Origin of the sequence: Gimesia sp. (assembly GCF_048262075.1) — a bacterium.
GTDB lineage: Bacteria > Planctomycetota > Planctomycetia > Planctomycetales > Planctomycetaceae > Gimesia.
This window is the reverse complement of record NZ_JBLXFK010000002.1, coordinates 461,371-576,713: the sequence shown is the minus strand read 5'-3', so window position 1 is coordinate 576,713 and position 115,343 is coordinate 461,371. Positions and strand designations below refer to the sequence as shown.

Here is a 115,343-nt window from a genome sequence, read left to right as displayed (position 1 = left end):
CAGAGTCCGTTTCCGAAGACTCCAGCTGGGATTCGGCTGATTTATTCTCTTTCGGTGAGGGGATCGAAGCGATAGAAATCGGCAGCGATTCTAAAATGGAACAGACCGCGGAAGCGGCAAGCGAAAAACAACACCAGCATGAAATCCCGGTTCCGCTGGAAGATCGGCCTGCAGAACCTGAGCAGGTTAAGATCAATGTTTCCACGCGGGAAATCAGGGAGACAGTCACCTCACCGGAGCTGAATTCTGGTTTTACTGAGATTATTGATCGCTATGCCGCCATTGATGCGGGCATCGATCCTGCTACCCTGCCCGCTGAATCCCATGGGAACATCAAGCAGTCACTGCAACTGCGACCGCCCCAGTTTCAGTCTGTGTCAAAACCGCAACAGGTCGCCCAGGAAGAAATCGAATCCACAACGGATTCCACTGCTGCTGCATTAACCGAATTTGCAGAAATATTTGATATGGATGCAGTGGAAATCCCTGATGTGCCCACGATCGATTTTGATAAAACGGAATTGAAACATCTGAGTTCAGATGTCCTGGAAGAACTCTCCCGAGAGATCTCCGGAGGAAATGGTTCGTTTGAAGAACTGCTGGCAGCTCAAGTGTATGAAGTCTGTGCGGAGACCCGAAAAGGATTATTTGACGCCCTGAAAGAAATTCGTAACTATTCTGAAACGACATCCGTTGAAGTTTCTGAAGAGGAACTTGAGGTTTATGATGCCGTTCAGCCGGAGTATGAAGAACCCGTATTCTCCGAGCCTGAGAGCCCGGTTTTCTCCAGTGAACAGTTCGATCTGCCATCAGGGAACTCTGTCCGCATCGATTCACAGATTGATACACGCACCCGGCAGTCTGGTACAACCCATCTGAAAGGGCCGGCGCTGGGGCGCTATAAGAATCTGTTTACCCGGCTGCGACGTAAACAGGAGTTGAGCTGAGTGACGCCGTTTCGGGTTTCCACCTGCTGCAGGATCTGACTCCCGGAATGTGATAACAGTTGCCGGTTCGCCAGGTGATATAACTGCTACAAGCCTATCAACTGGTGAGTCTGTTTCGACCGTTCGCCATATTTTCTGCATGATCGACTCAAGTGTGATCATGTTGACGTGATCTCCCTGCGCTGAGCCGATCTTGAGAAAATCAGGTTTTCTTTTAAAGAATTTCGCCCGATACGCTAATTACACAGCGTAACATTCGAGGCGAGGTTCAAATGCATCAAGATAAAAAAGTTGGTTTAGCACTGGCATTGCTGGTGATCGGTTTTGTAGCAGCATTCTGTCTCAGGCAGGATCGCAATACGACGGTTCAAATCCCGGAATTGAATGATCCACATTACCTCAATGAGCAGATTGCCGATAAGGATCGCACTCCCTACCTGGATACGCAGTTAAATGATAAAACGGAAACACAACTGGGAACTGAGCAGGCATTTACAGGACTGACTGACAAAGTAGCGCCAGGAGAAAGTTCACAGGTTGCCGTTCCCACCATCTCGCATACGACTCCTGTCGGGCAGAACGGCAACGCTTCCAAAGCAGAACGCTGGGGACCGATCCCCGATTTTCTAAAGGAAGTCGATCTGCCTGAAAAGCAGTTTTCCAGCCCGGAACCTGAGGATTCTGTTTTTGAACCGAATCCACCCTACCCCGAAGCAAAGCCTGTTTCTCAAAACAGCACGCCGAAGCCCATTACCGGAATTGAGAACATCAAACCCGAACATAATAACGCGTGGGAAGTGAATCCATCACAGCAGAGACAGGAACCAGCCAGGCCTGCGCAACCAGCGGCTCCCTCAATCCGGATTCATACAGTCAAAGCGGGAGAAACGCTCTCAGAGATTTCGATTCGTTATCTGGGGACCAGTCGCAAGTACCGTGAGATCTTTAATCTGAACCGTGACCAGCTCCGTAGCCCCAATGACATTCGTGAAGGAATGAAATTGAGGATTCCGGTCTACCGGGCTCCGGAAACAACGCCTCAGTCTGCCAATCGACAGACCAATGTGGAATCTCCGGTGATGACCGGAAAACGGACTGTGGGGCAAATGGTGTCCCAGCCGACATTGAAGTCTGATCCTTCCTCGACTGTTCAGTTTGAAGGATTGATTGAGTCACTCTCCAATACTTCATCGCAAAAAGCAATGGGGCAGCTGGATCAGAAACAGGTGATGCAGGAGCTGGAACAATCGATTCAAACCGAGAAACTTCCAGCAGGAATTAAAGGAGTTCCGGAAAACTATCGAAAATTTATTCCTGTACCCCGCTCCCCTTTTATCCATGGTAACGGACCACAAAGCAATGGGGCTCCCTCCGGTACAGGGCATTCCCTGTCGCAGATTCAACCGGAGAATGTGGATCAGATCGTTGATGACCTCTTTGGTGAGCAGGCTAAGCCAACCGGCCAGACTGCAGAGCCGAAAACCTATACGATTCAGCCCGGTGACACTCTGGAATCTATTGCTGTGCGAATCTATGGTAAACGCTCTGCAGCATTCAAAATTTATCAGCAGAATCGTGATCTCCTGAAAAACGCCAACTACATCCGCCCGGGTATGAAACTGAATCTCCCCTGATCTGACTTCCGAGCCATGCTGTTGGGGAACTAGAGCGCATCACATTTACCATAGCGTCTCTCGATCTATTCTACTCGGTTCAAATGGACCTGGAGACGCTACAGTAAAACTGGACACAGTCTAATGGTCGGCAGCCAGTCCGTTGAGCGGTAAAGACAGGCCATCATATGCCAGCTCGACATGCTCGGGTAAATTGGTGTTTGTCTCTTCGTGTTCCAGCGAGTGCGAGATGTGGGTGAAATAAGTCCGTTTGGGGCGAACCCGTTCGACCACTTCCAGGCTCTGTTCCAGGCAAAAATGCGTGGGGTGTGGCTTGATCCGCAGGGCATCAAGAATCAGGTAATCCAGGCCTTCCAGGTATTGCCAGCTCTCTTCGGGAATTTCGCTGACATCCGTGCAAAAGGCAATATCGTTGATCCGGTATCCAAGGATCGGCAGAGTTCCATGCATCAGTCGAATCGGTTGGATTCTGAGTCCCAGCAGATCGAACGGTTCCAGTGAGATCGTTTTGAAATCAAGATGGGGGCGCGACATGTGGTGACGATTATGTGTCGGTTCCTCGAAGGCGTAATTGAAAGACCCCCGGATCTGCTCTTCCACGGCTTCTTCACAGTATAATTCGATGGATTTTTCCAGCCGGTATCCGCTGATCCGCACATCATCCAGGCCGAAAATATGATCGGCGTGGCTGTGGGTATAGAGAACGGCGTGCACCCAGGGAATGTGTTCGCGCAGTAACTGCAGCCTGAGTTCCGGTGGCGTGTCGATCAGAAAGCCCCCCTCCGGGGCACCGATATAAACGGATGTACGGCCGCGCCGATTTTGAGGATGGGGGGACTGGCAGACTTCACAATCGCAACCCACAATCGGGATTCCCACACTGGTCCCCGTACCCAGAGTGATGAACTCACCCTGTCTCTGAGAAAATAAATTTGATTCCTGTTGCATATTACTTTAATCGCTCTTGCGCGGGTTTCACTGTGATCAGGTCAAGCTGGGGCCAGTTTAATTTATTGGTGTCTGTAATGGTACCGTTGCATAGCATGCGAAGATGTATTGCGGCGTAATCGGGTTCAGCTCACACCACAATATTCACTGACACCATCCGCGGTGACAACCAGTAAATGATCGGTGAGCGGATGATCCATATTCAGGTAGTCATTGGCGATGTTATGCTGGATTTTTTCGATGACCTGCGATTCACTCAGGCTGAGCGCCAGTAAAAAATCACGGTTGGGAAGACCCGCCAGAAATTCACTTCCCAGAAACTTCCGGGCCTGCTGATAAAATGACGGACTGAGGACCTGGCTCGCATTATACGCGTCTGCCTTGCTGTGAATAATCATATTGGGACCATCTTCCCGCGACATGCAGATTAACTCGATGTCGTTCTGTATAAAATAGTGGTCCAGATTGGCCAGTGCAATTTCGTGTAAAATCTCCTGGCTGATTTTCCACTTTCTGAGCAGCTTCTCATGGATATACCAGTAAGCCCGTGATTCATCAACCACGTAAAGAATGGCCAGGTTCGCGATCCAGTTCTCGCCGACAAAGTTCGGGAAATGAGTTTTCCATGATTCCTGTGAGATCAGGATCGGCATGATGCGGTCCTGGATTTCGAGCAGTTCCGGTTCGGTCTGGTCATCACCCCATTCATTAATTTGCAGCACGGTCGCCAGAGCCGAAACGATTTCCTGTTCGTAGTCTTCCGGGGAGCTCAGATAGGACCGGTAGAAATTATTCAGATTCAGTTCCGATTCACCAAATTTGATGCGAAAACCGGGAATGATCTGCGAAGAAATCAAAGGGAATTTATTTCGGGCCAACTGCAGCACTTCATCAGCAAACAGTTCAGGCGGATGCGCCGGATTCAAATTCAGTTCAACCGAATGCAGGATCCTCAGCACGGTATCCAGCAGTTCTTCACGATCCTGGGGTTCGTAGAAAAACGTGACCACCATTTGAATGGAGCGTTCTCGGATCAACCAGAGATTCCAGTGATGCCAGTTTTTTTGAAACAGAGTGGATTGCGCCAGCAACGATTTCCACCAGGATACATTTTTTTTAATGATGGCTTCACCGGAATAGGCCACCGATTCATGCTCTATCACCAGCGGCGATCGTTTTAGAATATTCCGATGTCTGACAAAGAGCTGATCGAAATTAACATCGAGCCCCGTCCCTGACTGCGTATGAGGCAGCACCGATTTCCAGTGGCAACTGATGGTTAACGTGGCGTTCCCACCCGGAGGACTGAGCTGAAGGACCCCGTCCTGGTCATCCTTGATCCAGTCAGAAGGAAATGCGAGAGAATACCAGTTGGCGGGACCGGTGTATTGCGCCCATTGATCGAGATGAAAGTCCGACAAAAAAATCACCATCAGCACAAGAAGTGTTTCTGATTCCAGAATAACCGGCAACAAAGAATATGAAGCCTGTGGTTATTTCAACGGTGTCTCACTGTGTCTTTAATAGTAGACGATTTTCGAAATGATGACTATCGGAAAATGGGGCTGATTCTTTGTGCCATGCTGCTGTTAATCTAAGCAGCAAAATGCCCTCCATAAGGGCATTTTTGAAGCAAATGAAACGACGTCAATCTACTCAGATTTTTATTTAATATTGTAAGTGCTTCTGTGTAAGTGGCTTACGATAATGTGTCTGAGGTGAGCTGTTAGCTGGTACGACGTTTGCTTAAGAGATAATTACAGACAGGGAAAAGAGCAACTTCTACTGTCTGACTTGAACTTCACCAAAGGATACGCTGCTGGGGAGTATAGCCGAACTTTCCCTTGTCGGGACTGTTTGGGCGAGCGCCTATACACTCAGCGGCGTCCTTTTTTCAGTCGTGTCAAGAAACGACTGAAACACCTATTATATAGAGGTTCATCTTCATTTACCAGCCTTTTCTGGTGAGAAATTTCCCTCCTGTGTTCCTGTTATTCCGCTATCTTTTTAGCTGGTTTTTGTGCAGCCGACACAGGTTTCATAATCAGTAGACCCAATGGTGGCAGATTCAGTGTAATGCTGTGATTCATGCCATGGCTGCTGATCTTCTCACTATAAACTCCACCGGCATTCCCCATATTCGAACCACCATAAATCTTGGCATCACTGTTAATGATTTCGTGGTAAAAGCCTGGTTTCGGAACACCAATCCGGTATCCATCGCGGGGAACTGGCGTGAAATTGGCAACCACTATCACATGCTCTTCTGTGTCGGTCGCAGTGCGCTGAAAGGCAAAGACACTGTTTTTAGAATCATCACATTGAATCCAGGCAAAGCCTTCTTGCGTAAAATCGGTTTCGTACAGCGATTTTTCAGTACGGTATAAGTGGTTCAAGTCTCCGATCAGGCGACGGATGCCATCATGTTTTTCATGACCAATCAGTTTCCAGTCCAGTTCCTGATCGTGATTCCATTCTTCCCACTGTGCCAGTTCTCCTCCCATAAACAGCAGTTTTTTGCCCGGCATCGTATATTGATAACCATATAACAACCGCAGATTGGCAAACTGCTGCCACAGGTCTCCGGGCATTTGTGATATTAACGCACGTTTGCCGTGCACCACTTCATCATGCGAGAGTGGCAGCACAAAGTTTTCCGTGAATGCATAAATCATGCGGAAGGAGAGTTCGCCTTGATGGTGTGAGCGGTAGATCGGATCGAAATGCATATACCGGAGCGTATCATTCATCCAGCCCATATCCCATTTCATATTGAAACCCAGCCCGCCATTATAGACCGGGTGAGATACACCGCCCCAGGATGTGGACTCCTCGGCGATCGTCAGGATGCCCGGATATTCCCCGTGCAGACTGACATTCGCATCTTTCAGGAACTGAATGGCTTCCAGGTTTTCGCGTCCGCCTTGCGGGTTGGGTACCCATTCCCCTTCTTTGCGCGAATAATCCAGGTAGAGCATTGAAGCCACCGCATCCACACGGAGACCATCAAAATGATACTTATCAATCCAGAAATGTGCGCTTGAGAGCAGGAAGTCCCTGATTTCATTCCGTCCGTAGTTAAAGATGTAGGTTCCCCAGTCCGGGTGAAACCCTTTTCGTGGATCGGCATGTTCGTACAGGCAGGTGCCGTCAAATCGACCCAGGGAGTGTCCGTCCGTGGGAAAATGGCCGGGAACCCAGTCAAATAAGACACCAATGCCTGCCTGGTGGCAGTAATCGACGAAATACATCAAATCATGGGGACTGCCGAAACGGCTGGTCGGGGAAAAATAGCCGGTCGTCTGATAACCCCAGGAGCCATCAAAAGGGTGTTCCGTGATGGGCATTAATTGAATGTGCGTATATCCCATTTCCTGGACATACTCGACCAGTTGCTTGGCCAGTTCCCGGTAAGTAAAAAACTGGCGGCCATCTTTGGGGCGTTTCCACGAACCCAGGTGAACTTCATAAATCGTAATCGGCTGATCATGCCAGTTGGTTTCGGCCCGTTTCTGGATCCATTGGTCATCCTGCCAGGGATAATTCTCCAGATCGTAGACAATCGAGGCGGTTTTGGGGCGCAGTTCGGAGTAGAACGCATACGGATCACACTTTTCGAAAAACTCTCCGTTCTGGCCTCGCAGGCTGAATTTATAAGCGTCTCCGCTTGAAATGCCTGGCATAAAACCGGACCAGACCCCTGCATCGCTGGAGTTCAGATAGAATTCACCATGCTTCCAGTGGTTCTGATCGCAAACAATACAGACTTCCTGTGCATTGGGTGCCCAGACAGCGAAACGTGTTCCAGTGATTCCGTTAACTTCGTCCGGGTGTGCCCCCATAGATTGATACATGGTACAGTGCATTCCTGTCTTTAGTGCATGAAGTTCAGCAGATGTAAATAAAGGCCGTCTGGTCTGAGCAAGTGCCTGTTGGCTCTGAGACCGCCTTGGCGTCGAGGAGCGGTTGGAACTCGAATCAAAATGAGAAGGTTGACTCATTAGAGTGGAAATTTCATCAGCAGAGTTGTGAAAGACGCGAGCCTCGAAACCATCATAATCAGTAGACCTATTATAACAAGATTTCGACCATATTGTTACTCTGCCTTAATGTGCTTTTGGCGTTAAATGGCGTTCAACTCTCCTCTTTTGCGACAAGATGTCCGACAGGGATGCGTCAGTCTGTCAATAACTTACCGATTATGATGTCTGGGTAATTTACGGCGATCAAGTCGAATAATGCACACGTGGGATCGTCAACCTGCGACTATTTCCAGATTCCCGCAGGCTTTGCTCAAGTGATACGACCTGCAGCAATCTATAATTAAACATGACTCGATTAATCGTGAATTGTTTTCAAGAACCGGCACTGGTGAATTTCACCAGACCTGTCTGATTGTGGGTATGGCTTGTCTCTGCATCGAAATGCATTACTGATCGCAGGACCATTTGTCCTGATGACAGGCTTTTATTTTCTGATCTTCTCTGGAGCTCAGGAAGGAAGAGCCTCTGCGAATGCGGTACGCCTCAGCCCTCCCGAGCCCTTCAAAGCACCCCCTGAAATCAAATCGCGCGAGCAGAAACCGAAGCTGCAGACCGCCTGCGAAACCAAGGCGGCCTGGCTGAGAACCCGTATTTCCCTTCCCGTCAATGTACTGATTCAAACACCTTATATCATCGTCGGCGATTATGAAGTCTCAACCCTGGAAGCCCTCTATCAGAAAGCGATCTCTCCGACTGAGTACGCGTTGAATGTTTCCTATTTCGATACACCCCCTGATCGTCCAATTACAATTGTCGCACTCTCTTCAGAGGAACGTTATCAACAGGTCGCGTTGGACCTCGACCAGAGAAAAACCGGCTCCTATTACGGTTATTTTCAGTCGAACGACATGCGGATTGTCCTGAATCTCTCCACCGGCAGTGGAACTCTCGGTCATGAACTGACCCACGCGCTGGCGGAAATCGACTTTCCTGCCATGCCGGAATGGTTTGACGAAGGCCTGGCGTCGCTGCATGAGCAATGCGAATTCTCAGACGAACAGACACAATTGCTGGGGATTTCGAACTGGCGCGGACAGTTGCTGCTATCGGCCCTGGATCGCAACCAGTTGCCCCCCCTGTCGAAACTGGTAGAGCAGGTCAGAATCGATACCAGACGCGAAGCGTTAACCTATTCTTACGCCCGCTACTTCTGTATCTACCTGCAGCAGAAACGACTGCTTTCTCCCTTTTATCGCAAATTGAGAACCAGTCAGGAATTTGATTCCACCGGCGCGCAGACCTTAATGCAACTGCTGAATATCAATGATCTGACAGACATTGATGAAGACTTTCGTCTCTGGCTGAACGGGTTCCGTTCCACGAGCACACCCTGATAGCAGGGCTTGTTGCTCAGAAAACCGGGTTCTGGCGAAGAAACCGACATGCGGCTATTTTCTGTGCTTCACACGGCGTCTATAATTGAGTCGTTGTCTCTGAAGATCCTCTAATTCCCAATGAAGCATCCGCCATGAATTCCTCTGCCTTAAATGTCTGCAGTTTCGAAAGTCGCAAAAGCGACGCCATGACCTCCCTGATCGAACGCAATCAGGGCAATCCCACGCTCGTCCATTCCATGGATGAAATTCCGCTGGAAGACAACGCGCAGGTGAAGTCGTTCTGCGAGAAACTGTTTCGAGGCGAAATTGATGTAATTGTCTTCATGACCGGCGTGGGAGCGACTGCCTTACTCAACGCGGCAGAGCTTTATTTCCCACGCGATCAGGTTCTGGATGCCTTCCGTAGGATTATTGTTGTGGTGCGTGGTCCAAAGCCAACGGTCGTCCTGCGTAACTGGGAAGTCCCCATTCATTATTCTGCTCCGGAGCCTAACACCTGGCATGAGATTATTTCTGTCCTGGATGAAAAAAAGTTTTCTGTGACGGGCAAACATGTTGCTGTTCAGGAGTATGGGAAGCCGGTCGAAGGATTCTACGAAGCCTTGCGTAACCGTGGAGCTCAGGTCCTGCCGATTGCGGTCTACCGCTGGGCATTACCCGATGATACCAGCGGGCTCCGTAATGCCATACATGCGACGATTCGCGGAGAATATAACGTATTGATGTTTACCAGCGCGCAGCAAATCACACACGTTCTGCAGATCGCCGAAGAAGAACAGGTCAAAGAAGACTGGCTGCTGGCCGCATCCAAAACGATGATTGCCTCCGTCGGTCCTGCCTGTACGGAAGCGCTGCAGGAAGCCGGTCTGCCCGTCGATTTTGAATCGAGTCCTCCGAAAATGGGGCCGCTGGTGAAAGATGCCCTGCAGGCGGCTCCCGAAATTCTCTCCCAAAAAGGCTGAACGATACGTCTGGCTTTCCTCTGTTTCCGGGAAACTCCGCAGCGCTGAATTTCAGTTCGCGGGAATTCCTGTTAGAATCACTTCACATCGCTGAATACCAAATAATTGTAACCGAAAGAAGAAACATGGATGCCCCCCTGGCTGAGACCGCCCGCTATCAGAACAGTCGTTTTATGAAAGCGGTCCGCCGCGAACCCGTCGATACGACACCCATCTGGATTATGCGTCAGGCGGGGCGCTATCTGCCTGAGTACATGGAAGTCCGCAATAAAGTGACTTTTATCGAACTCTGTAAGACTCCCGAACTGGCTGCCGAAGTCACGCTTACCGCACAACGTGTGCTCGGCGTCGATGCAGCTATCCTCTTCGCCGACCTGCTCCCGATTCTGGAACCGATGGGACTCGATCTGGAATACCTCAAAGGAGAAGGCCCGGTCATTCACAATCCGATTCAGGATTCATCCCAGGTCGACCGTCTGACTGATATCGCAGACATGGACTGCCTCGACTTCGTCTTCCAGGCGGTCAAACTGATTCGCGGCGAACTGCCTGCTGACATTCCCCTGCTCGGCTTTGCTGGTTGTCCTTTTACTCTTGCCAGTTATGCGATTGAAGGGGGCAGTTCCAAAAACTACCGCCGCACCAAACAGATGATGTATAACGACCCGTCTGCCTGGGACGCATTGATGAGCCGTTTCGTTGATAACCTGATCGTCTATCTGCAGCGTCAGATTGCCGCCGGATGCCAGGCGGTACAGATTTTTGACAGTTGGGCGGGCTGTCTTTCTCCCGAAGATTATCAGCAGTACGTACAACCCTACACCGCGAAACTCGTCGCAGGAGTTGAGGACCATGCACCTGTTATCAACTTCCTGACCGGAAACCCTGCTTTGCTCGGTTTGCAGCGCCAGGCCGGCGGTCAGGTCTTCGGCGTGGACTGGCGAATCAATCTGGCGGATGCTTGGGAAATCTTTGGGCCTGATGTCGCGATCCAGGGAAATATGGACCCGATTGCCCTCTACGCCGACTTACCGGTTCTCAAGCAGAAAGCAAAAGCAGTTCTGGATGCTGCCGGGGGCCGCAATGGCCATATCTTCAATCTGGGACATGGGGTCATGCCTGATATGAATCCCGATCATGTTAAGGCCCTCGTGGAAATGGTACACGAACTGGGAACCCGCTAACTTACCCGCCTGCGATCTCCCCTCTATCTTAGATCGAACCCGTTATGAATCAGTCTTCAGCACCCGCAAAACGAATCGCAGTGGTTGGCGGTGGAATTACCGGCCTGTCCGCCGCATTTCGTCTGCAGGAACTGGCGCAGGAAAATAACCGTCCTGTTGAAATCACGCTGTTCGAATCACAGCCCGAAGCGGGAGGCTGGATTGGGACTATCAATCAGGATGGATACCTGATCGATACCGGCGCGGATATGTTTATCACGAATAAACCCGCGGCGATCGAACTCTGCCAGCGACTGGGGCTCGAAGATCAATTGATTTCCACCAATCAGCAGTATCGCGGAGCCCTGATCCTTAAAGACGGGATTCCGGTCCCCGTTCCGCTCGGTTTTGAACTGATGACCCCTTCCCGGATTCTTCCCATGCTGAGGACCCCCCTGCTCAGCCCGTTCGGAAAGCTGCGGATGGGGCTCGAATACTTTCTGCCCCGCCGTATCAGTGAAACAGGTTTAGACAATGATGACGAAAGTCTTGCGCAGTTTGTGACCCGCCGTTTTGGTAAGGAAGCATTAATGCGACTGATCCAGCCTCTGGTCGCCGGTATCTACACTTCCGATCCGGAAAAACTAAGTTTGCGGGCGACGTTACCTCGTTTTCTGGATATGGAACGCGATCATCGCAGTCTGATCAAGGCGATTCGCAAACAGAAGAAACAGACTAAATCCGCCGACGCCACGGGCGCACGATACGGCCTGTTCGCAGCGTTCAAAGAGGGGATGCAGACGTTGATCCGCACACTGGCCGAGCGGGTCTCTTCAGCAGGTACGATTCTCTACGATCATCGTGTGAAACAGGTCGTAGCCGCTGATGCAGGCTATGAGCTCACCTTTGAATCTGCAGGTGTCACGCAGACTCAGCATTTCGACGCCGTTCTCCTTACGACGGCGGCACCGCGGGCGGGCCAGATGCTTGCCTCTTATGCTCCCGTGCTCTCCGGTCTGCTCAAGCAGATTGAATATGCGTCGACGGCAATTCAAGTCAGCGTGCATCGTCTGGAAAATATTAAGCATCCGCTGAAAGCCTTTGGTTTGGTGATCCCCTCTGTTGAGCAGCGGAAGATTTTCGCGGTTGCCTTTTCCAGTCGCAAGTTTCCCGGACGCGCACCGGAAGGCTGTGTACAACTGCGAACCTTTGCAGGCGGAGCGATGCAGCCCGAACTGCTGGAGCACTCGGATGAAGAATTGAACGCGATTGTCGATCGCGAGTTAGCCGACATCCTCGGTGTTACCGGCGAACCCATTTATTCAAAACTGCTCCGCCACAATCAGTCGATGCCACAATATCATCTGGGCCATCTGCAACTGGTGGAGCGGATCGAACAGGCTGCCGTTGGCTTACCGGGACTGGAACTGGCGGGCAACGCATATCGCGGCGTCGGTATTCCCGACTGCATTCACAGCGCCGAACAGGCTGCCGCGAGACTAATGGCTGAGCTTACTTCACACGTTTAAGCTCAAATCCCTTCACGTCAAGCAGCTCGGAACCTGTTTTTTTGATTCCTGTCAGCGTGAGATCGCAGTGACCTTTTTTCAAAGTTACCGTGCCCAGTTTGAGCTTCGCCCAGTCTTTACTCATGTAATTATCCGACGGTTCGACGCGATCCTGATTTCCAATTTTCGGTGGATCATGTGGCTTGGAAATCGTTGAGTTCAATGTCTGGCCATTCACTTGTGCCTGAACTTCACAGCCGACATCGTCAGCGCGGCACGTATATTTCAGTGTGACTTCATAAGTACCGGGTTGCAGGACATCCAGATGCCAGACAGCGGATGCATTCGCATCGGTCCAGTCTTCTATCCAACTGTTGGCATAGCCGTTGTGTCCTTTGCCACTGTAGTTGATTCCCTGGCCTGCTTCAGGAAACAGGAAAGATTCATTCGCGGGCAGCGATGTGATTTTTTCTTTGGGGTGGCCTACAGGAATTGGGATCGGCTCGAAACCTGCCTGCGAGACATCTTTGAACCAGTCCTTATAAGCGACCTTCAATTCCTTCATCACGGCAGGATGCGCTTGGGCCACATTCTGTTTTTGAGACGGGTCGGCCTGCATATCATACAGACTCCATTTGCCACGCTCATAAGCGGCCCGCCAGCGATCGGTACGCACGGAACCATGGGGCAGTTCAGCGCCGGGAATCGAATTGCGAAACAGTCGATCCGAGAACAGCATTCGCTGTGGCCAGCCAGCATCCGCGTTCCTGCTCAGCAGTGGCACCAGACTTTTACCATCCAGCGGTTGATCGGAGGTGTTTTCTACGCTGCAGAATTCGAGGAGAGTCGGCAGAATATCAATGTGTGCAGCGATGGGTTTCACAACGGTTCCCGCTTTGATTTTACCCGGATAGCGGACAAACAGGGGGACCCGAATTCCACCTTCGTGAATCGATCCTTTGCGACCTCGCATCTTGCCGTTATAGCGGTCACTGTTCGGGCCGTTGTCGGTCAGAAACAGCACGATGGTGTTGTTGCTCAGTTTCAGATTATCGAGTGTCTGCATTAAACGTCCCAGATTGTCGTCCACACATTCGACCATTGCATACGCACAGCGGGCTTTATCATCCAGTCCTTTGCCCGCATATTTGTCCCAGTATTTTTTCGGGACAATCCAGGGAGAATGCGGTGCGTTATAAGGGACATAGCAGAAGAAAGGCTGGTCCTTATTTTGTTTGATGAAATCGATTGCATGGTCCGTCAGCACATCGGTGATGTAACCTTTCGTCTCCACCGGCTGTTTGTTGTGTTCCAGATTCGTGTCGAAATAGCGATTCCAGTGGCCTCCACAGAATCCGAAGAATTCGTCAAATCCCTGTCCGTTAGGATGCATGGGATAATGTCGGCCGTTATGCCATTTGCCGAAGGCCCCGGTTTTGTAGCCATCGGCCTGGAACATTTCGGCAATCGTGGTCTCTTTGGCTCGCATGTTTTCAAAACCACGCGTCACGCCATGTACGCCGGTTCGCAAACTGTAGCGACCTGTCAGCAATGATGATCGCGTCGGTGCACAGACGGGCGAAACATAGAACCGTTCAAAGCGTGCGCCTTGCGACGCCAGCAGATCCTGCTGTGGAGTTTCAATCAGCGGATTGTCATGCGAACGGACATCTCCCCAGCCCTGATCGTCGGTCATGATCAACAGCACGTTGGGTCGTTCCGCCGCGTTTAGAAGCGAACTGCTGCTTAAGCTGAGTGTGACTACAGATAACAGGACGAAATTAAAAAAGAGCGCACGTCTCATGATAAAATTCTATATCCTCAATGATCAGATTAGAGCGTCGTGTAGCACTGTCGGCTCGTCCGACTGTAAAAAAAGAGCCAGGATTTGAATCCTGAATTCATTCCAGTAGACCGGATCGGCAATGCACAGTCAATCCCACCACCAGCGTGCGGGTTGCTGCAGGTCCCGTTTACTGACGGCAGACTGTTTGTCTTCCAGCGATGTATCACGGCTCACCGGGAACTCTGCCTGATTCAAAACCGCCCGGGCATTGATGGTGACTCCCCCGCCAACCAGGCAAATCATCAACCGTCCTGCCTTTTTGTAATTCATCGCGGTGGGGACCTGTTTTGGAATATTCCCCTCGGGTACCAGGTAGTCAGATGCGGTTGAAAAGAGAGAATGCCGCCAGTCAATCTGCTCGTCCAGTCGTTCACGATTGATCAATGCTGCCAGGACGGTCAGATCAGTAATCGACTGTAATTCGGCGAACGTGGGATGCCGGTCGGCCAGTTTTGCGAAGTGTTTCGTAAACTGCTGGGCATATTTAGTCGTCGAAACCCTGGTCTGGGCGGCATCGGTGCGTTGACCGGCGGAATTGACGAATTCTTCTTGCGACATCATCTGCAGGCGCTGTCCGGAGAACTGAAACGCGTCACGGTCGGCCGTTGTTGTGAAGGCATCATACAGAGGCGTAAACCACCAGCGCTGCGTGCTGTTGCCACCGCCGCGGAGTGTGGCCAGATGGCTTTTGATTTCGCGAATTCCCGAGGGTTCGAGTCCGATGGAAATCCGTTTGAGCATGTAGTCGGCTTCGACGAGGATGCGGGCATAATGCGAACCCGCGGGCACCCCGGTCACAGAGACATCCTGCATACCCAGGATCTGCGCCATGGTTTTGAAGCGAACCGTGGCAGTCGCTGCAGAGGAAGCGTTATTGGTACGCCGGATATATTCATTCATCTTCGCCAGGTTGTCGGGCTTTGCATCGAACGAACAGCCGGTGATCAGCCCGCGGTCCTGTGACTGAAATGCGACCACCAGGTCATCCAGTCGAATGGGGGGGCGCCCTGTTTCGACGCCGACTACCCGGTTCTGCGCATTGGCGGCGAAGCCTTCCGCAGGGCCCCCGATGATCAGATCGTTGTGCTCTCGATCGACAAACAGATAATCAATCCGCGTTAAACCGGCCAGATACAATACTTCGGGAGGCAGCGGTTCATTTTTCGTTTGATATTCCTGGCAGACCTTTTCCAGTTCGACCAGCGAGATCTTACGAAACTCCGATTTGCGATTCACGTCGGCGGGCAGTGCTTCAGTGGCGAGTGCCTGCAGACGCCGTTGATTTAACTGGCTGCTGTTCTGTGTGACCCGAAACGGCGCCGCGATCACACCATCCGCATCAATGGTAATGCCGCCCGCGTTCTGGTTGTTGTTGCCATTCTGATTATTACCACCGTTATTGTTGCCGCCATTATTATTCCCTTGCGCAAAACCAGCCGAGCAGAGTGACAGCAGCAGACTGAGGCTCAATATTGCACGAACGACGTTTGTTTGAACAGGAATGAGAGAGAGGCCTTTCATCAATCAACGCTTTCCGCCTCGAGAGGCTATCAGAATAATGCGGCCCGCAGTTAAAGATGACACCTGTCATTCTATCAGGCTGTGAAGGCCCGAGGCAGAGTTTTCTTGTATTCCGATTCAGATTATACCATATTATTAATGTGACCTGTTTACCTTGCCCCTGGAAAGTCATCTGAACAAGGTGAGGCTGTTGATGTACTGAGATTATGACACAAACTCTTATTTGTGATTACAGTTGATTACTGTCTTCCCATATCAACTTAGAAAACGAGCAATACAATGACACGTTTAACTCTGATGCATGCTGGTGTTCGTCTGTTTGTGTTGTGTGCCGTGCTGGCGTTTTCCTGTCCCGGTTGGGCTGATGAAAAGCCGCAGGTGGACCAACGGCTGCAGAAACTGTTGGAACGTTTTCCCGACGCCGACAAAAATAAAGATGGTAAACTGACGCGGGAAGAGGTGCAGGAATTTCGCCAGAAGCGTCAGAGACCCAGGGGCGCAAGTGCAGAGCCGACACATGCAAATGTGAAGTATGGTAAACACGAACGGAACGTGCTCGACTTTTATCAGGCGGAATCAGATACGCCGACCCCGCTGGTGATTTACATTCACGGCGGCGGCTTTGTGGGCGGGAGCAAAAAAATGAATCCGCGGCTGATCCAGAATTTTCACAATGCGGAGATGAGTGTGGCTGCGATCCACTATCGCTTTATCAATGGAGAAGACATCCTGCTGCCTGAGCCACAGCATGACGGTGCGCGGGCCGTGCAGTTCCTGCGGAGTAAAGCGAGAGAGTGGAATATCGACAAGAATCGGGTTGCCTGTTACGGCGGTTCTGCCGGCGCGGGGATTTCGATGTGGATTGGCTTTCACGATGATCTGGCTGATTCGAATAGTCAGGACCCGGTCGAACGTGAATCCACCCGCATCCAGGCGATCGGCACCATGGGAGGTCAGAGTACTTATGATCCGATCAAAATCAAAGCGCTGGTCGGTGGTCGGGCGTGGGAGCATCCTTCCATCTTCAAAGCGTACGGCGTGACGACTGCCGAAGAAGCATTGAACCCGACGGCGGAACAGCAGAAACGCTATGATGAGTCGTCTGCCATCACGCATCTGACCAAAGATGATCCGGCACTCTACATGATCTACAGCGAAGCCGACGGTCCCCTGCCCGCCAATGCACGGCCTGGCCAGGGCATCCATCATCCCAACTTCGGCCGCGACCTGGTCAAGAAAATGAACGAGCTGGGCATCGAAAACGTCTTCGTCTACACCGGCGACAACAAAAGCGGTGCCTCCCCCCAGGCAATGCTGGAGTTCTTTCAGAAACAGTTCGCGAAGGTGAAATAGGTACTTTTCAAATGCGCCTCGATAGTGCTTCTGTGTGTGGATTTGTCTTTATAATAGAATCAATCAGGATGGGCAGTCTAAAATGGACTGGACGAAAACCGGGGCTAATGAAAGATCGCTTTGTGGTCGATTGCGTGGTGGAACAGAGAATCGCGTGTGGTCAATGACCGCAAAAAAATCAGCCGCACGGCGTTAGCTGGGTTTAGGCTCAAACGAAGAGTCCAGAACATGTGCGGCACGGTGCCAGATCGTGTTTCTTAATTCAAACTGATTTTTGTAATACAAAAGTATCTCCATGAAACAACGCAAGTCGGCTCGGGCGATTTTGTTGAATGAGCAGGAGCAGGTGCTGCTGGTGCGGCATGAAGATGCGCTGCCAGCAGATCGGTCGCGGCCGGAGGTACTCGGTTACTGGGCGACTCCCGGTGGGGGGATTGAAGATGGGGAATCAGCTGTCGAAGCACTGCGGCGGGAGTTGCGCGAGGAACTGGGGTTGGCGGACGTGGCGATCGGACGGCGAGTTGGTGTGCGTGAAGTGCAGTTGGACTTGCCAGGTGTTGGTTCTGTGCTCAGTCATGAAACGTACTATGTGTGTCGGGTGAGTGAGACGCCTGTTCTGAATTGGGATGGTTTATCGGTATGGGAGCGGCGGGTATGCAGAGCGATTCGCTGGTGGTCGCAGTCAGAATTTGCAGATACAAATGAGATTCTGCGGCCCGTGGCATTGCCGGAGTTGGTGGAGCGGGCCTTTCAAGTTGATCCAGAACCTGTGTTTTTACAGGACTGATGCCGGACTGTACCCCCACGATCAACCAGTCAGGTAGCGCCAGAAATTAAAGATGCTTTGGGCTACCTGGTTCAGGTTGAATTGCGATTTGCTGCTCGTCGGGTGATCGGACCAGGTCCAGTGGCCGGCGACTTTGTCGGATTGATCGACGACGATGGTGGCGTGCCTGTCGCCGCGATTCCAGGTGCGCAGGGTGTAGAGCTGTGGGCCACCGTGTTGAGCTGACAACTCATTCTCAGGGCTCACCATCGTCATTGAGTTTAAGAGTGTGCCCCGTGTTTGAGAAACGGAGTCAGGAGGCGCGCCCAGCAGGGCGTCTGCTTCTGCCGCGGTAATACCCAAAGGGATTTTGGCGGTGATGGACTCCAGTTCGGTCACCGGATTGTGGGGGGCGTATTTGATAAAAATGCCGAGCGTCACCAACAGCAGGCAGCCGAGCGACGAGAGGAAAATTACCAGATATCGTTTGACCTTGGGATGCACTAACTTGGGAGCTCCGTGACAGGATTCGTCTGCTTCGTTGATTGCATTCACGCTGTTTATATTAAACCAGCCGTGTTGTTTTGTCACGTAGAATCTGAGATTTGCTGTGGGATCTGGAGACGAATGGTGTTTTGCAGAAATCATTAAGGAATTCCTTCAGGCTCTATGGGCATTCTGAGGAAACCGCGCCAGCTTTGCTGATCCGATGTTATTTGAGGTTCCCTGTTTTCTCTGGTCTTCATTTCTTATTTTAGTATGGAAAATATGTCCACAGAGTGTGTACGATAGGATAGTTCGGATGTGTCTCAAGCAGAATCGTTTTGAGGCAGCAGGTCATCAGAGGAGCACCGTTTTATTCACGTGGATTGATATTCAATATGGCGAGCGACTGGTACTACAGGCAGGATGATCAGGAACTGGGGCCTCATACGTTTCGTGACCTGGTGGAAATGGTACGTGAGGAGCAGATATCTCCCGAGACCCTGGTTCGTCCGCATTACCTGGATGAATGGCAACGCGCTGATTCCGTGGTGGGTTTGTTTTATATGGCACGTCGTGATCCGGCGACACTTCCTCCCATTCAGACTGCAGATACCGAGGCTGATTCCGAGTTCGCCGATGTAGACGAACTGGACCAGTTTCTGACCGATTCGGAAGCGACTGAGCAAGAAGCCAATGCTCGCCTGGCAGAACAGGATGCGAAAAAACCGGGTTGGCTCAGACGTCTGCTTTCCTTAAGGGACAGCAAGATTCCCCCGGTTCCCGTTAATCCTCAACACGCGGTCAATGTTAATCTTAATGAAGTTAATCTTAATGAACCAGTGGCAGATGATTCTGCTGCCGCTGCTGAATCGCTCTCGAATTCAGCGCTGGAAGAGATTCCCGGCGGGAACTTACCTGTTTCAGAAACAACAGATGACGCGGACGAAGAAGTTTCAACGGGCGCATATTCCGATGAGACCTGGGCGTCGACGGTGAATGCCGCCGTGGAACGGGTCGATGCGCGGGCTCCTAAGCAGGAAGAACTCCCCCCTCCCCGACAGATCGTGCCGGCTGTGAGCCTGTCGTTTCTGGAATCGCCTCTCTTTCGTAAGCTGATGTTTACCGTTGCTCTGTTAGCGTGCGCCAGTGCCGGCATCTACGCGTTTCAGCACTGGATGGGACAAGGCAAACTCTTCTTTCCTCTGGTCGGTGAAACTTCGCCTCTGTTGTTTCTCGTCTATTCCGCCTGCACATTTCTGGTGACCATCATTCTGGGGATGTTGATCACGTACATCGCTTCGCCTTATTTGCGTCATGGGTTCAAACTGGGATCCGCCGTGGTGACTGCCAGTATCACGGTTTTTTATCTGCTGAACTGGTCCAGGCAGCAGAATCTGATTTTTCCTTCACGAAAACTAACCGAGGCAAAACTGTATTTCCCCATCATGGGTGAGTGTACTCAATTTGCTTACTGGATGTATTTCGTAGATGTTGTGATTGTTGTTGCCGTGCTGACTTATTTTGCCGCCTGGTGGCTGGAGGCCCATGCTGATGATGTGTAAACGCAGTTTATCCAATAGGGTGTCGATGTGTTCTGATTCTGACTGTTGTCGCCAAAGAAGCGGATATACCATTATCGAACTTCTGATGGTGGTGGGAGTGATCAGTATTTTAATTGCACTGGCGCTGCCTGCGGTTCAATCAGCGCGTAATTCCGCGCGTCAGGTTCAATGCTTAAACAACATGCGCAACGTGGGGCTGGGGCTGATACAGGCAACCGACGCAGCCGACCGGTTTCCCGCCTGCGGATATTATGGTGATGGGACACCAGGGACCGTCGGTTCTTTTCGCAGTTGGGTTGTGGAAATCCTGCCCTACATCGATCAGTCGACTCTCTATAATCAATGGGACTTCGATAGACATTACCTGGACCCATTGAATGCCCCGCTGGGGGAAACACATATTCCGGTCTTAACCTGTGCCGACGATATCAGCGTTGTGCCCGGACAGGGGAACCTGTCTTACGTGGTCAACAGTGGTGTCGGTTTTTCTGCATTGATTGCCGGCATTCATGATTGCCCGATTGGTCCCGCGAGTGGAAAACTGGACCTGAACGGAAACGGGATTACCTGTAATTCCTCGACGGAAGGGGATGGGACCCCTTCGGATCGCGAAATGTTTTTTCAGATGGGTCTGTTTTTTAACGAAACGTGGAAAGGGGAAGTTCGGGCGCGGCGTCATCATACCATGGCAGGGCTCACGGATGGTGCCTCCAATACCATGATGATCTCTGAAAATATCCGCACGGGTTATGATCCGACCAGGTCGCAGTCGAACTGGGCCTCCCCCAATCCTTATCTGACCAGTTTTTATATTGGATATCCCTGCCTGAAGGGGACGTGTTCTGAAGGGAACGTCGATTATAATCTTGCCAATTCAGGCTCCAATGCGATCAATGCCGGCATTGACCAGCCTGAGGGGAGTTCCCCTTTTCCCAAATCATTGCACTATGGTGGTGTCAATGTGGGTTACTGTGACGGTCACTTTCAGTTTCTCTCCGAGAAGATTGACGGAAAGGTTTATGCTGCTCTCGCGAGTCCCCAGGGAGGAGCATTAGAGGGGACGCTGTTAGCTCAATAGGATTTTTTCGGAGGAGCGGGAATGTCTGGACAATCACAGGCTGCCTGCTTGCTCTAAAATCATATCAGACAACATGAAGCTGTGTCCGGTTTTACTGTAGCGTCGCCAGGGCTGTTTGGCCCGAGTATATTCGATTGAGAGACGCTATCGTTAAATGTGATACGCTCTAGTAGACAGAAATAAAGATAATACCAATGCCTTTTCCTCGATCAATCTGCTCCGCTGGTTTTAGTCAAATGACTGTTTTCCTGATTGTCATGGAGTTGTTTTTCACTGACCCTCTCTCAGCGCAAACTGATCCGGGTAATGGTCAACCTGGTAAAACAACTGTCTTAAAAACATTCGATCCTCAGACACGCAAGAAGTTTGATCAGGCAGATAAGAACGAGGATGGCGTGCTGGACCAGGCAGAGTATCTGGCCACGCTCAAGCCTGAGCATCAGCAGGTGGGGCGCCGGGATTTCCTGATCACTGACCAGAATCAGAATCAGCAGATGGAGTTCAACGAATACCATGCTACTCCCTCTGTGCCTCTGTCGCAGCGTCTGTTTCCTGATCCCGTCAGCGATCGGGTACAGGAGCAACTGACTGTTCTGCAGCGGCGCTTCAAGGTGTCAGATCGGAACGCCGATGACCAGTTCAGTCAGCAGGAATTTCGGGAGGCCCGGATCACGACAGCCATCCCCGGACTGGCACAGACTTCCTTTGCCGACTGGGACCGGGACAAGAATGGTCAGATCTCTCAGGATGAAATCCAGCTTCTACTGGAAATTACCTACGGTGTGCGGAATGTCGATGGTCAACTGTTGCGGGAACCTTCAGGCCGCGTGGTGAACTTGATGTTGTTCAACCATCTGGATTCGGATCACAATGGTCAACTGAGTGCCGGGGAACTTAAGCCCCAGTTGAAAGGGGAACAGCAGGTTCAGGAGCTATTGAAGCAGGCCGACCAGAATCAGGATCAGCAATTAAGCCTGGAAGAATGGAAGACGACAACTCCCTGCTGGATCGACCCGGTATACTACTTCAGGCGGATCGATAAAAATTTCGACGCCCGACTCGACCCCGGAGAACTGGCCAATGACACCGGTTTTCATCGTGACCTGGCTCCCTACCTGATCCCGGCTTTTGATGTGAACGCGGATGGGGTGCTCACCCTGTACGAGTATCTGAATACCCCGATCACCAACCCGGTTGTGAAGTGGCATGTCGAACGGAAAGATAAGGACAATGATGGGATGCTTTCAGAAGCCGAGTTTGACTGGGATACGGGGCTGACGGCGCGCTCCCTGATTTGCGATTACTTCGCGCTGCTTGATCGGGATTCCAACCAACGGCTCGACCAGGGTGAGTTCTTCTTGAATACGAAAGCCAAAACTCCCCGCAAGCTGTTTGATCAGGCTGATAAAAATAAAGATGGCGTACTGGACCAGTTAGAGTACATAGCCACTCTCAAACCTGAGCATCAGCGGGTGGGCCGGCGGGATTTCCTGCTCAGCGACCATAATCAGAACCAGTTAATGGAGTTCGAGGAGTACTTCAGTACTCCCTCTATCCCCGTGGCCCAGCGGCGGTGCCCTGACCCGGTCAGTGATCGGGTACAACAGCAACTGGCCGCCTTGCAAGAGCTTATCCGGGAGAGGGACAGCAATGGTGACGGTGATTTGAGCGTGCAGGAGTTCAAGGAGTCGCCGTTCAGATTCAATATTCCCGGGATGGAATTCACTTCCTTTACCCACTGGGATCTTAATCGGAATGGGCAAATCTCCCCGCAGGAGTTGCAGCTTCTGCTGGAAATCGCTTACGGGGTGCGTACCTCGGATGGCCAGTTACTGCGCGAACCTGGGGTCCGCGTTGTGAACTGGATGTTGTTCCAACACCTGGATCTGGACCGTAACAGGCTGCTTAGTAAGGGAGAGCTTAAGTCCCGGTTCAAAGAGACACAAGAGTTGCAGGAACTATTGAAACAAGCCGACCAGAATCAGGATGGGCATTTAAGCCTTGCGGAATGGAAGACGACGCGCCACTGCTGGATTGACCCGGTTTACTACTTCAAGCGGATCGACAAAAATTTCGATGCCCGGCTAGATCCGGAGGAACTGGCCAGCGATAACGGCTTTCACCGCGACCTGGCACCTTACCTGATTCCGGCATTCGATCGGGACGGAAACGGATTGCTCTCCCTGTATGAGTATCTGAATACCCCGATTACCAACCCGGTGGTGAAGTGGCATGTCGAGCGAAAAGACAGAAATCATGACGGCACCCTTTCGGTAAACGAATTCGAATGGGGGAATGGGATGTCGGCCCGTGCCCTTGTTCATGACTACTTTGCTTTGCTAGATCGAGACCAAAATCAGCGACTCGATAAGCAGGAGTTTTTTCTGCAGATTGATCTGGTAAAAGCACCTCGCGAAGTCGTATTTGCAGAACTGGATCTAAATAAAGACGAGGCACTTTCCTTTGACGAGATCTTTGCTGCTACCAAAAAGGTGATCAATCCCAATGATGGCATTCCGTATGATCAAGTTCTGTCGAATGCAGAAACCGAATTCAATCAGTTAGATCTGGACCATGACAACCAACTCAGTCTCCTTGAATTTCAAGATGAACTGGCGGTGGTGGTACTCCCCCCTTTTACTTACAACCCCAGGTTAGTAAACGATCTTAGAAAGAGTGTGCCCATTCCAGAAACTGATTACACCATCTGGGTTGTGATGAGCGTGAACATCCTGCTTGCCTTAGCAGTGCTTTATTATTTCATAAGAGTACGAGCCAAAAGATAAACTGACAGAACCAGTTTGTTTGGCTAGAGCGCATCAGATTGAAGTATAGCGTCTCTCAATCTAATATACTCGGTCCAAACAGCCCCGGAGACGCTACAGTAAAACTGGACACAGTCTAGTCTGCGGCAGCGGGATTGCTGTTCAGCTGCGAGATGTTCATCTGCGTGCGAGAGGATGAAATCGGGTAGAACCTGTCTGTAGAGAATGTTTGTAAAGACATTCTTAATTTGCAGCCTCGTCAGGGTTCCCCTCACAATTGACGGAAGACTGAATTACCAGGTGCTTGTTTTGTATTGGGTATGCCAATCCATTAATTGTCAATTAGTCTGCTGTTTGCTGGTCTCATTCTGAATTGTATTGGGATCGGACCTTTAACACTGGGTCGGGAAAACTCATGCGCATTGCCGGGCGAGTCGACAGAAGGCATCTGGAATGTCTGGTTTTGAAAGGGATGTTAGCTGATGCCCGATTTCTATTTTCAATTTTATTGTGGCCTATTTTGTGGAATGGCCTGGGGGCGTCAAGCGGAGATGGACAAAAAGAGTGCGCGATACGGGTTGATATGTTTTGATAGCAGGGCGAACCGGGTGCGATACCCGCGCGATAGTTGCGTGATGTGTGTCGACAGGACGCGTACGTGTGAGCAGGTGTTTTGTCAGATCGTGTTGAGGCAAGCGGGTTTGATAGTGCCGTTGTTATCTCCTGTTCGTGATCATCACCTGAACCAGTAGTGGATCGCGCGCGACTTGCTTATAAGCGCTCATCATGCCGCGCGGCGAGTGAGTGTCAAGACGAATTAATGCAGTAGAAAGTGAACAGGATGCAGTCACTTGAATCAATTTTGAATGTGGTCCCAGGCCTGCTGCAGAAAGGTACCGCGTTTGATGTTGGTTGCCGGGGACTTTTGGTTTTCAGCCTGTTGGACTTGCGCGGCCAGTTGGCGCGGGTTGAGGGTTCCCTGCTCCAGTTGCTGCAGTCCCTGTTCCCAGGCGGTCTGGACAGATTGAGTCAGCGGTTCGTTGAGCCGGGCGTTGTAGTCGTTGAAGAAGCCTTTTGTCGCATAATAGAGGGCAGCCGGTATTGCCGGGTCCGAATCGGTGATTTTGATGTCGTTAAAGAAGCTGACCAGTTGACGATGACGCACGAGAGTTTGCAGCAGCAGTTCGGGATCGAGGTTGGCAGGAGTCGTCGACTGCTGTTTCGCGAGCGCGGCGGCATAGCCGGCAGCTTCTCCGGTCTGCAGGAAGACGGGTTCCAGACGGATGGCGCCCCAGGCAATATGGGTCGCAGAGAGACAAACGGGGACCAGCAGGTTATCGACGTCCTGTGGCAGCAGTGCGCGATAGGGGATCTGCGACGGACGGGATTCTTCGGTAAGAATCAGTTTGCCGTCGTATTTGAAACCTGGCCGACTGTCGGTGGTGCAGGAATGCGAGTCCATATACCAGTCGGTGACGGCAATGCTGTCTGGGTGGATGGGGGTTCGGCGGTAGTCTGCAGTCAGCATGCCATCATTTTCATTGAAGACATGACGTCCCACAATGCGGCGGGCTTCGCGGACATACATTTCGTAGGGAACGTGATCGTGGTCGGCGTATTCATCTTGGGGGAGCCCCCATTCGAGGTACTTCTTACGTTGTACCGCGGGGATCGATTCATCATGCTGCAGAAACCACATCAGACCCAGGCCGAAGTTGAGATGCTGCTGAATGATCTGTTCGCGGGTGGACCAGTCAGCTTCAGGGTATTTGTGATTCTGTCCCGGCATGATTGGACTGTTGACGTGCGACTTGTGATTGGGACCACGACTGGCAGGGATATACCGGCGGTGAAAGTTGAGATAATCCTCCCGATTGTAGCTGGTAGGTTTGGGGATGGGCAGTCGATTGGCGGGATCGGAGGTGACGCAGAAACGATAATTGTAAGCCTGGATAGCACCATCTGCAGTGAACGGGCTGGTCGGGTCCATACTCCCCTGCCTTGCTCCGTAGACGCGAATGTTGAGTCCTTCTTTGACGATGCTCTCGGGACGGTGGCCATCTATATTGACGAATACTTTACCGGCGTGCGGTTCGTTGAATTCCTCGCGGGCTTCCCGACCGACACGATACGGGACATCAGCCAGTGCGAACAGATCACCTTCATAGGTCGCATCGGCAAAGGTGGTGCCATTAACCTGAATCGTTTCGGGAGTACCGAAGCGGCAGAGGGTGACGCTTTTAATGAGGGCGTCCTGGCGATCGACTTCCGTCGGGTAATGATTCAACAGGAGTGTGATCTTGTTTTCCTGGGCGACGAGCCGATTGTATTCGCGTTCCGCGACATGCGGTTCCGCCCAGCCGATGGGATATTTTTCGTGGGTGTAGCGAATCGTCTGGTGATCGCGGGAGTCGCGACCGAAAGTATCGATGTAATAATTCTCGATGTTTTCGAGCAGTTCACTGAAGAGAGGCGAACGGGGGCCGCCGTAGAGAGCGTCCCACTGCATGAGGCCGTTGGTCATCATGCCGCCGAGATGACCGTTATGCTGCACGAGCAGCACGGAACAATCTTCCCGGGCCGCACGCACGGCACAGGCGACACCGCCGCCCGTTCCGCCGATGACGACAACATCGTATGTTTTGCCATTTACTTTCGCTGCAGGAGTCTCTTTCGCCAGGGTGACGGATTCGCCCGAATGTCGGGTACGTTCACCGGGGGTGCGGGGTTTGGTTTTATCAGCGAGGGGGGAGACAGCAACGTGGGCGGCCTGTGGATTGGGAAGCGGTTTCGCGACCGGTTTTTCCGCCATGCTGATTTCCGGAAATCCGGAGGCTTTTGTGCCGGCACGCTCGGCAGCAGCGATTTCTACAGGCAGCAGTTGCAGGCCATCGACGACGACGTAGCCATCAGCGCCGGTATTGGAAATGGTAATGTGCGCTGGCTGCCCGGCTTCGAAATGGAATTCACCCAGCGAGACTGGAATGCGATTGATGAGAGCGGGTTCCCGCTGGTTGACGATGACGGTTTTTTCTCCGTCTGTACTGTGAATGGTGACCGGCACTTTCGTGGAACGGTTCTCATGCCAGGTATAGAGCAGACGGATTTCGTAGTCGCCTGTGTGTTTGATTTCAGGCGAGAAGCGAGCGGATTTCTTTCCGCGGTCTTTGTTATTATCGTGTGTGTAGGTGGGGCCGATGGGAGACGGCTGGCGATTACTTTCACTCCAGCCTCCCGTGTATTCGGCTGCGGAATCATCGAGGACGATTCCTGGCAGCTTTTTCGCCGGCGTGATGACGCGCGTCTGTGGTTGTCCACGTTTGACGGGCGAAGGCCAGTCGAGCAGTTGGCCGTCGGCGAGGAGTTGGGTACGGAGTCGCTGGTAGTTGATTTCCTGGATCGGGCAGTCCGCATCGATGGCCTGGCTGGCAGCGGTGGCAGCGGACTGGCTGAGGATCATGAGCACGGGTTCCATGCGAGTGGAGCCAAAGGCGACGTGACTGGTGGAAATCGCGAAGGTGACCAGCAGGTTATTGCATTCGGATGCTTTGGGAACGATGGCGTCAAAGCCGATGGGATAAGGACCGCGGGTGCTGGTATGGCCGAGCAGTTTGCCTTCGCGGATCATGATACCGTTATGAGCAATACGACGGATTTCGTGGATGTCGACTCCATAAGAAGCCAGTCCCACGGATTTAGAAGCGACTTCCGTGTGACGACAATGATGTTCTGTCATGACCAGGTCAGAAATCATCCGCCGTGACTCGCGAATATAAAGCTGATGCGGCCAGCCTCCGTTATCAAGAAATTCATCTTTGCAGAGACCGTATTGACTGATCTGCTGACGGACTTTTTCAGGGACGCGGGAGTCCGTCTTCAAAAAATGATAGAGGCCGCGAGCGTAGTTTTCGTGTTCTTTGATAATTTTCTGACGCTCTGCATGGCTGGCTTCGGTGTAGCCTTTGTTTCCGCCGACGTAATTCAAACCGAAGTAGGCTGTGTTGAAATCGAATTTGCCGTTGGGGAGCGCATCGTGTTTGGTGAACCAGCGGAGGTCCATGTCATCGCCGGCCTTCTGACAGGCTTGGATGTAGCGGGCGACGATTTCATAGCGGGCAGGATCGTAGTCGGCGGGAGGTTCAATGGGGATGCGGTTCTCGGTTTGATCGGTGACGCAGAGTCGGAAACAGTAAGCCTGCACGCCGGGAGCGGCTTCACCGGGTATGCCGAGTTTACCTTCTTCGATCAGCGGTAACAGACCGCTGTCCGGCTTTCCGGGAATACGATATGGATCGAGTGGGATGGAGCGGTCCCATAAGCCACGACGATCCTTGCGGCGACCGATGGCATTGACTTTCCCAAACTGAATCTGTGGGATTTCGTGGTACTGGATACCATTCAGAGTTTCGTTGTATTGCGAATTGGCTTCGCGGGTCAGCGAGTAAGAGACACCGGCTGCTGCCAGGAGATCACCTTCATAGGTGGTGTCGATAAACATCTTCGCATCAATGCGGGTCCCCTTTTCTGTGATCAGGGTTTGAATGCGCGGTCCCTGTTTGATGACCTGTTTCAGCGGTTCCCCTTTGAGAACAGTGACGCCGGCTTCTTTGATCATCTCGTCGAAGACCTGCTCGGCGACATGAGGTTCGAGCTGTGTTTCCAGAGGCTTGTTGTATTTCCTGCCAATGCGTTGATAGAACTCGCGCGCCATGCCGGCAACGGTCGCTGCTTTACCCATGTCGGAAAAGCTGAGCCCGCCGGAACTCATGCCACCCAGATGCTGGCCGGGTTCAATGAGTATCGCCTGTTTTCCGAGTCGGGCCGCTTTGACGGCAGCGACAACGCCTCCGGATGTTCCGCCGTAGATGCAGATGTCGACGCTGTGATCGGGCTTGTCAGCAGAGACTGACTGGAAAGGAAACAGACAGCAGCAGACGAGGATGAAAATAATGAGGCAGTTACGAGGCATGGCAGGAACTCAATCTTTCTCGGGGAGCGATACCGGGTTTCAGAGTTGATGATGACTTCCGTATTCGGGTCAGTCCTGTAAGATCCATTTCAATGGAAATCGGGCGATGGTCAAGGCGGTTGTGTCGTAACCGTTATTTTTGAAGCCGCCATCTTCATAGAAACAGAAGATCGTTCCATCGGGCAACGCTGCTAAATCGCTGTAGCCGCTGATTCCCGGTTCGAGTACCTGTTTGCTGGCCCAGGTGTGACAGTCATCAAAGCTGACCTGCAGCGTCAGGTTTTTGCGGTCGCGATTGGGCATTCTACGTTTGGTTTTGTTTTCCAGGTTATCCGGGTTCGCGAAGACAATCGCATTCCTGGGTTGTGACTTACTGGCGGGGAGACGCAGGATACTGGCCATACAGACCGGTTCGCGGAGTTGATCGTCAAAATGTTTGCTGGTCCAGTTCGTCGCGCCGTTGTCGCTTACAGCAATCAGACGACGATGCGGTTCCGACTCCGTGCGGATATTGACCAGGACCTGATGATTAAACAGCTGGACTGCGACGGTTTCACTGGGATTCACTACCGTTTCACCGGCGACGGTATCTCCCTGCTTCACGATGATGTCACCCCGCTGCCAGGTCTTGCCGTGATCGTCGCTGAAGATGGTGGCGACGCAGGAAGGACGATGTTTTTTTCCGCCTGTCGAAAGCCAGATAGGTACGAGCAGACGACCATTTTGTAATTGAATACCATGCCCTGGGCCGGTAGCGATGACGTTCCAGTCGTACTCCTTGCGGAACTGTTCGAAGACACTGGTGATTTCCAGGGGCTTACTGAAGGTTTTGCCGTCGTCTTTACTGTCGATATAAAAACAGCGGCCGTAGTTCTCACAATACAGCAGATGGACCTGTCCGGTCTGGGCATCGGCGAAGGCGACGACATTATTGACAGTGTTTTCTTTCGCGTCGTGAATGGTCTGGGGAGCCAGCCAGGACTTGCCGCCGTCGATGCTGCGGCGCATCAGAATATCAATATCGGCCCAGTCGCCAGCCGCTTTACGGGCTTCGCAGTAAGCCAGCAGTGTCCCCTGCTTCGTGGTGATAATGCCGGGAATGCGGTAGTGATGATATTGGCCGTCGCGTGCTTCGAACAGGACCGTCTTTTGCAGATCGTCGGCCTGGCTGTGTTGTAGCGGCGAGAGAATCACCAACAGTGAGAGGGAGAAAAACAGTATGGAGCGCAGTGGAAGGAGTGTCATTTTACCGGTTTCCCGTTTCAAGTAAATAATATTATAGTTGCGATATTATTATCTCTGTTGTAATATTATAAAACTGCTAACAGAAATGAAAGCATAAAATGCATTTTTTCAAATGAATGAGATACCTCTATGAAACCGGCGATTGTGGATCTGGCCGAGCGAATTCAGACTGATATTCAAGCGCGCAAACTGAAACCCGGCGATCCTTATTTTACAACCAGTGAAACGGCCCGCTCTTTTCAAGTGAGTGGTACGACGGCGAACCGGGCTTTACAGTTACTGACACAGCGTCGTGTACTGGTGCGCAAACAACGCGCGGGAACCTTCATAGCCGAACCGGATAAGAAACAGTCATACGGTCTGAAGTGCGTACATCTGGTGGTACATCAGAAGTTTCTGGAGCGTGAAGGATTACTGGCTGATGGGATCGTGATTGGCATTCAGCGGGAAATGCCTGACGCTGAGCTGCAGTTCAATTTTCTGCCCCATCGAGAGGAGGAAGTGTATGTGCAGGAGATCGTCAATCGTGCGTTGATGTCGAGCGAGCCGGAAGGCTTTGTCCTGCAGCGGGCCCAGGTGGGCGTGCAGCGGATTTTGGAAGAGAGTGGTCTTCCTACTGTCGTGAATGGTTTGCTGCAACCTTCGATCAGTGGGCTGGCGCAGATTGACCGCGATCAGAAACAGATTGGTCGCCTGCTGATTCAGGAACTGCTGCATAAGAAGTGCACGCGGTTTCTGGTTGTACTGCGGGATCAGGTGACAACGGGAGATCATCAGTTGCTGGATGTGATCCAGAGAGAGTTGAATGCAGCGGGCTTTGGTCTGGATCAACTCTGTATTCGCTGTCTCCCCGCAGATGACCGAGCGATTCAGGCGGCGGCGTTAGATGTGCTCCATCAGTCAACAGACAAATTAGGAGTACTGTGTCGCTCGGAACCGGCAGCGCGGGCGATTGGAGAAAGTGTATTCGGAGAGCCACTGCCTAAGAGCAGACGTCCGGAACTCGTTGTAGCAGACCGGTTCGCCCGTGAACACAGTGATTGCCCGTTTCCCTATATCCGCGCCTGCCTTTCTCCTGTTGCCTATGGACAGGAGATCGGCAGGATGCTGATAAGACAGATTGATGGTGAAGCAGCAGCAACAATGCTGACTCATGTCGAAGTCGAACTGGTACGGCCGGAGTAGCCGATGCGAAAGATCAGTTTGCATCGACTACCACGGCTGAGACTTTTTTACCTGGCACAACCAGAGACATCCATAATCTGCTCTTCGCCTTGAATCGAGATTGTTTTGATCTCGGTTGCATTCAGGTCGACGCAATTTAAATTAATCATGCGGATAGTGCTGTCTTCATAGGTGCGAAAGTAATAGCGTAAGTTCGTGAGGTCCGTGACGGCGGTCCACAAGGTATAATCCACCGATGATTTGCCATTCATGGAGCCGCGTACTGCTCCTTTGGGAATGTCGAACTGGTTGAGAATATGAAACGTCTGCAGGACACCTTCGAGAGCCGTCTGAACGGGTAAGGCTGTTGCTGAAAAAGCTGTTGCTCGTACAAATCTTGATGGTGGTGTAAAGTCTCCGGGGATTCCAAACAGACCAGCTACTTTACCGAATCCATTAATTTTGAGATCGCCAACCATCACATCTGGCTTATTTGTGTCTGTCAGGTTTACATAATTCCCGAGGTTTGTGAGATGCCAGTCAAATGCAGGTGCATTGGTAAAAACACCCAAAGGATTCTGATGGATATTTAATTCACCTTTAACATATTCGAGAACGATCGATTTTCCGCTGGCGTCAGTCGCGATATAGTGAAAAGGGGGAATGCCACCCAACTGTTCCAGAACGACTTTGCCGACTTTGACCTGTTTGATTTTTTCTACCACGTCATCGACTGTGATACAGTTGCTCAGGAGGTAAACGGGAACTTGCTGAGGGCTGATGGTTCGGGTGAGGTCTTTCTCTGTAACTGTCTGAAAATCGGCATAACCGGGAAAATAAAAGATACCGACGTGTAGCCCCTTTTCGTTGATCCCATCTGCTATAATCGGCAGACCAAATGCATTCATCCCGACGAAACCATATTGAGTCGTCCAGGTAAGCCCCTGCTTCTGGCCAGGAGCCGTTCCCATGAAATTGAGATTCCGGGGTACGACGATAATATTCGAATGCAGTTCTTGTGCAAACTCGAGTGTGCGGCCGAAGATGACAGAGCCGTCTTTGGGTTTGATGGTAATTCCCGTGCAAGCGTAAGTCGTCGAGTGGCAGAGGGCAGTAGAGACAATAATCCCCATGAGGACCATGGATTTAATGAGACGTATCAAAGCAGTTCTCCAAAATGTCTATGCAGGGAATCTGATTCCGAAGCAGGGACCTGAAATAAATTAAGAAATCGAAAAGTGTTGATGGGTGAGCGCCGGTCAGTCTAAGACTTGCAGCAGGTTTTATCTCTTTCGGCATCTTCATGGAGAAATCTCAAGGAAGGAAAAATTGAGAGATGTGATCTCTGAAAATCAGAATTTCTGTAGCGACAAATCAGTTTAAAACGGATGGGATGTATTCACCGAAACTGGAGTGGTGCCTTATCAAATCGGGTAGATGGATCAATCCGATTCATGCGACTGTAGCGCCCACGACACAAGGAAAACCCTCATTGAGGAGTCAGTTCAGGGAGGGATTTCTGAAATCTGCTCTGTACAGAAATATTCGATTTCGATCGGATCCCGTTTTACGATCCTAAACCAGGAAGGAGGTTAAAGCTTGCCATCTCGCAGCATCTCTCGCGCTGCATTGCGACCGCAGGCTCCCATGACGCCTCCTCCGGGATGGGCTGCACTCCCACACAGGTAAAGACCTTTGATGGGGGTGCGGTAATCGCTCCAGCCGGGGATCGGACGCATGTTGTACAACTGATGGGTGGGCATTGCGCCCTGAAAAATATTGCCACCCGTCAGGCTGAAGATTCGCTCCAGATCCAGAGGGGAAAGGACCTGACGATGCAGAACTGACGCTGGTACGTTGGGTGCGAATTCGGCGATGCGATTAATACAGCGATCTGCGAAGTCCTCTTTGATTTCGTCCCAGGTGCCGCTGGCCAACTGGTAGGGGGCATATTGCACAAACAGAGAGAGGATATGCTGGCCGGGAGGAGTCAGTGTGGTGTCGATGGCTGAGGGGATCGTCATTTCAATGATCGGCTTTTGTGACGGGACGCCATATTTAGCATCATCGTAGGCCCGTTCGATTTCTTCACAGGTGGTTCCAATGTGAATGGTCCCCCGGTGCTGTGGCTGTGGCTCATTATTGCCGGGCAAACAAGTGAAATCGGGCAGTTCACTGACGGCAACATTAATTTTCATGCTGGCGCTGCTGTAGTCAATGCGGCTGACTGCTTTCTCGAATACGTCAGGAAGTATGCCCGCGGGGATCAGTTTTTCGAACGTAATATGCGCATCAGCGTTTGAAGCGACGCAGCGGGTAACGATAGTTTCATCGTTTGAGAGGCGGATTCCAGATATCTGATTTCCGGAGATAAGGATTTCTTCAACGGTGACACCTGTGCGAATTTCGACACCAGCTGCTTTCGCGGAAACAGCCATTGCCTGGCTCAAAGCTCCCATACCTCCCTCGACATAGCCCCAGACGCCTCGTGCGCCCCCCGCTGAACCCATTACGTGGTGTAGTAACACATAAGCGGTTCCCGGTGCTGAAGGTGGTTGAAAGGTCCCAATAATTGCATCGGTGGCCAGAGTTGCTTTGAGGATATCGGATTCGAACCAGCGATTCAGAATGGGGAGTGCGGGGCCGGTAAGCAGCTCGATTGCTTCGGGGATCGTTTCTCCCAGACTTTTCAGTGACTGATGTAAGTGGTACGCGGTTTTTGTATCCCGGAATTTTTTCCTCAAACCGACGGACCGCCAACTGGCAGGCAGAGGGAGTAGATCGGGAGGTGTCTGAATTAAAGCGGGTTCCAGGCACTCGGCGATTTTTTCCAGCATGGCTTCATAGCGGGGAAACTGTTCCGCATCGCGCGGGCTGAACTGCGCAATCTGTTCCTGATTCTGTTTCAGATCGGGGCCGAGCAATAGAGATCTGCCGTCGGTCCCGGGGGTGAAAGAACTGGGGTTGCGCGGCAGCACACGATAGCCGTGACGGGCCAGTTGCATTTCCTCTTCGATTTCGGGCAGGAGCAGACTGACCAGGTAGGAAGCAGTAGAGACTTTAAAGCCGGGCCAGAGTTCCTCGGTCACACAGGCGCCTCCAACCAGTTCGCGACGTTCGAGAATCAGCACCTTCCACCCCTGCCGAGCCAGTTGATGGGCACAGACGAGTCCGTTATGCCCTGCTCCGATAATTACACAATCATACATTAATGCTGTTTCCGGTTGATTAAAGAATCGATTTATTAAACAAGTTGTATTATGAAACAATTCGAGTGATGTGCCAGTGTGAGAGGAGATCTATACAGTGCACCATGGTTGTGTTGTAAAAATTGAGCTGGTTTCTTGAGGGAGTGTGTACAGCCACCAGGGAGCCCGTTATGATTTTGTTTGTATTTCAACATCAAATAAACTCGTGCAAATTATTTCGGAAATGTTAAGGATGGGAATGAATCAAATTCGGTTTTCGGTCATTTTTCTGATGGGTGTGTTTTTCATTTCCGGTTGTGGGCGCTCCGCGTCTCCGCCGAAGGCAGTGCCCCCGATGAGTCCCGAAGAAGCCGCACTTGACATCGTGACAGCCATTTATACGATCAGCGCTGAAGTAAAGGAGAAAGTGCCTCAGAACTGGGAAGATCTCGAAATCTATGCATCCAGTTTGCAGAACCCCGCGCGGCAGAACGCTCTGGATGCAATCAAGAAAATTAAAGGCCTGAACTACAAGGTTACCTGGGGCATTGATAGGATGGGGCTGAACGAACAAAATGCCAATGCGAACGAGTATGTTATCTTCGAATCTCCGGATGGTCATCTGAAATCTACCTATGGCGGTGCGATTCTGAAAGAGGATCCAGCCGAAGACAAAGGGGAAATGAAACTGGAAGAAACGGAGTCGGGCGAGGAGCATACTGAAACCACGACCACTCAATAATTGAACGAGTTACCGACTATCATATTTTTCAACCAGCGGAAAACTCATTCGATCAAGTAATAGACTGTGTCCAGTTTTACTGTAGCGTCTCCAGGGCTATTTGAACCGAGTATAATAGTATGAGAGACGCTATGGTTAAATGTGATGCGCTCTAGAAACAACTAACAATTCCTGACAACGGGTGAACTCATGCGACTGATTTCTCTGATGTGCTTACTGTTCTGTGCCCTGCCCACTCCGGCTTTCGCTGCCGATTTAAAACTGGAAAAGATTGCAGGAGCGAAACCCAAAAACGTGGTCTTCATCCTGGCCGATGATCATCGATATGATGTAATGGGTTTTCTGGGACATCCGTGGGTGGAGACCCCGGCAATGGATGCGCTGGCGAAAGACGGTGTATACTTCAAAAATGCAATGGTCACGACATCACTCTGTTCGCCGAGTCGTGCATCGATCTTAACCGGTCAGTATATGCATAATCACGGAGTTGTGGATAATAATGTCTCGGCGAAACCGGGCACGGTCTTCTTTCCCCAGTATCTGCAACAGGCAGGCTACAAGACCGGGTTCTTCGGAAAATGGCATATGGGGGGGCACTCGGATGATCCACGTCCCGGTTTTGATAAATGGATTTCCTTTCGCGGCCAAGGCCATTATTATCCGCCGGAACATCTGAAAAACTGGTCGTTGAATATCGATGGTAAATCGGTACCCCAGAAAGGTTATATCACGGATGAACTGACGGATTATGCGATTGAATGGCTGGATGATACGGTCAAGCCGAGTGGTAAACCGTTCTTCGTGTATCTGTCCCATAAAGGGGTGCACGGGATGTTCCATCCGGCGGAACGACACGCGGGCCGCTACAAAGACAAGTCAATGCCGATTCCGAAAACGATGGAGAACACCTCGGAGAATTACTTTAACAAGCCGATGTGGCTCAAGAATCAGCGGAACAGCTGGCATGGTGTCGATTTCGCCTATCACCAGGATACGGACATCGAAGAACATTATCGCCTGTATTGTGAAGCACTGCTGAGCGTCGACGAATCGATTGCCCGCGTGCGGAAATGGTTGAAAGACAACGGTCTGGCTGAGAATACGCTGATCATGTATATGGGGGACAACGGATTCCAGTGGGGCGAACATGGTCTGATCGACAAACGGACCGCCTATGAAGCTTCAATGCGTGTGCCTCTGGTCGGGGTGTGCCCCGGTCTGTGGAAACCAGGAACCGTCATTAATGAAGTGGTTGCGAATATTGATATTGGTCCGACTATTCTTGCAGCGGCGGGTTTGAAGACACCGTCTCAGATGGATGGTCAAAGTTTTCTGCAACTGGCTGCCGGAAAGATGCCTGCGAAAGACTGGCGACAGAATATTCTGTATGAATACTACTGGGAATACAATTTTCCCCAGACGCCAACCACATTTGCGCTGCGAACTCCGCGGTATAAATTCATTCAATACCATGGTATCTGGGATATTGACGAGCTCTACGATATGGAGAAAGATCCCCATGAAGAGCATAATCTGATCTTCGACAAGAACCAGCAGCAACGTATTAAGAAAATGCGTGCGGACCTGCATCAGATCCTTGAGAAAGCAGATGCCGACCGGGTTCCCTTCAGTCACAAACGTCGGATGGGGGCTAACCTGCGTCTCAAAAGTGGTTCAAAGCCAGCAGATTTCAACGACAAGCTGATGCGGGAGAAGGACGCTAAAAATTAGTTCTTTGCTATACACTGTATTTATATTCCATGAATAGCCATTTTCATACGGGTGTGATTCTCAAAAAAAGATTGTCAGCCTCCTTTTCATGATTTAAAATATCCCTCAGGAGACTGTGGGCCCATTCGTCCTGGCATCTGTGTTTTCAGTTTGATGTACCAGAATAGGGGGAACGGAAATGAAGGAGTATTATTTTAACGAACAACGCACCGAGTTTCAGAAATGTCCCGGCTGTCAGGCGGACATTGAACTGGATGCAGTACAGTGTCGATTTTGCGACTGCAACATGACTGCTGTGGAAGAGGAATCAGAGACGGAGTCATTATCGCTTTCCAGTCCTGATTCAAATGAATCGGCCAGTGGCATTGCGGTCATGCTGGTTTTAAACATTGTAGTGAGCCTGGCTGGTGTTTTTGTCACTTCGGCGGATCGACATCCAGAAAAGCCATCCTATGATCATGAGTTTCGGCTGGCGGAACAGGAACGTGACTATGCCACAAACTTGTTTCATAAGCAGCATTCCCCGGCCGAGGATCGAATTGACGCGCGATCAGATCGAAACGCTGTGACGGAATCCAGGAGTTCCAGCAGGCATAAACCGCAGCGGTACTAAATGGTTTCGCAAAAAAAAACAGTAGATTTGATTCGATAAACCAATCTGTCGAACAGAGCTGGCTTTGCGCAATGAATCGGGATTCGATAATTTATCTTGACAGACTGGGAGACTTCAGAGACAGTTCGAGGAGTATTTTTACCGTTATTATGGTTCTGCCTCGGGACAGAAAATGGATTCGCTGCCCCTCGATCACCCGCGTTTGAAAAAGAATAACTTCGATCTGATTCGTTTACTGCTGGCGTCAATCGTCTGTCTGGTGCACGCTTATGAAGTGTCCGGCTTTGGTCAACTGTCCACTCTAGCGGGATTTTTGTCATCAAAGGTAGCCGTTCAAGGTTTCTTTGTGGTCAGTGGTTTTCTGATTGTCATGAGTTATGAACGCTCTTCTTCTCTGAAATCGTATGCCAGCAAGCGAGTGCGAAGGATCTACCCGGCGTATTTCACAGTGGTTATGTTGTCAGCCGTTTTTCTGGTATTTGTCAGTCAGAAACCGGTTCAAGAGTATTTCTCACTGGCTTGGCTGGAGTATCTGGCGGCGAACCTTGCCTTTCTGAATTTCCTGCAACCTACTTTACCGGGGGTTTTTGAAACGAATCATTTTAATGTCGTCAATGGGGCGCTATGGACGCTCAAAGTAGAGGCGATGTTTTATATTGCCGTGCCGATCCTGGTCTATTTCTTAAGACGTTTCCCCAGGTTGCCGATCCTGATGCTCGTTTACCTGATTTCGATTGCCTATAGCGAACTGCTGCTGTCAGCTTCAGCCAGTACGGGGGTGGAGTTCTACTCGCGTCTGGCGCGGCAACTGCCGGGACAGTTGTGCTTCTTTATGTCGGGGGCAGCACTGTTTTATTATTTGAAGTTCTTTGAGCGACATCTCAAACAATTTGTAATGGCGGCGGCTGTCATTCTTGTGGTTGACTGGTTTGCGCTTCCCCTGCCATGGTTGCAGCCGGCAGCACTGGCGACACTGGTGGTCTTTTTCGGGCTATTTCTCTATGCAGGAAATTTCGGAAAGTATGGAGATTTTTCCTATGGCGTTTATATACTGCATTTCCCCATTCTACAGTTACTGCTGAACTCAGGCTGGTTTGTAGGACACCAATGGCTGTTTCTATTGACCACCATCAGCCTGACCGCGGTAGGGGCGTTCCTCATGTGGAATCTGGTTGAGAAACGCTTCCTGCTACGTAGCAGTCATTATGTCGCTGCGGTTGAGTCTCGGGAAGACCAGCTGACGGTCCGGCAGCCAGCCAGTCTTTCAGCCGAGTAATGCTATTTTGATTTCAAATCGAAGTTGAAACTGTTATCACCTTCTTTGACCTCAGCCGTCAGCTCGGATTTGTCATTATATTTGGCGGGAACCAGTTGCATTCCTGCGTCTTCCGGATCATCTGGCATTTTAATGATCATCACCTTATGGGATCCCAGTGTGGCTCCAGAGGCATCAGAATTGTATTCGAGGGTGTAAGAACCATCTGTCTCAGTGGATGCTGAGGATGCGCGCCGTCGTGCTTTCTCAGTGGCCTGCTGCGGTTCAAAAATAATCTTGGCATTACTGAGGGGGGCACCATCCATTGTAACGACGCCTGTTACCTGCGCGAGATCGGGGATGGGCTCTCCTTCAGCCCCACAGCCTGATACTGTTAAGATTAAAAACGCAAAATAGACTGCGTGAAATCGCTTGGAAATGAATACATTGAGCATGATATAAAAAATTCTTAATCAAGAAGTGTGCAAAAACTGAAAAATTCTGCAGGCGGACAATCAATATAAGCAATACCGCGACGGCAATCAGCCAGCGCGGTATTGCAGACGATAGATAGTAGGATCAAGAGATACCAGTCGGTTAGAATTCCGGAACGATCTCTCCGCCTCTGATAGAAATCAAAGCAGCTACAACACCGACACGGTCGACATTCTCACTGACAAATCTCACGGATCCATCAGCCAGCAGCACATGCGCCCCACCGACATGGTGGCTGCCTGCTCCCCACGCATACTGTTTGTTATTTCCATCATAGTTGTAGTTGATGGCATAGGATGCCGAACCAGGCAGAATAAAAAATGTGTGCGTAGCTGCATTCCAGTACGGTCCGTAGCTGGTCGAAGTTTTGAGCAGTTTTGTTTCACAGAAGATCATCGTGTTACTTGTGCCATCGGTGATATCTCTGAACTTCGCAGCACCGTTGGGGCCGAGTGCTCCTTTTCTCGCATCGACATTGGCACCCCAGCTTCCGCCGCCTCCTCCGGTCGTGTAGTTCACAACTCCGTAGCTTGTGCGCCAGCCCGGATTTACAGTATATGCTCCTGCGGACGTTACGGTATTGGATGGGTTTCCTGGATCAGATGGGCAGAGAAACACGGGGACGGGTGATTTTACGATCGAGTATTGATCAGAGGGGGAGCTTGTTGCAGTACCACTGCAACCAGATCCGTGATTTGCAGAACCACTGGAAATACTCCAGTTATACTGATTATAGATGTTGGCCTGATCAATAAATGGCAGGATCATCTGATAGCAGGTGTGATTAAGCAGAATGCTGCTGGCGCCATTGACGCCATCACAACTGGAAAAGCCGGCGTTGATGGCAGCTGGTGGGAACACGCGGTGTGTGTCATGGTAGTTATGTAGTGCCAGGCCCATTTGTTTCAGATTGTTTTTACAGGTGCTGCGGCGGGCTGCTTCGCGGGCCTGTTGAACTGCAGGTAACAGCAGTGCGATTAAGATGGCGATGATCGCGATCACCACCAGAAGTTCAATCAGAGTGAAACCGTGTTTCCGTGATTTGAGAGTGCGCATGAAAGTGCCTTTTTCATAGAATGAGAATAACGAAATAGAACTCAGAAGAATGGACGTGGCTGAAATTTCGTTAATGGGAGCGCACAACTAGCGAAATCAGATTTTGCTGCTGCTAAGTAAAGAATTCTTAACAGAGCTAACTAATTATGTGGGGGGAGTGAAGGTCCCACAAGGTTATTGATTAATAAATCTAATTATATAGTGGAGTTTTTCATCGAAAATTTTGATCCATCAAAAACTGATCAGGTAACATTATGTATACAAACAGCTTAGGGTTGAAGCAGTAATACTGACTGGGTGATATTCTCACTGAATAAAACATTTTCTTAATTGATCAGAGGAACCAGGATGCCAACTGGAATACTCACACGTACTTTTCCTCCAGTGACAGCGAGTAATTAATCAATTTAATCTCACAGGGAAAACCGATACGTGAGAAACCGGGAAATCGTTAACATTTACAAATCAATTCGTTAATTCCCAGCTGATTCTAAATTAAGTTTTTCTGAAACTGACATCCAATAATTTAAATAGGGATAAAAATGGAGCGCCTTATTTATCAACTCTCTGAACTGGATTCCTCTTTTGTTACGGAAGCGGGAGGGAAAGGAGCTTCCCTGGGAGAGCTGATGCGGGCACGTGCGCCGGTTCCCCCTGGCTTTGTTGTGACGAGCTCGGCCTTCCGTTCTTATTTTTCTGCGAGTGAGATCCAGCAGACGCTGCAGGAAACCATTCAGGCGTTGAATGACAATCAGATTGAATTTTCTCTAGCACATCAGCGCATTCGATCTTGTATTGAAGCAGTTGAAGTGCCGCTTGAAATCTGTGAAGCAGTGCAGATCGCATCGCGCGAATTAGCTGCACCGCGCGTTTCAGTCCGGTCCAGTGCAACCTGTGAAGACAGTGCCACCAGCGCCTGGGCAGGACAACTTGAGACATTTCTGGATGTCACTCCAGATGAAGTAATTGAAAAAATCCGGAGTTGCTGGTTATCTCTGTTTAGCGAGTCTGCGTTAGCTTATGGTGGTCGACATGGATTTTCGACGGGTGAAATTTCAGTAGCAGTGGTAGTGCAACAGATGGTGCAGAGCGAAATCTCTGGCATTGGATTTTCAGTACATCCCGTCACACAGGAACCAGAGATTCAATTAATCGAAGCCTGCCTGGGGCTGGGGGAAGCGATCGTTTCCGGGCGTATCACTCCGGATCAGTTTGTTGTCGAGCGGGGGTCCCGTCAGATTCTGGAATCAATTACCGGTGATCAGAAAGAAGCATTGTGGATCGGCGCGGGTAATTCGAAACCAGTCTGGCAGGATCTCGATGGTCGAGGCAGACAACCGAAAATCACTGAGCAACAGGTTTCCGAGTATTCCGCTTTGCTGAACCGGTTGCACGAGCATTACGGTCATCCCATTGATACCGAATGGGCTATTCAGAACGGGAACTTTCAGGTTTTACAGGCGCGGCCGATCACGACCCTGGCGCCGGAATATAATAAGCGGCTGTTTGATGAATCGCAGGGATGGCAGTTCTGCGTTCGTCGTCCGTTTTTCCTGCTGGCTGCCTCCATACTACCTTACTGGATGGATGCGAAACACGCGGACAATACGCTGGGAGCACATCTGAATGAAGCGTTGCTGATTCAGGATGAAACCGGAATGATGAATATGTTTTATCCGGAAAGTTCCAGCGAAGCGTTTCTGGATCGCATCAGTGATCTGTTTCAGAATGATCGTGAGCAACTTCTCCGTATCTTAAGATATGGGCTTGGAATTTATGCACAGGCACCACCAGTCATCGAACAGGGTTTGAGTGGATTTGAGAACCTGGCAGAACTCGAAGACCTGTTTGCTGATATCGCCCAGCATACGACGGTATTTCCTGCCTGGGTTCTCATCTACATTGAAGCCTGTCAGATTGATGACCCTGAAGTGCGGTCTCTGGCAGAGCAGATTCGTTCCCATTCTCTGTATCCGGTGATCGAACGAAACATCCTGCAGCCTCTGGCTTCTCAGGCAGCAGAGCAACTTGGTTTCCCAGAACCGGATTGCGCCTGCGAATTGATATTGTGGAGTGAGTTAAAATCAGGAACCGTGACGCGCGAACTGCTGGAATCCCGTTACGAAGCAATCAGGGAGGGCAAGCGGTTCATTTTTCAGGTCATTGATGGTGAGGAAACTTTTCACCTGGTTTCTCAGACCGGATATTTGCTGACTCGGTTGGCGAAGCAGCGTAAACTTCAGGTCCGCACCAACGAAAACGAGCTGGCAGGACAAGTCGCGTGGCCGGGAATTTTTCAGGGGCGGGCGCGGGTGGTGCTCAGTCTGGATGCACTGGGACTGACAGTCTCGCCTGATGAGGTTCTGGTTTCGATTCAGTCCAATCCGGCATTGATGCCTTTATTGCAGCAGTGTGGTGCGATTGTAACTGATGATGGCGGCATTGCCTGTCACGCTGCGATTCTGGCGCGGGAATTGAAAAAACCGACCTTGATTGGCACGAGAGAAGCAACGATAAAAATCCAGACTGGCGATTTGATCGAAATAGACACTTACGCTCAGGTCGTGCGAATTCTGGAGAAGAAGCAATCTTAATAAAAAAGCACTGATACCAGGCAGGCATCAGTGCTTTTCAAATGGGGATGACAGGACTTGAACCTGCACGCCTTGCGGCACTAGATCCTAAATCTAGCGTGTCTGCCAATTCCACCACATCCCCGGATGGATTTTCTTTCAGTGGGAATACTAACGATTTCCCAGAGTTGATACAAATCGGAGGAGAGAAAAAGTCTGACTTTCAGTGGGATTCCCGAAGATTTCTTTTCTCACATCTTCCAAGTCTGGGTCGGGTTATTCTGTTGACGGGTCAGTCTCGGTTGATTCTTTTTCTTCTTCCTGTTCCAACTTTGAAATCTGATCGCGGAGCGAGGCGGCGGTCTCATAATTTTCCTCAGCCACCGCGGCTGTCAACTCCCTGCGGAGCTTGATCAGATTGTACTGCTGCTGGCTGGACGTAGGAGCCCGCTTGGGAAACTTGCCAATATGTTCACAAGCGCCATGAATGTTTTCCAGAAGCTGAATTAGCGGTTCGCGGAACGCGATGTAGTCATGTGGACAGCCCAACCGCCCTTCACTGCGAAATTCCTGGAACGTGATCCCGCAATTGGGGCATTCCAGTTCCTCGTCCAACTCCAGATCCTGTGAATTCAGTTCGATCAGTGTGGCTTCATCCTGCGGTTCCCACTCATCAGAGGGGGCTTGACCGCTGATATATTCCTGGAAATGTTCTTCGCAGAAATGGAGCGCCTGTGCCTGCCCGTTTTGAATTTCGGTCAGGTGGTAGACGGCGGGTTTATTACAGACTCTGCATTTTTTCATGATCGAAACTTTTTGGATAATGGACTGATGAGGTTTTCCTGAACAGGAAATGTGCCACCTCTACCCTGATTCTATACAAACCGGTAGCGGGGCTCAATCGCGATTCCCCATTTGATTTCAATCCGGATGAGCAGACGGCGATTCGCCGATATCAATGATGCTGCAGGCCTGGATAATATTCAAGCCCAGTTCACTGGCCCGCTGGAGTAACTCAGGACTTTCGCTGCCCGGATTAAACCAGACTTCATCGGCTCGTCTGTCACGAATTTCTTCCAGTAAGCCAATTCCTATGTGAGGTGGGACATACACGCTGATGCGATTCAGGTGCACTTTGGGAATCTCGGCCAGATTAGTATAGGCTGAGAGGCCTTCAATGTTCGATTCTGTCGGATGAACCGGGAAGACTTCGTAACCCTGTTTTAAATGCGCGCGGACCGACTTGTTACCGTATTTCTGTCGGTCCGCACTGGCTCCAATGATGGCGACTGTCAGTTTTGACATGCCTAATCCTGTTTTTTCAAAGAAGAGACAAACTCGTTATAATGTTTCTGAACTTCCGCCTGGGTAGGAGTTTTTCCTTCACTGACAATGACCCGGTACTTCATTTCCAGAGGTTTGCTTTCATCGAACTTTGTATCAAAGAAAGCACCGAAGCGCCCATAGGGACGCTCGGAATAGCGAGATGGTTTGGGCACGCTGGGATCTTCCAGGTATTCAACATTGTAGCGTGTACCATCGATTTCGTAGGACATGGCAAACCAGCCCAGGTTGATATGACCATTGGGATCTGTTTTATCAGAGACCTGAAATGGAGCGGGTTGCTGGGGGAATCCTTCAGGTCGGACATAAGTTGCATTATTGGATTCGGCAACGTCTTGTGCCGCACGATACTGGAAACCGGCATGCTGTCGGTCCCCATCGAGTATAATTTCGCCGCGTTTGCTTTCCAGTTGGGTCTGCCAGTCGATCTGCCAGGCAGGGAGTTTAGAGTTGGCGACTTGAATCGGTGTGACAGTCACTGTGCGAGTTTCAATGATCACAGGTTTTCCCTGGGCATCTTCCCAGCGGATTTCGGAAGTCATCGTGCCCTGTTTGGGGCCCCCTTTCATTTCCAGTATTTTTTCATGTCGCAGATGTGCGCCATTCTTACAATGCCAGAAATCGAGTTCTTTTCCTTCAAATTTGGTTTTATTCCAACCGACGTACAAGCCGCGGTGGTGCGTATATTTTCCACCGGGACCTTTGGTAATCACCGCCTTGCTACCAGGTCCGTAGACATGGTGAAAAACCTTGTAGGTATCGTGAAAACTCTCTTTCGATGAGTCGTCATAGGGATAGACATATTGCAGGACAGGATTTCCGTTAAAGTACAGATCAGCCACTTTCTGTTCCGGCTGATCCTTCCAGGTGAATCCAGAGTTTTCACTGGCATTCACGCCTGCTGTCAAATAGATGAGGCACAGCAGGACGAGGGAGTGGGCAGTAAGACGCTTCATAACTGGTTCCATGCAAATAAATGTTGAGAGGAGTCTTGATTCAATAAGGATGACTCGTAAAAAATCCCGTATTCCAAGCAGGAATACGGGATTTGAAGAGTCAGTTACAGGGATTAACCTGCATTGGAATTAGGATCGTTTTTGGGTGGTTTGCCATCGACCCAGGGACCGGCGAGGGTCATATAGCTGGGTTCTTCCAGCACGCTTCCTTTATCGCCGGCTTTCCAGCCTGGAATGTGTTTGGGTTTCTGCCGTGCTTCTGACATGGCTTCCCATTTTTTCGACCAACTGCCATCGCCATCTGTAATGGCATGGGTGTCGGCATCGAAGTGGTAGACCTTACCATGACGATAGCTGTTTGATCCCATGTTGACTACGGCGATCGCTGCAGCACCCAGATCAGGCGGGTTGTTACATTTGCTCTGATCATTGGCCTGCATCGCTTCAACCCAGTTCTTGAAGTGAGCGTAGGTCGTGTCTTTAATCTGAGCGACATCGATCCGCTGCTGTTTCAGAGAGCTGTCTCGCGTGACCTGAGGTCGTTCGGGAATGAAATCATATCCGTCGAACCCTTCACCGTTACCAAAGACAAACGAACCATTGTGTCCGCGGATGATCTGTTTGATGCGGGTTTCCTGGTTACACATGGTGGCATTCACCAGTCCCTGGACCCCTTCATTGAAGTCAGCAGCCACAGTCGCCACATCGGGGACATCGCGGCCGTCGTATTCCAGATACAGACCCCCTGCCCCGACAACACGACCGGGATAACGCAAGCCGGTTGCTTTGAGCATGGCCGTGGTTCGGTGGACGAACAGGTCAGTAAACATACCGGAGCCGAAAGGCCAGAAGCGACGCCATTGTGCGTAGACAGCACGGTCAAACGGCTGATATTCAGCCAGGCCTTCTTTGGTTCCGAGCCAGAGATTCCAGTCGATATTCTGTGGGTTCATCTCTTTTTTCAGAGCATAGTAACGCCACTGACCCATGGAAGAGTTGCGGAAGTATTCGGTCTGGAACTGGAGCACTTTGCCCAGTTGTCCATCCTGCAGGCGGGCTCGCACGTCATCCCACACAGGGAGGCTGGTGGACTGCACACCGACCTGCATGATTTTGCCAGTCTTCTTCCAGGTTTCTACGACCTCTAGAGCCTCTTCGACTTTCTTGGTCATTGGTTTTTCGCAGTAAACGTGCAGACCGGCGTTCATGGAGTCGATGGTCTGCTTGGCGTGCCAATGGTCGGGAGTTCCGATACAGACGGCATCCAGTTTCTCTTTTTCGAGCATGTCGCGGTAATCGACGTAAGCCGCTACGTCATTTCCCAGCTCTTTTTTGATATAATTGGCAGTGCGGTCACGATGTTCTGAATAGACATCAGCGACGGCAACCAGTTCGATGTTCATGCCATCTTTTTTCAACTGAACCAGCTTTTTCACGTGGGCACCAAATCCACGACCACCAGGGCCGATAAATGCGATGCGAATTGCTTCATTGCTGTTTCCGGCTCCGAAAGCGGGGGCGGAAGCCAGTCCGGCGATCGTGCTGGCAGCAACGGCCGTCGTTCCTGATGTTTTCAGGAAATCTCTTCGATTGATGGGGCTTTGATCCATTTCGTTATCTCCAGTGATATAATAAAGTGTGACTGTTACTGGATGGTATCAATGGTCGGTGATACCAAATGCGTTTCAGGTTCGCAGGCGCGTACCTTCAAGCGCTTATGGGGGAAGGAGAAGGAAACTGCTTTCCCTACGCTTAATAGTAGCAATATTGTGGGCCTAATGGTACTTATCACTCTACATTTTCTGGATTGTTGCCGATTCAACTGATACAGCCAGAACTGGGTACCGGCCAGAGTGTTTTTCTAAATAAAGACAATAAATTGTTGGGTTAAGTGGTGTTAATACGTGGATTAGCAGGTTTTGACGGATGTCAGGGAGGCATGGTCTCAATTGGTAACTTCGATGGAGTGCATCGAGGGCATCAGTTGATGATTCTAACATTAGTTCAGCATGCTCGAACACAAAAAATACCCGCCATTGTTTTTACCTTTGATCCCCACCCGATTCATCTATTGCGGCCCGAACATGCTCCCCCAGAACTAATGACGATTGAACAACGCGCGGAGGTTCTGCAAGGACTGGGCGTGGATTGTGTGATTGCTTATCCCACCGATCGTGCGTTATTGAATCTGACCGCGGAAGAATTCTTTCAACAGGTCCTGTGTGAGCAACTACAGGCCAAAGGCATGGTGGAAGGTCCCAATTTTTACTTTGGCAAAAACCGTGCAGGAGACGTTGCTTTATTAGGTCAATTGTGTGATCAGGCGGGAATGTTTTTTAAAGTGGTTGAGCCAACCGTTTGTGGTTCGCGCATGATCTCTTCGTCTGAGGTTCGTAAATCCATTCAAGCGGGAGAAATAGGAGAGGCAACCAGAATGCTGGGACGCCTCTATCAGATCTCGGGAACGGTTGGCCATGGTGCCGAACGGGGGCGTATGCTGGGGTTCCCGACCGCGAATCTTATCGATATTAAAACGCTGATTCCCGCAGATGGTGTGTATTGTGGAGTCGGGGAGATCGCAGGTCGACAATACCCGGCTGCCATTCATATAGGGGGGAATCCCACATTTCAGTCTGATGAGACCAAGGTCGAAGTGCATTTGATTGGTTTCTCGGGTGATATTTACGGGAAGAAACTGCAGGTCCAGTTTCTGGATCAATTGCGGGGAACTCAGACGTTTGCCGATGCGGAAGCACTCAAAACACAACTTCGGATTGATGTCGAATCAGCAAAAAAGCTGGCCAGTCAATGGATAGATTTACTTTAATGCGCTAAGATGGCATGTTGATAAAGCGATAGCATTCACGAGAAGTAGCTGGAATTCACAGAGCAGGAAGAATGAATGAGTACGATTAACTGGGCCCCCCTCTGTGAACTGATTCATGCACATCAGAAATTTCTGCTCTCCTGTCATGTCCGTCCAGACGCCGATGCACTTGGCTCGGAACTGGCGCTGGCCTGTTTTCTCAGGGAATTGGGAAAAGAAGTACGGATCATCAATCCTTCTGCTCATCCCAAGAGTATGGATTTTCTGGTTCAGGAACATGAAGTCCGTTATGTTGGTGATGGAGTTTCAACGGCAGAATTTGAATGGGCCGAAGTACACATTGTGCTCGATACCAGCGCCTGGTCTCAACTGCCTGGACTGGCTAACTTTTATCGTAAAACGGATTCCAAAAAAGTCATCATTGATCACCATGTCAGCTCAGATTCCCTGGGAGCGGAAGAATTCAAAGACGTCACCTCCCCTGCCACTGGCTGTCTGGTGTATGATCTGGGACGTGCTTTGAACTGCAGCCTTAATCCTGAGATCGCGACATTGCTGTATGCAGCGATTGCCACGGATACGGGCTGGTTTCGATTTCCTTCCACCACCGCCTACACCATGCAGATTATCAGTGAACTGATCAAAGCAGGGGCTGAACCACATCAGATTTATGAGCTGCTGTATGAGCAGAACAACTTACCTCAACTGAAACTGATGGGGCGTGTTTTGGGGCAGGTGCAGACTGACTTTGATGGTCTGCTGGCTTATACGGTCGTCAGTTGTGAAGACTTCAGCGCGACGGGCACCACGCCCGTTGATACGGAAGGGCTCGTTAACTATTGCCTGACACTTGCGGGGACCCAGGCGGCATTTATTGCTGTAGAACAGCGTAGTCGACAGGTGAAAATCAGTTTTCGCAGCCGCACCGCATGGGATGTTTCTAAAGTTGCCGAATCATTCGGAGGTGGTGGACACCGTCAGGCTTCCGGTGCAATGTTAAACGGCCCCCTCTCTTCCGCTGTTACAAAAGTTCTCGGGAAATTTCGTGAGATGTTTGACACTCTCGAAAAGTAAGAAACAGTCCTCCGTCTCTTTGTGCTGTTTTGCCGAAACTATTTTCCTGAATTGATTGCTCTTGGCCTAAGCCTGTTATAGCATAAGTGATACCTATTAATATCCGGCTATCCATTTTGACTTAGAGGGTTATCGATGCGCTTTCATGACCAGGTTCGATTTTTGATTTGCCTGTTGGCTGCTTACTCAATTTTGAGTTTACCGGGTGATTTCTCTGTGGCCGAGAGCCCCATTAGAAATACGCAGGATCCCAAAGATATTGCCACCTCGCCGGAACAGACTGTGAAAAACATGACGGTTCCCGAAGGATTCAAGGTGACTGTGTTTGCCAGTGAACCTGATGTGCATCAGCCAATCGGATTTGAGATTGATGATCGGGGACGGCTTTGGGTTGCCGAATGTTTCAGCTATGAACGTGGTTCTTTTGATGATCAGTATGAAGATCGGATTGTCATTCTGGAAGATGCTGATGGTGATGGCAAAATGGATCGGCGGAAAATCTTCTGGCAGGGACCAGGGCCATTAACAAGCGTAACCGTTGGTTCGAATGGAGTCTGGGCTTTATGTCGTGGAGAATTACGTTACTACGAAGACAAAAATCACGATGATGTTCCCGATGGCAAACCGCAGGTCCTGCTGGAAGGCTGGAACTATAAAACCGTCCGTCACAACATCGTGAGCGGTCTCACCTGGGGGCCGGATGGCTGGTTATATGGCCGGCATGGAATCACGGATTCTTCACTCGTGGGTACTCCTGAAACGGTACCTGCAAATCGCACTACGATTCATTGTGGTGTCTGGCGCTATCATCCTGTTAGTCATAAAATTGAAGAAGTCAGCTCCGGCACAACTAATCCCTGGGGCTTTGACTATGACGAATATGGCCAGATGTTTTTCACGAATAATGTGAATGGTCATCTCTGGCACATGATTCCCGGCTCTCACTACATTCGCATGTCAGGGCATGGCAGCGATCCCAACCCTTATGTTTACGAATTGATGACGAAGTGCGCGGACCACGATCACTGGGACAGCTCATCAGGAAAATGGACTGATTCCCGGGACACCTCTGGCATTCATGGAAAACTGGGAGGGGGACACAGTCATTGCGGCGGCATGATTTATCTGGGCGACAGCTGGCCTCAGAAATACCGCAACTCCCTGTTCCTGTGTAACACGCACGGACATCGTGTGAATAATGATGCGCTGGAGCGAGAAGGCTCGGGCTATGTGGGGACACACCGTCCCGATTTTCTGTTGACCGGATCAGACTGGTTTCGAGGAACCGAATTAAAATATGGTCCCGATGGGAGTGTCTATCTCACCGACTGGGCGGATCTGGGAGAATGTCATGACCATGATGGCGTACATCGTACCAGTGGCCGGATCTACAAAATCGCGTATGGAGATGTGCCACAACCTGAAAAGCTGGATCTGAATCAGTTGTCTGACAGTGAACTTGTTAAGTTGCAACTGCATCCGAACGACTGGTATGTGCGTCATGCCCGCCGGATTCTGACAGAACGTGCGGGGGCGGCTGCTGACGGGAGTCAGTCTAAAGCAGAATTGTTGGACATCTATAATAGATCCAAAGAAGTTTCCCGTCGGCTGCGTGCCATGTGGACGCTCTATTGTACGAATCAGGTGAATGATGCGTGGTTGACGGAACAGCTGAATGATTCCAGTGAGCACGTTCGCATCTGGGCGATTCGTTACCTGGTCGATGACGGAAAGGTTCCAGAAGAGGCGGTAAAACAGTTTTCTGAATTAGCACGCACTGATTCTTCCGGGCTCGTACGACTCTATCTGGCATCTGCAATGCAGTCGCTCGCACCGCAGGACTGCTGGGAAATTGCGGCTGCCCTCGATCAGAATCACCAGGATACCGAAGACCGAAATTTCACGCTGATGCTCTGGTACGGAATTGAACCAGCGGTCATGGGCGAAAGTAAATCCGCATTAAAATTTCTCAGTCAGGCAACACGACCCCAGGTGCGCCAACTGGTGGCCCGCCGCCTGACGGAAGACATTGATCAACATCCAGAGTATGTGGTCCAGCTGATCCAGCAGGCAATTGAAACACAGGACACTGCAAAGCAGCAGGATCTGTTAGCCGGGATTCAGGCTGCCTTACAGGGGCGATTGAAAGCGAAGGCACCAGAAAACTGGCAGGCATTTAAGCAGGCAACTGCCAAGACAGATTCCAAAGAATTGCAGAATCAGATTACAGAATTATCTGTCGTGTTTGGTGATGGGCAGACGATGGATGCACTCAAGCAGATCGCCGTCGATTCTGAGCAGTCCATGAAAAGCCGTTACCAGGCTTTAGAGACATTATTGAACAGTTCTCAGGACAAAGACCTGCTGTCTGTCATTCAGAAATCGGTGTATACGACCGAGCTGCAGCCGCTGGCGTTTCGGGGGCTTTCACGATTTTATGATCCCCAGACCATTCAACGCATGTTGGGCCGCTATCGCAGTATCAAACACGAGGGGCGACAGGTTCTGCTCGATACCGTTTGCAGTCGCAAGGAATATGTGCTGCTACTGCTGACTGCCATCGATAAAAAACAGGTTCCCCAGGAAGATGTTTCCGCATTCCATGTGCGTCAGCTTCGTAATTTCCAGGACAAGGAAGTGGTCGAAAAACTAAACCAGGTCTGGGGCCAGGCTCGGAAAACGCCCGAAAAGAAACGGGCGCAGATTGAGAACTACAAAACCTTACTGACTGCGGAACGACTGGGAAAAGCAGATCGTATTCAAGGACGAGCTCTGTATGAAAAAACCTGTGCGAAATGTCATCGCCTGTTTGGAACCGGAGGCCAGATCGGACCTGATTTAACAGGAGCGAATCGAGCTAACATGGATTATCTGCTGGAGAACATGGTGGACCCCTCTGCCCTGATTCCCAAAGGCTATGAAATGGTAGTAGTTGCCCTCACGGATGGTCGCGTCCTGAATGGGAACGTTGTCAGAAAGACTGACAAACAGTTGTCATTACAGACACAGAATGAATTGCTCGTGCTCGATCGTCAGCAGATCGAAGAGATGACTGCTTCCAAGCTGTCCCTGATGCCGGAAGGTCAACTAGATCAGTTGAGCGAAGAGCAACTGGCAAATCTGATTGCCTACCTGGCTGGTAACACACAAGTAAAACCACCGGTGGCTTCCGCGACCACGGGGCCTTGAACTGAGATGTGAAAGTTTGAAATTGCAGGCACACTGAAAAATAATCTCGAGTCCTTTTTCTATTGGTGAAAGGAGAACGTGATGACAGTAAGTGCTATTAAATATGTAATACTTCAGACTGGAAACGTACTCTTGTTTTGTGCAGTTCTGCTGATGGCGTTTTTCCTGTTCATAGCAACGGCATCTGCTGAAGATCTCGCTACACGGTATCCTGCCAGTCTGGAATATTCTAAGCAGCCTCGCAGCTACGATTCTGCTGCGACAAAAGAAGATGTCTGGAGTCTCGCTTCGTTTGATTATAAATTGACAGACAGGTTCGAGGTTAAACTCGGGTCTGCTCAGGTTGTATTGGGACGGCACGGCAAGGATGTTCTCTGGGCGGCAGTATTTCCTGAGACTCCGGGGAAAATTGTGTCAGCAGGTGCAGGCCAAGGGGAGCAGATCACAAGCATCTGGTTACGCTTGCATCCGGCACGCGTTGGTGAACTGTTTCCTGCAAATACCGTTGTGAAGCAGGGAGACGCAAAACTGATCGAACAGGCAAATACCCTGGCCAGGCATAAGATGCGATCAAGCTGGCAGCAGGGGGGAAAGCCGATGGTGCCACTTCGAGAATCACTCATTTTCGATCTCGAAACCAAAGAAGGATCACGAAGATTCTACGCAATCGATACCAGCCAGCAGACGGTGAAATATGTAGATGCATTTCGGCAGCGAACCCTTCCTCTCGCTGTCCCGTTTCAACCGGGGAACGGCGCTGAAATCTTCGACAAAGTGTGGAACTCTTTTGATCGCGAATATGCAATGTTTGTCATTAAACCGGAAGTGGACTGGCTGAAGTTGCGCGACCAGTATCGCCCCCAGGCAGTCGTAGCAAAAAACAATCGTGAACTGGCTAAAGTTCTTAGCGAGATGCTTGCTCACTTAAAAGATCTGCATGTGTATGTCCAGGTCAATGGCATGTATGTCAAAGGTTTCAACCGCGAGCGACATTTTAATGCCAGTCCTGTAGCAGCATCGCGACTGATTGGTGAGATCAATCGCGTCAAGGGAATGAGATGGGGGCGGACAAAAGACGATATTGGCTATATCGCCGTTGACAGCCTCTCGAACGAGACTCTTCTGAATCAGTTTGAAACTGCTCTGAAACAGATGCAGGGTACACGCGGCCTGATTCTGGATATTCGCGCGAATGGAGGTGGCGGAGAACCGCTGGCGATGAAAATGGCTGGTTACTTTTTAGACCAGCCACGTCTTTATGCGATGCATCAGTATCGGATCGGCTCAGAGCACAGCGACCTTGGGGCGAAACAGAAACGAATCTTTACCCCCAATAAGAATTGGTATTACCAAGGGCCTGTTATCGTGCTTCAGGGTGAGAAAACAATGAGTTCCGCGGAAGCATTTGCATTGATGCTGGCAGAATGTCCCAACGTGACCACGATGGGCGATCGGACCGCTGGTTCCAGTGGCAATCCTCGCAGGATTGATGCGGGAGCAGGTATCATTGTCAATTTGCCGCGCTGGATCCCCCTGGATATCAATGGGAACTCTTTTGATACCGTGGGAATTCAGCCTGATATCAAAATACAGGCGGCCCCCAAAGACTTCGCAAAAACCGAAGATCCGGTACTCACCGCTGCCCTTCAGAGATTACGAAAACAGTCTGAAAATCAACCAGGCAATTGGGAACAGGTACTTATGCCTCGGAAGTAAATATTCAGGCAGTTGATTTGTATGTGCGAATCAAGTTATTTCTCGTCTTTTTCAGGTCGCTGCCATTCACCGCGCATCCATTTGACGAGCAGGTTCAGATCGTGTTTGGAGAGTTTTGATTCCTCAAACGAAGGCATGATGTTTTTGTCACCATAGAAGCGTTCGGCTCCTGGTTTACGGATAAAATCGGTCAACCATTTTTCTGAGCCATATCCATTGAAGTCAGGAGCTGCCCCGCCCCCTTCTTCTTCGGGGTCACCCGCTTTCATGGCGTGACACTGAGCACAGTAGCCATAAAATTCGGCGACCTTGCCTGATTTATCTTTGAAATCGATCCCGCTGAAAACCGAAATGCCGCGTTTTACAGTCTCTTCACTCAATGGTTGAAAGTCCCTGCGATTGGCTTCGCGGGCCACCAGTGCTGCGACTGCTTCAATATCTGCTTTCGAGAGAATTCCTTCGGGGCCGACATAGCTGTCTGCCCAGTCGCTCATATCACCGTTCAGAATGGCGTCGCCGCCTTTTGTTGAACCCAGATGACCAAAAAATTTCGGAGATTTGGGATCCATCAGAAATTCCGTCAGCCATTGAGTCGTGGCGAAACCTGCCAGATCAGATGCGCGGGGAGTGGCGATGACTTTTTTACCATCTTTCATTTCCATGATATTGTGCCCTGTTCCGTCATGACCATTCCAGGTATGGCAGATGCCGCAGTGCCGCGCGAAAATCAGGGGGCCCATTGATTTGGGATCGTTTCTCAGCAAGGATGCGGGACCTTCAGGGGGAACTCCGTTTTCACTGGCCAGCCAGGAGGCCCGGGCAGCATAGGCGATTTCCTGAGACCGGTTCAGCGCATAATTTGGCGCATCGCGTTCTGTGATAACGCCATACCAGCTGATACCAGAGATGATGAGTAAGCCACCTACATAGACAATGATAGCGACCCGCTGCCCCCATTTCTCACCCAGAACTTTTTCATAAAAGGGGACGAGGAACAGTACTGCCAGAATGACTCCGGGTAATACTGCTGTCACCAGGACTTCCATTTCTTTGGGAACCATGTGGCGCAGTTCAAACAGGAACCGGACAAACCACTCAGGACGTGCAACATAAGGGATGGAACTATCGGCGGGTGCTTCCAGTTTGATCTCGCTGGCTTGCAGATCTGCCTCCCAGTCCTGATGCCCGACTGAGACGTGTTGATTTTTGAGAGCGGGATAAACCATCAGCTGGATAATCACAATACCGATCAGTACCAGAGCCAGGACCAGTGTGCGTGTGGTCTGGTAAGGCCAGTATGGTTGGGTGATTTCATCTTTGACCGGGTCATCTTCATCCAACTGAAAGTCGACTTCCGGATCGTCGGCTGCTTCTTTAATTTTCGCTGTCCGCAGACGTTCGCGGCGGATAAGTGCCATATGAAACGCAAACAGCAGCATGGCAATCACAGGCAGGACAATCACATGAATCGTATAAAGGCGGGTGAGAGTCAGATTGCCGAATTCACTGCCCCCCACTACCAGCGACCGCAGTGTTGAGCCGATAACCGGCATGGTTCCGGCAATCCCTGTTTCAATCTGATAAGACCAATAGCCTTTCTGATCCCAGGGCAGCGGATTACCCGTGATTGTCAGACCAATAATAACGCCACCAATCAGCAGACTGGTCCAGTAGATAAATTCTTTAGGCTTGCGATAACCGGCTGAAATGATGACCAGAAAAATGTGCACGATAATCGCTACGATCATCATATGTGCGGTATAGTGATGTAACCCCCGGACAAACCAGCCCAGATCGACCTGGGTTTCGATATAATGCACGCTGCCCCAGGCAGACGCTTCGGAGGGACTGTAAACGGTCATTAGAAGTGCGCCGGTTACCATTTCCACCAGCATCATTAAAACGAGTGCCCCTCCCCAGATGAACTGCCAGCGGGACCGACGTTTGGTGGGAAAATTTAACAGAAAGATCGCGTGCAGGAAATTTTTGTATCCGGTTCGTTCATCGATCCACTGTTGGGCTTTTTGAGGCAGCACTGAAATATCTCCCTATGGGAAATCAAATTGATGAGTCTATCTAGTCAGTCAGGTAGTGAGTCGAAATTCGGGTTTCCTTAACCGATGGGGACTTTTTCAGCGATGCCGGTTTCGAACTTCTGATATTCCACCATGACCCACTGCTCTCCCCGGATGGTCTCGATCGTGGTTTTCAACTCATCCATTCCCCGTGGTTGCGGCCCGCTGACCATTGCGCCATCTGTCTGGAAGGTAGCCGCATGACAGGGGCAGAAATATTCTTCGTCTCCGGCGACATAATCTACCACACAACCCAAGTGAGGGCAGGTGGATGAAAACGCGGTGATTGCTCCCTCCTGCGATTTACTGATCCAGACCGAACCGATAGGGCCGGAAGGATATTTGGTCCAGGCATCAACTCGCTGGTCATTGATTGTAAATCGCTGGGGAACGCCAGTTTCCAGGTCATTCAGACGCGCCAGGCGGTATGGCTTTTCTGTCTGCTGACCTCGTTTGAGTGTCGAAAACAAAAAGCCCAAAGCAGGTACTGCGAGGATGATGGCGTAAAGGGACCCCAGAATACTCGTGCAGTGTTTGAGAAATTTTCGACGTCGCATGGTGAGAACCTTTAAATCTGAAAAGCGCCGGTTGTCAATCAGCAGTTCGTTCTGAACTGATCGCATTCTGATTCAATCAACTGATGCCTTAAAGGAGAACGGTTTAATTTGTTCAAACTCGGACAGTAGTACTAAGTGGAGCTTTCAATGGCAGGCTGCAACTGATTTCAGGCAGTCACATTTGAGGAGGGAATCGCGTTACTCATATCCTATTATAAAATGATATCAAAAACAGATTAAATCATTTCCATGTTATCAGATCAAATCAGAGTTTACGAATCTTTATTTTAAGTCTAGTGTTTTCAGGTCTTTAAGACAACAGAATTCATTAAATTGGATTGTAATATCCAGAAAGGTGTTGTTCAATACTGGATTTCCCGGTTTCATAGAAACCAAAAAAAACGGCTCTCCCGTTAAGGAGAGCCGTTTCGATACTTCGATTCAGTCAAGCTGAAGTCTTAATTGAACTAGTCAATCAGACCGAACAGGTTTGACAGGCTGTTTCCGCTCAGACGACGTGTCTGCTTCTGGTTCTGCAGACGGCTGGGGAAGTAAGCTTTAGGATCAGAAGCAGGAGCGGGAGCAGCAGGAGCTGCAGATGGTGAGCATCCAGCAGGAGCACATCCATTAGTGTGACAGCAAGGTGTGTCACAGCATCCTTCAACAACTTCGTATCCACACAGTTCGAGAGCCTGAGTTGCTTCACGAACAACCTTCTTGTCGCAGTCGCCCAGAGCACAAGTCAGAGCAGCTGTCAGCTCAGGAGAGCATCCACAGCAGTGCTTGCGAAGCTGGTCGCCGATTTCATCAGCAGCTTTGGCACGAACACGTTCGTCAGCGTCGTTCAGAGCGTAGATGAAAGCACACATGATCTCAGGATTGCATTCGCAGTTGAAGTGGTCACCCAGTTTGTGGATTGCTTTGCGACGGTGTTTAGCGTAGCAGGCAGTCTGTGACTGGTAGATCAATTCTGCAATCACGCAAGGATCTGCGTTGCAGCAAGGTTCTTCGTTGCAGCAGCTGTCTGCAGCAGGAGCAGCACAGGTCTTAGGGGCTGGTGCACAGCATGCTTTGGGAGCAGGAGCACAGCAGGCCTTCGGAGCTGGAGCGGCACATGCTTTAGGAGCAGGAGCACAGCAAGCCTTTGGTGCAGGAGCACAGCAGGCTTTAGGGGCTGGTGCACAGCAAGCTTTTGGAGCTGGAGCGGCACAAGCTTTAGGAGCAGGTGCACAGCAGGCTTTGGGAGCTGGAGTGCAGCAGTTGTTCTGTGCACAGCTTGAATCTGTACAGCAGCGTTTCTTGAACCAGCCACGCAGTTTGTGGGCAGGTTTGCAGCATGCTGGTGCAGCTTCGCAGCAGCAAGGTGGTTTAATCGATGAACACTGACGTTGGTAAGTATAAACGTTAGGCTCACATGGTTTCGTAATAGTGGGTTTACAACATTCAGGTTGACAGGTCGAGGCACATTCACAGCTCTTTGCAGCCCCGCAATTAAGCGAAAGGTCAAAAAGATCTGCTTGTGCAACGGCATTCATCCCCAATGCCACAACAAATGCACTTAACAGACTAATCCATTTCATAGAACAGCGTCTCCTTCTTGGGTCGTTTTCTGACCATCATAGACAGATTGATGTGCCTCTTTTGTCACATCACAGTGGTTACGGCGCGAATTTAGTTTTGTTCCTTTAGGGACTGCTTTTTTCGTCCAAGTTGAAATCATCAACTCGCGCTGGCTTGAGTCTAAGAGTATTGCCTACGACAACACCCCCACAAAAATCTTCTTACTAATTTTGATTGCGGTCGATGCCCCGGTGAGCATCGCCTGAATTCACATCCGAATCGTTTCCTTCGATCATTCTGATGCGAATTCTCATTGCGACTGGTACAATTCATCGGCGTGCTGTAATCGTCGCTTGAATGTCTCAAGTCATTATCAGGTAAAAAGGTTACGTCATTTTTCCTCACGATTATATGCGTCGTAACGGTTGGTTAAACTGGGAGAGATTTACGTCGACAACAGCCCGCTAGCGGGTCGGAAAACATGTGAAAATGGGCAGACTGTATATCTCAGGGTGAGATAGATGTGAGCTTCGCGGCTGTTCCTAATGTGAGGAGGGACCCGTTCCCGGGAGTTAAAATTATTGGAAGGTTTGCATCAGTGTCTTCTCCGGTTGCATGCAATTTGTGGCCACAAACTTTCACCAGTCTGTCTGAAAGCCATTTAAATTATACCGATCAGACCAGTCTTAAACGGTCGGAGGATTTCTTTTCAACATTCCTGCAGATTCGTTTGCTCTTGAAAGGGGAATTGTGCGAAAAACTGGAAATATAAGTGATTGGCCAGTCGTGCTGGAAAGCGGGTATCCGTTAATTTACCTTGTGACTGGTGTGAAATGCGTTCGGTTGTCGCGATGGAAGAGTTCTTGCATTTCCCACTCTGTACCTGCATAATAGCTTTATTCATCAGGAACTGGGCCAGACAGGAGAGTACCAATGCGATCACTTCTCATCGTGAGCACAGTTTTTCTGCTTATGGGATCTCCCACGCAGGTTTCTGCCCAGAAGTCTCTTTCCGCACCCGTGCAGCAATCGCGATCCCGTCATCAGCATCATCATCATGGAAACTCACACCATAGAAATTCATACCAACGTAATTATGGACGTACCTGGCCTGACCCTGGCTGGTCTGTCAGGGGTTACTCGGGAAATACCAGTTTTAACTTCTCGTTTCCCGGAAATTCCTACTATGGGAATCCGTGGGGGCCTTACATGTATAACCGATTTGGTTATTACAGTACGGATGCATTTATCGCGGGGAATCCAGTTCTTTTTTCCAATGGGTATTCTTTAAACGGTTTCTATCCGATTTTACCGGGACTGGGATTTTCTCCCCCTGCCGTTTATCCTTACAGTAATGTTCCCGGTACTCTGCCCACACTCCCGAATTCACCACAATTCAATGATCCAGCTGCGAGTAACGTGCCGCTCAATAATGCACTCCAAAATGATCTGGAGCGCTGGAACGACAAGAATTACCTGCCGGAACCCTCACGTAAGATTCAGAAATACATTGTTCCCTCGACCCGACATGCCAGGGAGTTGAGCCTGCGGAATCAGGTCAAGGGGGATGAATACTTTAAAAAACTGGATTATCGCCGGGCCTATGAACGTTACAAACTGGCCGCTTCCTTGACGAAAGATCTGGCAACGCCGCATTTCAGAAAAGGATTTTCGCTGGTTGCCCTGGGACAGTATGATCGCGCAGCATTCGAGTTTAAGCAGGGGCTGGAACTGGATCCTGCCTGGCCTTCGACAGGGGAAAGCCTGAACGAACTGTTCGGTGCAGAGCATGCGATTGCCAGAGATTCAATGGTGCATCAGGTTGCCGAGTGGGTAAAAAAAGATATTCGTGACCCGGAACGGTTGTTTGTATTTGGCGTGGTCCTGCATTTTAACGGTCAGATCGAAGAGGCGCATGACGTTATGGAAACTGCTGCCCGGCTGGCTGGTCGGGGTGATCACTTTCTGGCGTTCCTGAATCCTCAGCCTGTTCCCGTGGGACAGCAGACCGTGAAACAAAAAGGGGGGAATCAGCAGGGATATGTGGTAGATCCCGCTAAGACCCGACCACCGGCATTCGAATCCAAACAGACTCCCCTTCCACCAGTACAACCACTGGGGCCAGCCCGTTCCCAACCGCTTTCCAGGCCTCTGCCTCCCCCGCCACAGAGAATTCCCCAAAAGCCTGCTGGCAACGATTCAGCACTGCCTCCCCTTCCGGACAACGCAGATGCACCGAGTGAGCCGTTGATTCCTCTGCCGGAGCCTGCTAAAAGTCAACAACAAGCACCGTTGTTGATTCCACCAAAATGATCTGAACCATCCCTGATCGACTGGGCCTGATATATCCAATGACCGATTCTGCACATCCTCGACTGTTAGTGACGTTATGCACTTATAATGAGCGAGAAAACCTGGAATTACTAATTCCGGAGATTCATAACTTTCTTCCTGAGGCACACATACTGGTGATTGATGATAATTCGCCAGATGGGACAGGAGAGTATGCAAAAGAGTTGGGGCAAGCCGATCCTCGGATTCATTCCATCCATCGTACAGGGAAACTGGGGCTGGGAACGGCGACGATCGCCGGTTTTCGGTACGCGATTGAAAACAAATACGAGCTGGTATTAAATCTGGATGCTGATTTCAGCCATCCCCCACGGTTCATGCCGGATCTGGTGGCAGCAACCCAAGACGCAGATGTCGCCATTGGTTCTCGTTATATCCCCGGCGGCAAAATCGAAGGTTGGGGGCCGAAACGTTATTTTATGAGTGGAGCGATCAACTTGTATGCCCGCTTCTTGCTCCGTTTGAAGTCCCGGGACTGCAGCGGCAGTTTTCGCTGCTATCGGGTTCCCAAGCTGGCCGAGATTGATTTCGCCCTGTTGCGGGCCAAAGGATATGCCTTTCAGGAAGAGATTCTCTATCGCTGCCGCCGTGTGGGGTGTACGTTTAAAGAAGTCCCCTTTACGTTCGAAGAACGCCGGTATGGCAGTTCCAAGATTAATATGAGCGAAGCCTTTTCTGCATTATGGGTGATGTTCGTGCTGGGAATTGACAACTGTCTGGGGAAACGGGTCCGTACCCTCCCTGCAGAGTCATCGAAATAAACGCTGATTTCGTGTGAGGCAAGTCTTATGAATGGCTGTGAGACTGGTCTGGGAATGCCCCTTCGCGAACTTCATTTGCATATGCCTGTACGGCTGTTGTCATTTCCGCCGCGAAGTTGGCGTATTTCTTTAAGAATCGTGGATGAAAATCGGCATTCATTCCCAGCATATCCGGTGTGACCAGGACCTGACCATCACAGTCCGGTCCAGAGCCAATACCAATAGTGGGGACGGTGACAGTGTCCGTAATTTTTTTTGCGATGGGTGCGGTGATCATTTCCAGCAGAATTCCAAAGGCCCCTGCTCTTTCAGCAGCCAGTGCATCGGCAATCAACTGGTCTTCATCACGTTGAATCTTTCCCATGCTGCCTATGGCACGTACGGACTGAGGTTTGAGTCCCAGATGTGCCATCACGGGGATATCTGCAGATGCGATCGCCTCGATGGTTTTTGCCTGATTGACTCCCCCTTCCAGTTTGACGGCGTCGGCTCCTGTTTCTTTCAAAATTCGTCCGGCATTTTCCAGAGCCTGCGCCGGGGATATATGAAAAGACATAAAGGGCATGTCTACAATAATCAGGGCTCGTTGAACGGCGCGACACACCATTTCCCCGTGATAGATCATTTCATCGACGGTTACAGGCAGTGTGGTACTCTTACCCTGCACGACCATTCCTAAAGTGTCGCCTACCAGCAGGCAGTCCAGACCGGCTTCATCCAGAATTTTTGCAGACAGATAATCATAGGCTGTCAGCATGGTGATTTTCTGGTTTTTCTCTTTCGCAGCGAGAAACCGGGGAACAGTAAACTTCTGGGGCCGTGCGGGGGACGCTTCAGACACGGAACTCTCCTTAAAAACGCTCAGCTAATCTGCAACACAGTCAGGTGAAGGGAAATCAACATTTTAGGTAATTGTAGACATCATCATCAGTTGGAGGGTTCACAATATGAAAACTCAGTCCTTCTACGCAATACTCGTGTTGGGTTTTCTTTGAAATCAGGGTCGCGTGAGCCAGTGTAGCATTTTGCCCTGGTTTGTTTTGCAACACCTGTAGCATAATTCACCACTCTGCTGGGGTGCGAATTTGACTCAAAATATCCTTGGGAATTGTAATGCATTGCCATTAAAAGGTTTATGGATAAATTTGTGAATAATTTTCTGAATGGTACGGCTTATGCTTTAGTACTATATCAGCGATGGTGGCAAGCGTTGGCCCGCACTTGCTCCATTCAGCACAGAAAAGGTGCTTCAGTCATTCACATGATTCGAAGCACCTTTTTTTATGCCTTCATTTCACTTTAGCGACTCTCATTTTCTGGTCCGGCTTAAAAACCCTTCCTCCGGACATCTGGAATTCCTGACCATACTTCATTAGGATTGTGTCACACGCCAGGTTCGTACGCTGGTTGTGTTTCAGGATTACAATTCACACGCAACTTCTCTGACAGGAAATCTTTTCGTTCAGGGAGAATGCATATCAGGAGGTCACCTACTGTGCCAGAAAAAGTCGTCGTGATCGGATCAGGACCCGCTGGTTGGGCAGCTTGCATTTACACATCTCGAGCCAACTTGGAACCCCTCTGCTTCGAAGGAGCCATTTCGGAAGAAAATCGACTACAGGGGACTTTGCCTCTGGGACAGCTGGCTTTAACCACTGAGGTCGAGAATTATCCCGGTTTTCCAGCCGGGAATCTAGAATCATACCTCGATGGTTCCATCGATAAATCAAAGCGACAGTATATGGCACCTCATTTGGGGCATGGTGTCAGTGGTCCAGAATTAATGGAACTGATGCGTCAGCAGGCAGTCAATTTTGGTACCAAAGTTGTGACCGACGATGTGGTCGATGTCGATTTATCTGCACATCCTTTTAAAATCACACGTGCTAACGGTGAAACCGTCGAGGCACTATCAGTCATCATTGCCACCGGAGCCCGAGCGAACTATCTGGGCCTCGAATCGGAAAACCGTTACAAGAACATGGGGGTTTCCGCGTGTGCTGTCTGTGATGGTGCCATGCCGCGCTTCCGAAATCATCCGCTGGTTGTGGTTGGCGGAGGTGACAGTGCTATGGAAGAAGCGAATTACCTGACCAAGTTTGCGTCCAAGGTATATATCATTCACCGTCGTGACGAATTTCGGGCCAGTAAAATTATGGCGGAACGGGCTCTAGCCAATGAAAAGATCGAGGTGAAATGGAATTCCGTCGTGGAAGAAGTTCTGGGAGATGATGAAAAAGGTGTGACCGGAGTTCGGATTCGCAGCACGGTAGATGAAAGTCAGACCGAAGATCTGGACGCCTCCGGCTATTTTGCCGCCATTGGTCACACACCCAACACGAACTTCCTTAAAGGACAGATTGAAACCAACGACAAAGGCTTCATTGAATGGAAGATTCCCTTCCGTACCAATACCAATGTTGAAGGTGTATTTGCCGCCGGAGATGTCGCCGATGACAACTACAAACAGGCCATTACGGCAGCCGGCAGCGGATGTATGGCTGCTTTGGATGCGGAACGCTGGCTTGTTGAAAAAGGCTACGAGTGAGCCTTGCCGCAGATTTCAATTTTTCAATCATGTCTGAAAGGACTTTGAGATAATGCTGACTCAAGAAGGTTGTCTGGCACGACAGAAACGATTGTGGGAAACGGTTCCCGATCACCTGGAATGGATTCTGATTGCAGACCCCCGTCATGTGCTCTATCTTTCCAACTTCCTGGTGCAGCCCTGCAGCTTTTCGCGGGGTGAACGAGCGTTGTTGCTGTTGGACCGTGAAAAAGGTGTCACCCTGATTGGTGATAATTTCACGCTCCGTTCTTCAGCCGCTGAGTATTATGTAGACCACGAGGCGATTGAAACCTGGTATGATCACAAACATTCGGTCGAAAATCGTGACCATGCACTCTTCAAAGCGTTGAGCTCCGTTGTGCCTCAACTGAAAGGTCGCCCTGGTGCGATCGAAGCAGAATGGCTGCCAGTAGGTGCTTTGCAGGAACTGGAAATCACTCAGACCGATGCGACTTTGGAACTAGGCAGTGTCTTGCGTCAACTGCGTCGCCAGAAACACACCGACGAAATTGCATTACTCAAACAATGCATGCAGGCTTGTGAGGCTGGTCATGCGTGTGCCCGGGAGATCGTTGAAGCGGGTAAAAGTGAATTCGACATCTTTCGCAAGGTCCAGGCAGCAGTCCTGCAGGCCGCCGGTCTCCCCGTGATTATTTACGGCGACTTCCGTGCTTCTACGCCTGCTGTTCCGAAGGCCGGGGGATTGCCTTCCGGGCATGTCCTGGCGAATGGTGATTTGTTCGTCCTGGATTATTCCGTGGTGATTCACGGCTACCGTAGCGACTTCACCAATACCATCAGTGTTGGTGAGCCCTCGGCCGATCAACAAATGCTGTTTGGGCTTTGTCAGGCAGCCATGCAGGGAGGTGAGTCGACTCTCAAAGCAGGTACAAAATGTGCCGAAGTACATGCAGCAACCGCCGCTCCAATCTGGGAAGCAGGTTACCGTGAAAACTTCCAGCATCATGCTGGTCACGGTCTGGGTCTCGGTCATCCGGAAGCGCCGATCCTGGTTCCTGAAAGCATTGATACTCTTCTGACCGGAGATGTTGTTACGCTGGAGCCCGGTGTGTATGTAGAAGGGATCGGCGGAATGCGAATCGAACATAATTACCTGATCACGGAAGATGGTTTTGAACGATTGAGTAATCACGTGATCGCGTTGAAGTAGTTGGCTTCGGCATTCAATCTCAAATCAGGTGCCTGTGACTATGTCCTCTTCTGAATTCCCGGAATGGATAGAAGACGACCTGCAGAAGCTCCGGAAAGCAGGTTTGTTTCGTTCACGCCGAACCTTCAAACCGCTGCCGGACGGACGTTGCCTGCTGGAAGGTCAGGAGTTGGTCAATCTTTCCAGTAATGATTACCTCAATCTGGCTCACGATCCCCGTCTGATTTCGCTTGCCACCACTGCGCTGCAGGAAATGGGAGTAGGCTCCCGTGCCAGTGCTTTGGTAAGCGGCCGCACGGAATGGCATGCCCGGCTCGAACAAAGACTGGCTGATTTTGAGGGGACGGACGCGGCGATTCTGTTTCCCAGTGGTTATGCAGCGAATCTGGGGGTCGTGTCTGCCATCGCGCGTGAGGGAGATACGATCTATTGTGATCGACTGAATCATGCCAGTCTGGTAGATGGCAGCCGACTTGCGGGGGCAAAGTTTCGCGTCTATCGCCATGATCATCTCGGGAAACTGAAACGGGAACTGGATAAAACAACGGGTGATGGGAAAACGATCATTGTGACAGATTCCATCTTCAGTATGGATGGCATCCGGGCACCCCTGGGTGAGCTCTGTAATTTGGCGGAACAGTACCAGGCCTGTCTCGTGATCGATGAAGCACACGCGACAGGGGTCTGGGGGGCCACGGGGCGCGGACTGGCTGAAGAGCTGAATGTGGAATCGCGAGTTACCATCCGCGTCGGTACACTGAGTAAAGGGCTGGGAACCATGGGAGGCTTTGTGGCCGGCTCAAATTCCCTGATTGAATGGCTTTGGAATCGGGTACGGACTCAAATTTATTCGACTGCCCTGCCCCCGGCAATCTGTGCAGCGGCCTGCGAATCACTCAATATTATTACTGCTGAACCAGAGCGCAGACAGCAGTTGCATGCTCAATCTGAATTTCTGCGTCAGGAACTCGTAAACCGATCACTGTTGGCCGACAACACGTCTTCCGGCCCGATAATCCCTGTAATTCTGAAAGACCCGGAACGAACGATGTCGATCGCAGCAGATTTACAGGCAGCCGGATTTCTGGTGGGAGCAATCCGGCCTCCCACCGTACCTCAGGGAACCTCACGGCTGCGAATTTCAGTAACCAGTGCCCATCAGCGTGCTGATCTGGATCGGTTTTTAAAAGCGTTGGATTGTTCCCTCGCCAGATTCGCGAAATCGCGATAAGGTATGCAGATCAGTATTTTTACCCGCCTGCTGAAATAAAACGCGACCGCTTCTGTTCTGTCTGACTTACACAACGTATTAAAGATTACCGTATGAATTTTCGTGATCAGATTAAAAATGAATACCCGTTTGATTCGCATTGGTTGAAGATCGACGGTCATCAATATCACTATCTGGATGAAGGCGCAGGCCCGGTCCTGCTGATGGTGCACGGCAATCCGACCTGGAGTTTTGCCTGGCGGCGACTGATTAAACAGCTCTCTCAAAGATACCGTGTGATTGCTGTAGACCACATGGGGTGTGGGTTATCTGATAAACCACAGAAGTATTCATACCAGCTGGCGACGCATATCCAGAATCTGAAAACCCTGATTCAGGAACTGAACCTGCAAAATATTACGTTATTCGCACATGACTGGGGAGGCGCCATCGGCATGGGGGCAGCCGTGGATTACCCGGAGCGGTTCCAGCGGTTTGTGCTGATGAATACTGCTGCCTTTCGTTCACAGGAAATCCCCCTGCGGATCGCTGTCTGTCGCATTCCAGTTCTGGGGGCCTGGGGGGTACGAGGTCTAAACCTGTTTTCAGGAGCTGCGGTGAAAATGGCGGTTGAGAAACCTGACCGAATGACCGCGGAAGTCAAAGCTGGATTCCTTGGTCCTTATGATTCCTGGAAAAATCGGGTCGCCGTCCATCAGTTTGTCAAAGACATTCCTTTAAATTCTTCGCATCCCAGTTATCAGACTCTTCAGCATGTAGAAGAGGGACTGCAGCAGTTCACCGCACATCCCATGTTGTTGATCTGGGGAGAAAAGGACTGGTGCTTTACGACTAACTTTCTCGATGAATTTGAACAACGTTTCCCGGCAGCGGAAACTCTGCGAATTCCCGAAGCCGGTCATTACGTATTTGAAGATGCACACGAAGTCATGCTGCCCCGCATTGAAGCGTTTCTTAAGCAGCATGATTGATTGAGATTAAAAATCACCAAAATCGGGATTGATCAGATGCTCGGTGCTGCCCAGGTGGGAGACCTTTTCGATTTTCTTCCGGGGTTTTTGTGGTTTATAAGCTTCGAAGCCGTCGACACGGAACTCAGTCACCATATTGTTGATCCGGTTCTCGATATTCGTGAGCTGGTCCCCTTCATCTGGCGCGACAAATGTGAAGGCCGCTCCTTTCTGATCAGAAGAAAGCCGACCGACACGACCAATGCGGTGCACGTAGTCATCACTGAATTCCGGAATATCGAAATTGATGATATGGGAAATACCACTGACATCAATTCCACGCCCCATTACATCGGTAGCAATTAACAGTCTGATTTTTCCTTCGCGGAATTTTTTCAGCACGCGATCTCGTTTTGGTTGTGGTAAATCTCCATGGATAGCAGCCACTTCCTTGAGTTTTTTAGAGAAGATTCGATCCAGTTTATCGGCACCACGCTTTGTTCGTGTAAATACAATCGTCTGTTTCGGTCGTTCCTGAAACAGCAGTCGTGACAGCAGCTTGATTTTCCGGTCAGGGTCGACAGTGATGTAGTACTGATCGATGGCATCGACGCTGACTTTGTCTTCAGAGAGGTCGATCATCACCGGGTTCTGCATATAGCGATTTGCCAGTCGCTCTACAGGTGGGGGTAAGGTTGCTGACAGCAGTAGGGTCTGTCTTTCGGTGGGGCACTTCCGCAGAATTTTTTCAATATCGGGACGAAAGCCGATATCAAGCATCCGGTCTGCTTCATCGAGTACGACAAATCCCAGTGTACCCAGTTTGAGATTTCCCCGGTTGATATGGTCAATCACCCGACCGGGAGTACCCACGGCGATCTGTGCACCTTTTTTCAACTGGTTTTCCTGGGGACGGACCGGTTTGCCTCCGACCAGGACGGCGATGCTTAATGATTTCGAGGTGCATAGTTTCCGGATTTCAGCGGCCACCTGCTCACTCAATTCGCGGGTCGGTGCCAGGATCAGTGCCTGCATCCCGGGCCGCCTGAGATCAAGTTGCTGCAGGACAGGCAGTGAAAACGCTGCCGTTTTACCGGTTCCGGTGCGGGCCTGACCTATGCAGTCCTGACCAGTAACGGCGATGGGAATCAGTTCAGATTGAATAGGGCTGGGGGTTTCGTACCCTGCCTGACTCAAGTCCTTCAGGATTTTTTCATTCAATCCTAATTCTGAAAAACTGGTTTTAGATGGTTTTTTTTTCTTCTTTTTCTGTTTGGGATTCATATCCTGTATTTTCCTGCTGAGGCAGGAGAAAACTCGTTCTGCGCTGAGGCATCCGTGATGGGATGATTATTCTGGTTGTGGATCGCTTTTGCTGTCCGTACCAGATTGATTTAAAGTGTCGAGACTTGCCTGTTCTCGAACCGAAATCCCAATCAAACGCTTGATGTCATTACTGTCAATGGCCTCTTTTTCTACGAGTGCTTTTGCCAGCAGATCAAGTTTCTCCCTGTTTTCTGTTAATATTTTTTTGGCCCGTTCTTCAGCAGCGTTCATGAATCGCTGCATTTCCTGATCGATGACGTGTGCCGTTTCTTCACTGCATTCGCCTTGAGATTTCATCTCTTTCCCCAGGAACGGGTTTTCATCGGAGTGGCGAAATGCCACTGGACCGATTACATCACTCATGCCCCACTGTCCCACCATTTTGCGTGTGATCTGGGTAGCACGTTTAATATCATCTGCTGCTCCGGCGGTGTGTTCACCAAACACAATGCCTTCTGCAGCGCGTCCGCCTAACATGAACGCTAACTGGGAGTGAAGATGTTTCTCACCCATGTTATAACGCTCTTCATCGGGGAGAAGCTGGGTCACACCCAACGCTCTGCCACGAGGAATTACGGTGACTTTGTGTACCGGATCAATTTCCGGCAGTAACCAGGCCAGCAATGCATGACCGGCTTCGTGATAGGCTGTCATTTCCCTTTCTTTATGGCTCAAGATCTCCTCGCGAGGCGGTCCCATCAGGACACGATCCCGGGCATTATCAAAGTCGTCATTGTCGACCTGCCCTTTATTTAAACGGGTTGCCGACAATGCTGCTTCATTTACGAGATTCTTTAAATCGGCGCCAGAGAATCCAATTGTGCCTGCAGCAATTTTCTGTAAATCAACATCTTCTGAAAGCGGGATCTTCCTTGAGTGAACTTTCAAAATCGCGGCCCGCCCCTCTTTTGTGGGACGATCTACGGTAATGTGCCTGTCAAAACGCCCGGGACGCAATAATGCCGGGTCCAAGACATCGGGACGGTTGGTGGCTGCGATGATGATAACAGCTTCATTTTGCTGAAAACCGTCCATCTCGCTCAACATCTGATTGAGGGTCTGTTCCCGCTCATCATGGCCTCCGCCCAGGCCGGCGCCTCGAATTCGTCCCACAGCATCAATTTCATCTACGAAGATGATACAGGGAGCGTTTTCTTTTGCCGTTCGAAACAGGTCACGAACTCGACTGGCACCCACGCCGACAAACATCTGAATAAATTCAGAACCATTGATGGAATAAAAGGGAACCCCTGCCTCTCCTGCAGTAGCGCGGGCCAACAGTGTTTTTCCGGTTCCCGGAGAGCCCATCAACAGCACGCCTTTGGGGATCTGTGCCCCCAGACGCTGAAACTTGGCAGGTGTCTTTAAAAATTCCACGACTTCCTGTAGTTCTGCCTTAGCCTGTTCCATGGCAGCCACGTCATCAAAGGTGGTTTGTTCTTCAGAGGGGCGAAACCGCTTTGCTGGACTTTTGGTAAAATTACCCAGCATGCCAGACCCCATGGGATCCGAAGAACGCTTTAACATGAACCAGAAGAAACCGATAATCAACAGTGGTCCAATCAACCAGGGAAGAATATAGGTGCCTATGCCGACATTCGTGCTCTCTGCCTTGAAAGTCACATCGTGTTTGACCAGTTCCGGAACAAGGTCCCGGTCTTCGACTGGATGTGAAGGCAGGACCGTATTGAATTCTTCGGCCAGCTTTTCATCTTTTTTCTCTTTATCAGGATTCTCAGGCTTGGTTTTCCATTTTCCTGTCAGGATATCTCCATGGAAGTCAACGGAGTCAACGTTCCCCCGTTTGAGCTCTGAAAGAAAGAAACTGTAATCCACCTTCGAACCAGTATTTTCTGGCGAGGTTTTCATCAACATCAGGCTGCCGATTACCAGAATGAGCAGGATAATCAGCCAGGGACCGGTCGATGGGGCATTCTGAGTTTCTTTACCTGGTTGCTTCTGAGGAGCTTTGCCTTTGGGAGGAGTTGCCTGGGGGTTCTCCGGAGGAGAGGCCATATGATATTCCGTTCGTTTACTGAGATCTATTACTGTTTGCTGATAACTGCATTACTCATGGTGTGGCATTCGCGTCGAATCAGCCATCTTAGCGGAAACTGGGATTGCGAAATTACAGGTGACAGATGTTTCTTTCTGAGTTTCAGTAACATGTTGCTGATTCTATGGGAAAATCCGTGTCACAGGCAATGCTGGCAGGCCAGTTTTTAGAAAGGATCAGGTAAGCAACTGATAAATTAAGTGCTTCCTAATTGGGACCTTATTGCATCAGGCCCCGGGCTGACATCAATCCTTGAGGCCGTAGCGTACAATGCACCAAATTGCCTTTACGCCATCCCGCCAGCCAATTTTCTTGCCCTGATCGTAAGTACGACCATCGTAGCTGATTGACATTTCAAAAATACGGCACTGGCGGCGAGCCACTTTTGCAGTGAGCTCTGGTTCGATTCCAAATCGATTCTGGCACAGACCCGGTGCAATCTCTTTAATGACTTCCTTTCGGAAGAGTTTATAACAGGTTTCCATATCTGTCAGATTCAGATTGGTAAAGCAGTTGGAAAGTGTGGTCAGGAACTTGTTTCCCAGAAAATGCCAATAATACAGGACCCGATGTGGTTGATCTCCCAGGAATCGACTTCCATAAACGACGTCGGCTTTGCCTTCAATGATTGGTTGTAACAGCCGAGGATATTCTGAGGGATCATATTCGAGGTCCGCGTCCTGAATCAGCATTACATCGCCTTCGGCAGCCATAAAGCCGGTTCTGACAGCGGCTCCCTTCCCCTGGTTTTGCTCATGGAAGATCACTCGAACTCGGTTTTGGGGGTCGTTCTCAGCCTGCATCTGTTCTTCGAGTGTTCTCAGGATCTCCCGGGTCCCATCCGTACTGCCATCATCCACCAATACCAGTTCTTTGGGAATCGGGACTGCTTTCACCTGATTGATCAGGTTTTCAACGGTTTTGTGCTCGTTGAAAATAGGGATGACGACTGACAGCAGAAAGTCTTTGGGGATCGGGTAAAAGCCAAGTTGACGACAACCGGCCTCCCCCAGAGATTTTTTGAGCGAATTGTACCATTCTTCAGAGTAAGGATAGCCGTGTTCATCCTTTTGAGGAACTGAAGTCATTGTGTAGAGGTCCATGGGTAACTTCGAGTTAGAGAAAAAATGAATAAGATAGATCTCATGCTAGACTGTGTCCAGTTTTACTGTAGCGTCTCCAGGGCTGTTTGCCCCCGAGTATATTAGATGGAGAGACGCTATTCTTAAATGTGATGCGCTCTGGCGACTGGTTCACAGACCTGTATCGGTCAGAGAGCGAGCTTGCCTCCCTGTCAGGAGAGTGATTCTATATTCCTGTAGTAAACAGGTTATTCTGTATTATAAGTCGTAAAAGGTAACTGCAAGAGGAGTTTCTGTTTCCTTTTTGCTTTCGATACTGGCGAAGTGGAACAAACCGGTTTACATTATCCATACTGTCAGACTGGTTCTCCGTATCGTATCTCTTATTCCGATTATGACGAATTACTGAACGACTGATTTGCAATAGTTAAGGCGCGCTCATGAAATCTACGACGGTTTTGTTCACTGATGTGAGTTCTCAGGCCTGGATTGAAGAGACTCTGTTAAATACCGAGACTCATCCCGATTTTTCCAAAGAGTCCGGCTGGTTCATTAGGAAGCAGCAACTGCATGGCGGGGCATCCGAGGGCGTTGACCTGATCACGGTATGTAATGGGGCTTTAACGCTCTCGATAGTGCCGACAAGAGGTATGGGAGTCTGGAAGGGAGATTATCAGGGAACCCCTCTGGGCTGGCAGTCCCCGGTAAAGTCACCGGTAAATCCTGCTTTTGTGAATCTTTCCGAACGCGGAGGACTGGGTTGGTTAAGTGGCTTCAATGAACTGATCTGTCGCTGTGGCCTGATCTCTAATGGTCCCCCAGGAAAGGACCCGTCCGGGAATCCTCTGGAATCTGATTTGACACTGCACGGAAGAATTGCCAATACCCCCGCTTGTTATGTGAGCGTTACACTTGATCCAGCAGAAGGCGGCTGGATCAGGCTGGACGGAAAGGTGGAAGAAGGCATGCTGTTTGGCAGCCAGTTGCTGCTGGAATCAACGCTTGAGATGCAACTGGGCTCGAATAAATTTCGCATCCATGATCGGGTTACTAATCTCGGTGCAGAAAATGTTGAGTCTGAACTATTGTATCACATTAATGTGGGAGCCCCTTTCCTCGAAGAAGGAGCAGCATTTGCTATACCTTTTGCCGAGATGGCCCCCCGAGATCCACGTGCTGCGGAAGATGTCAATGAGTTTAGAAGCTATTTGGGACCGACAGCGGGATATGCTGAGCAGGCTTATTATTTTGATCCTGTTGCGGATGAGAATGGTTTTTCTCCTGCTTTGCTCTCCAGTAAAACAGGGAAAAAAGGTTTTCTGGTGAATTTCAGGAAATCGACTCTCCCCTGCTTTACTCTCTGGAAGAATACGCAGCCTGAGGTGAGTGGGTATGTGACTGGGCTGGAACCAGGGATTAATTTCCCGAATTTTCGGGCAGATGAGCGGGAACGAGGTCGACTGAAAAATCTCGATCCCGGCGACAGTTATGAGACAGAATTTGAAGTCTCGATTTTGAATAATTCGGATTCGGTTGATGTCGTAAGGCAGAAAATCACGAAACTAACTGAACAGGCCCCTTCCGTGATTCACTCCGCACCTCATGCGCGGTTTTCATGATGCTGAAACGGATGCGATGTGTTTCCTCTGACCAGGATGGTCTGGCAGAACCAGAATCGATGAAAAAATAGAAGAAATCAGCGATTTCATCACATTCAGCCGCCTATAAGGCTGGAATTAAATCAAATGGTTCTGATATATTTGCTGGACTGATCTCCTGGGTGTATCGATCAATGCGTTGTGCATTGACCACAACAGTGAGACGATTGGTTTTGGAGAGGTTACTATTCACTGGAAAGCTGCGGGAGATTCTCTGATCTCTTCGCTTTTTTTTTCGATTGTCAGTTCGCGTTCATTGGCAGGTTGACGGAAATTCTGACACCCCTTGTGGTTGTTCAGAGTCGTTAACAAAGAGACGTCTTTGTGACACTGGGACGGCTGATCTTAAGGATTTCAGATCCCTGATCCCCTGGCATCAAAATGAGACTTACTTTCCTGCAGGAATATAATTTCGAAATTTAAGTGTAGTTGGACTTTTTTTAGTATGGTTGATCGTAATTTAATTCGAGAGTTTAGTATTTCCGATGAAGATCTGGATGCAGCGTTCGCTGAGGTCATGCCGGAAGTAGATGCAGATGGTGAAGAAAACGACTGGGTACTGGATGATGTGTATGCTTCCGTCTCCTGTGCCTATGATGTGAATCAGATTATTGACGGTGTGATTCTGAGTGTCGATGGTGAAGAGGTTCTCGTCGACATCGGATTCAAAAGTGAAGGTGTCGTTCACATTGATGAGTGGTCTGAGGAAGAAGAAGTTCCCAAGGCCGGCGATAAGGTTCAGGTGCTACTCGAAGAAGTCGAAGATGAATTCGGCTTAACCATGCTCTCCAAGCGGAAAGCAGACCGGATTCGTGAATGGGAAAAAGTCATCGCGACCCACGCCGAAGGCGATGTGGTTTCCGGTACTGTGGTTCGCAAAATCAAAGGTGGTCTGCTGATCAATATCGGCGTCAATGTCTTTCTGCCAGCCAGTCAGGTCGATATCCGTCGTCCTTCAGATATCGCCAACTACATTGGTCGTACTATTGAGTGCGTAATCCTGAAAATTGATGAAGCCCGCCGCAACATTGTTGTTTCCCGTCGTAAGCTCATCGAAGAAAAACGCGAAAAACTCAAACAGGACCTGCTCAGCAAAATCGAAGAAGGTCAGATTGTCAAAGGGATTGTCAAGAACATCGCCGATTTCGGTGCCTTCGTCGATCTGGGCGGCATCGATGGTCTGTTACACATTACAGACATGAGTTGGGGACGTATTAACCATCCCACAGAAATCGTCAAAATTGATGATGAAATCGAAGTCATGATCCTGAGTGTCGATCGCGAGAAAGAAAAGATCGCTCTGGGTCTGAAACAGAAATCACCCAGTCCCTGGGAACTGGTCGAATCCAAATACCCGGTTGGTACCAAAGTCATTGGTCACGTTGTCAACGTGATGTCGTATGGTGCCTTCGTGAAACTGGAAGACGGGATTGAAGGTCTGGTTCACATCAGTGAAATGTCCTGGACCAAACGCATCAATCACCCCAGCGAACTGGTTAACATCGGCGATGAAGTCGAAGTCGTTGTTCTGGGCGTCAACAAAGACAAGCAGGAAATCTCACTGGGTATGAAACAGACTCAGTCCAACCCATGGGACGAAGTCACCAAGAAGTACCCGGAAGGAGCACAGGTCAAAGGAACTGTTCGCAATCTGACCAACTACGGTGCCTTTATCGAACTCGAAGAAGGTGTCGATGGTCTGCTGCATGTCAGCGATATGTCCTGGACACGTAAGATTTCTCATGCCAGTGAAGTCATGAAGAAGGGCGACGAAATCGAGTGTCTCGTGATTTCTGTTGACGAAGAACGCAAACGTATCGCTCTGGGTCTGAAGCAACTGGCTTCGGATCCCTGGGAAACTGATATTCCTCAGAAATATCAGCCAGGTGCGATTGTTCAGGGTACCGTTACCAAGATCACTAACTTCGGTGTGTTCGTTGAACTGGAAGATGAACTCGAAGGCCTGCTCCACATTTCTGAACTGGCAGACCATAAAGTCGAAAACCCAGAAGACATCGTCAAAGTGGGTGAGGCGCTCGACGTGAAGATTCTGCGTGTCGACACCGACGACCGTAAGATTGGGTTAAGTCGTAAACTGGAAGAATCCATTGAAGAAGAATCTGCTTCAGGAGAAGGTGGTGAGCCTGCAACTGCTGGTGCACCACGTAAGGAACTGATGGGGGGAACCGGTGGAGATGCTCCCCTGTTTTCAATGCCTTCTGAAACCAGTGAAGAACCTGTGACAGAAGAAGCCGCGACAGAAGAAGCAGTAACTGAAGAAGAAGCTACTGCTGAAGAAGTCACAGAAGAGAAGTCTGAATAATTCTCATTTGATCCTGGATCAAAGCGAATAAATTGAAAGCGACGGTCTAATACAGGCCGTCGCTTTTTTTATTCAGAGGTCCAGTAACACGTCAGTTTCTCTTGTTCAGTCTGAATTGCTAGACTGTGCCGAGTTTCATTGTAGCGTCTCCACTGCCATCGGTGCTGAGCATAATTAAGCGAGAGACGCCAGGGTTAAATAGTAAGTGCTTGCGTGCCAGAGGATCGCTAAAAGATCGGCTGGTATTTATGCAATCCCGGGACTGTGGTTTTGCTCAAAACTCCAGTAATAGCTGCATTTTAACAGTGCCAGTCAGCCTGATCCACATAATCGATACAGTTTCTGCAGTTTCTGATTTTCGCGTCTCGCTTTTCCAGACAGCGTTCAGGAATCGGTCAAACCTTGCCGATAAGAATATTACGGGGTGCAGATTTTTTTATACTGCGGCCCGTCATTGAATTATCGTGTCGAGAGGAAACGAGTTCCCGCGAACGGTTGCAAATCTAATGGAAGCCAGGGAATTGAACGGCTAACCATTTGTCAACAACAAATAGATAACAGGTTTTCCATGCAGAAAACTGCTCGACGGCGTTCCTCTTCAGCCGTACAGAATCCGTTAGAAACATACCTTAAAGAAATCAACGAAACCGCCCTGCTCTCTGCAGATGAAGAGAAGGAGCTTTCGAACCGTATTGAAAACGGTGACAAAGAAGCCCGCGACCGTATGGTACGTGCCAATTTGCGTCTCGTTGTGAATATCGCTCGAGCTTATTCAGGGAAAGGTCTGCCGCTTCAGGATTTGATTGAAGAAGGTAACCTGGGACTGTTGAGAGCCGTCGAAGGCTTCGATCCCGAGATGGGGACCCGCTTCAGTACTTACGCAAGTTACTGGATCAAACAGTCAATCAAGCGGGCCCTGGTGAATTCTGCCAAGACCATTCGTATTCCGGCATATATGGTCGAACTGCTTACAAAGTGGCGACGAGCCACTGCTCAACTGCAGGATACCCTGGACCGGACACCGACTACTGAAGAAGTCGCCCGTGAATTGGATTTGCCTCCGAAAAAACTGAAAATCGTGAAAAAAGCGATTCAGCTTTACAACTCTTCACCTCAATCAGAGCAGCATGATGCGGGCTGGTCGCTGGGAGAAATGATTCCCGATGATCGTCTGAAAGGCCCTGATGATGAACTGGTTGACAATGATAATCTCAAACATGTCTATCGTCTGCTCAAGGAAATTCCAGAACGAGAAGCCAATATCCTGAGAATGCGGTTTGGTCTGGATGGCGATGAACCCAAAACGCTAAAGGAGATCGGGCTGGCATTAGGCCTCACCCGGGAACGCGTCAGACAGATTGAGAGCGAAGCATTGAAAAAACTGGCCAAAGAAATTACCGGCGAGTAACCGACGCTTCCCAAAGCGTGAATATGCAAAGAGACCAGTTATTGACTGGTCTTTTTTGCATTGACGGGGATCACTTGTGAATCGTAGATCGTCTTTCTTTGTTTTTGATCACTACTGCGATACACGTTTGCCAGTTGAATCATCAAAGGTTCCAGCTGTTTGTAGTATTCATCCAGATTGATAAATGAAGCTTTGCGTTGTTTCAGTTCCAGAATTTTAATCTCCAGTTCATCCCTGAGCAGCTTCTGTTCGCCAGAGACAAGTTTTAAACGTTTAGTGGTAAACAGGATGAATTGATGTGCGCGATGACCGTCGGGTAGGATTGCGGTAGTTCTGATTGCTCCGGGAACCTGATACAAACCCTGAAACTGATCTCCGCGTGTTCCCTGCTGGTCCGCGTTGTCATCCAGTAGAGCATGCTCTGTCGCCAGTTCCCCTTTTTCCAGATAAAATTCAGCGGTCTGTCGACTGGCAGCCAGGTATGCTTCCAGGAGTGAAATCTGTCCATCATGATCCAGGTCAGTCAGTTTGTCCCTGGCAACTGCAGAAAGGAAGTTGCCAAAGTGTGAGAAATAGAATTCGTGGCCTGTTTTGGTCGCAGTAATCACTACACGGTTTTCAGCAGAGAGCATTTCCAGAAAAGGAGCGCTGGCCGAAAAGCAGTTGATCACCGCCAGTGGATGTTGAATGGCGTGACAGGATTGGTTTAAAGCGTCTGCAGTAAGATCCGGGCCACGCAGATTGAAGCGGGCGGTTTTGCCGTCAAAGGTTCCATGCCCAATCAGAATCAGCCAGGTTGCCGTATAATCTGTTTGCTGGTTGAGTTCATGCTGTACCAGCTCCAGATCGCTATGCCGGGCATCAATACTGTCACCGATCAATGTGAAGGCAGCCTGTTTGTCGGCTGCCAACTGCTGCCAGCGACTGGACCAGTCGGCAAACTGTTGACCGTATTCCGAGGTTCCTTCCGCTCCCAGCACAACAATAATTCGTTCGGTCTTTTCAGCGGAACCTGAAGGATCGGCCAAAATGGTCTGGCAGTGTAACAGCAGACTGAGACAGAAGACTCCCATCAGAAAACGATAAGGCTTTTCAAGCAGCATCAGGGCAATCCTTTCCAGCGTCGTAATGACCATTCACCAAACAGGCATCCCAAGACGAGCAGCAGTACCCAGGGGTGATGCCATAGTGGAGAGAGAGATTCTTCCGTGACCGGGATCTCACGTTGATCGAGTGAACGGACAAATCGCGATAGTTGAGAAGCAGGTATGACTTCCCCTTTCGATTGGGTCGCCAGTTGCTTTAATAAAGTGAGATCCGGATTCACCGATCGAAACTCTATTGTTTCCGGCGCATGCACCCAGCCTCCTGTGGTCGTAGTGCTTTTTGAGTCAGGTGTGGTGACGCGCGCCGTGATCGAATAGCCGCCCGGAGAATCAGGCAGGTAAACAGACTGGTATTCTCCAGGTTGATCAGGCACTGGATCTGCATTCAATTTGAGCGTTTCTTGATTCGGTGTGCTGACTTCCAGTTCTACCTGGTAGTCACTTCGTTTCTGAAAATCCTTATCGCGGACATGGACTTTGATTCGCGTGCCAGCTGATCCTGCCACGACTTCTTCAATTTGCAGATTCACCTGTTCCAGCGCATCGATGGTCATCCACCTTAATAACTGTCGCCAGGCTTTATTCAACTGCGGATCGGTTGAGTCTTCATTTAATCGCCAGCGCCATAAGTCGCCAATCATGACTGCCGTAACGCGTCCCAGTCCGTATCGTTGACTGGCGATGGCAGGCTGTCGGGATTGTTGTGATCCTTTGAGTTCTGCAGTCAAAATCGCACCCGGTTTTATGGAATCTACATGATTGACCGTTTTAAACGCAGGCATATCGGCGAGCCGTTTGTGTTCATCCTGTTCATTTTTATGATGGCGCATCCAGGGCTGCAGCCAGCCATCGCGGGTCAAGTCAAACTGGTAGTCGCTTTCAATCTCTGAATCGATTCTCTGAGAGAAATAGATGGGTAACAGCTGTTTGAAATCTGTTTTGTCGTATCCTCCCTGCTGGAATGACTCCTGGCCTCCCAGCATGACCAGGCCTCCCCCTCGTTCAGACACAAAGCGAGTGATCAATTCCAGCTGGTCATGGGTGAAAAAAGCGGCTTCCAGATCATCGATGATAATGGTCTCATATTGAAACAGTTCTGCTTCTGTCTTAGGGAATCCGTCGCTTAATTCATCCGGTGACTGAGTATTGATCCGTACGAAGACAGGCTGGTCATAGCGTTCCAGGTCTGCTTCGTTCTGCTGGTCGAATCCCCGGTAGAGTGCATTCCCTTCTTCTCCTTCACGACTGCGAAAATCGAACTTCGTTTCTTTCTTGGCGATTCGGATCAATCCCACCAATTGAATATATTCATCATCTTCAATCGCGCGACGCAGAAACTTGAATTCCCAGTTAGGACGACCCGAGACATAAAGTACGCGATGCGCAGTTCGACCGCGATCGAGTTTGAGAGTGCGCTGATTATTGGCCAGCGTCAGTTCCTGGTTCGCATTCGAAATCAACCTGGTTTTGATCTGATAAAAGGCAATTCCAGGTTGATCTGGTCGAATCTGAAACCGGATCTGCAACTGTTGATCGGGATCATCGATTTTACGAGTGACCGAGTCCACGACTTTCCCGGTCTGATCCAGCAGTTGCGTTTCAACCTGGCTCTGCTGACAGTGTGTCGTGGAGAGATCAGCCAGAATTCGAATCGGGGCGTCTTCAAATGGTGAATAACTGACGGATGTATTGGTAATCGCCAGATCGGTGGAAGGAGTTTCACTGCCGATAGGAACCGGATACACGGGCACGCTTTGCTGTAGCTGGCTGATCTCTTCCGCAGAGATTCCGTCGGTCATCAGGATGATTCCCGCTAAAGGCAGATTCTGATAACGCAGGTTTAATTCATTGAGACTGGTTATGAGACTGCTTTTGTTGTGAGAGAAGGTCAGGTGTTTGAAATCAGACTTTGCGTGGGCATGCGAATCCACGGAGTACTGTCGCACGGAGAAATTCTGTTCGAGATCACTCAACCATCGGGGAGATGATGAGGTCTGATTCTTGTCTTCTCCTGTTAGCAGTTGCTGTATCTGATTCAGGCGGGGTTGATTTGTGTCAGGATCTTTCATTTGGAGGCTGGCGCTATCATCTACCAGAACGGCAAACAGATTTGTTCCGGGTTGAATACGCGTGCCACTCCATAATGGTTCTGTCAACGCGATGGAAAGGATGGCAATCGCGGAGAGTTTCAGACAGAAAGCCGCTCCAGACAGTGACTGTTTTAAAGTCAGTGAACGATAAGCGTAGATTAGTAACGCGAATGCTCCCGCGATGACCGTCAGAGAGATGGCAAACCATCCCGGCGCACCAAATTGCAGTTGGGCCAGATACATCATTTTCCATTTCCTAGTTCTTCATAGTAACGACGGACCAGGTCTGAGTATTTTTCCGGAACCGGATCGCGGTCAATCGGTGCCAGCGATGTTTCCTCGCCTCGTTTACTGATTTCATTGGAGAGAATGTTTTGTAATTCAACCAGCGGTTCCAGGATTTGTGCATTGACCAGGTCTCCCTGAGGTGCTTTGGAATGACGTTTGAAATCCGCACGCATGCTCTGGGCACGTTCACGGATCTGAGCGACTTTGCTGCGTAGCTCTGGATCCCCCACCATCTCTTCGACATCCCGCATCCGGTCTGACCATTCCCGGAACTGATTCCCGGTCAGTGGTCCTGAAGCAGGACTGCCGGGCCCCCCCTGGCCTCCTGTAGAGCTGTTTTGCCCTTTACTGCGGGATCCCTTCAATGATTTAGGAGCCGACGATTGTGGTGAAGGTTTTTCGCCTTTCGCTTGCCCTGCCTGTTTAGCACCGGATCCCGGCTCGGATCCTGATTGCGCCGAAGCCAGCTGTACGGGAGATTTTCCCTGTCCTTTTTCTTGACCCTTTCCCTGGCCGGGAGAAGAACCGGGAGAGCCAGGTTTTCCAGGCTGACTGGATTTTGAATCCGAAGACGGGGGCGATCCTGATGATTTCTGGCCAGGTTGATTTTTACCGGGAGAAGATTTTTCAGTATTTGGTTGACCAGATGGTTGCTGGTTTCGCTGTTGCTGAGATATTTCTGCAGGTGTGGACGAGGCTGGATTTGTCGATTTATCAGGATCTTTAGTATTGGTGTTCGATGCCAGGCTTGTTTCCTGTTTCAGTTCTGAAGTTAGTGACTTAAGTTCCTGCCGGGCTTTCTTAAGTGCTTCCAGATCATTCCCCAGCACGCTCTCAGCCGCCATTTGAATACCCTGCTTCATCGTGTCGATTCCAGCAGCTGCCTGCTGTTCTGCTTCCTTAGCTCGGCGGTGATTACCTTCATTCAAAAGCTCGGCTGCATTCTTTAATGCATCCCCTGGTCGAAATGGGCGGGATTTACGAATCGCATCATACAGGTGTTTGGAAAGCAGCGGTTCCGATTTCTCAGATTCCTGAATGACCTGCTTCATTTGTTCCATCAGCGATTTCAGGCGGTTTTCCTGATCCTGCAGCTGGTTTGCCAGTTCCTGCTGCCCCTGATTTTTACGGAGTGAGCGTCGTTCCTGAGGTTGCGCCTGCTGTTGCTGCTTGTCTAATTGATTACTGATCTGCTGTTGTTTTTCGTCCAGTTGTTCTGCCTGCTGCTTCAGCCCGCGCATCGTATCTGCGAACTGATTAGCGGTTTTTTTGCGAAAGTCATTTTTGAGTTGATCCAGTTGCTGTTGCGCGCGTGTTCCGGAATTCAGAGCGCGAGAGATTTGTCCCTCTTTCAGAGACTCTGAGCTTTGCTGGAGGTGGTTTCGTGTCTGTTCCAGTTCACGCCTGGATTTTGTCGAAGAGGGTTGCTTTGACTGATCCATCCTTTGCGCGACTTCATCTGCTTTTTGCAACAGCTCTCGTTGTCGCTGCCGTAAGCGTTTCAGTTGACGTTCGATCTCTTCACGTTCCTGATCCGTTTTAGCAAATCGCTGTTTATCTGCTAATGCTTTGAGTTGCTTGTTCAAATCTTTCTGGCGTTGTGCGAGTTCTCTCAGTCGATTGAGAATCTGCAGGGATTCACGGTCAGGCTGAGCTGCCTGAGGGGCAGAGGCCTGGTTTTCTGTTTCATAGCGTTGCTGTTTATTTGTCAGTTCCAGTTGTTGCAGCTGATTCTGTGAGCGGCTGCTGCCTCCCCCTTTACTGCCTCCACCGTTTTTATTCTGCGAAACGCGGTGTTCACGAGCACGGAGTTTGAGCAATAACTGGTAACTGGCCTGTTCCGTGGAAAGGGAACTGGTAAGTGGTTCGATCTTGGCTGCTTCCAGAGTGGAATCGAGCAGTGCCACCGTTTCCTGCATTTTTGTTGTGATGGATTCGATGATCGCCTTGGATTTCTGTTCTTTCACCTTGGCAGCCAGTTCGAGAGTGGCGGTCACCAGAGCCTGCTGAGCTTGTTTAAGTGTGCCGACATCTTCTTTAAATTCAGCTGAGACGGTTGCTTTAATTTCCCTTCGAATGATTTTCCAGGTTGCATTGATAATCTGTTTCTGCTGCTCCGCCAGTTTTTCTGCCTGTTGTGCATTGCCTCCGCTCTTGCCCCCTTTTGCCCCACCACCGGCTGACTGTCCCTGCCTAAAGATTTCTTCGAAGTGGCGCACTTCCATAAAGAACATGTCACTTGAGACCCGTCGGGGGCTGCCATCTGCGGCAATATCTTCGGCAAACAGGTAATAAGCGATCAAAGTGTCTGGTTGCACCTGTAACTGTTCCAGCGATAACAGATTCTCCGCCGCGAATTCCAGATCATTCTGTGTGGAATCCTTAAGCTTAACCGTATGGTCAGATTGACCGGGTATGGAATAGACAAAGCCTACCTGTTGCAGGCCGTAGTCATCCACGACCGTTCCCTGGACGAGTGCTTCCTCAAGCGGAGAGACGCGTGTGTCTCTTCCCGGAAAGGTGATTTTAATTTCAGGAGGCAGGTTTGGAATCACTGCCAGGTCAATAAAGGGGGGCGTCCGGTTTTCTCGCTGGTCGGCGTCGATCAGTTTCAGGTTCCAGGTCTGGTCAGACTCTGCTTTCAGAGTGAGTCGTGCAGACAGGCCGTCAGAAGCAACGATCATTTCCAGCGGAGGCTGCCCGTTTGCTTCCAGCGCAGCAGTCGCTATCGGTTTATTGAAATGAGTCTCCAGTTCAACTGTTGAACCGATAACACCACTGATGAACAGGCTGTCTTCCATGTTTTGGACAGGTTGCCCTGTGTAGTCTGGTGGAGTAATTTTTGAATTCAGCTGGACCAACTCAGGTAGAATATAAACATTGACATGAAATGTCTCGGACTTCCAGTCTGCTGCCTGGATCTGATACTTCAATGCTTCAGTTACGGCAGGTAAGCGTACGGCGAAGACTGGGTCATCCAAGTGTTTAAGCAATGACTGTTGTCTGGTTTCACCTGAGGTGTCCGTGATGAACAGTTCTGCGGTGTCAGGGCACTTCCCTGTGAATCGTGCTGTGATGAGTAAGGGGTGATGCTTTTCGACGTCTGTTGAGCCTGGTTTGATTTCGACATCATAGGTGTTTCTGGCGATCGCTACCGTTGATGGGAGACGGGTGGCAGACGGGGCAGCCTTTAAATAGGACCAGCAACTCAGGCAGGTGATAAACCAGGCTGCAAAGCACAGTAAGTGGGTCGTACTTTGCACGATCAGCCGGCGGTTTGAGATGGACTGTCTCCAGTCATGCTGCCTGGCGTGTGAGAGAACCTGTTGAATCAGCCGGTTCTGTAGAAAGGTGGGCAGCCTTTCGGGAGTTGTTTTTTCCAGTTCGAGTGTGGCCAGCAGACTGGTGTCCAGATCCGGATAGGTGCGTTCAATCAGCGTTGCAATGGCATGTCTCTTGGCTGGAGAGAAACGTGTGCCAGGTCGATCAACGAGGATACCGACTGCAATCAGAACCGGTAGCCCCAGCATGCCTCCCAGCAGAAGGGACTGAGCCTGTTGTGAGTCAACGGGATTCAGTACGAGCAGCGAAAGTAGCGTCAGGCTACAGGCAGCGAGCCAGAGATAAGTCAATCGTCTCAGTTTCACACTGGTCTGGTAGCGGAGAATGATTTGATTGAGTTGTTTGACGAGATCGGACAGGCCCATGCTTACGCCTTTCGTGTCGCAGAAGTTTTGTCGGCAAACCATTTTGCCAGCAGTGTTTCCAGGCCCAGCAGCGCGAGAGCCCCGAGAATCAACCAGCGCCAGAGTTTCTGTTTTTGTTCCAGTTCTCGAACCAGAGCCTGGCGTTGAAGGTCGGCTGATTTCATTTGATCGACTATCGGTTCATTCGCCTGAATCAGTTTGACACCCAGTGCTTCCAGTTGTTCTACTGGCAATGGAGCCGTTTTACTTTCGTTGATATCCAGATTGACGGCAAATTGATGTGCCGCCTCTGACTGATTTTCGGGGTTAATCTGATACAGGCCTGGTTGAACGGTTTCAGAAAAATCCTGCTGGCCGGCAGCAAGTTGGATTTTGGATTGAGAAGGAGTACTGATGTGAACAGCCTGAACTGGTTCGGGTAATTTGACTTTCTGGCCGACTAACAACTGAGATCGAGATGCATTGAACTCAGTTTTTAGATTTAAGATCGCATTCATGATGGGAACAAACTTGGTTGAAAGCGCAAATTGACTTTCTCGTGGCGTCCAGCCAAAAGTGGAAACGATTAACCGTCCTGCCCCGCGAGGTATACTGACGATGGCAGGATCTTTGTGATCAAATCGTGCGAGGATCTGAGGGGACAGATTGTCTGGAAGTGAGAGTTTCTGATAGTTCCAGAATTTCAGGTTCGTGAAGTCAGAAAATTCCGGGGCTTGAAACATCTGGAACAGCTTGTGTTCAAAATCAATGTTGGTCAGCAAGGCATAGCCATTTACTTCAGCCGATTCGATTTGAATTTCTGCATCTGAGTCGTGTGTTTGTGACAATAGTGCCTTCAGAGAGTTTGCAGACAGTTGATCGTTCAAAGATAAAAGTGCCACGCCCCCCTGTTGCAGGAATTCGTCAACCAGTTGGATTTCATGCGAAGAGAGCTCGCGGCTGAGAATCATCAGGTCCATGTTCGCCGTGCCCACAAGGACCTGGGGAGAATCAGGGCCCACGGTCAGGAATTCGATTTTTCGTTCTGGCGTGGATGGGAATGCTCGTTTCACGAAGTAGTCTGGAGATTGAATCGAATGATCTGCTGGGATGCCATAATGGACGATGGTTCGGTTTTCTTTTTTGGGTAGTTGAAAATGCAGCGTGTTGTCAAAGGGATGATCATCTCCGCTCAGTTTGATCAGAGGCGTGGGGTGACCGGTTTCCAGTACCGGCAGTCGCAGGACACACGATTGCCCACGCGGTACATAAATCTGTTGAGCGTGTTCAGGTTCACCCGGATGCCATTCATAGGCAACGGAGAACTGTTCCTGCTTTGAGTCTGATGCGTTCAGAATTCGCACAGTAGGCTGATTATTCTCCAGAGCGAGAAGTTGCAGACCCGCGTTACTGGTTTGTGTTGCCTGGATCGGATGCAGACGAACATGCAATGATTCGGGCCAGGAGAATTCCACTAAGGAGTTAATCTGCGATCCCTCTTGAAAATCGGTGATCAGTTCAATCGTGCAGTTTTGCAATGAAGTTCCAGTTGGATCTGAGATTGCCTGCTGTTGCAGGAGTGCCGCCATTTCAGTCAATGCCTGTCCCAGGTCAGTCGCATGCCAGCCTGGTGAAAGAGTTCGAAGTCGTTCCCGGACCTGTTCTGTTAATGGGAGCTGTGAACTCTGGAGCAAATTTTGCAGTGGTTTAACCGGATGCAGGCTGGAATCAAAGGTATAAATGGAAATCTGGTTCTGCGCGCTCGTTTCGACAATCTGTTCTGCTGTCTGAATCGCCTGATCCCAGAGCGAATCTCTGCGCATGCTGGAGCTTGTATCAAGCAGCAGGATGGTCTGTTTCACCGGTTCAGCTGTAATCAGCTCCAGATCAGTGTTCTTGAAAAAGGGACGCGCAAATGCGGTCACCAGCAGGGTGACTGCCAGCGCGCGTAGTGAGAGCAGCAGCCAGTGCTCCACCTTATTCCTGCGATTGGTCTGGGGCGGTTTGTGTTCGAGAAAGCGGAGGGAGCTGAAGAATAGCACGTTCTTAGGCTGGTGTCTGACCAGATGCAGCAGGATGGGAAGTCCCACTGCGATGATTCCAGCTAAATAGAGAGGCGTTAAAAAACTCAACTTGTTTCCTTCCCTCGTTGATTCGTTTTCAGGCGGCGCGATCGGTCAGAAAATCGGATAGTCCCACTTCGAGGGGCGTATCCGTGGTTAATTTATGATAATGCACACCCTGTTTCTGGCAAATTGTCTGGATGGAGTCCTGGTGTGCTTTGAACTGTTTCAGATAATCTGCCTGGGCAGCTTTGGGATTGAGTGAAATGCGTTCTCCCGTTTCCAGGTCTTCAAAAATTGCGGTTTCGTGAAAATCCAAATGAACCTCCGCTGGGTCGAGTATCTGAAACAGAGCGACTTCCTGCCCTTTTGCCCGTAAGTATCCCAGCTGGGTATTCAGCTCATCCACAGAAGTCATCAGGTCGGAAATCAACACAACCAGCCCTCGTTTTTTGATGGTTTCCACAGCATGTTTGAGCGGGGAGACCAGATTTGTATGTGTGCCTTGAGGAGGGCGTTCCAGTTCGATGAGGATGCGTCTAAGCTGTCCGCGTGTAAACCGTGCGGGCACGATGGAATCAACTTGCTCGTGGAAAATGATCAATCCGCTGGCATCGCGTTGCGTCGACAGGAAGTAGGCGAATGTTGCCACGAGTGTTTTCGCATAATCAGATTTGGAGTATCCCAGGCTGTCGAACTGCATGGACGAGCTTAGATCGAGCAGCATGTGACAGCAGAGATTGGTCTCTTCTTCAAACCGCTTGATAAAATGCTGGTTAGAGCGGGCAGCCAGTTTCCAGTCAATATGGCGGGGATCATCGCCGGCCGTATATTCCCGGTATTCCGTGAATTCGACTGAAAATCCGTGGTAGGGACTGCGATGCAGGCCTTTCCAGGTTCCCTCGACGACTGATTTGGCCCGCAGTTCCAGCGATTTAATTCGCATCAGGCAGGCCGGGTCAATCCGTTGTGAGATCAGCTTCTGGCTCTGACTGGTTCGAGATGTCTGTTGGAGAGGAAGTCTGCTCATGCTTCAACGGGCCTTTTAATTGTTTCAATCAGTTGTTGTACGACCGATTCAACCGTAATGCCCTCGGCTTCGGCACGGTAGTTGATCAGGATGCGATGACGGAGCACCGGCGCCAGTAATGCCTGGATATCCTCCAGGATGACGTGCACGCGTCCCCTGAGTACTGCCCGGGCTTTGGCACCCAGAATCAGGCTTTGTGCGGCACGCAGACCGGCGCCCCAGTTGACCCATTCGTTGATAAAATCAGGCGTCGTTTCCTGCCTGGGCCGCGATGCGGCACAGAGTTGAACCGCGTAGCGTACGAGTTCTTCTGCAACGGGGACTTCACGGACAAACTGGTGAAACTGCTGGATATCATTGCCCGTAAATAGTGGCTGGATAGGCTCGGCATTGCGGGCTGTGGTCTGGGTTACCACAGCAACTTCATCGTCTTCCGAAAGGTAATCAATCACGAGATTGAACATAAAGCGGTCCAGCTGTGCTTCGGGCAGTGGGTAGGTGCCTTCCATCTCAATCGGATTTTGTGTTGCCAGCACGAAAAACGGTTTATCCAGCTCGTACTTGATCCCGGTTACGGTGACCTGCTTTTCCTGCATGGCTTCCAGCAGCGCGGCTTGAGTCTTGGGAGGAGTGCGGTTGATTTCATCGGCAAGCAGGATGTTTGTAAAAACAGGCCCTTTGACAAATTTCATGGCCCGGGCTTCCTGGGATTCTCCTGCGAGAATTTCCGTTCCCGTAATATCAGCGGGCATCAGATCCGGAGTAAATTGGATTCGTTGTGACTTCAATTTAAAGACTTGCGCCAGGGAATTGACCAGGAGTGTTTTAGCCAGTCCGGGAGCACCGGTAATCAGGCAGTGTCCGCCGGCAAACAAGGCAATCAGGAGCTGATCAATGATTTCTTTCTGGCCGATGACTGCTTTTGAGATTTCCGCATCGATCTGCCGACGGCTATTTTGCAGCAGTTCAAAAATACGTTCATCTTCACTGCGGCTATCGGGTGAGACAACTTTAAGGTTCACGTTTCTGCTCCTGATAGAAGAACTAAATAATCGTGGGCGCTGAGTTCAGTGTGTCATGGCATAAAAAACAATATTAATTCCCAGTGGGTACGCTTTCTTCTCGGAAAACTCCTGAAAGTACCATTTGTCTTCCCCTTCGCGCTCCCAGCCATCACCCAGATCGGTATTGTGACAGACGACGACGATCAGTCGCCCTTGATCATCAAAAATCCCGCGGTAATGGACTTCCTTTGCATCTTCCCGTTCCCAGGTGATGCCTTCGGAACGCCCCCACTGCGCGACCCCGATGCTGGGTACCTGAGGCTTTTCTTTCAGATCGTAAACACAATGAAAAATGGGATGTTCCAGCGGAATGTCGACCAGTTCACGTTCCGGGAAGACACGTTTCATTTCCATCGCGAAGTTATCCCACTCTGCTTCTCCCCAGAAATCATCCACCATCATGAATCCGCCATTCATCAGGTAGCGTCGCAGGCAGGCGACTTCTTCTTCGGTGAATTCCAGAGAGCCAGGTTCGATCATGTATATGAACGGGAAGTCAAACAGCTCTTTATCGGTCAATTCGAGAACGCGACCTTCTGGATCGACTTTCAGGGAGGTGAGCTGCTGCAGACGATATGAAAAGTTTAAATCACTGTCAGGGTAATCGGTGGCCCAACGGCGCCAGCCCTGATGGGAGTTAAAGCGGACCCTGACGAAGGTGAAGACGTCGTGCCTGAATTTCGGATCATTTTTCCACTCGGGCACTCCGCCACGGTCAGCGGGAATTCCTTTACGATACTGTCCGATGCAGATTGTAACGGCGAGTAGTGCTACGCAAATGGCTGCCAGGGAAATTAACGTTCGCTTCATGGCAGGCTCCTCCTGAGCCCTTTCAGTTCCTACATCAACCTGTGTAAGACATTAAGGTGTGTATGCAGTTAATTCGAGCAGTAGTTGGTGTGCGGCCCTGAATCGAGGGGCCTGTTCGAGCGCGATGAGTGTGTGTCGTTTCGCTTTCTGTCTGTGTGTATCCTGTAGCAAACGGGCGAGCTGATAGTGAGTTTCTGCAGGGTTGTGTGGTTTCAACGCGAGAATCGCCTGATATGCGGCGACCGCTTCTGGTTGGTGTTTTAAATGAATACAGGCGTTTGCCAGTCGCTGCTGTGTTTCCTGGTCGAGTGGATTAATGGCGTTTGCATCTCGGCAGACCTGGTAAACGGCTTCCCAGTTTTCCTGCTGCTGGTAGAGAACTGCCAGACGCTGAAAGACTGATAGCGCGTTCGGGTTCCACTTCGCATGCTGTTCCAGATACGTTTGTTCCAGCTCGAAGCGCTTCTGCTTTTGATAAAGTTCTGCCAGGCGCAGGCAGGCGTTATCGGCGCCTGTGTATTCAGGATACAGTTCGACCAGTTTTTTGAGGATGGATTCCAGTTCTACGGTTCGATTTTCTTCTTCCAGCATCTGAGAGTAAGCCATCAGTCCCTGGAAGTGATGCGGATGTTTGTCAATCCAGTCATCAAATCGCTTGGTATCATCGCTGGTAAGCGCAGTCAGATCCTGCTCCGACCAGTCGACTGAAGGCGCGAAATTCTCAGCCTCTGCTTTCAGGTACATAGAGAAATCCTGTTCCAGTTCTCCCAGTATTTTAGTGCGGCGTTCGATGGCGACATTCACCGGGATCCCAGCACGCAGATCGCTCAGGATAGACTTCATTGCATCAAACCCGAATTCATTGATCAGGTATTCCACGACCATGGATGATTGATAGTAGGCAAACTGAATGTGCAGACTGCTTTTGGGATTCAGGAAGGCACTGCTCAGTTCACTGATGGGTGTTGTATCCCCTTTCAGGATCATGTCCCGATACTGTGGGACCATGGTTTCTCCCCACCGGGGATTTTTCTGGCGTTCTTCGTAAACGGAAAGCCCTTCACTGATCCAGCGGGGCATTTTATTTTTTGTGAGTTCCAACGTGACTACATGACAGAATTCATGCCATAAAACGGACTGCCAGTTCGTGGGGTGCTCCGCCTGAGAAGCCGGGCTGTTCGCAGTAATGACTTTTCCAAAGCACACACCCAGGTAACCAGAGACCGCAGGCATTCCGAATGTGCGGACAGCGAAGTCATCCGGATCAGGGAATATTTCTACCGTGATTTTCTGATCGAGTTTCAGGCCATATTTTTTGCACAGAACCTGTTTCGCTTCTTGTAGCAGTTTCAGAACTTCCCGGCCGTACACATCTGCTTCACGGGCTTCCATCCGGACGATGAAAGTCTCATCTTCCAGGGTTTTGAAGCTGGCCAGCTGATCTTTCAGTTCGAGTAGATTGAATGTGGTTGTGTCGTATCCATCCTGCTGGTGAGCCAGTAAGGCGTTTTTCCAGCCGCTCACTTCGAGCCCGAGTCTCAGTTCATCCTGAGCCAGTTGGATGCGGGCTGGAATGAACAGAGAGTCTTTTTCGAGTGCCTGGCGCTGGTAGGTGGCTCCTTCGGAAAAACGATAGTGTTCGGAAAGTGCTTTTCCAATCTGGTAGTCTACTTTCGGATTCTGGTTGTGGTGACTGAGTGCCTGCCAGTAATAAGCTGCTTCATCAAATGGTCGATGCTCAAAGTGTGCGATGACCGCCAGGCAGGACCAGGCTTCCGCCTGATGAGGATTGATATCGAGTACCGCATCCAGACGTTGTATGGCTTCGGAGTACTGCTCGGAATGGATGCAGCGATAGATGTGCTCCAGGTGGGCCGGGATATACCGAGGGTTAATATTCAATACTTGTGATATGAGTTTGTCAGCGCGCCCGGGGTTGCCGGATTGCAGAGATTTTGCCAGGCCGAACAGCAGGTCGGCATCCTCGGGAATTCTTTTCGTGGCAGCTTCGAAGGTTTCCTGTGCCAGAATAAAGTCATGTTTGTCTAATGCCAGCTTGCCACTGGCAAGGTATGCGTCTTTATGATCAGGGTATTCACTGATGGCACGGTCGTAAAAGGATTCCAGTACGAGCGCGGGATCAGCTTTTTTCAGGAGGGAGGCCTGTCCAAGTGCGATCAGACTGCTGGCATCTGTGTAGCGCCACGCAGAGCGACTGGCCAGTTCGGGAATACTGCTGAGGAATTCTATGGCTGCTGCATGTTCATTATTGAGCTGGTAAATCTCATAGGCTTTCAGACGAAGCGGGAGACTCCAGGAATAACGTTTGAGCCCTGCCTCTATGGTCTGTTTCGCTTCTGCGTATTGACCGACGGCCAGTTCTGCTTTTACCTTTAACAGCGGCCATTCGGAGCCATATGTTTTTTTCAGGATCGCAGCTTCTGTTTTCGCTATGCAGGCCTGATACTGTCCGGAATTCAGGAGCTGTTCACACTCTTCCAGATCATTGGCATAGAGAAATGTCTGGCTGGAAATGAGCAGAAACAGGAAGCAGTAAGAAGAGAGAGAAAGAGTGCGATTCACAAGTCTGTTGTGAAAGAGCCGGTTGAGACAAGCGGCTGGAAGTTCAAGCCAGAACTGGTAACGTTGCACTCTTTGCATATGCGCCCTTCCATGGGAAAGTTCAATGTGCGAAATAAATTTCGCGATCATTGAGATACCATACTTCAGAGTCGGATCCAAAACGGCTTCATGTCCGAAACACCGAAGGAAGTTACTTCTGACTCGAGCAGCGCTGGAAGTAGATCATAAGTTGGAGAGCCAACGGAGGACCATATCTGAAATTCACAAAATGTGCAATAAGAATTTTACCGGGGAGGGATATTTGACAAATTTCCCCGGAGCGTCAGAGTTTTTAGCGCATAAAAAAACAGGCAGCCCACTCTACTGTTTTGAAGTAAAGTGGCTGCCTGTTTAGCAAATCTCAGTTCTGTTGAATAACCACAGAAACCGTTTTGGTCAATCAACTGACTTTAGAATTCACCCAGAACCTGACCATCATTGATGATGGCGAGTTTCTGATAGGTACCCATGGCAGCTGCGCCTGCTGTGGAGTTATAGTCAGATGAATTGATGTTCTCGCTGATGAATCGGACGGTACCATCACCCAGCAGGAAGTGGCATCCACCTACGTGCTGACTGCCGAAACCACGATGAGGAGCAGAACCGCTTGTTTTCTGATTGATGTTTGTCGCTTGTGAAACAACACCTGTTGTGTCTTGTTCCAAACCACCGACAGTGCTGGTAATGCCAGCAGTACCTGCTGAATTGGTACGTCCACCAGCCCAGATGGCTGCAGAAGGCTGTGTAATTGTGCTACCCGTCTGCTGGAAGGCACGCTCACCGACCAGAATCGTGTTGGATGTTCCATCTGTGAAATCACGGAAACGAACACTGCTTCGGGGGTAGAAGGAACCTTTATACTGGTAGGTATTTACCGGGGTACCTGTCAGATCAGAAATATGTCCTGAAACAGCGGGGTAGCTCAGAGCACCGTATCCATTTGAGCCGTCAGTACGCAGGTTGTTGACCACGGGGACAATAGATGAAGGGCAGCGATAGACGGGAATCGCAGTCTGCAGAGCATTTGATGTAGAACCATAAGCCTGGGTCGCCACTGGCAATAGCAATCCACCATTGGGATTGATGGTATTGTAGAGCGGCGCTTGATCAACAAAAGGCAGCAGGAATGTCGACCAGGCCCAGTTGTAGTCAGTAGTAGAACTGGCAGTGTTTACATTGCCGAGTGGAAATACTCTGTGAGTATCAGCGTAGTTGTGAATGGCGATGCCAATTTGCTTGAGGCTATTTTTGCAGGTAGAGCGTCGAGCAGCTTCACGTGCCTGTTGAACAGCGGGAAGGAGTAATGCAATCAGGATCGCAATGATTGCAATTACCACAAGTAGTTCGATCAGTGTGAACCCGCGTTTGGGGGTTCCGGAACATCTCTTCATCTTAACTCCAGTAAAAAACGGGTGGGTTAGAGGGTGCCTGCGAGAAACGGTCGGTTTCTACTATTTGAAGGTGGGTAGCTTCGAGCACTTTGTAAATGCACTAGAAACTTATACCTGTCAGGAAGAGGAAACAAGCAATCATTGTATATTGTTCAAAAAAAAATGAGAAATTTTTTTGAATGGTGTGATTGTGTGTAGTGTGCTGGCTCTAACCCTCTTTTTTTAAAGGGTTTATTTTGCAAAATATTGTCAAGAAAAATATTTTTAAGACGAACATGGCTTTCTGTGCATAGGGGGGAATACCATGTTCTGCAACTTTTGGCACGATGTCTGATCAGCGTCTCAGACGCTCAAATCGGGCCAGGGCCATCAGTGGAAAGTAGGTCCGGTAGAGGTGATATTTGAGATAGAAAACCTTGGGAAAACCGGTTCCGGTGAAGGGTTCTTCGTTCCAGTTCCCGTCTGCTTTTTGTGTTTCGAGCAGATAATGAATTCCCCGGCGTACAGCGGCAGAGTCAATTTCGTCAGCCGCCATCAATCCCATCAGTGCCCAGGCGGTCTGTGAGGGAGTTGCTGCGCCCTGTCCGCGCAGAGAGGGGTCAGCGTAACTGTCGGCGGTCTCGCCCCAGCCTCCGGATGGCTGTTGATGGGATTTCAACCAGCCGACCGCGCGAACAATGCGAGGGTCATCGGCGGGAACACCGATATTTATCAATCCGACAATCGATTGCCAGGTTCCATACAGATAGTTTACACCCCAGCGCCCGTACCAGCAGTGATCATCTTCCTGCTGACTCCAGACATATTCCAGCGCTTTTTGACAGGCGGGATGACTGAGAGGTAATTGCACGTCGGCAAATGCTTCCAGAACGCGAGCAGTTAAATCGGCGGTACTGGGATCAACCATCGCGTTATGATCAGCAAAGGGAACCTGGGTAAACAGTTCCCGGTTATTATCTCGATCAAAGGCACCCCAGCCGCCATCCTTATTCTGCATCCCGAGCATCCACTGCATCCCGCGCTGAATCGCACCGATCATGGGTTCCAGCAGGTCCAGGTCCGCGTAAGCCTGTTCTCGAGATTCACTGCGACCTATTACAATCGCTTCCGTGTCGAGTTCTTCGTCGTAAGGGTTCCATTCCGGTGTGACGAGGAAATCGGTCCGCCACTGGTCCTGCTTGAGCGTTTTAGGCATACACCGTCTGAGAGCCATGATTACCATCGCCGTGTCGTCGACATCAGGATAGAACTCATTATTGAATTCAAAGTACCAGCCGCCCGGTGTTTGTGATTTGCTGGAGTTAACCCAGTCTCCCGGCTGCCGGGCTTCTTGAGAGAGGAGCCATTTCACACATTTTCGGATGGCGGGATGGCGATTCGAGACACCTGCCTCCCGCAGGGCAATCGTGCTGAGGGCGGTATCCCAGACCGGCGATTTGCAAGGCTGCAAGCGAATTCGATCGCCTTCCTTAATCTGTAACTTTTTCAGTTCGCGTAGTGCACGCTGAATTCCAGGGCTGTTTTCGTCCTGTCCCAGGCACTTTAATGCTATGACAGTCCAGATGATGGGGGGGAAAATAGCTCCCAGACCATCGCTTTTTTCAAATCGTTCGGTCATCCACTGGTGTGCCCGGGTGACGGCTTTCTTGCGAAATGGTTTCAGTCCCAGGTTTTCAACGAGTTTGACTCCTTGATCGACAACCTGAAAAAAAGCATGCCAGTTGAACCAGGTTTTTTTCGAGAGAGAATCCAATGCTTCAGACTTGGGGATCGTCCTGGGATAGTCTTCCGGTAGGCCTGTAAACAGTTCGGTGATCCCCTGCTCTGCGGTTAACGTAATTGAGGGGCGATATGCCCAGAGGATGCTCAAGGGAACGAGAATTGTACGGGACCAGGCTGACATTTCAAAGATATTAAAAGGCATCCAGCGCGGAATCAACATCAGCTCCGGCGGAACAGCCGGGCACTTGGAATAGGGAATGACTCCGAGTAAGGCCAGGTAGAAGCGTGTAAAACTGTTGACGGCTTCGACTCCTCCGGCAGCCAGAATTGCAACCCGGGCGCGTTGCATGTACTCCTCTGCTGGCGAGTGACCTGTCAATTTGAGCGCGAAGTAAGCTTTGACCGAAGCGCTGATTTCGATCGGGCCTTCCGGATACATATTCCAGCCTCCAGCGGGCATCTGGGTATCCATCAGGTAGTTAGCAGCCTGAATAGCTTCCTCTGAATTCTGCTTTCCCAGAAATGTCAGCAGCAGAATGTATTCGGATTCCAGAATCGAATCTCCTTCGAGTTCTCCTACCCAGAAGCCCTCTTCATGTTGCAGTGACAGCAGGTAATCGCGCGAGCGGGCAATCCCTTTGAGCAACTGCTCTGGATGATCGAAGGGTGCGGCTTCCGTACTGGGGAAAATCTTGAAGGTGGGGGCTGTCTCGTGACCAGGCTCGGGGTTGCCGGACAGATCACTGGCTCTCAGTCTGCCTGAATTCATTTCAGGTACTCCCTGACGTTGTTGATATGGATTCCATTCCCGGGAAATTGATCTGACGTCTAGCCTGTATCCAGGTTTACTATTAGACTCTCCACCGCCTTCTGGGCCGACGATAATAGATCAAGAGATGCTTTGGTTAAACTGGATCTGTTCTAGAACGCGCATTCAATTTCGAGGTCGAAATCATAAGCGGAGACCGCTTTTTGTACAACCTCAATCAAGGTAAGGGGTTTGAGAATCGGGACTCAAACGCTGTCGGGTGACCTGCTGATCTCAGCAGGATTCCGTCTGGGTTGCCAGTTCGGAGGGTTCACCCGTGGTGGCATCCATCTCATGCCCTGAAATGATCACCTCAAATCCCAGGTCGGCGATCATTTCATAGTCTGCTTCCGCAGCCTGGCCTTTGGTTGTCAGATAATCACTGACAAACATGGAGTTGGCGGCGTAGAGTCCCATTGCCTGCATCGAGCGCAGATTGACTTCACGTCCACCCGCAATCCGAATTTCTGTCGCAGGGTGGGCCATCCGGAACAGGCAGAGTGCTTTCAGGCAATACCGGGGGTCGAGTTCATCAACCGCTTCCAGTGAGGTTCCATCAATGGAATTCAGGAAGTTCACCGGGATGGATTTGGTTTCCAGTTCGCGGAGTTCAAAAGTGGCATCGACAATATCTTCGGCAACCTCGCCCATACCCACAATCAGGCCACTGCAGAGTTCCATGCCGGCTTCCCGGGCCACTTTCAGTGTCTGCAGGCGATCTTCATAGGTGTGAGTCGTGCAGATTTTTTCGTAATATTCACGACTGGTATTTAAGTTATGATTGATACGATTCACGCCCGCCTGTTGCAGACGTATTGCCTGATCTTCATTCAGGAGACCCAGGCAGCAGCAGATGCGCAAATCAAACGAGGATTTGATTTTTTCCACGACCGACGCAACGTGCTCTACTTCTTTATCGGTCGGGCCACGTCCACTGGCGACGATACAGTAAGTCCCCGCTTTCGCTTCATCCGCTGCTTTGGCACCTTCGAGAAGTTTTTCTTCATTGAGCATGCGGTATTTAGGAATATCCGCCTTTGATCCACGTGCCTGCGAGCAGTAGCCACAATCTTCAGGGCAGAGACCACTTTTGGCATTTTTCAGGTAGTAGAGTTGTACCTGTTTGCCAAAAGATTTCTGTCGGATGCGATAGGTGGCAGACAGCAGGTCCAGCAATTCATCATCACTTGAGTTTAAGATTTCCAATCCTTCTTCACGGGTAATCTGGTAGCCAGATAAAACCTGATCAGCGAGTGACTGCCAGCGTGAAGGAGATGAAGTGACCTGATTGTTCATCAAAGATATCTTTCAGTGCAGAAGGAGCGAGTTTTTTTTAAGTAGACCGGGCATTCCGGCGAGTTTTATGGAATTAAAAGGCAGCGCCAGGCTGCACACCGGAAACCATTGAAGTTTACTGAAACCGCCGAGAGTAAAGGCGAGCAGGTTTCAAAATGGTGTCATTGGGTGCAGTTGCTGTTGGGCTGCAGTGATGCTCTATGATAGGCGAAATGAAGGAGAGTACAAGTATGCTGACAGTCTTGGAGAGGGGCTGTTTTGAGGATTTTCTGAATCAACTCAATAGGATGTTCGAATCCACTTCTGACTGACATCTCCCTCGACATCCCTGAGTGTGAACATTTTGTCTTCGATCGAGTGAATCTCGCGCACAAACTCACTTCCCCAGAGTTGCTTGATGTAATCCAGTTTGTTTTCAGGACTTCCGCCGACAGCCAATAGTGTCAGCGTTGCAGCATTTAAATGCCATTCGATGTCGACGGTAACTTTTTTGCCCAGGACTGTACTCCAGATCCCCTGTGGTTCAATTACCATTGTAGCCGTCCCATTTTCCTTGATGGTCAGGATCTGCTTACTGGTACTCTTGGTCTGTTCCCACTTGCCAACAAGACGCGCCAGCAGCTCTTGTGAATTCAGTTCGGCGAATTTTATGTTGGATTCAGGCTGATTTTCTGGTTCTGCAGACTTGATTTTGGGAGCGATACGGGCAGGAATCTGTTGCAAAACCAGTTTCTGAGTTTGACCCTGAGCCCGTATCGATTGACTACGATTCGAATCGGCAGCAGGGTACAGGAAGACGGCTGCGAGTCCAGCCAAAGCCAATATTACAATTCCTGTTTTTTTCATCAATGGAATTCCTGAAACAACAAAACAAGCTGATTGCAGCGTAACTATATCTTATTTTCGGCAGCAGGGAACACCAAGATTTCTTTAAAAATGCCAGATCTGATACTTTGCAGAGAGTCGTAGCTGCAAAAGGGTTACCGGCCCAGACTTCCATTGGTATTTTTTTTCTTGACTGGTGTATGAAAGTGTATGTGGCTCTGGCCTATGACGGCAGTGAGCTGTGTTTCGAATTCATTGCTGCAGGAAACACGCAGGCTTCCCGGTGGATTAAGTACATACCGTAACTGCGTGTCGGGTTTCTCCTGATCCACGGAATCGACGACCAGAATGACTTCAGTCTGACCTGGAAACTGTGTCAGTACATCGTGGACATTGACCATATCCTGTCTCGTGTGCACTCCCCGTTTAAAATTGATGGCCAGGCGGTCGGTGAACTGTTTCCGGGCATCATTCAAGGTAAGCAACTGATCGACAATCACATTTGGTTCCCTGCCCCGTTTGTCGATTTTCCCTTTGATAATGACCATCGCTTCCATTTTGACTTTTTCGCCCATCGATGCGAACTGTTCGGGCCACATGATGCAGCGAACCAGGCCGTGCGGGTCTTCAAGGTCAAAGTTCACATAGCGGGTATTCCCATTTTTACTGGGCTTTTTCGTCGCTGCCATTTTAATTGAGGAAACCATGCCTGCCAGAATGACTTCGACCCGGTCATCCATTTCCGCCAGTTCGTTGGTTTGATTCTGTGCATATTTGGTTAGTCCGGTACCCATTTCCGCAAGTGGGTGGGAAGTGAGATAGAAACCAAATACTTCTTTTTCAGCACCCAGCTTTTGAGCACGCGGCCAGTCTTCGGCCTCGGGTAATGATGATTCTTCTGATGCGCCGGTTTCTTCGTCAACCGGTTCGTCGCCAAACAGACTTTTTTGTCCACGTGCCCGGTCGCGATGAATGTTCAATGAAGCTTGTACCGCACGTTCGACCGTAAGCATCAGCTGGGCCTGATTTCCGCCGAGACTGGAGAGGGCCCCTGCTTTGATCAGAATTTCGAGCGTGCTCTTATTGAGTGTTTTGGGATCGACGCGTTCACACAGGTTATACAGGCTGGTAAATGGTCCATTCTCTTCTCGCTCTTTGACAACTGCTTCCAGTACCTGTTCGCCAACCCCTTTGATTGCCCCCATACCGAAGCGGATCATTTCACCTTCTACGCTGAATTCAACCTCTGAGCGATTGATGTCAGGCGGGAGTACTTCAATTTTCATCCGGCGACAGTCATCAACGTGTTCGTTGATTCGTTCATGACTTTCCATACCGCAGGAGAGCAATGCCGCCATGAATTCTTTTTGGTAATGCGCTTTCAGATAAGCAGTCGCATAAGCGACTCCACCGTAGGCGGTCGAATGTGATTTATTGAACCCGTATCCCGCGAATTTTTCGATCATTTCGAACAGGTCTGTTGCCAGTTTGACATCCACGCCACTTTTTTCGGCGCCTTCGAGGTACTGATCCCTGAAGTCAGCAATGATTTTCAGTTTTTTCTTACTGATGGCTTTAATACAGCGGTACGCGGCAGAAAGTTCAATGCCACCCACGCGGTTTAGAATCCGCATGACCTGTTCCTGGTAGACCATCACGCCGTAGGTCTCATCCAGAATTTCATCCACGATAGGATGGACTTTGGGAATCGGGATCCGGTTATTTTTTACATCGACATACTGCATCACCATCCCCCCTTCCAGAGGGCCCGGTCGATACAGAGCGGAGGTCGCAATAATATCTTCGAATTTGTCTGGCTTCATCTTGGTCAGCAGGTCCCGCATCCCGCCACTTTCCAGCTGGAAGATCCCTTTGGTTTCTCCGCGCTGGAGCAGCTCGAAGGTTTCCCTGTCATCCAGTGGCAGCTTATGCGGATTGATGTCGATACCGCGATGTTTTTTGACGTTTTGAACAGCTTTGTCCAGAATCGTCAGGTTTCGCAGACCCAGGAAGTCCATTTTGAGCAGCCCCACCGATTCGACTGTGGGACCATCCCATTGAGTGATAATGTCGGTCTTTCCGGTAATCGACTGCAGCGGAACGACTTCGGAGAGCGGCAGGTCAGCCACTACAACACCGGCTGCGTGTGTGCCTGCACTACGGCAGAGACCTTCCAACTGCATCGCCAGATCAAGCAGACGTTTGATCTCTGAATCCTGATCGTAGGCAGACTGCAGATCGGGGCTTTCTTTCAGCGCATCTTTCAATTTGATTCCCAATGATTCCGGAATCATTTTCGCGATTTCATTGACACGTGCGAGTGGGACTCCCAGCGCGCGTCCCACATCACGAATCGCCGCCTTGGCTTTCAAAGTCCCAAAGGTACCAATCTGTGCGACACTTTTTTCGCCATACTTCTGCTTGGTGTAATCGATCACCAACTGTCGTCGGTCACGGCAGAAGTCAATATCGATATCGGGCGGCTCCGTTCGACTGGGATCCAGAAACCGTTCAAACAGCAGGTCATACTTGAGCGGGCAGACCTGAGACATGCCGAGCAGGAATGCGACGATGGCGCCACACGCTGATCCACGAGCCGTACAGGGAATCCCTTCATTTTCCGCAAACTGCACGAAATCCCAAACGATCAGAAAGTAGCTGGAGTATCCCATCTGTTCGATCACGCCGAGCTCAAGATCAAGTCGATCCCAGTGTGCCTGCGTCAGTTCATCGCCGTATTTTACAGGCAGGCGTTCTTCACAGAGCTTTCGCAGGTATTGTGTGTCGGTCAGATTATCTGGTGGCTGGAATACGGGGTAAAACTTTTTATCCGACATTTGAATGTCGACCCGTTCCGCAAGCTCCTGCGTTCGGGCGACTGCATCTTCAAGTCCGGGGAAGGCATTATACATCTCATCCTGTGTTCGCACGAAGAACTGGTCGCCAGTCATTTTCATGCGTTTTTCATCGCTGACGACGGCTCGCGTACTCACGCAGAGCAGGACATCCTGCGCTTCGGCATCTTTTTGATCGACGTAGTGCGCATCATTTGTGGCGACCAGAGGCAAGCCCATTTTGTTGGCCAGATCAACAGTTCCTTCGAGACACTGCCGCTGAATTTCCAGACCTGCATTCTGGATTTCCATATAGACCCGGTCACCAAAAACTTTTTCATACCAGGCGCATAATTTTTCTGCCTCTTCCCAGTCTTCTCCCAGAATGCGGTGCGACAGTTCACCGGCGGCACAGCCTGTCAGCAGGATCAGACCTTCGCTGTGTGCCTCGAGAATTTCCTTGTCGATACGTGGTTTGTAATAGAAACCTTCGAGATAGGATGTGGAAGAGAGTTTGATCAGGTTTTCGAACCCCTGTCGGTTCTGTGCCAGCAGTGTTAGATGAAAACTGGCTTCTTTCATCCGGGAAGCCCCTTTTTCAAATCGGCTTCGGGGGGCAATATATGCTTCCAGTCCCAGAATGGGATTCACATCCTGACTGCGGCACTGCTGATAGAAATCCATGGCGCCATACAGGTTGCCGTGGTCGGTAATTGCGAGCGAATTCATGCCCGCTTCCTTGACTTTACTCACCATTTCGGGGATGCGGCTGGCACCATCCAGCATACTGAAGTGAGTGTGACAATGCAGGTGAGCAAAAGGTCTGGGGTCGCTCATATTATTCCGTGCTCCCGTTTTTTATGAATGCCATCCAGGCAAAAGACAGCTTGTGCTGTGAGAGATTTGTAACTAGCGGAAGCTGGAGAGGATTCTACTACAGCGTTCCATTCCATGAGTGTATGTGGATTATCTGGTTTGTCAATCTACCAAATGTCTCTGCGCTTTTGGTTTTTGAGATGTTGATTATTTGATGACCGCAGACTTGAGTTTTCGACACTTTCAGCAGGTGAAAGTCAATCGCTGCAGTACCATTCTTCATTACCAAAACCCAGGCAATGTAGCTTGATTCAACCGATCCAGAGGTTGATATACCAGTTCACTCCATCAGCCAGGGGAGGAATCAGGTCACAGGCTAACAGGAGTGGTGTGTAGAAAGCAGCGAAGAAAGGGGAGCTCAGCGAGTTGAATGATGCGTACCATTGCCAGAATAAAGGGCCGATGGATAGCACATACAGGAAGAGAAAGACGGTAACCTGAATGGTGGAAGTGATAATATATCGCCGCCAGGACCAGGCTTTCTGAGCGGGCTGCTGTTGAAGATCAGATTGATCAGGTAATTGAGACGGTGTGCTATCCATGGATACTATTCTAACTTTCAGGCATGGGGCAGGTCAATCGCCGCGATCTCCTGCTCGACTGCATTCGCATGGATTTTACACAGAATTCATGAGTGGAGTGGAATCATGGTAATTTGTGATGGGTTCGAAACCAATCAATGGTAGCACTCATCGACTGTTGAAATGTTTTTTGCGGCTGGTAATTCAGTTCCTGCTGAGCTTTTTGAGAACTGAAATCCAGGTTCAGGCCCAGAAACTTGATGCGTGCCTGTGATAGAATGGGGGCCTGTTTTTTTCCCAGAAATCGCCAGAGGCCTTCCATTATGTGGGCCAGGTTTCTGGCGACTGGCAGTGGAACGACTTTTTGAGGTGACTGGTACTCAGCCAGTTCCGCGATCGTGGAGATAAATTCACGTTTACTGACCAGGGAGACATCTGTGATGTTGTATGTCTGACTCACAGCGTCTTCATTAAACAGCGCCAGAAATATGGCGTCGACCAGATGTTCGACATAGGTGTTATTCATCAACTTTTCGGGGCTGCCCAGATAGGCGAATCGCCCCGACTTCAATCGCTCGAGAATGCGTGGCAGTACCGTCCGGTCGCGGGGACCATAAATGAATCCGGGGCGTAAAATGGTATAGGGAATGGAATGCTGCCGTAACAGTTGTTCTGATTCAATTTTGCTGAGTGTATATCCATCTATGCCGGCTGTGTGGGGGGGCTCTGTTTCGTCAGTGCCATAATGGTCGCGGGCTTCGTAGACTCCCAGCGAACTGATGTGAATCAAATGCTTGATCAGGCATTGCGTTTCCAGCTCTGTCAGCAGATTTTGTAAGCCGGCAACGTTGGTTTTTCGATAATCGTCGACACTTCCCCAGTCACCAACTTTAGCTGCAGTATGAACGACGATCGTAATGCCATTCAGAACATCACGCAGTGATTTTTTATCGGTTAAATCCCCTTCAATCAGCTCTGTATCAAATTCTTTCAGGTACTTTGCCTGATCGAGCGAGCGAACAAGCGCGACCGTTGGTATGCCCGCCTCTCGGGCCCGTTGAATCACATGACTCCCTACCAGGCCTGTCCCTCCGGTTACGAGAAGTTTTTGTTCTGATTCAACGGTCATGTCACTTTTCCTGATTCAGATTGGGGAGAGGTCGAGAATTCAAAATTCAAAATGATTCCGTTTGCAGTTGGGCGATGATCTGTTGAGAACGTGGTCCCTGCCCGTGAAAGTGAAATGTGCGCGCCGTTTGCGATGAGTGTTCAATATTGATTTGCAGCAGATCACCGGGAAGGACCTCCCTGACTTTGTCGGCCCATTCGATCAGGCAGACTCCGTCGGAGTAAAGCAGGTCGTCAGCTCCCAGTTCGAGAAACTCATCGGTATCCCGCAGTCGATAGGTATCGAAGTGATACAGGGGAAGCCGTCCCTGGTATTCCTGGATCAGGACGAAGGTCGGGCTGGTCACTTCAGCTGGATCAACATCGAGTGCAGTGGCAATCGCCTGGACCAGACGTGTTTTGCCTGCTCCCAGGTTCCCATTTAACGCGATGACTGTTCCCGGGGTCAGGTATTTTGCCAGCTTTTTTCCCAGGCGTTGTGTGTCGAGTTCACTGGTTGATTCAAAGGTCCACTCAATTTCAGATTGCAACGATGATTCTCTCGATAAAGATTTGGTTTGAACAGTCAATGATTCTGATGGTATAGCCGGTTCTCGCAAATATCACAATACAAGCTGTTGCAGGATGATTCAGGAAATGTACTAAAAACAGCGGAACCGTTCTGCTCTGATGATTCGCATTCTGCTACCCAGCCCTGTAGAATACCAGTTGACTTCTGAATAGAATTCCTGCCTTGAAGCTTTCCTGAAAATGTCCCACGCTTATCGTAGCCTGATTTGTCTCACACTCACTCATATGATTGTTGATGCTTCAGCAATTGTTGTCGGCCCGTTGTGGGGGGAACTGGAACGGGTTCACTCTCTGACGGAGAATTCACTGTTCATTGTACTGACCATTCATGCGCTGGCATCTTCCCTGGCGCAGCCCGTGTTTGGATACATCCGTGATCGTTACCCGATCAAATCCATCTTGTGGCTGGGGCCCTTACTGGGAGCTGTGATGATGCCGCTGGTCGGTCCGGCGAACAGTGTATTTTTTCTCTGTGTGGCTTTGCTGCTGGGAGGGATTGGGATTGGTTCCTTCCATCCGGAAGCAGCTGTGGTCGCAGGCTCTCTGATTCCGGAACGACGTACGCGGAGTCTGTCACTCTTCATGTTTGGTGGTGCCATGGGGCTGGCGCTCGGACCGATCATCTGCGGCGCGATCGTTTCTTCCTGGGGCCTGTCGAGTGTCTGGATTCTGGCGCCTCTTTATGCCGGGTTGATTCTTCTGCTGTACCGGATTGGTAAACCACCGGCGTCTTTGTTTGAGCGAGATCGAAATAAAAAAGCGCAGTCTCTATCGCAGATGCTGGAAGGGCGTGTGCCACTGGCAATATTTCTGTTTATGGTTTGCTCGCTCAGGCTGGTTCCAAATATGGCGATGGATAAGCTGATTTCCTTCATTCTGAAAGACCAGAATGTTTCTGCATTTCAAATTGGTTTGATCCAGTCTGTCTTTCTGTTTTCAGCCAGTGCCGGGATGTTACTGATGGCATTTCGATTCAAATCCGGGCATGAGAAGTTATTCATGATTGTCTGTCCGCTGCTGGGCATTCCGCTCATGCTGGTTCTGGGCTGGGAAGGATGTCCGACCTGGTTGATGACTCTCTTATTAATTCCCAGTGGTCTGATTTTATGGGGTACGAGTCCCGCGATGGTTTCTTATTCTCATCAACTGTTTCCCAAAGGGGGCGGCATGGCGTCCGCGATCACAATGGGTATGGCCTGGGGTGGTGGTGGCATGATTCAGGCGAAGATCACCAGCCATTTTGTCGCCTTGGGGACGCCTCAGCAGGCGTTTCATGCGATCATCCCCTGTCTGCTGCTGGCAACGGTGGGAGCAATGCTGTTGCCGGCATTGTGTACCGTTCCGAAATCACAGGCGGAAACGGTTGAAACCGTGTAAGCAATCAGACTGGTTCCATTTCTGAAAAGGTGGCGTTCAGGAGGTGTTTCAGATTTATTTTTTAAAAAAGTCAGGGCAGAACTACCGAATCGTTACGCGAAAAAGGACCGCGGCACAACATGTGGTATGCAATCTCTGTGAGACAGGAATATTGGCTCAAAATGATCGATTCACTAGACAGCATGCTGTGGCGGTACTAAGATCCGCTCACTCAAGTGATTTGAAAAGTTTAATTCAAGTTGCTTGAAGTTACTGAATTTTATCAGTAGCAGACGGACCGAAGGAACGGACCGCGAAAAGAGAATGGATTCTATTTCAATTCGTTCGATCAGGGGGGATTTTCATCCGCTCGAACGCACTTCGAATGCGAGTCTCTACGCAAGCTGCTTCCTTCAATCCGCTGAATTTGGGGAATTCCCGTTATCCCCCATCTGTTTTTTGACCGCACAGGAAGTGCACTGAAGTGAAGGATGGATTCGATGTCTAAAAAACCCTTGATTGGAATTACCGGAGACTTTCGCCCCGAGCAAAAAGAGTCACAGGCTTTGAGCTGGTTTTTTACCGGCTACTATGATTCTGTAACAGACGCTGGCGGGATTCCCGTCATGATGCCACCATTGGCTGATGACGATGACCTGAAACAGTTTCTGGAACAGTTGGATGGCCTGATTCTTTCCGGTTGTGCGTTAGACCTGGATCCGATCCGACTGGGATTTGAAAAACACCCTGCTTCCCGCGCCATGCCTTTACGTCGCGAAGACTTTGATCGTCGTGTTTGTACGATGGCAATGGAAATGAAAATGCCTTTGCTGGCAATTGGATCAGGAATGCAACTGATGAATGTCATCAGTGGAGGCACACTGCATCAGCATGTAACGGAAGATGTCCCCGGTGCCATGTATCATCGTGATGGTGTGGAAGCCAACCTGCGACATATAATCAATATTGAACCAGGTACCCGCGTAGATAAAATGTACGGCCCCGGCGAAATTCGCGTGAACAGCCAGCACCATATGGCTGTAAAATATGTATCGAAAATGTTTGTCGCTTCGGCAACTGCCCCCGATGGCGTGATTGAAGCCATTGAAGTTCCCGATGAAGACTGGTTCTGCGTTGGTGTGCAATGGCATCCCCAGAATCATTCCGCTTCTGCACTGGATATGCAGGTCTTCGAAAACTTCCTGTCTGCCTGTGAAGAGCCCGAACCACAAATTCTGCAAATGCCTGTCCGCAAGGCTGCTTAACCCACAGAAGGGTTACCGGCGGCGTTTCTGTCTTTTGAGTGGGGACGGGAGTCGCTTCGGCTTTGTGTCATCGTGATACGGTGATCTCGAAATCGGCAAGTCATTACGGCTTGCCGATTTTTTTCTTTCGTAGTCAGGCAGTCGGAAAATTTGAACTTGTAGCGGTTATTCTGACGATAACGATAGTATCCACCTCGAAAAATGGCGGGAACTGACGACGAATTTGATTCGATCCCGCTACGAATAAAAAAACCTAACCCGCAATGAGTAAACGAGATAACGCTAATGTTTAGCGCCCGTTTTTCATAACTGAGCCCGAAAATAAATATGACGACTGCCCAATATAAGGTCGACCTTAGTATATACAGTGGTCCATTGGATCTGCTGTTATACCTGATTCGTCGAAATGAGCTGGATATTCTCGACCTGCCTGTCGCTTCCATTACAGCTTCGTTTAATGAATTTCTGGATGTACTGGAACTGATCGATCTGGATCTGGTTGGTGATTTTATCCTGATGGCCAGTACCCTGGCTGAAATTAAAAGTCGAATGGTTCTGCCACGGGCGGAAGAGGAAGAGATCGCCGAGGTTATTGATGATCCACGCAGTGATCTGATTCAGCAGTTGTTGGAATACAAAAAATTCAAAGATGCTGCCAATGCGCTGGAAGAACAGGCTGCAGAATGGCAGGAGCATTATCCTCGACTTTCTGATGAGCGTCCCAAGTCGGGTAAAGATCCTTCAGAAGATCTGATTAAAGAAGTTGAGCTCTGGGACCTTGTCAGTGCGCTGGCTCGGGTGGTCAAGCGCAAAGAAGTAGATGAGCAGTCCAGTATTACCTACGATGATACTCCAATTTCCACTTACGTGGAACGAATCGGTGCCCGTGTTCGTGTCGAGGAACGAGTTACTTTCAGTAGTTTCTTCGAAGGGGAAAAACTTCGCAGCCGGATTATCGGTATCTTTCTCGCTATTTTGGAACTGCTTCGACATCACCATTTCCGGGCAGAACAACCTGTCGCGCATGGCGAAATCTGGGTGATGCCCCCCTTGGAAGAGGATGCGGAAGTCGCCGCGGATCAACAAGAGATTGAGGGAGAAGCAGAGATCACAGAATCTGCTCCCGGAGCTCAGGTACTGCCTGATACGCCTGCAGACGACGAACCGGAACTGGAAGCGTAAGCCGTTTTCACTGGAAGCGTAAGCCGTTTTCAAAGTGTCCTTTTGTCAGAGTCCTACTTCTTTCGTTGCAGTACTGCCAGTCCCTTTCTTAATGGGATGCCGACTCTCTACAATACAGGCAGAGAATCCTATCTTGTCTACATGCCCAGTCAGTTTTGCTGGAGGGGCTGAATCTGGAGACTGTAAGCGACCATGTCTGTGTTTCAACTGAAGAGTGAATTCCAGCCTTCGGGCGATCAACCGGCAGCCATTGAAGGACTGGTCAAGGGAATCAAAGAAGGCAAATCGGATCAGGTTCTGCTGGGGGTTACTGGTTCGGGTAAAACTTTTACCATGGCCAACGTGATTGCCGAGTTGGGCCGCCCTGCTCTGGTGCTCTCGCATAACAAAACGCTGGCAGCGCAACTTTATTCCGAGTTCAAAGAATTCTTCCCGGAAAATGCAGTCAGCTACTTCGTCAGCTATTACGATTATTACCAGCCGGAAGCCTACATTCCGCAGCGCGATATTTACATCGAAAAAGACGCGTCCATCAACGATGAGATTGATCGTCTGCGATTGCTGGCGACCAGTGCCCTGGTGAGCCGCCGTGATGTGATTGTGGTGGCGAGTGTGAGCTGTATTTACGGTCTGGGTTCTCCCAAGGATTATCTGGAAATGATGATTCCGCTGCGGGTAGGAGAAGAAATTGATCGGGATGAAATGCTGCGAAAGCTGATTGATATTCAGTATGATCGCAATAACATGGAATTATCACGGGCTAAATTTCGTGTGCGTGGGGACGTCGTTGAATGCTGGCCCGCGTATGAAGAGTTTGCCTTTCGGATTGAGTTCTGGGGGGATGAAATTGAAAACCTGGCGATCATTGATCCGCTGACCGGCGAAGTTCTGCGGACCGTCAAAGAAGCCTATATTTATCCAGCCAAACACTTCGTTCTACCCCAGGAGCGAATCGAGTCGGCAATTCAGGAGATCCAGACCGAGTTGGATGAACGCATTCAAGAACTGCAGAGTGAAGGGAAGCTGCTGGAGTCGCAGCGGTTGAGTGCGCGGACCCGCTATGACATGGAGTTACTCGAAGAGGTGGGTTTTTGTCCGGGAATCGAAAATTACAGTCGAGCATTAGCGGGAAGAAAACCGGGTTCTCCTCCTGATACGCTGTTGGACTTCTTTCCGGAAGACTATCTGTTATTTGTAGATGAATCCCACGTGACTTGTTCTCAGGTGCGGGCGATGTATGCCGGCGACCGTTCTCGAAAAACAAACCTGGTCGATCATGGATTTCGTCTGCCGATGGCTCTGGATAATCGGCCATTGACGTTTGATGAATGGAATGCCCGTCGAAAACAGACCGTCTTCGTATCTGCAACGCCTGGAGACTGGGAGCTGGAACGCGTCGAAGGAGAAGTCGTGGAACAGGTCATTCGTCCTACCGGGTTAATTGATCCAGTCATTCGAATTGAACCCGCGCGCGGGCAGGTACCGCATCTCAAAGCAGAAATTCTCAAGCGGGTTGCCGTCAATGAACGCGTGCTGGTGACGACATTGACCAAGCGACTGGCAGAAGACCTGTCTTCCTATTTTCAGGAAGAAGGGATTCGTTGTGCCTGGCTGCATTCGGAGTTGGATGCGTTTGAACGCGTGGAAATTCTGCGTGGCCTGCGTGAGCAAAAATATGATGTGGTGGTCGGGATCAATTTATTACGTGAGGGACTCGATATTCCTGAGGTTTCGCTGGTGGCGATTCTGGATGCAGACAAGGAAGGTTTCCTGCGAAGTGAGACGAGCCTGATTCAGACGATCGGTCGATCTGCCCGGCATGTGAATGCGGAAGTCATTTTATACGCAGATCGTGTCACTCCGAGTATGCAGAATGCCATGGACGAAACCGAGCGGCGTCGTGCGATTCAGGAAGAGTATAACCGGGAGCACGGGATTACTCCCGCTTCGATTAAAAAAGCAATTAAGCGGGGCATTGAAGAGGAGATCGAAGCACGTCAGTTGGTGCGGGAATCAGTTGGTTTCAAGGATGAATCGGAATACATTACACAGGAGTTTCTGGGAGAACTGGAGCAGGAAATGCTGGAAGCAGCAGAGAAGCTGGAGTTCGAACGGGCCGCGTTGTTACGTGATCGGATTGATGATCTGAAAAATCAACGGGGAAAAACGGGAGGTTCGTCCCAGAAGTCCTCTTCGCGCTCCGGTAAAAAGGGGAAACGTCAGCGGAAAAGACGGTAATCAAGCCTGTCTAGGCTGTGTCCAGCTTTACTGTAGCGTTTCCAGGGCTGTTTGACGCGAGTATACCAGATTGAGAGACGCTACACTTAAATGTAATGCGCTCCAGGGGTTATGCGAAAATCCCATTGAGTGCCTGGCCGGTATAAGACGTGGGATGTGCGGCGACTTCAGCAGGCGTGCCTGTCACTACGATGCAGCCCCCCTCATCACCTGCTTTCGGTCCCAGGTCAATAATATGATCTGCTGCACGGATGAGATCCAGATTATGTTCAATCAAAATGATCGAATGGCCTGCCGTCAGCAGAAATTGGAAACAGCTTAATACATATTGTATATCCAGGGGATGCAGGCCGCGCGTCGGTTCATTCATCAGGAACAGCGTTTTGTTGCGACTGCTGGTATTCAGGTAAGCCGCCAGTTTCAACCGCTGACATTCTCCACCCGAAAGTGTCGGCAGCGGTTGACCCAGAGGCAGGTACCCCAGGCCGACATCTTTCAGCTGTTTTAATTTCTTTTGTAATGCCGACTGGCCTCGAAAAAACGGAAATGCTTCATTCACGGTCAGTTCCAGGACTTCCGCGATATTCAGCTTTCGATACTTGATCTCCAGCAGTTCCCGCTGATAACGTTTGCCGTGACATTCCTGACAGTCCATGGTTAAGTCTGCGAGAAACTGCAGGTCAATTTCGACTTTTCCCGTTCCTTTGCAAACCGGACAGCGCCCCCCTGATTTACTGTTAAAACTGAAATGACCCGGGGAAAGATTTCGCAGGCGGGCATCAGGTGTTTTGGAGAAAATCGACCGGATTTCGTCAAACAGATTCAGGTATGTTGCCGGGATACTGCGCGGATTCTGTCCCGGCAGAGCATGATCCAGCAGGATCACTTCATCGATCTGATCAGCACCTGACAGGGACTGGTAATGATCGTCGTGCTGTATGGATTGAGTCCCAGAGAGTTGTGCTGCGAGGATGGGAAACAGGGTCTGCTCAATCAGGCTGCTTTTCCCACTCCCACTGATTCCGGTCACAACGCACAATTGACGTAAGGGAAATTGAACGGTGATGTTCTGCAAATTGTTTCGAGATGCGCCGGTCAGTGTGATCCACTCTGAACTCTGCTGGCCGGGCTCTGTTTTCAGAGGTTCCGTTTTGGTTGATTTTAGAAACCGGCTGGTTGACGAGATTTCGCTGGCTGTGAATGCTTCCAGTGGACCAGAGAAGACGACTTCTCCCCCTGTCTTTCCCGCTTCAGGACCCAGTTCAATAATATACTCTGCAGCACGAAGAAAGGATGCATCGTGTTCGACTATGAGCAGAGTGTTGTTCAACTGTCGCAATTTCTGGAGAACAGTTATGACACGCTGGTTGTCGGCGGGATGGAGACCTGAGGAGGGCTCATCCAGTACATAGAGGGTATTGACCAGATTGGATGATAACAGGGAAGTGAGAGCCGTTCTCTGAATTTCACCACTGGAGAGTGTGGAACGTGTTCGATTTAACGTCAGATAGTCCAGGCCCAGTTCATTCATCAGGGAGAGTCGCTGCCTGATCTCACGTAAAACGGGCGCCAGTGGTTGTGTTTCTGTTGAAGTCAGTCCTTCCGAAAATTGTTGCAGCCAGACAGGTATTTGCCGGATGGGTAATTGACCGAGCTGATTGATATTCTGCCCGTTGATCAGGACTGCTAAAGCAGACTGATTCAGGCGACTGCCCTGGCAGTGAGGGCAGGTTTCCACAGCACTCGTACTGGATGATTCTGTAGTAATAAATCCTGTTCCCCGGCAATGGGAACAAGCACCGCTGGGGCTGAAGAAATTAAAGAGCTGTGGTTCGGGTTCTGCAAATTCCTGCTGGCACTGCGGGCATGTCAGATCTGTCGAAAAGTCAAAACGAAATACTTGTTGCTGCCCGATTTGAAACAGGGTTTCTGTTGTCTGTTCTGGTAGAGGTTCCATCAATAAGAGTGTTGCCTGACCTGAAGACTCTGTGAAGGCGAATTCCAGGCTTTCGCTGATCCGCTGATCGTCGATTGATCGGGTGGACAAACGATCGAGAACAACCAGGATTTCATTTTCATCGGTGTCGAATTCAGACAGTGGTACAGTCAGGTCGTCTGAGAGCTGGTACTCTTTGTGCTGCAGGATCATGCGACTGAGCCCCTGCTGTTTGAGCTCCTGAATGATTTCTGGTAACGAATGCTCTCCCGTCGTGACCGGATAGCAGATCTGGTAGCGTATGCCGACAGGAAAGGTTTTGATCAACGCCAGGACGGTTTCTGGTGACTGCGGGGAGATTGGAATCTGGCAGTCCGGACAGGTTATCTGACCAGAAGCTGTATACAGGAGTCGCAGGTAATGTTGGATCCCCGCTTCAATGCCAGCGGTTGACTCGAGGCCTCTGGATGTAAAGTAGCGCTGACTGGAATTCTGCCTGAGGGCAATTGCCGGGGGGATTTGCGAAATCTGGTCCGCATCCGGTTTGGGGAGCTGGTTTAAATACTGTCGGGCAGAAGGGGAGAGGGTTTCCAGGTAGCGTCTCTGACCTTCTGCGTAGAGTGTGTCGAAGGCCAGACTGGTCTTACCCGAGCCGCTGACGCCGCAGACCGCAACCAGTTGATTCAAGGGGATGTCCAGGTTGATATTTTTCAGGTTATGAACCCGAACGCCACGCACCTGAATGACTGACAAAGGAGTCTCGGAAGTGGTCTCGCCTGGCAGGTGTGTGGTCATGTGCTGTCAGTTTCAGGCAGCGTCAGAAGCATCCAGATAATTGCTGATCCGGCTTTTCGGTGACAGGCCGGGGGCAAAATCCTGTTCAGAGCGTTCCAGTCGGTATTGCAGAACGTAGGCATCTTCGCCTGCATCTTCGAAGTAGTTTCGCAGAACAGACACCGCACGGAAATCCATTTTACGGAAGAAGAGCTGGGCTGGCAGATTCGTTTCCCGAACTTCCAGAGCGATCTCACGACGGCGCTGTTGAGACAGTTTATCAACCACGCGTTGTACCATCTGGCGTCCGATGCCCTGCTGCCGAAATTCGGGAGCGACGGCAAAGTTGAGAACCTGAATCATCGATTTATGGAGTTCATAAATCATGAAACCGACGATCTGGTGGTTGTGCTCGGCGACCATACCGATACAGTTTCGTTGTCTCAGGCAACTGAGAAAATACTCTTCAGACCAGGTGTATTCAAAGCTTTCTTCTTCAATTCGAAGAACTTCTGGCATGTCCCGGCGGATCAGCCAGCGAATTTGAACCATCACGTCCTGATTGGGGGGTTGATTGAGACTCATAGTCGCCTTCCTGCTACTGATAAGTGCTTCAACAAGTGCCGGGGTCTGTTGCTATTTTCATCCTGAAATACTGCATCAGTCCGGAGTTAAGTGAATCGGTAAGGTTTGGATTGGGCGTCGAAACAGGTGATCATGATTGCGGATGTGACTCAGTGAATAGGACGCCTCGAACCGCGAGGTTGATTCGCGAAAGTTACCAGAAGTCGAAATCGGCGCACAGACGAATTTTTGTTTTTTTACCAAAATTGTCAGCGAAAGCTGACGGAAGCGCGCTATCCCAAAAGGTACAAACGCAGTGTCAGACTGAGTCTAACATGCTCTGATACGGGGCAAACAAACGCTTGGAAACTCTCAACCTTTTTTGGGGAGAGGCATCCGTCGTTTGATGAGCAGGTGGTTAATGACCTCTTCGATTCCGGTCAGTGCCTGGATGCGTTTGGTAATATCCGGGCACTCGCCATCAAATTCCAGAACGCCTTTCAGGCAGACACCATTTTTGGTGCGGTGTACGACCAGCGAGTTCAGGCAGACATCAGCATCTTCAGTCAGTGCATGCTGAATTTCACATTCCAGGGAATGGGGGGCATTGAACTGCATGGTAGCAGCACGTGCAGCTGTCTTTGCAGGGATACGGTTTGTTTCGTGGGCGAGCATTTTGTTTTTCATCTTATCGTTCCTTTACCACCAGTAGGTTCGGTCCATCCTTCCAGGATTTTGGCGGAGTTGTCGTGTTAAGCATTATCTTAACATTCAAATTTGAAACTTATAGATGAAAAATAAAATTCTTTCTAAATTGTGAAGATATGGAGAATGAATCCCCGGGAAACTTGCGCTTACATTATTTTGATGTTGTAATTGTGCAGAGAGAATAGGGGATATTATTGATGGTATAGATAGCTTCCAGATAATAGGCTACGTGCCCTTTGTCTGGCTTGTTTATTTTAGCTAAGTATCCAGATTCGTTTGCCATAACTTCGGTGGAAGTCCATTTTGAATCACGGAAGTCTTTGTTGTCGGATTGCGCAGTCCATAGTCGTACCTGGGAAGGTTTGCTGGAACTGGTCAATTTCAGCTCAAAGTCTTTTGAGTTATCCCAGTCCAGTTTGGGAAGTTCTTTGCCTGTAGCGGCGTGCATGAAGAAAGCGGCCAAGGTCTGCAGGGCATATTCCACTCCATCACCCAGATCGTGGCCGGCATTGGGGACCTGGAGAATATATTTGGGTCCGACCAGATCTGACCAGTAAAAACGCATGGCATCGACGACCCAGTAAGGATCATTGGTGCCATTGATCAGGAGTTTGGGGAGTGTGAGTTGCTGGCGATAGGTGTAAGGATCCATCATCAGGCGCAGGTGTTTTTCCCGTTCTGATTCTTCGCCTTCCACGATGAGTCCTTTGCTCGTGTAATCAATAATCTGTACGCTGTATTTTCCCCAGGTATTGATCTGATGTTTCATCTGATCGCGAAAATTGAGTGTATCAATCACGATGGGAGCGGTTGCGATAATTCGTTTATCTACAACCGGTGTGAGCCAACTGGTCCAACCGCGTTTAGAGGCTCCGGTAATGACAAAGCCGTCGATGACCAGATTTCGTTTTTCCAAAGCGATTTCCTGGATCGCGTCCATGGCTTTAACGGCGCTTTTGGCCATCGGGAACAGAAGGGGCCAGTTTTCATCTCCCGTTTTCAGGTATCGCAGCCAGGTTTCGGTAATCAGGTCATCTTCTTTTTTTCCATTAAATAGTGGCTGGTTAGGGACCTGTGTAAGCAATGCGATCCGGGCGCCGGTCGTTTTGGCCAGCAGGAAAGCAGGTTTTAAGCGTTTTTCACTGGGCTGGCCTCCATTGCTGCCGCCCGTAACAAATAACAGCACTTTGCTGTTAATCTGCACGTTTTCCGGTTCGAAAATATAAAGCCAGTGTTTCCAGGTCATCCCCTGCCAGGTCTGGGAAGTCAGTTCGACAGGATATGCAGTGACACCTTCGTGAGAAAAGGAATCATGGATTTCCCACTTATAGGCTGGTTCCTCCCTTTCGATGTATTTGAAAAACGCATCAGGAATCTGGCTGGCTGTTGTGGGTCTTGCTGGAATATTCGTGTTTTCTGCAGCAGTCACGATGGTGCAAATGGTGGCCAGAATGA

At 50.1% G+C, this 115,343-nt stretch carries 79 protein-coding genes and 1 tRNA gene (2 of these 80 only partly in view); 35 read left to right on the top strand and 45 right to left on the bottom strand.

The genetic code is table 11. The annotated features are described in order from the left end of the window. Together ACN0YH_RS05890 and ACN0YH_RS05885 are read left to right on the top strand one after the other, a co-directional pair. Positions 1-947 carry the final stretch of an ExeA family protein gene (locus ACN0YH_RS05890; RefSeq protein WP_417378631.1) on the top strand. It extends 997 nt beyond the left edge of the window, so 947 of the gene's 1,944 nt are visible here — the last part of the coding sequence; its start codon lies beyond the left edge, outside the window; it ends in the stop codon at positions 945-947. A gap of 272 nt (positions 948-1,219) precedes the next feature. Beyond that, positions 1,220-2,581, top strand: a complete 1,362-nt coding sequence (locus ACN0YH_RS05885) for a LysM peptidoglycan-binding domain-containing protein (RefSeq protein ID WP_417378630.1) — start codon at positions 1,220-1,222, stop codon at positions 2,579-2,581. 120 nt (positions 2,582-2,701) lie between these two features. Here the strand turns inward: ACN0YH_RS05885 and ACN0YH_RS05880 are convergent, their stop codons facing one another. The 3 genes from ACN0YH_RS05880 to glgB all read right to left on the bottom strand — a co-directional run bounded on the left by ACN0YH_RS05880 (position 2,702) and on the right by glgB (position 7,530). Next, positions 2,702-3,529, bottom strand: coding sequence for an MBL fold metallo-hydrolase (locus ACN0YH_RS05880; RefSeq protein ID WP_417378629.1), 828 nt, complete (start codon positions 3,527-3,529; stop codon positions 2,702-2,704). A gap of 125 nt (positions 3,530-3,654) precedes the next feature. Then, entirely contained in the window at positions 3,655-4,950 is a 1,296-nt protein-coding gene (locus tag ACN0YH_RS05875) for a DUF1444 family protein (protein WP_417378628.1), read from the bottom strand. A gap of 570 nt (positions 4,951-5,520) precedes the next feature. Continuing rightward, complete coding sequence (gene glgB, locus ACN0YH_RS05870) at positions 5,521-7,530, bottom strand: 1,4-alpha-glucan branching protein GlgB (RefSeq protein WP_417378627.1); 2,010 nt, start codon at positions 7,528-7,530, stop codon at positions 5,521-5,523. A 407-nt stretch (positions 7,531-7,937) separates the two neighbouring features. Here glgB and ACN0YH_RS05865 point away from each other — a divergent pair, with 407 nt between their 5' ends. The 4 genes from ACN0YH_RS05865 (at position 7,938) to hemG (ending at position 12,563) form a co-directional block, all read left to right on the top strand. Then, positions 7,938-8,906: a hypothetical protein gene (locus tag ACN0YH_RS05865; RefSeq protein ID WP_417378626.1), complete on the top strand. Its 969-nt coding sequence runs from the start codon at positions 7,938-7,940 to the stop codon at positions 8,904-8,906. Positions 8,907-9,040: 134 nt separating this feature from the next. Next, positions 9,041-9,871 (top strand): uroporphyrinogen-III synthase, encoded by an 831-nt coding sequence (locus tag ACN0YH_RS05860; RefSeq protein WP_417378625.1) that lies wholly within the window; start codon positions 9,041-9,043, stop codon positions 9,869-9,871. Positions 9,872-9,996: 125 nt separating this feature from the next. Next, on the top strand, positions 9,997-11,055 hold the full coding sequence (gene hemE, locus ACN0YH_RS05855) for a uroporphyrinogen decarboxylase (protein WP_417378624.1): 1,059 nt from the start codon (positions 9,997-9,999) through the stop codon (positions 11,053-11,055). A 44-nt stretch (positions 11,056-11,099) separates the two neighbouring features. Further along, complete coding sequence (hemG, locus tag ACN0YH_RS05850) at positions 11,100-12,563, top strand: protoporphyrinogen oxidase (protein WP_417378623.1); 1,464 nt, start codon at positions 11,100-11,102, stop codon at positions 12,561-12,563. On the opposite strand, the gene ACN0YH_RS05845 is transcribed toward hemG, so the two are convergent. Both ACN0YH_RS05845 and ACN0YH_RS05840 read right to left on the bottom strand, forming a co-directional pair. Then, complete coding sequence (locus ACN0YH_RS05845; protein ID WP_417378622.1) at positions 12,547-14,346, bottom strand: arylsulfatase; 1,800 nt, start codon at positions 14,344-14,346, stop codon at positions 12,547-12,549. The genes hemG and ACN0YH_RS05845 overlap by 17 nt on opposite strands. Positions 14,347-14,475: 129 nt before the next feature. Further along, positions 14,476-15,909 carry a DUF1598 domain-containing protein gene (locus ACN0YH_RS05840; protein WP_417378621.1) on the bottom strand — a complete coding sequence of 478 codons (1,434 nt, stop codon included), beginning with the start codon at positions 15,907-15,909 and terminating at the stop codon, positions 14,476-14,478. Positions 15,910-16,188: 279 nt separating this feature from the next. Here ACN0YH_RS05840 and ACN0YH_RS05835 point away from each other — a divergent pair, with 279 nt between their 5' ends. Beyond that, on the top strand, positions 16,189-17,262 hold the full coding sequence (locus tag ACN0YH_RS05835) for an alpha/beta hydrolase fold domain-containing protein (protein ID WP_417378620.1): 1,074 nt from the start codon (positions 16,189-16,191) through the stop codon (positions 17,260-17,262). A gap of 295 nt (positions 17,263-17,557) precedes the next feature. Then, positions 17,558-18,049, top strand: a complete 492-nt coding sequence (locus tag ACN0YH_RS05830; RefSeq protein ID WP_417378619.1) for an NUDIX hydrolase — start codon at positions 17,558-17,560, stop codon at positions 18,047-18,049. A 21-nt stretch (positions 18,050-18,070) separates the two neighbouring features. On the opposite strand, the gene ACN0YH_RS05825 is transcribed toward ACN0YH_RS05830, so the two are convergent. Further along, positions 18,071-18,676 carry a hypothetical protein gene (locus tag ACN0YH_RS05825; protein ID WP_417378618.1) on the bottom strand — a complete coding sequence of 202 codons (606 nt, stop codon included), beginning with the start codon at positions 18,674-18,676 and terminating at the stop codon, positions 18,071-18,073. Positions 18,677-18,909: 233 nt separating this feature from the next. On the opposite strand from ACN0YH_RS05825, the gene ACN0YH_RS05820 reads away from it, so the two are divergent. From ACN0YH_RS05820 to ACN0YH_RS05810, 3 genes are all read left to right on the top strand, one after another. Further along, positions 18,910-20,076, top strand: coding sequence for a GYF domain-containing protein (locus tag ACN0YH_RS05820; RefSeq protein WP_417378617.1), 1,167 nt, complete (start codon positions 18,910-18,912; stop codon positions 20,074-20,076). A 25-nt stretch (positions 20,077-20,101) separates the two neighbouring features. Further along, positions 20,102-21,154, top strand: coding sequence for a DUF1559 domain-containing protein (locus ACN0YH_RS05815; RefSeq protein WP_417378616.1), 1,053 nt, complete (start codon positions 20,102-20,104; stop codon positions 21,152-21,154). 236 nt (positions 21,155-21,390) lie between these two features. After that, a complete protein-coding gene (locus tag ACN0YH_RS05810) occupies positions 21,391-23,940 on the top strand; it encodes a hypothetical protein (RefSeq protein ID WP_417378615.1) in 2,550 nt (849 codons plus the stop codon). An 835-nt stretch (positions 23,941-24,775) separates the two neighbouring features. On the opposite strand, the gene ACN0YH_RS05805 is transcribed toward ACN0YH_RS05810, so the two are convergent. After that, complete coding sequence (locus ACN0YH_RS05805; protein WP_417378614.1) at positions 24,776-28,888, bottom strand: FAD-dependent oxidoreductase; 4,113 nt, start codon at positions 28,886-28,888, stop codon at positions 24,776-24,778. A 69-nt stretch (positions 28,889-28,957) separates the two neighbouring features. Next, positions 28,958-30,133 carry a sialidase family protein gene (locus ACN0YH_RS05800; RefSeq protein WP_417378613.1) on the bottom strand — a complete coding sequence of 392 codons (1,176 nt, stop codon included), beginning with the start codon at positions 30,131-30,133 and terminating at the stop codon, positions 28,958-28,960. Between the two features lie 129 nt (positions 30,134-30,262). Here ACN0YH_RS05800 and ACN0YH_RS05795 point away from each other — a divergent pair, with 129 nt between their 5' ends. Continuing rightward, on the top strand, positions 30,263-31,318 hold the full coding sequence (locus ACN0YH_RS05795) for a GntR family transcriptional regulator (protein WP_417378612.1): 1,056 nt from the start codon (positions 30,263-30,265) through the stop codon (positions 31,316-31,318). Positions 31,319-31,365: 47 nt separating this feature from the next. On the opposite strand, the gene ACN0YH_RS05790 is transcribed toward ACN0YH_RS05795, so the two are convergent. Both ACN0YH_RS05790 and ACN0YH_RS05785 read right to left on the bottom strand, forming a co-directional pair. Beyond that, on the bottom strand, positions 31,366-32,460 hold the full coding sequence (locus tag ACN0YH_RS05790) for a linear amide C-N hydrolase (protein WP_417378611.1): 1,095 nt from the start codon (positions 32,458-32,460) through the stop codon (positions 31,366-31,368). A gap of 429 nt (positions 32,461-32,889) precedes the next feature. Continuing rightward, on the bottom strand, positions 32,890-34,542 hold the full coding sequence (locus ACN0YH_RS05785) for a phytoene desaturase family protein (RefSeq protein WP_417378928.1): 1,653 nt from the start codon (positions 34,540-34,542) through the stop codon (positions 32,890-32,892). A 202-nt stretch (positions 34,543-34,744) separates the two neighbouring features. On the opposite strand from ACN0YH_RS05785, the gene ACN0YH_RS05780 reads away from it, so the two are divergent. The 4 genes from ACN0YH_RS05780 to ACN0YH_RS05765 all read left to right on the top strand — a co-directional run bounded on the left by ACN0YH_RS05780 (position 34,745) and on the right by ACN0YH_RS05765 (position 38,847). Continuing rightward, entirely contained in the window at positions 34,745-35,227 is a 483-nt protein-coding gene (locus ACN0YH_RS05780; protein WP_417378610.1) for a hypothetical protein, read from the top strand. Between the two features lie 189 nt (positions 35,228-35,416). Beyond that, positions 35,417-36,958 (top strand): sulfatase, encoded by a 1,542-nt coding sequence (locus tag ACN0YH_RS05775; protein ID WP_417378609.1) that lies wholly within the window; start codon positions 35,417-35,419, stop codon positions 36,956-36,958. A 178-nt stretch (positions 36,959-37,136) separates the two neighbouring features. Next, complete coding sequence (locus ACN0YH_RS05770; protein WP_417378608.1) at positions 37,137-37,571, top strand: hypothetical protein; 435 nt, start codon at positions 37,137-37,139, stop codon at positions 37,569-37,571. 172 nt (positions 37,572-37,743) lie between these two features. Continuing rightward, entirely contained in the window at positions 37,744-38,847 is a 1,104-nt protein-coding gene (locus ACN0YH_RS05765) for an acyltransferase family protein (RefSeq protein WP_417378607.1), read from the top strand. A gap of 2 nt (positions 38,848-38,849) precedes the next feature. Here ACN0YH_RS05765 and ACN0YH_RS05760 read toward each other — a convergent pair whose 3' ends face one another. Both ACN0YH_RS05760 and ACN0YH_RS05755 read right to left on the bottom strand, forming a co-directional pair. Beyond that, positions 38,850-39,281 carry a carboxypeptidase regulatory-like domain-containing protein gene (locus ACN0YH_RS05760; RefSeq protein ID WP_417378606.1) on the bottom strand — a complete coding sequence of 144 codons (432 nt, stop codon included), beginning with the start codon at positions 39,279-39,281 and terminating at the stop codon, positions 38,850-38,852. A 142-nt stretch (positions 39,282-39,423) separates the two neighbouring features. Then, on the bottom strand, positions 39,424-40,377 hold the full coding sequence (locus tag ACN0YH_RS05755) for a DUF1559 domain-containing protein (protein WP_417378605.1): 954 nt from the start codon (positions 40,375-40,377) through the stop codon (positions 39,424-39,426). Positions 40,378-40,919: 542 nt separating this feature from the next. Between ACN0YH_RS05755 and ACN0YH_RS05750 the strand changes: the two genes are divergently transcribed. Beyond that, positions 40,920-42,971, top strand: a complete 2,052-nt coding sequence (locus tag ACN0YH_RS05750; RefSeq protein ID WP_417378604.1) for a PEP/pyruvate-binding domain-containing protein — start codon at positions 40,920-40,922, stop codon at positions 42,969-42,971. A gap of 42 nt (positions 42,972-43,013) precedes the next feature. Here ACN0YH_RS05750 and ACN0YH_RS05745 read toward each other — a convergent pair. The 5 genes from ACN0YH_RS05745 to ACN0YH_RS05725 form a co-directional block, all read right to left on the bottom strand. After that, positions 43,014-43,095: transfer RNA gene (locus tag ACN0YH_RS05745), tRNA-Leu, on the bottom strand. A gap of 131 nt (positions 43,096-43,226) precedes the next feature. Continuing rightward, positions 43,227-43,754 carry a UvrB/UvrC motif-containing protein gene (locus ACN0YH_RS05740; protein ID WP_417378603.1) on the bottom strand — a complete coding sequence of 176 codons (528 nt, stop codon included), beginning with the start codon at positions 43,752-43,754 and terminating at the stop codon, positions 43,227-43,229. A 117-nt stretch (positions 43,755-43,871) separates the two neighbouring features. Then, positions 43,872-44,255 carry a CoA-binding protein gene (locus ACN0YH_RS05735; protein ID WP_417378602.1) on the bottom strand — a complete coding sequence of 128 codons (384 nt, stop codon included), beginning with the start codon at positions 44,253-44,255 and terminating at the stop codon, positions 43,872-43,874. Positions 44,256-44,257: 2 nt separating this feature from the next. Further along, positions 44,258-45,250, bottom strand: a complete 993-nt coding sequence (locus ACN0YH_RS05730; protein WP_417378601.1) for a DUF6807 family protein — start codon at positions 45,248-45,250, stop codon at positions 44,258-44,260. 113 nt (positions 45,251-45,363) lie between these two features. Further along, complete coding sequence (locus ACN0YH_RS05725; RefSeq protein WP_417378600.1) at positions 45,364-46,860, bottom strand: Gfo/Idh/MocA family oxidoreductase; 1,497 nt, start codon at positions 46,858-46,860, stop codon at positions 45,364-45,366. Positions 46,861-47,144: 284 nt separating this feature from the next. Between ACN0YH_RS05725 and ACN0YH_RS05720 the strand changes: the two genes are divergently transcribed. From ACN0YH_RS05720 to ACN0YH_RS05705, 4 genes are all read left to right on the top strand, one after another. Continuing rightward, positions 47,145-48,077: a bifunctional riboflavin kinase/FAD synthetase gene (locus tag ACN0YH_RS05720; RefSeq protein ID WP_417378599.1), complete on the top strand. Its 933-nt coding sequence runs from the start codon at positions 47,145-47,147 to the stop codon at positions 48,075-48,077. A 75-nt stretch (positions 48,078-48,152) separates the two neighbouring features. Continuing rightward, a complete protein-coding gene (locus ACN0YH_RS05715; RefSeq protein WP_417378598.1) occupies positions 48,153-49,151 on the top strand; it encodes a DHH family phosphoesterase in 999 nt (332 codons plus the stop codon). Positions 49,152-49,286: 135 nt separating this feature from the next. Then, the gene (locus tag ACN0YH_RS05710; RefSeq protein ID WP_417378597.1) at positions 49,287-52,340 is read left to right on the top strand and encodes a PVC-type heme-binding CxxCH protein; all 3,054 of its coding nucleotides are present in this window, start codon (positions 49,287-49,289) and stop codon (positions 52,338-52,340) included. 132 nt (positions 52,341-52,472) lie between these two features. Then, complete coding sequence (locus ACN0YH_RS05705) at positions 52,473-54,056, top strand: S41 family peptidase (RefSeq protein WP_417378596.1); 1,584 nt, start codon at positions 52,473-52,475, stop codon at positions 54,054-54,056. A 35-nt stretch (positions 54,057-54,091) separates the two neighbouring features. Here the strand turns inward: ACN0YH_RS05705 and ACN0YH_RS05700 are convergent, their stop codons facing one another. The 3 genes from ACN0YH_RS05700 to ACN0YH_RS05690 all read right to left on the bottom strand — a co-directional run bounded on the left by ACN0YH_RS05700 (position 54,092) and on the right by ACN0YH_RS05690 (position 57,668). Then, positions 54,092-56,092, bottom strand: a complete 2,001-nt coding sequence (locus ACN0YH_RS05700; RefSeq protein ID WP_417378595.1) for a cytochrome b N-terminal domain-containing protein — start codon at positions 56,090-56,092, stop codon at positions 54,092-54,094. 77 nt (positions 56,093-56,169) lie between these two features. Next, complete coding sequence (locus ACN0YH_RS05695) at positions 56,170-56,688, bottom strand: ubiquinol-cytochrome c reductase iron-sulfur subunit (RefSeq protein WP_417378594.1); 519 nt, start codon at positions 56,686-56,688, stop codon at positions 56,170-56,172. 467 nt (positions 56,689-57,155) lie between these two features. Then, positions 57,156-57,668 carry a HEAT repeat domain-containing protein gene (locus ACN0YH_RS05690; protein WP_232103628.1) on the bottom strand — a complete coding sequence of 171 codons (513 nt, stop codon included), beginning with the start codon at positions 57,666-57,668 and terminating at the stop codon, positions 57,156-57,158. A gap of 13 nt (positions 57,669-57,681) precedes the next feature. On the opposite strand from ACN0YH_RS05690, the gene ACN0YH_RS05685 reads away from it, so the two are divergent. Beyond that, positions 57,682-58,074, top strand: coding sequence for a hypothetical protein (locus tag ACN0YH_RS05685; RefSeq protein ID WP_417378593.1), 393 nt, complete (start codon positions 57,682-57,684; stop codon positions 58,072-58,074). An 883-nt stretch (positions 58,075-58,957) separates the two neighbouring features. On the opposite strand, the gene ACN0YH_RS05680 is transcribed toward ACN0YH_RS05685, so the two are convergent. Next, positions 58,958-59,152, bottom strand: coding sequence for a hypothetical protein (locus tag ACN0YH_RS05680; RefSeq protein ID WP_417378592.1), 195 nt, complete (start codon positions 59,150-59,152; stop codon positions 58,958-58,960). 29 nt (positions 59,153-59,181) lie between these two features. Here ACN0YH_RS05680 and ACN0YH_RS05675 point away from each other — a divergent pair, with 29 nt between their 5' ends. Together ACN0YH_RS05675 and ACN0YH_RS05670 are read left to right on the top strand one after the other, a co-directional pair. After that, positions 59,182-60,561, top strand: coding sequence for a tetratricopeptide repeat protein (locus ACN0YH_RS05675; protein WP_417378591.1), 1,380 nt, complete (start codon positions 59,182-59,184; stop codon positions 60,559-60,561). A 38-nt stretch (positions 60,562-60,599) separates the two neighbouring features. Beyond that, positions 60,600-61,361 (top strand): polyprenol monophosphomannose synthase, encoded by a 762-nt coding sequence (locus ACN0YH_RS05670; protein ID WP_417378590.1) that lies wholly within the window; start codon positions 60,600-60,602, stop codon positions 61,359-61,361. A gap of 25 nt (positions 61,362-61,386) precedes the next feature. Here the strand turns inward: ACN0YH_RS05670 and panB are convergent, their stop codons facing one another. Then, a complete protein-coding gene (gene panB / locus ACN0YH_RS05665) occupies positions 61,387-62,202 on the bottom strand; it encodes a 3-methyl-2-oxobutanoate hydroxymethyltransferase (RefSeq protein WP_417378589.1) in 816 nt (271 codons plus the stop codon). A 654-nt stretch (positions 62,203-62,856) separates the two neighbouring features. Here panB and ACN0YH_RS05660 point away from each other — a divergent pair. The 4 genes from ACN0YH_RS05660 (at position 62,857) to ACN0YH_RS05645 (ending at position 67,303) form a co-directional block, all read left to right on the top strand. Next, entirely contained in the window at positions 62,857-63,909 is a 1,053-nt protein-coding gene (locus tag ACN0YH_RS05660) for an FAD-dependent oxidoreductase (protein WP_417378588.1), read from the top strand. Between the two features lie 52 nt (positions 63,910-63,961). After that, on the top strand, positions 63,962-65,101 hold the full coding sequence (locus tag ACN0YH_RS05655) for a M24 family metallopeptidase (RefSeq protein WP_417378587.1): 1,140 nt from the start codon (positions 63,962-63,964) through the stop codon (positions 65,099-65,101). Positions 65,102-65,141: 40 nt separating this feature from the next. Further along, on the top strand, positions 65,142-66,332 hold the full coding sequence (gene bioF, locus ACN0YH_RS05650) for an 8-amino-7-oxononanoate synthase (RefSeq protein ID WP_417378586.1): 1,191 nt from the start codon (positions 65,142-65,144) through the stop codon (positions 66,330-66,332). A 92-nt stretch (positions 66,333-66,424) separates the two neighbouring features. Further along, complete coding sequence (locus ACN0YH_RS05645; protein WP_417378585.1) at positions 66,425-67,303, top strand: alpha/beta fold hydrolase; 879 nt, start codon at positions 66,425-66,427, stop codon at positions 67,301-67,303. Between the two features lie 6 nt (positions 67,304-67,309). Here ACN0YH_RS05645 and ACN0YH_RS05640 read toward each other — a convergent pair whose 3' ends face one another. From ACN0YH_RS05640 to ACN0YH_RS05630, 3 genes are all read right to left on the bottom strand, one after another. After that, positions 67,310-68,566: a DEAD/DEAH box helicase gene (locus ACN0YH_RS05640; protein ID WP_417378584.1), complete on the bottom strand. Its 1,257-nt coding sequence runs from the start codon at positions 68,564-68,566 to the stop codon at positions 67,310-67,312. A gap of 66 nt (positions 68,567-68,632) precedes the next feature. Next, positions 68,633-70,624 (bottom strand): ATP-dependent zinc metalloprotease FtsH, encoded by a 1,992-nt coding sequence (gene ftsH / locus ACN0YH_RS05635; RefSeq protein ID WP_417378583.1) that lies wholly within the window; start codon positions 70,622-70,624, stop codon positions 68,633-68,635. Between the two features lie 285 nt (positions 70,625-70,909). After that, positions 70,910-71,752: a glycosyltransferase family 2 protein gene (locus tag ACN0YH_RS05630; RefSeq protein ID WP_417378582.1), complete on the bottom strand. Its 843-nt coding sequence runs from the start codon at positions 71,750-71,752 to the stop codon at positions 70,910-70,912. 434 nt (positions 71,753-72,186) lie between these two features. Here ACN0YH_RS05630 and ACN0YH_RS05625 point away from each other — a divergent pair, with 434 nt between their 5' ends. The 3 genes from ACN0YH_RS05625 to ACN0YH_RS05615 all read left to right on the top strand — a co-directional run bounded on the left by ACN0YH_RS05625 (position 72,187) and on the right by ACN0YH_RS05615 (position 77,135). After that, entirely contained in the window at positions 72,187-73,365 is a 1,179-nt protein-coding gene (locus ACN0YH_RS05625) for an aldose 1-epimerase family protein (protein ID WP_417378581.1), read from the top strand. Between the two features lie 484 nt (positions 73,366-73,849). Next, positions 73,850-75,727, top strand: coding sequence for a 30S ribosomal protein S1 (locus ACN0YH_RS05620; protein ID WP_417378580.1), 1,878 nt, complete (start codon positions 73,850-73,852; stop codon positions 75,725-75,727). A 568-nt stretch (positions 75,728-76,295) separates the two neighbouring features. Beyond that, positions 76,296-77,135, top strand: coding sequence for a sigma-70 family RNA polymerase sigma factor (locus tag ACN0YH_RS05615; protein WP_417378579.1), 840 nt, complete (start codon positions 76,296-76,298; stop codon positions 77,133-77,135). 38 nt (positions 77,136-77,173) lie between these two features. Here the strand turns inward: ACN0YH_RS05615 and ACN0YH_RS05610 are convergent, their stop codons facing one another. From ACN0YH_RS05610 to tsaE, 16 genes are all read right to left on the bottom strand, one after another. Then, a complete protein-coding gene (locus ACN0YH_RS05610; protein ID WP_417378578.1) occupies positions 77,174-78,238 on the bottom strand; it encodes a hypothetical protein in 1,065 nt (354 codons plus the stop codon). After that, positions 78,238-80,577: a glutamine amidotransferase gene (locus ACN0YH_RS05605; RefSeq protein WP_417378577.1), complete on the bottom strand. Its 2,340-nt coding sequence runs from the start codon at positions 80,575-80,577 to the stop codon at positions 78,238-78,240. The genes ACN0YH_RS05610 and ACN0YH_RS05605 overlap by 1 nt, the downstream gene beginning before the upstream one ends. Continuing rightward, positions 80,574-84,326 carry a hypothetical protein gene (locus tag ACN0YH_RS05600; RefSeq protein WP_417378576.1) on the bottom strand — a complete coding sequence of 1,251 codons (3,753 nt, stop codon included), beginning with the start codon at positions 84,324-84,326 and terminating at the stop codon, positions 80,574-80,576. The genes ACN0YH_RS05605 and ACN0YH_RS05600 overlap by 4 nt, the downstream gene beginning before the upstream one ends. A gap of 2 nt (positions 84,327-84,328) precedes the next feature. Beyond that, positions 84,329-86,437, bottom strand: coding sequence for a BatA domain-containing protein (locus ACN0YH_RS05595; protein WP_417378575.1), 2,109 nt, complete (start codon positions 86,435-86,437; stop codon positions 84,329-84,331). A gap of 28 nt (positions 86,438-86,465) precedes the next feature. Then, entirely contained in the window at positions 86,466-87,398 is a 933-nt protein-coding gene (locus ACN0YH_RS05590) for a DUF58 domain-containing protein (RefSeq protein WP_417378574.1), read from the bottom strand. Next, the gene (locus ACN0YH_RS05585; RefSeq protein ID WP_417378573.1) at positions 87,395-88,420 is read right to left on the bottom strand and encodes an AAA family ATPase; all 1,026 of its coding nucleotides are present in this window, start codon (positions 88,418-88,420) and stop codon (positions 87,395-87,397) included. The genes ACN0YH_RS05590 and ACN0YH_RS05585 overlap by 4 nt, the downstream gene beginning before the upstream one ends. Positions 88,421-88,465: 45 nt before the next feature. After that, entirely contained in the window at positions 88,466-89,272 is an 807-nt protein-coding gene (locus ACN0YH_RS05580; protein WP_417378572.1) for a DUF4159 domain-containing protein, read from the bottom strand. A gap of 51 nt (positions 89,273-89,323) precedes the next feature. After that, positions 89,324-91,933 (bottom strand): peptidase MA family metallohydrolase, encoded by a 2,610-nt coding sequence (locus ACN0YH_RS05575; RefSeq protein WP_417378571.1) that lies wholly within the window; start codon positions 91,931-91,933, stop codon positions 89,324-89,326. Positions 91,934-92,304: 371 nt separating this feature from the next. After that, positions 92,305-93,285 (bottom strand): DUF1559 domain-containing protein, encoded by a 981-nt coding sequence (locus ACN0YH_RS05570; RefSeq protein WP_417378570.1) that lies wholly within the window; start codon positions 93,283-93,285, stop codon positions 92,305-92,307. Positions 93,286-93,619: 334 nt separating this feature from the next. After that, positions 93,620-95,776: a prenyltransferase/squalene oxidase repeat-containing protein gene (locus ACN0YH_RS05565; protein WP_417378569.1), complete on the bottom strand. Its 2,157-nt coding sequence runs from the start codon at positions 95,774-95,776 to the stop codon at positions 93,620-93,622. A gap of 273 nt (positions 95,777-96,049) precedes the next feature. Continuing rightward, a complete protein-coding gene (gene bioB / locus ACN0YH_RS05560; RefSeq protein ID WP_417378568.1) occupies positions 96,050-97,111 on the bottom strand; it encodes a biotin synthase BioB in 1,062 nt (353 codons plus the stop codon). 279 nt (positions 97,112-97,390) lie between these two features. Beyond that, positions 97,391-97,957, bottom strand: coding sequence for a hypothetical protein (locus ACN0YH_RS05555; RefSeq protein ID WP_417378567.1), 567 nt, complete (start codon positions 97,955-97,957; stop codon positions 97,391-97,393). Positions 97,958-98,091: 134 nt separating this feature from the next. Next, positions 98,092-101,607, bottom strand: a complete 3,516-nt coding sequence (gene dnaE, locus ACN0YH_RS05550; protein ID WP_417378566.1) for a DNA polymerase III subunit alpha — start codon at positions 101,605-101,607, stop codon at positions 98,092-98,094. Between the two features lie 290 nt (positions 101,608-101,897). After that, positions 101,898-102,188 (bottom strand): hypothetical protein, encoded by a 291-nt coding sequence (locus tag ACN0YH_RS05545; RefSeq protein WP_417378565.1) that lies wholly within the window; start codon positions 102,186-102,188, stop codon positions 101,898-101,900. Positions 102,189-102,291: 103 nt separating this feature from the next. Then, positions 102,292-103,296, bottom strand: a complete 1,005-nt coding sequence (locus tag ACN0YH_RS05540; RefSeq protein ID WP_417378564.1) for an NAD-dependent epimerase/dehydratase family protein — start codon at positions 103,294-103,296, stop codon at positions 102,292-102,294. A gap of 46 nt (positions 103,297-103,342) precedes the next feature. Continuing rightward, positions 103,343-103,825, bottom strand: a complete 483-nt coding sequence (gene tsaE, locus ACN0YH_RS05535; protein ID WP_417378563.1) for a tRNA (adenosine(37)-N6)-threonylcarbamoyltransferase complex ATPase subunit type 1 TsaE — start codon at positions 103,823-103,825, stop codon at positions 103,343-103,345. Between the two features lie 220 nt (positions 103,826-104,045). Here tsaE and ACN0YH_RS05530 point away from each other — a divergent pair, with 220 nt between their 5' ends. From ACN0YH_RS05530 to uvrB, 4 genes are all read left to right on the top strand, one after another. After that, a complete protein-coding gene (locus ACN0YH_RS05530; RefSeq protein WP_417378562.1) occupies positions 104,046-105,242 on the top strand; it encodes an MFS transporter in 1,197 nt (398 codons plus the stop codon). A 479-nt stretch (positions 105,243-105,721) separates the two neighbouring features. Beyond that, the gene (locus ACN0YH_RS05525; protein ID WP_417378561.1) at positions 105,722-106,486 is read left to right on the top strand and encodes a gamma-glutamyl-gamma-aminobutyrate hydrolase family protein; all 765 of its coding nucleotides are present in this window, start codon (positions 105,722-105,724) and stop codon (positions 106,484-106,486) included. Positions 106,487-106,813: 327 nt separating this feature from the next. Beyond that, positions 106,814-107,668 (top strand): segregation and condensation protein A, encoded by an 855-nt coding sequence (locus tag ACN0YH_RS05520; RefSeq protein WP_417378560.1) that lies wholly within the window; start codon positions 106,814-106,816, stop codon positions 107,666-107,668. A 192-nt stretch (positions 107,669-107,860) separates the two neighbouring features. Then, positions 107,861-109,906 (top strand): excinuclease ABC subunit UvrB, encoded by a 2,046-nt coding sequence (uvrB, locus tag ACN0YH_RS05515; RefSeq protein ID WP_417378559.1) that lies wholly within the window; start codon positions 107,861-107,863, stop codon positions 109,904-109,906. 109 nt (positions 109,907-110,015) lie between these two features. On the opposite strand, the gene uvrA is transcribed toward uvrB, so the two are convergent. From uvrA to ACN0YH_RS05495, 4 genes are all read right to left on the bottom strand, one after another. Beyond that, positions 110,016-112,637, bottom strand: coding sequence for an ABC-ATPase UvrA (gene uvrA, locus ACN0YH_RS05510; protein WP_417378558.1), 2,622 nt, complete (start codon positions 112,635-112,637; stop codon positions 110,016-110,018). Positions 112,638-112,649: 12 nt separating this feature from the next. Further along, positions 112,650-113,201 (bottom strand): ribosomal protein S18-alanine N-acetyltransferase, encoded by a 552-nt coding sequence (rimI, locus tag ACN0YH_RS05505; protein ID WP_145224601.1) that lies wholly within the window; start codon positions 113,199-113,201, stop codon positions 112,650-112,652. Between the two features lie 351 nt (positions 113,202-113,552). Beyond that, positions 113,553-113,867, bottom strand: coding sequence for a hypothetical protein (locus ACN0YH_RS05500; protein ID WP_417378557.1), 315 nt, complete (start codon positions 113,865-113,867; stop codon positions 113,553-113,555). Between the two features lie 172 nt (positions 113,868-114,039). After that, positions 114,040-115,343, bottom strand: the 3' portion of a protein-coding gene (locus ACN0YH_RS05495) for a PhoPQ-activated pathogenicity-related family protein (protein WP_417378556.1). It continues 25 nt past the right edge of the window; 1,304 of the gene's 1,329 nt are visible here — the last part of the coding sequence; its start codon lies beyond the right edge, outside the window — the gene reads right to left on this strand; it ends in the stop codon at positions 114,040-114,042.

Excerpts from the sequence above, each read along its gene's own strand:
- ACN0YH_RS05885 (WP_417378630.1), top strand. The coding sequence starts at position 1,220 with ATGCATCAAGATAAAAAAGTTGGTTTAGCACTGGCATTGCTGGTGATC.
- ACN0YH_RS05880 (WP_417378629.1), bottom strand. The coding sequence starts at position 3,529 with ATGCAACAGGAATCAAATTTATTTTCTCAGAGACAGGGTGAGTTCATC.
- glgB (WP_417378627.1), bottom strand. The coding sequence starts at position 7,530 with ATGAGTCAACCTTCTCATTTTGATTCGAGTTCCAACCGCTCCTCGACG.
- ACN0YH_RS05860 (WP_417378625.1), top strand. The coding sequence starts at position 9,041 with ATGAATTCCTCTGCCTTAAATGTCTGCAGTTTCGAAAGTCGCAAAAGC.
- hemE (WP_417378624.1), top strand. The coding sequence starts at position 9,997 with ATGGATGCCCCCCTGGCTGAGACCGCCCGCTATCAGAACAGTCGTTTT.
- hemG (WP_417378623.1), top strand. The coding sequence starts at position 11,100 with ATGAATCAGTCTTCAGCACCCGCAAAACGAATCGCAGTGGTTGGCGGT.
- ACN0YH_RS05845 (WP_417378622.1), bottom strand. The coding sequence starts at position 14,346 with ATGAGACGTGCGCTCTTTTTTAATTTCGTCCTGTTATCTGTAGTCACA.
- ACN0YH_RS05840 (WP_417378621.1), bottom strand. The coding sequence starts at position 15,909 with ATGAAAGGCCTCTCTCTCATTCCTGTTCAAACAAACGTCGTTCGTGCA.
- ACN0YH_RS05835 (WP_417378620.1), top strand. The coding sequence starts at position 16,189 with ATGACACGTTTAACTCTGATGCATGCTGGTGTTCGTCTGTTTGTGTTG.
- ACN0YH_RS05830 (WP_417378619.1), top strand. The coding sequence starts at position 17,558 with ATGAAACAACGCAAGTCGGCTCGGGCGATTTTGTTGAATGAGCAGGAG.
- ACN0YH_RS05825 (WP_417378618.1), bottom strand. The coding sequence starts at position 18,676 with ATGATTTCTGCAAAACACCATTCGTCTCCAGATCCCACAGCAAATCTC.
- ACN0YH_RS05820 (WP_417378617.1), top strand. The coding sequence starts at position 18,910 with ATGGCGAGCGACTGGTACTACAGGCAGGATGATCAGGAACTGGGGCCT.
- ACN0YH_RS05815 (WP_417378616.1), top strand. The coding sequence starts at position 20,102 with ATGTGTTCTGATTCTGACTGTTGTCGCCAAAGAAGCGGATATACCATT.
- ACN0YH_RS05810 (WP_417378615.1), top strand. The coding sequence starts at position 21,391 with ATGACTGTTTTCCTGATTGTCATGGAGTTGTTTTTCACTGACCCTCTC.
- ACN0YH_RS05805 (WP_417378614.1), bottom strand. The coding sequence starts at position 28,888 with ATGCCTCGTAACTGCCTCATTATTTTCATCCTCGTCTGCTGCTGTCTG.
- ACN0YH_RS05800 (WP_417378613.1), bottom strand. The coding sequence starts at position 30,133 with ATGACACTCCTTCCACTGCGCTCCATACTGTTTTTCTCCCTCTCACTG.
- ACN0YH_RS05795 (WP_417378612.1), top strand. The coding sequence starts at position 30,263 with ATGAAACCGGCGATTGTGGATCTGGCCGAGCGAATTCAGACTGATATT.
- ACN0YH_RS05780 (WP_417378610.1), top strand. The coding sequence starts at position 34,745 with ATGAATCAAATTCGGTTTTCGGTCATTTTTCTGATGGGTGTGTTTTTC.
- ACN0YH_RS05775 (WP_417378609.1), top strand. The coding sequence starts at position 35,417 with ATGCGACTGATTTCTCTGATGTGCTTACTGTTCTGTGCCCTGCCCACT.
- ACN0YH_RS05770 (WP_417378608.1), top strand. The coding sequence starts at position 37,137 with ATGAAGGAGTATTATTTTAACGAACAACGCACCGAGTTTCAGAAATGT.
- ACN0YH_RS05765 (WP_417378607.1), top strand. The coding sequence starts at position 37,744 with ATGGATTCGCTGCCCCTCGATCACCCGCGTTTGAAAAAGAATAACTTC.
- ACN0YH_RS05760 (WP_417378606.1), bottom strand. The coding sequence starts at position 39,281 with ATGCTCAATGTATTCATTTCCAAGCGATTTCACGCAGTCTATTTTGCG.
- ACN0YH_RS05755 (WP_417378605.1), bottom strand. The coding sequence starts at position 40,377 with ATGCGCACTCTCAAATCACGGAAACACGGTTTCACTCTGATTGAACTT.
- ACN0YH_RS05750 (WP_417378604.1), top strand. The coding sequence starts at position 40,920 with ATGGAGCGCCTTATTTATCAACTCTCTGAACTGGATTCCTCTTTTGTT.
- ACN0YH_RS05740 (WP_417378603.1), bottom strand. The coding sequence starts at position 43,754 with ATGAAAAAATGCAGAGTCTGTAATAAACCCGCCGTCTACCACCTGACC.
- ACN0YH_RS05735 (WP_417378602.1), bottom strand. The coding sequence starts at position 44,255 with ATGTCAAAACTGACAGTCGCCATCATTGGAGCCAGTGCGGACCGACAG.
- ACN0YH_RS05730 (WP_417378601.1), bottom strand. The coding sequence starts at position 45,250 with ATGAAGCGTCTTACTGCCCACTCCCTCGTCCTGCTGTGCCTCATCTAT.
- ACN0YH_RS05725 (WP_417378600.1), bottom strand. The coding sequence starts at position 46,860 with ATGGATCAAAGCCCCATCAATCGAAGAGATTTCCTGAAAACATCAGGA.
- ACN0YH_RS05715 (WP_417378598.1), top strand. The coding sequence starts at position 48,153 with ATGAGTACGATTAACTGGGCCCCCCTCTGTGAACTGATTCATGCACAT.
- ACN0YH_RS05710 (WP_417378597.1), top strand. The coding sequence starts at position 49,287 with ATGCGCTTTCATGACCAGGTTCGATTTTTGATTTGCCTGTTGGCTGCT.
- ACN0YH_RS05695 (WP_417378594.1), bottom strand. The coding sequence starts at position 56,688 with ATGCGACGTCGAAAATTTCTCAAACACTGCACGAGTATTCTGGGGTCC.
- ACN0YH_RS05680 (WP_417378592.1), bottom strand. The coding sequence starts at position 59,152 with ATGAATAAAGCTATTATGCAGGTACAGAGTGGGAAATGCAAGAACTCT.
- ACN0YH_RS05675 (WP_417378591.1), top strand. The coding sequence starts at position 59,182 with ATGCGATCACTTCTCATCGTGAGCACAGTTTTTCTGCTTATGGGATCT.
- ACN0YH_RS05670 (WP_417378590.1), top strand. The coding sequence starts at position 60,600 with ATGACCGATTCTGCACATCCTCGACTGTTAGTGACGTTATGCACTTAT.
- ACN0YH_RS05655 (WP_417378587.1), top strand. The coding sequence starts at position 63,962 with ATGCTGACTCAAGAAGGTTGTCTGGCACGACAGAAACGATTGTGGGAA.
- bioF (WP_417378586.1), top strand. The coding sequence starts at position 65,142 with ATGTCCTCTTCTGAATTCCCGGAATGGATAGAAGACGACCTGCAGAAG.
- ACN0YH_RS05645 (WP_417378585.1), top strand. The coding sequence starts at position 66,425 with ATGAATTTTCGTGATCAGATTAAAAATGAATACCCGTTTGATTCGCAT.
- ACN0YH_RS05640 (WP_417378584.1), bottom strand. The coding sequence starts at position 68,566 with ATGAATCCCAAACAGAAAAAGAAGAAAAAAAAACCATCTAAAACCAGT.
- ftsH (WP_417378583.1), bottom strand. The coding sequence starts at position 70,624 with ATGGCCTCTCCTCCGGAGAACCCCCAGGCAACTCCTCCCAAAGGCAAA.
- ACN0YH_RS05630 (WP_417378582.1), bottom strand. The coding sequence starts at position 71,752 with ATGACTTCAGTTCCTCAAAAGGATGAACACGGCTATCCTTACTCTGAA.
- ACN0YH_RS05625 (WP_417378581.1), top strand. The coding sequence starts at position 72,187 with ATGAAATCTACGACGGTTTTGTTCACTGATGTGAGTTCTCAGGCCTGG.
- ACN0YH_RS05620 (WP_417378580.1), top strand. The coding sequence starts at position 73,850 with ATGGTTGATCGTAATTTAATTCGAGAGTTTAGTATTTCCGATGAAGAT.
- ACN0YH_RS05615 (WP_417378579.1), top strand. The coding sequence starts at position 76,296 with ATGCAGAAAACTGCTCGACGGCGTTCCTCTTCAGCCGTACAGAATCCG.
- ACN0YH_RS05610 (WP_417378578.1), bottom strand. The coding sequence starts at position 78,238 with ATGCTGCTTGAAAAGCCTTATCGTTTTCTGATGGGAGTCTTCTGTCTC.
- ACN0YH_RS05605 (WP_417378577.1), bottom strand. The coding sequence starts at position 80,577 with ATGATGTATCTGGCCCAACTGCAATTTGGTGCGCCGGGATGGTTTGCC.
- ACN0YH_RS05600 (WP_417378576.1), bottom strand. The coding sequence starts at position 84,326 with ATGGGCCTGTCCGATCTCGTCAAACAACTCAATCAAATCATTCTCCGC.
- ACN0YH_RS05590 (WP_417378574.1), bottom strand. The coding sequence starts at position 87,398 with ATGAGCAGACTTCCTCTCCAACAGACATCTCGAACCAGTCAGAGCCAG.
- ACN0YH_RS05580 (WP_417378572.1), bottom strand. The coding sequence starts at position 89,272 with ATGAAGCGAACGTTAATTTCCCTGGCAGCCATTTGCGTAGCACTACTC.
- ACN0YH_RS05575 (WP_417378571.1), bottom strand. The coding sequence starts at position 91,933 with ATGCAAAGAGTGCAACGTTACCAGTTCTGGCTTGAACTTCCAGCCGCT.
- ACN0YH_RS05570 (WP_417378570.1), bottom strand. The coding sequence starts at position 93,285 with ATGAAGAGATGTTCCGGAACCCCCAAACGCGGGTTCACACTGATCGAA.
- ACN0YH_RS05565 (WP_417378569.1), bottom strand. The coding sequence starts at position 95,776 with ATGAATTCAGGCAGACTGAGAGCCAGTGATCTGTCCGGCAACCCCGAG.
- bioB (WP_417378568.1), bottom strand. The coding sequence starts at position 97,111 with ATGAACAATCAGGTCACTTCATCTCCTTCACGCTGGCAGTCACTCGCT.
- ACN0YH_RS05555 (WP_417378567.1), bottom strand. The coding sequence starts at position 97,957 with ATGAAAAAAACAGGAATTGTAATATTGGCTTTGGCTGGACTCGCAGCC.
- dnaE (WP_417378566.1), bottom strand. The coding sequence starts at position 101,607 with ATGAGCGACCCCAGACCTTTTGCTCACCTGCATTGTCACACTCACTTC.
- ACN0YH_RS05545 (WP_417378565.1), bottom strand. The coding sequence starts at position 102,188 with ATGGATAGCACACCGTCTCAATTACCTGATCAATCTGATCTTCAACAG.
- ACN0YH_RS05540 (WP_417378564.1), bottom strand. The coding sequence starts at position 103,296 with ATGACCGTTGAATCAGAACAAAAACTTCTCGTAACCGGAGGGACAGGC.
- ACN0YH_RS05530 (WP_417378562.1), top strand. The coding sequence starts at position 104,046 with ATGTCCCACGCTTATCGTAGCCTGATTTGTCTCACACTCACTCATATG.
- ACN0YH_RS05525 (WP_417378561.1), top strand. The coding sequence starts at position 105,722 with ATGTCTAAAAAACCCTTGATTGGAATTACCGGAGACTTTCGCCCCGAG.
- ACN0YH_RS05520 (WP_417378560.1), top strand. The coding sequence starts at position 106,814 with ATGACGACTGCCCAATATAAGGTCGACCTTAGTATATACAGTGGTCCA.
- uvrB (WP_417378559.1), top strand. The coding sequence starts at position 107,861 with ATGTCTGTGTTTCAACTGAAGAGTGAATTCCAGCCTTCGGGCGATCAA.
- uvrA (WP_417378558.1), bottom strand. The coding sequence starts at position 112,637 with ATGACCACACACCTGCCAGGCGAGACCACTTCCGAGACTCCTTTGTCA.
- rimI (WP_145224601.1), bottom strand. The coding sequence starts at position 113,201 with ATGAGTCTCAATCAACCCCCCAATCAGGACGTGATGGTTCAAATTCGC.
- ACN0YH_RS05500 (WP_417378557.1), bottom strand. The coding sequence starts at position 113,867 with ATGAAAAACAAAATGCTCGCCCACGAAACAAACCGTATCCCTGCAAAG.